Genomic DNA, 115343 nt, shown 5'->3' with positions numbered 1-115343 from the left:
CTGGCACGCGCGGGCTTGCGGCCGCTCGTGCTGGAGCGCGGCGGCGACGTGGACGAGCGCCTGCGCGCCGTGGCGTCCTTCGACGGCGGCGGCGATCTGGACCCGCACACGAACATCCAGTTCGGCGAAGGCGGGGCCGGAACGTTCTCGGACGGGAAGCTCACCACGAACATCAAGAATCCGCTCGCCAAGCATGTGCTGCAATGGTTCGTGAACGCGGGCGCGCCGCAGGAGATACTCTGGCAGGCGAAGCCCCACATCGGCACGGACGTGCTGGTGGGCGTGGTGCGCGCGCTGCGCGAGCAGATCATCGAAGCGGGCGGCGAAGTGCGCTTCGGCACCCAGCTCACGGGCCTGCGCTTCGAGGGCGACGTTCTCTCCGAGATCGAGGCCGCCGACGTGCGCACGGGGCGCGTCGAGCGCGTGTCCGCGCGCCGCGTCGTGCTGGCATGCGGGCACTCCGCGCGTGACACGTTCGAGGCCGTTCTGGCAGTTGGCGTGCGTATGGAGCAGAAACCGTTTTCCGTGGGCGTGCGCATCGAGCATCCTCAGAGCGCCGTCGACGAGGCGCAGTACGGCGCGGCGGCCGCGCATCCGGCGCTCGGCGCGGCCGACTACAAGCTGGCCGTTCATTTGCCCGCGCCGAACGGCGAGCGCGAGGGGCGCGGCGTCTACACGTTCTGCATGTGCCCGGGCGGCCAGGTGGTGTGCGCGGCCAGCGAGCCGGGCGGCGTGACGGTGAACGGCATGAGCCGCTTCGCGCGCGACGGCGAGAACGCGAACAGCGCGCTTCTGGTGGGCGTGGGACCGGAGGACTTCGAAGGCGACCACCCGCTTGCGGGCGTGGAGCTGCAGCGGCGCATGGAGCGCGCCGCCTACGATGCGGCCGTTGCGGCAAGGGGCCTTCCGTACCAGGCGCCGGCTCAGACGGTGGGGGATTTCCTGGCCGGCCGCGCGGGCTCCCCGAGCGCGACCGTGCGTCCCACGTACGCGCGCGGCGTGGCCTGGTGCGACCTGCGCGACTGCCTGCCGACGTTCGTCGCCGACGCGTTGGCCGAGGCGCTTCCGCTGCTCGATCGCAAGCTGCACGGGTTCGCCGACGCCGAAGCCGTTATGACCGGCGTGGAAACGCGCAGCTCCAGCCCCGTGCGCATCGTGCGCGACGAGGAGCTGCAGGCGGTGCTGGATGTCCCGAAAGGGGACAGTCCCCTTTCGGGACATCCAGCCGCGGCCGACGCTGCGGGTGCGGGGTTGCGGCCTGCGACAAGCGGCGGGGTCGACGCGATCGGCGGCGAGAGCGGGGCGGTGCGCGCGCATGAGACGGTCGCGACAGGAAAGGCGGAGGGGCTGCGGCTCGCGACGGGTAGCGGCCTTTACCCCTGCGGAGAGGGCGCCGGTTACGCCGGGGGCATCATGAGCGCCGCCTGCGACGGCCTGCGCGTGGCCCAGGCGGTGGCGGAGGCGTTCGCCGAATAGCCCGCTTGCTCGCGTCGATGCGGTTAGCTGAATCGGTCTGCTCGGTTGCGGTTGGCTGGATCGACCCGTTCGGCGAGGCTGCGTAATAGTTTTTCGCGGGTTCTGTGCAACTTTTTCGAAGCTGTGATGGCTTTTTAAGCCTGAAACGAATCTCCTGCGATACTTGCACGTGCATTTCCCCTGTTCGCGATATTCGTGCTGCTTCGAAAAACCCTTACGAGCCATCATAGCTTCGATTTTTTTGCATGGCCCTCGCAAAAAGCCGCTTGGCTGTGAGTCGGAGCGCTGGAAAAGCGGGCGCCACCGGGCGGGCACGCGGTGCGGGCGGCGCGAACGCGCCGGGCGGTCTTGCCGAAGGATGGCGAAGGAAAGCCTGGCTTCCCGCTAAAGCCAGCTAGAACTCGATGCCGCGACGGGCGGGCACGCCGTCGCGGAAATAGTGCTTCACCTCGCGCATCTCGGTCACCAGGTCGGCCGCCGCTCTGATGTCGCCGCCGGCGCCCCGGCCGGTGAGCACCAGCTCAACGCCCGCCGGACGTTCGCGGATCAGTTCCAGCAGCGAGCCGGTGTCCAGGTAGCCGAGGGCGTCGGCTACGTTCGCCTCGTCCAGCACCACGATGTCGTAACGCCCGCTCAGCAGCGCTTCGCGGGCCCGCTCGAGGCCAGCCCGTGCGGAGAGCGCGTCGGCCTGCGGGTCGGGGGCGGCGATCTCACCGCCCGTGCCGTACTGCTCGGCCTCTATGCGGTCGCCGAGCGCCCGAAACGCGGCTAGCTCGCCCGTCTCGTTGTTCTTCATGAACTGGCCGAAGTACACGCGCAACCCCGCGCCCGCCGCCCGCACGGCCAGCCCGACGGCAGCCGTCGTCTTGCCCTTGCCGTTGCCCGTGTACACCTGCACCTTGCCTTGGTCCATGTCGTTCCTTTCGTTGAAGCTTGCGTTCGAGCGCCGTTTGGCGGCCGCCACGCAGGGGGTGCGTGTCCCAGCCGTCAAAACGTCCGTTTTCTGTAGTCGCTTTATAGAGCAAAGGCTCTGCTATTGCCATCTATCTGGGGAAGCGAACCCTTTTTGAGCGCCAAGGGCGGCGCGCTCACCTTGCGGAATCGGCGAAACGGCGCTTTCGGCGCATCCCCTCAGTCGCCCAGCTCGCGTTCCCAGTCGAAATCGGTCGGCGGCGCGAGCGGCAAGTCGCCGCCGTCTTCGCCGTCCATCCGTCCATCCCATTGGCAGGCGTCCATGTCCACGTGCTCGTCGTCGGCGAACGTGACGCCTTCCTCTTCCAGCATCTCGCGCTGCACGTCGGGGCCGCCGAACGCATAGCCTTTGCACAGGCCCCCGTCCTTGAACACGATGCGGTGGCAGGGTATGTTGTTCACCTCGGCGCCCGGGTCGGGGTTCGCGTGCAGCGCGTATCCTACGTACCGCGCCGAACGCGGCGCACCCACCAGCCGCGCCACCTGGCCGTACGAAGCCACTTTGCCGCGCGGCACCTCGCGCACCACCGCGAACACCTTCTCCGAGAACTCGCCCATGCCGCTTCCCTTCTGCCTGCGCTCCAAACGTTTTTCGCAAGGGTACCGTATTGTCCTGACGGGTGCAAAGGAACGCAGCGCGCCGAAACCATGTCCTTTTACGGTGCGCGCGGGCTCGGGGGCATGGGAGGATGGACTGTGGCGGAAGCCGCCCGCCTGCCCGCCCGCCCGCCCGCCCGCCCGCCTGCCTGCCTGCCTGCCTTAAATTCTTCTCCGCCGGTCTTCAGGTTTCCTTAACAGGTGTGTGGATTCGGCCGCACCCCGAACGTTCCGGGAATCCCCTTCCCTTTTTCGCTCCGGGCCTCTATTCTTGGGCGAGGAAGTTGACGTTCGGTTCCGGGGTTCCGAGCGCTTTTCACAAGGGAGGTCCACGATGGCACTGCGATGCAACCGCCGAGGTGAAGGGGAAGACGCGGGCGACCGCGCATCTTGGAGCGCCGGGGGCGGGGGAACTTGGCCCGCCGCCGAGCATCCCATCGGCGCGCCCGTCTCGCCCGCCGCAACCGCCGAGCTCGCCGACGTGCCGGCTCCCGGCGGGCCCGGCGCGGCCGATCCCGCATGGGGCGACGGCCTGGTGGACGCGTCTGCCCTTGCCGACATGCAGGCGTTCAACGATCTGAAGGCGAAACGCAAGAAGCAGAAGAAGCGCAAGATCATCACGGCCGTGGCCGTGGTTGCGGGCTTGGCCGTGGTGGCGGGCGGCGTTGGTTTCTGGTACGTCGGCGACCAGGCGGCCCGCGCCATGCAGGAGGCGGGCATGCAGTTCGCGCCCGTCGAGCAGGGCACGTTCACCCAAACCGTCTCGGCGTCGGGCAACCTGCGCCCCGTGGCCTCCGTGAGCGCCACGCCCGAGGTGGACGGCATCGTGGGCGAGGTGCTGGTGTCGGAAGGCGACGCCGTGGCCGCAGGGCAAACGCTGTTCACCGTGGTCAACGCCGAGTTGGACAAGGCCGTGACGCAGGCCGCCCAGGGCATCGAAGAGGCTCGCAACGGCGTGGCCCAGGCGCAGAACGCCGTCAACGACGCCTACCGCGCGAAGGAGCAGGGGCGGCAGGCCGCCGCCGACGCGCAGGCGGCAGCGGCGGCGATGGCCGCGGCGGGCGGCGAAGCCGGCACGGGGGCCGCCGCGGCGGCGTGCGGCCAGTCGTTCGACGAGGCCGGCGCCGATTCCGCCATCAGGCAGGCGGAGCTGTCGCTGAACAGCGCCAATCTGGGCCTGCAAAACGCCCAGGCCGCCTACGACGAGGCGGTGGCCCGCGCCGAGAAGCGCACGGTGACGTCTTCCATCGCAGGCAGCGTGGTGGCGGTGAACATCGAGCCGGGCAAGGCGCTGGGGGCGACCGCCTCCGGGGCCGGCACCGGCTCGCCCGTGCAGATAGCCGACCTATCGCAGATGAAGGTGTCCATCGGCGTGAACGAGATAGACATCCTGAAGGTGAGCGCCGACCAGCAGGCCACGGTCACGTTCACCGCCGCGCCCGATTTGCAGCTTCCCGCCAAGGTCGTGCGCATAGCCACCACGTCTGCCGGCTCGGGCGACGGCGCGGCCGCAGGCGCATACGGCGGTTCGGGCGCCGCGGTCACCTACGCGGTGGAGCTGCTCATCGAGACGCCCGACCCGCGCCTGAAGCCCGGCATGACGGCCAAGGCCACCATCGTCACGCAGACCATCGAGCGGGCGCTCATGGTGCCCATCTCGGCGGTGCAGACCGACGGCTCCGGCGGCGGCTACGTCATGGTGCTCGTCGATCCGGAGACGCAGGAGACGGAGATGCGCAAGGTCGAGACGGTGGCTTCCGACGGTCTCACCACGGTGGTGAAGGGCGACGTCAAGCCGGGCGATTCCGTGGTCGTGGGCGGCGGCGCCCTGGGCGGCATGGACGCGTCGCTCGCCGGCGGGGGAGCGGTCTCCGATTCCGGTGCGGTCGTGTCCGGCGACTCCGTCGTGGTGGGGTAGCGCCGTGCCTGCCGCAACCGTCGTCGAGGCGGTCGACCTGCACCGCATCTACGAGAGCGCCTCGGGCTTCACCCACGCGCTGCGCGGCGTGTCGCTCACCGTGGTCCAAGGCGAGTTCTTGGCCATCATGGGCCCGTCCGGGTCGGGGAAGTCCACGCTCATGAACCTGCTGGGCTGCCTGGACACCCCCACGCGCGGCCGCTACCTGCTGGAGGGCGTGGACGTGGCCGCCTACCGCGAGGACGAGCTGGCCGAGATCCGCGCCACGCGCCTGGGGTTCGTGTTCCAATCGTTCAACCTGCTGCCGCGCGCCACCGTGCTGCGCAACGTGGTGCTGCCGCTCATCTACACCGCCTGCCCGCGCAAGGAGCGCGAGCAGCGCGCCCGCGCGGCGTTGCGCAGCGTGTCCATCGACGAGCGGCTGTTCGACCATCGCAGCAACGAGCTGTCCGGCGGCCAGATGCAGCGCGTGGCCATCGCGCGCGCCCTGGTGAACAACCCGGCACTCATCCTGGCCGACGAGCCCACCGGCAACCTGGACACCGCCACGGGCGACATGGTGCTCGACACGTTCAAGCGCCTGCGCGACCAGGGCAAGACCATCGTGCTCATCACCCACGAGCCCGAGGTGGCCGCCCACGCCGACCGCGTGATCCACATCCGCGACGGCCGCCGCTACGACGACGCGCCCGACTCCGGTGTTCCGCGTGCCGAAGGAGCCAGCGCCCCTGCATCCGCAGCCGGCGCCCTGGCTGCGGGCGGCCCCGGGGCCTCCGTCCCGCCCGCCCCGGTTCCCGGCGACCCCCGCGCGAAAGGGGGTGCGCGCCCATGAGGTTCGGCGACCTGCTCTACGAAACGTGGCACGCGCTCTCGGCCAACAAGGGCCGCTCGCTGCTCACTATACTGGGCATCGTCATAGGCATCGCGGCCGTCATCGCCATGACCTCGCTCATCGGCGGCATCCAGAACATGCTCATCGGCGAGCTGGGGCTGGCCCAGGCGCGGCAGGTTTCCATCAGCGTGAACGCCATGGAACCCGTCGACTTCGACGATGTGGACCACCTGGCGAAGGGCATGCCAGACTACGAGATACTCACCGGTTCGGGCATGACGTCGGTGGAGACGACGCTGGCCGACGGCACCAAGTCGTACGCGCAGATCGTGGCCGTGAAGCCCGACTTCTTCACGGCGAACGGCTCGAAGGTCGCCGAGGGCCGCTTCTTCACGGCCGGCGAGGAGGCCGCCGCGGCCCGCCTCGCGCTGGTGGACCAGTCGTCGGTGAAGGAGCTGTTCGGCAACGCCGACGTGGAGGCGGTGGGCAAGACGCTGCATCTGGGCAACGACGACTTCACCATCGTGGGCGTCATCGAAAGCTCGTCGCTCATGTCGTACGGCGTGACGGTGTACCTGCCCTACACCACGGCCGAGACGCGCGTGGGCGGGATGTACGGCGTGTCGCAGATCATCGGCTTCGCGAAGGAGGGCACGGACATGGACCGCCTGACCGAGACGACGAAGTCCTACGTGGCGTCCTACTTCAACGTGTCTCCGGAAGACGGCGTGTACGTGTACGCGCTCGACTCCATGATCAAGCAGATGGAGTCCATGATGGCGTCGTTCTCGCTGCTCATGGGGGCGGTTGCCTCCATATCGCTGTTCGTGGGCGGCATCGGCATCATGAACATGATGCTCACGAACGTAACCGAGCGCATCCGCGAGATCGGCCTGCGCAAGTCGCTCGGCGCGCGCCGGCGCGACATCACGAAGCAGTTTTTGCTGGAATCCATCATGCTGTGCGTGGCGGGCGGCGTGTTCGGCATCCTGTTTGGCTTCCTGGCCGCCTGGGGCCTGGGCGGCGTGATAGGCATGGTGCAGGCGGGCATGACCGTCACGCCCGTGCTGGCGCCGGGGGTGGTGGCCCTGGCGGTGGGCGTGTGCGTGCTCATAGGCGTGGTGTTCGGCTACTACCCCGCGCGCCGCGCCGCCAAGCTCGACCCGGTGGAGTCGCTGCGCTACCAGTAGCGGCAGGGTGCGGAGGCTCGACTGGGCGCGATTCTCAGCTCAGCAAGCCTCCGACGAGCTGGTAGTGCGCGGGAATCTCGCCTGCGCTCGCCCAGACGAGATCGAGGCCGAACAGCTCGCGTTGCATAAGCCCCACGTCTCCTCCCAAGGACTCGATCGAAAATCTGAGCGTTTCGGGAGACGCGCATTGCCGCCCGAGCGTTCGCCTGCAGGGAGCCGTGCAACGGCTGCATGACCCTGGGAAAAGCGCTTTCGAACCGGGGGTTTCCCGTTCGCGCTCGAGCAGGCCGTCTTCGAGGTCGCGTTTCGCCTCTGCGAGTGCGGTCCATTTCATCGCGTCGACTTCCGAGGCGGGGTGTTCGGCGGTGTCAAATGGGGGGGGGGGAACTCGATGACGAAGCAGATCACCTCGAGCTGCCGGTATTGCGCCCAATACTCAAGCGGTTCGAAGTCGAACGGCGGGCACGTCCACTTCGCGTTGTAGTTTCGACATGCTTTGCATAGTGCACCAAACCGCTCGACGTCGACGAACCTCTTTGTCACTTCGTCGGTTGCGACAAAAGATCGCCTTGTTTCGATCCGATGGGGAAGGAATGCCGAAGCCATGCGCGCGTCTCCTTTCTTGGACATTGTCTAAACCGCACACGAGCATCTTGCGAGGAGAATTCTTCTATCCGATCAGGTATACCAAGAGCGGTATGGTTCCGACCGAAAGCAGAGTGGAAAGAAACACGCCGCGTGATGCGAGGCGGTCGTTTCCTCCGTATTGCAAACAGAGTAGAGTCGCGTTTGCCGCAACCGGCATCGCCATGAGAAGGGCGCCTATTTTGACAAGCAAGGGATTCTGAACGACGAGCGACAAGATGGCGAGCGACACGGCGGGCACCAATACCACTTTTGCGAAGGAAACCAGATACAGGCCTGGGTTCGCGAATACGTCTTTCGGCGTTTCCTTTCCGAGCGATGCCCCGGTTATGAGCATGGCCAGGGGCACGGTGGCCGATCCGAGGGTGTCGAAGCATGTTTGGACGATGCTGGGAATTGGGAACGTCGTTAGATAGAGTGCGATGGCCACCACGGACGCGACAAGGCAGGCGTTCACAAACGATCGGGGGTTGACGTTGCGAATGCTCGATTCGTTCGAAACGAGGAATATCCCGATCGAAAACACGAGGAAGTTGAACGGCAGGTTGAATACGGTCGCATAAAAGACAGCTTCGGTACCGAATAACGCACCGATGACGGGCAATCCGATGAAGCCGGTGTTGCCGAACGTCGTCATGAACGAGCACAGGCGCCTGTCGCTGCGTGGGAACAAGGGAAGCCGTGAGATTGCGGTTCCAATGAGATAGGCGGCTGCGTAGCATGCGAGCGACGCGAGAAAATAGACGAATATTTCCGTCCCGCTTGCAGAGCGATCTGCGGAAAAACCAGATGAGACGATGAAGCAGGGAAGCGTGATGGACATCACCGTTTTGGTGACGGCTTTGCAGCTCGCGTCATCGAGTATGTGCAGCCGGCGTGCCGCAAAACCAACGATGATTCCAACGAACAGGATGATCATCTGCTGAAAGGCGGCTTCTACCCCCATGTCTACCGATCGCCCGCCTTCTTCGATCCCGAGGCACCCTTCTTCTTGTCCTGCTGTTTCTGCCAGGCGACTCTCATCGGCTTGAGCTTCTTGAGCTCAAGGTAGACGGCTCCGAACAAGAAGATGTACGAAGAGGTCAGAACGAGGATGGGCGTTGTGGTGTCGCTGGGATTCATTCTGATAAGGGCCATTGCGCTGAACATGATGACGACGGCTATGACGATGAGCACTTGCCATAAAAGGCGCGTCCGTTTGTATTCGGGCGTGGGAGGATGCTTGCTGCTCTTCGTCAAGCTGGCCGGGGGTTCCGGCGTCCGCTTCCCCTTTTTGCCGCCTTTGGTGCTTTTCGAGGGGTTCTGCTCCCTTTTCAATGCATCGTTCCAAGCGCGTATGTCGGCTTTTATGGGGCGCACGCGCGCAAAGGTTATGAACAGGACGACTGCGACGAAGATATAGCTGCCCATGATCATCATGAACTGAACCTCGCCATCGATGACGCCTCCCTTGTAAAGCGCCATCGACGCGCCTAGCAACGCGATGCAGCATGTCCCCAAGGCGAACACGGCATATCGATACTTCCGGTACATGTTCAACAAGGCAGTGATCGTCTCGTCGCTCGGTTGACCTTGTGCGGTTTGCTCGACGGTGGGAGGATGCGGAATATGATGTTTCATGACATGCTCCTCATTTGAATGAAGCAAGTGATAAGATTTATATAAACAAAAATAAATAATATAGTCAACTAAGTTATCTCTATTTTGAGTCGAAAATATCAATTCGAGTGGTTACGGCAAGCGCCATCTTGAAGGCGACCGCTCGTGCATCGAGGTTCGTTACCCAATCGCGCGCGTCGTGGCGGTTCGGTACGTAGAGACTGTCTCCGCTGTAAAGGATCTCGACGAAGCGCGCTCCGTAAGCCCGCGAGACGGCTGCCAATGCAGCGCATTCCATATCGACCGCATCGCAACCCTCGCTCTTTCTCTTCTCGATGAGGCATGGCGTTTCGCGGAAGAAACCGTCGGTTGTCCATGTCTTGCACGTGCGGAAAGGGGCTTCCTGCTCTTCGAGAATACGGCATGCCTCGTTGACCGCATCGATGTCGAGCACGATGTTGCGAGTGGGAGCGCAATAGCAAAACGAAGTCCCCTCGTCTCGCAGCGCTTCCGTCGGTACTAGTATCATGCCTGATGATATTGGTGTTAAGACTCCGCAGCCTCCGCATGCGACCAATACTTCAACTCCCGACGAAATAAGCAGGTCGGCCATGATGGCCGCAGCGGGCGCTCCGACCGGCGCTTGGACGAGGCAGACGTTCGTATTGCGAACGTGGTCGCGGTAGATAGGAAAGTCGCGGGTCTCCGAGTGAAGGACTGCGATTTGCTCGCATCCTCGTTCTTCAACATGGCGCTCCAAAACGTCGCCCATGAAGCTCATGAGGCAGCGAATGGGGAGGGCGCTGCCGTCGGAGGCGGCGAGGGGCGGGCGGGACATAGGGTTGCGCGGTTCGCTGCAGTCGTGATCGAAGAGCGGACAGTTTGTCATCTCGCTCATGCTGGACTCCCTTTCAAAATCGTATCGGGCTCTTTGTTTCATTGTACGATTTATTAACATATGATACAAATAAATAAAAATATAGTTAATAAATATTGACAATTAAGTTACAACATTTTAATCTATCGAACGAAAGAACGCTACGGGTTCGGTTGCATCATCGGCCGTTCAAGGGAAGCAGGTGAGAATCCTGCGCTGTACCGCAGCTGTGAGCGCATGAGCCGGTTCGGGGGACTTGGGTTCCCGAAAGCCACTGGGAAACCGGGAAGGCGAACCGGGCGGAGCGGAAAAGCCGCCCCCATGCCAAGCCAGAAGACCTGCCGGTAGCGAAAGAGCATGGCGGCGACGCGTATCGCCCTCCATGAGGCGCTTGGGAGCAACGGGCGCCGCGTAGCGAGCCTTAAACCGGCTCCGCACATGGAAGGGGACGAACGACATGTTGTGCACGTTCCGTCGCATCGATCTGAATTCCTTCGAAGAAGCGGCTCTTGCCTGCCTCGGCAGTCAATCTGCTTTTCTCGCCTTCGGCAGACGCCCGTAGGCCCGTTCCTCGGTGACTCACCGGGCCTACCTACCCCAACCCGGTGGTCAGAATTCCTCCTTCCCCTCCGAGTATGTGCCTCGGAGGGGCACAGGAAGGAAGGGCGTCAATCATCTCTCATCGCCCGAGTCTTTATCGGTTACGCAAGGCACCACCGGTTCTCATGATGAAAGGAAGGGGAGACAAGCTCATGGAAGCCTATCTGCTCATCGATTTTGGAAGCACGTACACCAAGGTTACCGCGATCGACCTTGAAGGGGAGATCGTTCTCGGCACGGCTCAGGCGTCGACCACCATCGAGACGGACGTTCGCGTCGGTCTCGACGAGGCGCTCGGGCTGCTTCAGGCCGCGTGCGGGCTCGGTCTTGACGACTACGTAGGAAAATACGCCTGCTCGTCAGCCGCAGGCGGTCTCAAAATGGTTTCGATCGGGCTCGTGCCGTCGCTTACGCTCGAGGCCGCCCGCCGCGCCGCACTCGGTGCCGGAGCCAAAGTCATCGGATCCTACGGATACGAGCTTTCGAGCGCGCAGGCTGCCGAAATAGAGAGGATGACGTGCGATATCGTCATGCTGGCGGGAGGAACGAACGGCGGCAACAAGGATGTGATCCGTCACAATGCCGATATGCTGGCGCAGACAAGCATAGCATGTCCTATCCTCGTCTGCGGCAACACGGCAGTGCAAGACGAGATCGCCCAGAAGCTCGAAGCATCGGGAAAGAAAGTCTACCTTGCTGACAACGTCTTGCCAGAAGTCGATCAGGTGCGCGTCGAATCCGCCCAGAGCGTCATACGGGAGATATTCGTCAAGCATATCACCAAGGCGAAGGGGCTCGAGTATGCGGCGAGGTTCATCGGCCGCGACATCATTCCCACGCCCAAAGCCTCGCTCAACGCCGCGACGCTTATCGCCGAAGGCTCCAAGCACGAGTCGGGCATGGGCAGCGTTTTAGTGCTCGAGATCGGCGGAGCGACCATCAACGTGCATTCCGTTGAGGAGGTGAAGCCCGTTACGCCGCAGACCATCGTGCGTGGTTTGCCCGAGAACAAGGTAAAGCGCACGGTCGAGGGCGACTTGGGCATCCGGTGGAACGCGAACACCATCTGCGAGCTGGTGGGCGTCGAGACGATCACCGACAATATGCGCGAGGTTGCTCCGGACGTCGACGCCGATTCCATCGACCCCGCCGCGTTCACCTCCTTTCTTGCTCACAACACCTCCCATAAGCCTGAGAACCCGGTGGAATGGGCCTTCGATATCGCCTTGGCGTATTCGGCCGCCGATGTGGCGGTTCGTCGCCATGCGGGGACGGCTCGCAAGGAGACGGTTGCCATTGGGGAGGTCGATGTGCAGCGAGGCAAGAACCTTCTCGACGTGCGCAACGTGATTGGGATCGGAGGGATATTCCGCTACGGGGAGCACCCTGAGCGCATCTTGCCTGCCGCCACCTACGATCTCAAGAACCCGGAAAGCCTCAGACCGACGCACCCGAATTTCTATTTGGACACGACCTATGTGCTCTACGCCGTGGGTTTGCTATCCCAAGACCATCCCGACCAAGCCCTGCGTATCGCGAAGAAGTACTTGAAGCCCGTCGATCCTGCGACGTCGTCCCCTGTATCGGGCGGTTACGCCGATCGCGGAAGCGCTTTAGGCGGGGTAGAGCATGGGGGCTGTGGCGGTTTGATGACCCACTGAACGGAAAACGTCCTTCGATCGCAACCGCAATGCGCGAAGGGGGCAACCAAGAAGACAAGCGCCGGCGAACCCGGTGCCGGTCGAGCTCTGCCGAAGGAGCAGAGTGCGAGATACGAAAGGATGCGGCATGAGGGTAGAAGACAAAGTGGTCTCTTTCATCGAGGATGCCACGTACGACGACCTGAACGCAACTGATATTGACATCGTGAAAAAGCAGATCCTGACCTATGTCGGGTGCGTGATCGCAGGCAGCTCGAACATGGGATGCGAAGAGGTCGTCGAGATCGCCAAAGACCTTGGGGGCAAGGAAGAGGCCACCATCCTCGTGCACGGCGGCAAAGTGCCGGCCCAGCAGGCTGCCTTCGCAAACGGCGTCATGGGGCGCGCACTCGACGTGTGCGACCACATCAAGCCCGGCATGCACGTCGGCTCCGGCATGATTCCCGCCATTTACGCCGTTGCCGAGATGAAGGGAGGGGTCAGCGGCAAGGAGTTCGTCAACGCCATCGCCGTCGGCGACGAGGTGGCTTTGCGCCTGAACCTGCTGGAAAAGGACTATCACGGGTTCGACCCGACGGGCATCGCCGGCGTGTTCGGGGCTGCTGCGGGGGCGGCGAAGATATGGGGAATGTCCCATAAAGAGATCCTTCACACGCTCGCCCTGGCGTTCAACCGCGCTGCGGGAAGCTTCCAGTGCAACATAGACGGCGCGTTGGCGGTGCGCGTTATCGAGGGATGGATCGGCCAGGCCGGCGTCGAGTGCGCGCGTCTGGCGTCCAAGGCCATCACCGGTCCCGTTGACTTCCTCGACGGCGTGTACGGGTACTTCAACCTGTTCACGAACGGGCGTACGAACGGCGAAGAGATATTCGCAGGTTTGGGGGAAGAGCCGCTGCACACGTACACGCTCGGCTTCAAGAAGTATCCGAGCTGCGGTATGACGCAGGGCTCCACCGAGCTTATCTTGAGCATGATGGCGAAGCGCGGTTTCTGTGCCGACGACGTCGAGCATATCGTGCTCACGATGCCGACCTACGGGTACAACTTGGTCGGCAATTTCAAACTGGGCGACAACCCCAAGGTCAATGCACAGTTCGGCACGCCTTACTGCATCGCCAACGCGCTTGTGCGCAAGGAGGTCAAGCTCGAGCACTTCGAGCCGGAGTTCATCATGAACGACGAGGTTCTGGAGTTCACGAAGAAGATCGAGTCTGTCTGCGACCCGAGCCTCGACCCCATCCGCCCGCACTATGCGTCCGACATCAAAGTCATCTGCAAGGACGGCAGCATCTACGAGGGTTCCATCGATATCTCGCCCGGCACCGAAGAGGCGCCGCTTAAGGACGAAGACTTCAAACGTCGTTTCTACGACTGCATCGATTTCGCGAAGAAGCCCTTCCTCGAAGAGCGGGCGGACGAGATATATCGGAAGTGCCTCGATGTTGCTGACATGGGAAACGTCGACGAGCTGTTCCACTTCATGACGAACTGATCGATCGAAGCCAGAAGGGGAAGGCGGCGAGAAACATGCTGGACAACGAAGATCAGGGTTGGTGGGACGAAATTGCGGACGTTGTCGTCGTAGGGTCGGGCTTCGCCGGGCTCGTTGCGGCGAGCGAGGCCGCGAAAACCTACGAGCGCGTGCTCGTTTTGGAGAAGATGCCCTACAGCGGCGGGAACTCGCGCATTGCGGGCGGAGGTTATTGCTGCTGGGACAGCAAGCTCAAGCTGCGCGAGGAGCTAGGTTTGGGCGAGGACTCCTGGAGAGCGCACTTTGACGACACGATGCGGGCGGGCGGACTCTACAACGTGCCGGAGCTCGTCGAGGTGCTGGCCAAGGAGGCCCCGGCGGGACTCGACTTTTTGGTGGATGCGGGCATCCCGTTTCGGAAAAGCCTGCCGCGCATCGGGGGCCATTCGGCGTATCGCAGCTATCAGATGGCATGCTCGGGAAGCGAGACGATGGGCCTTTTGCAAGAAGCGTGTTTTGCGAGCGGCCACGTGGAGCTTCGCCGCAACGCTGCGGTGCGCAATCTGTTCAGAGAAGGCTGGCGCCCGTTTGCCGACAATCCCCCCGGGCGGGTGCTGGGCGTTGCCGTGGTAGATGACGGAACGGTCAAGAACATCCGCGCGGCGCACGGCGTGATCGTCGCGTCGGGGGGATACGGCCGCGATGTGGAGCTGCGCACGGCTTACAAGCCGTCGTTGAGCGCCGCCTACAGCTGCACGAATCACAAGGGCGCGACTGGAGAAATGATCCGCTTCGCCAAGGCGGTCGGTGCCGATGCGGTTCATATGGAGTTCGTGCAGCTGTATCCCTGCGCCGACCCCAAAACCGGGGGCATCGACCAGGCGGCGTTCTTGTGCTATTCGGGCACCGGCTACGGGCTCGTCTACGTGAACGGCATCGGACGGCGTTTCGTCAACGAACTGGCGAGCAGGGAGGATGTTTCAAACGCGCAGATGAACGCGGGCGGCAAACCAACCTATTCGATTTTGAACGACCGGATCTTCGAGCTGCTAGGAATTGATGCGGACGGTATCGCGCGGCTAGTGGAGCGAGGACGTGCCTGCAAGGCGGCCACGCTTTCCGGCCTTGCCGAACAAGCGGGCTTCGACCCCGCCATCTTCGAAGAAGGCATCGCACGGCACAACGCGGCTATCTTGACCGGCGTCGACGAGGCGTTCGGCAAGCCGATGACAAGCCAGATGGCCCCCTTGGATTCCGGGGATTTCTACGCAATACCCCAGTGGCCGTCCGTCCACTACTGCATGGGCGGCTTGCGCATCGATGCGGAGGCCCGCGTCATCGATATAGAGGGGAAGCCCATCCCGGGTCTCTACGCGGCCGGCGAGGTGTGCGGCGGCGTGCACGGGATCGATCGGTTAGGAGGTAACGGTATTGCCGAGTGCGTAGTTTTCGGGCGTGTCGCCGGTCGTCTCGAATGCTGAGGCATGGCCGGTTGCTGGAATTTATCGAACGAGTAACGAGGAGGTACGGAATATGGCACGACAAGGAGAGGCTATCCGCAACGTGCGACTCGATGATGAGGAGTTCTTCCGCATCAGAAACGAAGAGGTGCTGCCCATGTGGAAGACGGGGCAGGAGATAGCCGACTTCGACGAGTGCATCGCTGCGGCCAAGGAGCTTTCGGCGGGGAAGAATTACGCTGAGCGGCAGCTTGCAGCGCGCGAGAACGAGGTGCACAACCTGCAGCCGCAGTTCGGGCATGCGTTGACCGAGCAGCTGCTCGAGGGCGTGCAATATGTCGAGAGCGAGTCTCCGCTGCTGCCGAACGGCGTGTGGAACTTCTATACCGACTCCTATACGCGCAAATGCAGCTTCGACATGGCCCAAGTGGGTCTTGAGCGCACGAAGGCCGAAGGGCAGACCATGCTCAACGGCTATCCTATCGTGAACCACGGCGTTGAGGAGGCTCGCAAGGTGAAGCGAGCCGTCCGGGCCCCGATAACGATGAACTCCACCGACGAAGATGGACGACTTGCTTCCGAGATCGCGCTCGCTTCCGGTTGGAACGCCTGCAACTGCCGCTCGCTCCAGGAGGTTATCGCGCACTGCAAGTACATCGATCTCGCCGAGGAGATTCGCATCAACCAATACGAGTCGAGGTTGGCTGCGAAGTACACCGAGGCCGGCGTGCCCATCGCCCCCCATATCACATCCAACCTGACCGGCTACGATGCCCCTGGGTTCAAGGCGCTCGTTATGACGTCGCAGACGCTCATCGGCGCTGCGCAGGGTATCAAGCAATTCTACTTCGAGCTTGGCCTCAACATGCATCTTGTCGAGGATTGCGCCACCATCAACGTCACCGAGAAGCTGGCGCGCGAGTATCTGGACAAGTTCGGCTATACCGACATCAAGTTCTCATCCGGCGCGTTCCCGTTTTTGGGCGCATGGCCTCCTCGCATTGACGAGGCGGAGGCGATGATCGCCTGGAACACGGTTGACACGTTCCTGGCGGGTATCGACACGGCCATTCTCAAGTGTCGTGATGAGGCGTTTGCCACGCCGACCAAGGAGGGCATGTCGAACGCGGTTCGCATGGCGCGCCACCTCGACACGCTTATCGGCAGGCAGCACGTCGACACTTCGGGCGAGGACTACCGATTGGAAGAGCAAATGATCGAGCTCGAGGTCCGCTCCATTCTGGACAAGTGCCTTGAAGTCGCCGATGGCGATGCGGTCGTTGCGCTGTGCAAGGGGGTCGAGGCGGGTTGGATCGACGCCATGCTCACCCCGTGGGTGCACAACCACGGAAACGTGCGCCTTATGCGCGATGCCGAGAAGGCCCAGCGCTACTGGGATATGGGCGATCTGCCCGTGCCGCAGGAGGTGCGTGATTACCATCGCATGAAGCTGGAGAGCCGGGCGAAGATAGAGGGTCGCCCCCTTGATTTCAGCATGCTGGTTGGTGACCTGCAGTTTGCCTCGCGCATTGCCCCGCAGGTGTAAACGAATACTGGTTCGAGAAACGAAAGGGAGGTAGCGGTTTTCATGAACGAAACGAAGAAAACGCCGAACAAGGCCGTCGTTATCGGCACCATCGGCAAAGACGCCCACATGATCGGGGGTTGGGTGCTCACCCAGGCGTTCCGCGATGCTGGTTACCAGGTGGCTTTTCTCGGCGCGGTCGTTCCGCAGGAGGAGTTCATCAACGCGGCAATCGAGATCAACGCCGACGCCATTCTGTGCTCGTCGCTGTACGGAATGGGCATCATCGATTGCGAGGGTATGCGTGAGAAGTGCGTTGAGGCCGGCATCGGGGACATTTTGCTGTACGCCGGCGGGCAGGTGGCCGCACCGCTTGACCTGGTGAACAAGTGGCCCGAAATCGAGCGTCGCTTTGCCGATATGGGCTTCAACCGGGTGTTTCAAAACACCGTAACGGCGGAGGCGACTGTGGAGATTCTCAACAAGGACCTCGGTCTCGTCTAACGAGCTTCAAGGAGGGGGATACGTTATGGAGCTATTAATTTCGTTTGTGCCCGTTATCCTAATCTTGATTTTGATCATAGGGTTCAAGATTCGTGGTGACATTGCGGGCATCGTCGGCTGGGTTGCCGTCATGGCCGTTGCCTACTTCTTCTTCGACACGGGGGTCGACATCGGGCTGATCGCATCGGCGAAGGGCGCGCTTGCTTCAATGGCTGTCACCGGCATGGGCTTCTTCGCTTTGCTGCAAATCACCTTCATGCAAGAAACGGGTGCTTTGCAGCGCGCGGTCGTGGCTATTAAGACTCTCGCTCCGGGCAGCAAAGCCTGCCAGATCATGATCGTCAACGTGATTATCGGCACGGCGCTGGTTTCGGTTGGCGCCACGCCGGCAATCATCTTGCCGCCTATCATGTTCGCGATGGGCTATTCGGTCATCGTATCCATCGCGCTGCCGTGCATCGGTTACGACTCGCTGTGCACGTTCGCCATGCTCGCCGCCCCGGTGGTCACGCTGTCTGACATCCTCACGGGAGCCGGTTTCACGATGCCGGACGGGGGCGCTCCCACGGTGCAGCATATCGCTATCTTCTTCTCGCATTACCTGCCGGTTATCACGCCATGCATCTGCTTTGCCATGCTCATGATGGCAGGCGGCCCGAAACTGCTCAAGCAGGGCATCGTGCCTGCGCTTATCACCGGTCTTGGCATGGGCTTCACCGCCATGGCCGTTTCCTACATTGGCTACGGGATCGTTTTGACGGGCGTAATCGCCGCTGCGGTTACTTTGGCAATCATGATACTTTATATGAAGCTTCGCAAGATACCGCTGATCGATCGCTCGGTTCTCACTGAGGAGGATCTGGAGGCGGAGAAGGCGATGCCGCTGTGGAAGGCATTGAGCCCTTGGGCGCTGCTGATCGCCTTCTGCCTGATAACGAACTTCATCCCGCCGCTGTACGACCTTTTGTACACGGACCTCGAAGCGAGGGTCATCCTGTTCCCCGGCGATGCCGGCCAGCCCTTGCGTCCGCTGTGGCAGGCGTACTTCTGGGTGCTCGTTTCCACGCTTGTCGCCTCGTGGCTCATCATCAAGCCGAAGAAGGGCACGTGGGGTGCGATTCTCAAGAAGTGGAACAAGCGCTGGGCTCCGCCCACCATCAGCTCCATCATCTACTTCTGCATCGCCTACGTCATGATGTACTCTGCATATACGGCGACCGGTGATGGCGGCGCCTGGGTTCTGGTCGACCAAAGCAAGAACATCATCAGCCTTTGGGCCAATGCGGCCGCTGACGCGTTCGGGTGGTTCTATCCCGTTGCGAACGGCTTCCTCGGTCTGGTATCGGGCTTCGTTACGGGTTCCGAAACATCGACCGTCGCACTGTTCGCCAAGTACAACCTCATTAGCTCGGAGATTCTGGGATTGAACCCGCTCGTGGTCATCGCTTCCGGCGGAGTCGCTGCTGGTTTGGCGTCCGTTATCACTCCGGTCAAGCTTCAGCAGGCATCTTCGTCCATCGACAAAATCGGCGAAGAGGGCGGCGTCTTGCGTCGCGTCGTTCCTTACGCGCTCGTTCTAGTGGCGATATCGGTGGCCATGTCGCAGTTCTTTGCGGTGACCTACTAGGAAAACCGGTTTAGCGTTCAAGCCGGATCGTTTCCGCTGCACTCGGCGATCCGCTTCGAGCGAGGCGGGGCCGTCTTTCGGGGCGGTCCCGTCAAAGCGGCGTATACTTGTCCGATGCGGCACGAACCGCCGATGCAAGAGGAGGTTCTTTCGATGGCGAAGGTTTACACAAGGACGGGGGACCAAGGCGAGACCTCGCTGTACTCGGGTGAGCGCGTTTCCAAATGCTGTTCGCGCATCGACGCCTACGGCACGGTGGACGAGCTGCAGGCGTCACTGGGCTTGGCACGAGCGCTTGTTTCCCATGATAGCGTAGGGGAGGTGCTCTACGAGCTGCAGCGCTCACTCGTCCATTCGATGGCCGAGATGGCGACCTTAGGGGGCGAAGCGCGCATTCGCGCCGAAGACGTGGAGGGTCTTGAGCAGACGATCGATAAGTACAGTTCTCTCATCCCTTCGGGTTTTTCCTTTCAGGTTCCTGGAGAATCCGCTGGCTCCGCCGCACTGCATGTGGCGCGAACCGTTGCCCGGCGATGCGAGCGAGTGATCCTCGCTTGTGACGATGAAGGGTTGGCGACCCCGGCCGCGCTTGCGTTTTTCAACCGTATATCTGATCTCTGCTACGTGCTCGCCCGATACGAGGACGAAGCCAAGGAGGAGGAACAATGAGTTACGACAACAAGAGCTGCGCGAATTGCGGTGTGTTCCATTGCGATCATCTGGACAGCGATTGGCCGGGGTTCTGCATGACCACCCACACCCCGGACGAAGAGTTCGATTATGCGCTCGACCAGTACAACAACGATCCGGAAACGTCCAAGATATTCAAGGCTGCGGCTGAAATCGAGGGATTGTACTACGGCCGTTTGACAAGGGTCGAGGAGGTGGTGCTCTTCGCTCAGAAGATCGGCGCGAAAAAGATCGGCATTGCAACCTGCATGGGCCTGGTGCATGAATCGCAGAAGTTCGCGAAGGTGCTCAAGGCGAAGGGGCTCGACAGCGTGTGCGCGGTCGTGTGCAAGGTTGGCGGTATCGACAAGACGAAAGCGGGCATTCCCGACAACGTGAAGGTGCGTCCGGGCGAGCACGAGTCCACCTGCAACCCCATCGTGCAAGCGCGTGTCCTCAACGAGGAGGAAACGGATCTCAACGTGATCGTCGGTTTGTGCGTCGGTCACGACACGCTGTTCATCAAGCATTCGGAGGCACCGGTAACCTACCTGATCGTGAAGGACCGCGTGCTCGCGCACAACCCGGCTGCGGCGCTTTATACAACCGGATCGTATTACAAGCGCCTGCTCTCGCCCGAGACGATGCCGGCGCGTCCGCTGGAGTAACGCCTGATACGGTCGGCATTGTCTCGGCCTGCATCGGTGCCGGCGCTCTTGGACAAGACAGCCCCCTGATCAGATGCGCCCGGCATGTCGCGGTTCGCGACATGCCGGGCGTGCGATTTCCGGTTGAGCCGACCGTTCGATGTCGGGCGGTTCTTCTGCCAAGATCCTGAGCTTATCGACCTGAGGTGGAGGTGTCGCTGCGTACGAGTCAATCGGCCTTACGGCCGGGGGGGGGGTGCTCGTTTTCTGCTCATCGAGCTTCTTGCGCACGCGACTGACCGAAACCCGGTGCATACCCATGAACGTGGCGAGGGTCGCATCGCTGATGCGCTCTCCCTCCAGTTCGTCTATTTGCGAAAACAGGTCCTCCAAGTACTCGAGCTGGTCTTCGGATGCATCGAGCGCGGCATGCTTGTATTTCGCGAGTGTGCTCGTGAACTGATCGTGATAATGCTCGGCAAGCAGCCAGCCGAGCTCCGGGTCTTCTTTGAGCTGTCGATTGATCTCTTCGGATGGGTAGCGTACGAGTACGCAATCGGTGAGTGCGTGCAATGGAAGCATGGTGTCCTCGTCGAGCGAGTGGATCATGCAGTCTTTTTGCCAGATGGTGTTTGCAAGCTCGTCCTCTCCGCGCTCAGATTGAGCCGTCGTGAACAGGACGCCTTCCTTCACGAACCAGGTGTACGTTCGCGTGCCGCATGAAATCACATACACACGGCCTTTCTTGCAATGGAAATCTTCACCCGCGAAGCGGTCTTTCGCCCAAGAGGCAAGCAAGCTGTCGGTCATCGAAAACTCCTTGTGTGCATCAGCAGTGCGGCCGTGCCGTTTCCCACCGTATGCTAAGGTTATAGCACATGTTTATAAATACTATCATAATAAATAGTACCGTCTTTGGCCCTGGATGCTTAATGATGCGAGGTCTCGGGGCTTAATTAGATTTTTCCTTGGCGAGCTTTTTCCTGATACGACTCACGGATACGCGGTGCATTCCCATAAAAGATGCGAGCGTCGCGTCGCTGATGCGCTCCCCCTTCAGCTCGTCGATTTGCGCGAACATGTCCTCGAGATAGGCGAGTCTATCTTCGGAAGCGTCCAAGGCGGCGTGGCGGTAGTTCGAAAGAGTCCTAGTGAACTGGTTGTGATAGTATTCGGCAAGCCACCAGCTCAATTTCGCGTCTTCTCTGATTTGCCGGTTGAGCTCTGCTGACGAGTATCGGACGAGCGTTGCATCAGTGAGGGCGTGAAAGGGCAGCATGATGTCTTCGTCGAGAGAATGCACCATGTTGTCTTTTCTCCAGACGCTATTGGCAAGCTCCCCTTCGCTATTCTCGGTTTGCATGGCCGTGAACATGACTCCCTCTTTGACGAACCATGTGTAGGTTTTTCTACCGCACGACAGAACGTACACCTGGTCTTTCTTGCAATGAAATTCTTCGCCTTCGTTATGCTCGCGCGCCCATTGCGCGAATGCGGCTTCGTTCATGTCTGATCCTTTGCTTGCTTCCTGAGGTGGCAACATGCGTTACGTGCGATCGCCCTTGCCGACTATGCGGAGTTTTCGCCTGATCATCAGCTTTGAACGTCTTCGCGCCATCGAGGCTACATCATACAGAACTTGTTTCGATGCGGCAAATTATCGCATGGTCAATCATATAACCAACAATATTTATTAACATTTATCAATTATATTAATAACATTTAGTAGAAATGAAATTAAAATATGTTAATATATTTAACACGATATGGCTCCATCGGATTGCGAACGACGCAAGGCGAACCAGCCTCGGGGAATGCGGGTGAGAATCCCGCGCTATGCCAGTAACCGTGAAGCTCCTCTACGGGGGGCGAAGTCGGAGAACCGAGCCGAGCGACCGGAGCCCTGGAAAGCGAGGTTGGTCATGATGCTCGACAAGAGCGCGTCGAAAACCCATCTCTATCGGACGCGCGCCATCTTCCTCGATGGATTTGCCTTGCGCGATGCTAGAATACCTGCAGCAGAATATTGGCACAGATGGTTGCGCCGGGCACGGTGCGGGGTTTGCTTTCGGGCTGCTCCAGGGGAATGCGGGTGGAAATCCCGCGCTATACCAGTAACCGTAAATGCAGATGGACGGAAAGCCTTCCGTGTATGCGGCGGAATCCCGTTCAGTTGAAGCGAAGTCGGATTACCTATCCATCACACCTCAAGCCCTGGAAAGAGAGGTTCCGACTATGTTCGGATTTATCCACGTATGCGCTGATGCGCATCCCGCCGTCCCAAAGCAGACGGGCGTTTTCAAGAAGATCCTATCCATGGTCCTCGCGGCGATGCTTGCGGTCTCGCTTGTGCCGAGCATCGCATGGGCAGGAGATCCCCAGTTCGACGCAGAGCATGCCGCCACGTCTTCGGGCGGCGATCTGGGTGCGCAGGAAGAGCCGCGCGTATCCGACGGTCAGGTCTCGGAAGAAGAGAGCGTTTCCGAGCCCTCCCAAATCGTTTCGGCGACTGGCGGTCGAAACGAAGATGCGACGGAGGGTGCGGAGGAGATTCTAGCGAAATCCGTGGAATCTCAGCGACTCGCTGCCGACGAGCTGGTTTCCGCAAGGGGCGCCGCGTCTGATTCCGCGCCGACAGCAATGCCTATGACGGCCGCCGCCGTCCAGCTGTCCGGCGTCGAGCTGGCGAAGCCCGCCTCCCTCGAGCTGGGCACGACGCTCGAGGCGAAGGCGTACACGGGCTCCTCGTTCGCGCCGACGTATGTCGCCGAGGGCGTCGCTTACACCTGGAAGTACGCTGAAACGAGCAGCCCGTCCTATTCGACGGAGTGGACGGCCATCGAGGGTGTCACTGGAAGCACGTTCAGCGTTACGGATGAATTCTACCTGGGCAAGTGCATTTCGGTCTCGGCATCGGCAGGTGCGAACTCGGTCGACTTCGGCTACCCCTACGGCTACGGGCCTTTCAAACTCGCCGGTGCGGTGGACATCTACTCGGCCTCCCTGTCCAACGGCTCGTCGAGCACGTACGTGTACGCGGTCGGCGACACGGTGACCGCGCAGGCCAAGGAGAAGGGCGCGTCCGGCTTCATCGACCCCGACAAGCTCGGGTACCAGTGGCTCGTCAGCTCCGACGGCTCCTCGTTCTCGGAAATCTCCGACGCCACGCAGGCAAGCCTTTCCCTCGACGCGAGCTACCAAGGCACGTACGTCAAGTGCGAGCTTGCCGCGAAGGTCGGCGGCAGCACGTACACCACGCGCGCCACGAACAAGATCGCGGCGGCCGGGTCCGTCAACGTCACGTCGGTCAAGCTCGACAAGACCGGGAAGCTGCGCGTGGGCGACGTCGTCACCGCGTCGGCCTCGGCGACGTCGGGCGACGTGACGGACGATCCGGGCGTCACCTGGTCGTGGTACTGCGGCGATAGCGCGTACGGCACCGACGAGAAGATCGAGGGTGCTGCGGGCAACGTCCTCGTCGTGACCGACGCGCTGCTCGGCAAGTACCTCGAAGCGCGCGCCGACGGCGGATACGGCGAGAAGGATTCCTCGGCAGCCGGTCCGGTGGTCAAAGCCGGCTCCGTCGAGCTGTACAAGGTGGAGGCATCAGGATCAGCGCGCGTCGGCGCCACGCTGACCGCGAAGGCGTACGAAAGCGCCTACGCGCAGGTGCCGGACAACGCATCAGTCGACTACCAGTGGCAGTACGCCGAAACCAACACCACGTCCGACGCCGCCTTCAAGGACATCCCCGGAGCAACCGGCAAAACCTACACCGTGGGCGAGACCATCGACGGCTCATCGTCGCTCGGCAAGTACCTTCGCGTCAAGGCCGTGAGCGACGGCACCGTCGTCAGCACGAAACAGCCCTCGTACTACGGCTCGACCTACGTCGACCCCATCGGGCCGATCATGCTGGAGGGCGCTTACGAGCTCTCTTCGGTCAAGCTGGCCTCGTCGGGGCAGGGCATGCAGGCGGGCAACGTCATCACACCTACGGCGCAGGTGAAAGACGGCTATTACGAGAAGGACGCTCCCTCCGACGCGAAGGTGACCTATTCGTGGTGGGTGCGCGAAAACGGCGAGTACCAGCCTTTGACGGAGGGCGTCGCCCCCGACGGCAAGCTCGCGCTGTCGGCGTCGCTCGTGGGCAAGCAGGTCAAAGTGTCGGCCAACGCGCTCGTCGAAGGCAACGACCCGGAGAGCGCCGCGTGCACCGTGTTGGATGCGGGCGAGTACGACCTGCTGCGCGTAACGCTCAGCCCCAGTTCGGGAGACCTGTTCACGGGCGACGAGATCACGGCGAAGGTGCAGGCGAAAAGCCTTTCCAACGTGAGCTTCGGCGACGACGTTACGGGCGATGTGACCGTTTCCTGGTCCGTGGCCGAGAGCAAGGACGGCGCGTTCGTTCCGCTTGCCGACGCGGATGCCGCGAGCCTCTCCATCCCCTCCGAGGCCGCTGGAAAGTACTTGAAGGTCACGGCGACGAGCGGTTCGTCTTCGGTCGAGGCCGTCACCTCGAGCGCCGTCGTGGCTTCGGATTCGCTCGAAGGCGCGGCGAAAAGGCTGGAGAAGGACGGATTCAGACCGAGCCCGGTGTACGGCGAGGACGACAACATCAACGACGTGGTGGAGGCGAAGCTGGCCGAGCTTGGCTGCGGCGACGTGTCCGTCACGACGAAATCGGCGCAGGCGCGGCAGACGAACGAGAACGCCACGGTGGGCGTTTCCGTTGCCGACGGCGACGAGAACGGCCGCATCACATACTTCTTCATGGACCCCGACAAGGCGTCGGGATCGTATATGTCCTACACGCAGCTGCGGCAGATGGACTTCGTGTTCACGCTTTCGCGTGCGGACGAGACGTACGAGTACGCGCCGGGCTACGCCGGCACCATCCCTTGGGACGACGGCAAGGTGGCCGAGCTGCTCGAGCAGAAGGCCGCAGCCCTCGCTCCCGGTTTCGCGTCGGGCGACGAGGCGATCGCCGTCACGCGAAACCTGACCCTGCCCTACAAGCTCTCGGACGGCTCGGGCGTCGCGAAATCGTGGTCGAGCGTCTCGTGGGCCTCGTCCGACGCCTCCGTGGTCGCGGTCGACGGATACGGCTGGTCCGACTACACGGGCAAGGTCACGCGCACGGCTGCCGATCGCGTCGTCACGTTGACGGCGACCGTTTCCGCAGGCACCATTTCGTCGTCCGGCGGTCCTAGTACGACGATCGACAAGACGTTCGAGGTCACGGTCAAGGGCGACCCCGAGAAAATTGCCGCCGAGAAGGCCGCCTTGGAACAGAAGGTGCAGGCGAACTTCACCTACGACAGCGTGAAGCTTGCCGAAACGGGCACCGTGGCGGACAAAGACGCCTTGACGGGAGACCTGAGCCTGCCGAAGCCGGGCACCATCGGCGTCGACGGCAAGTACTACCAGGTGGTGTATTCCGCCTCCACCGGCGCGGTGGTTCCCAACGGCTGGGCCGGCAAGGTCTACCGCCCGCTGCCCGGCGAGGAGCCGGCTGCGGTCGACATCGTCGTCACGGTGACGGACAAGGCGAATGCGGAGATCACCGCCTCGAAGGCGCTCTCGTTTCGCGTGACCCCCCTGGAGCAGGGTGGCATCGACCGCGAGATCGCGCTGATGGACCGCGCCGAGGCCGGTTATTTCGCGGCCCTCGCGAACGGGCAGGACGCTTCGGCGGTCGAGGCGGACCTGCACGCGTTCCAGAAGGCCTACTTCGATGCGGACGGCAATCTGGCCTGGGCGTACGATCGCGACGCGGCCGCTGCAGCTGGCGACGGCATCGTGCCGGTCGACTTGGCGGGCTACGATCCCATGGGGTCGGCCGGATGGCGCCTGTTCAAGTCGAGCGCGCCGACGGTGGTGTCGCACGAGAACCTGCTGGTGACCCAGCCCGAGTACAACGCGCAGGTCACCGTCTCGTCGCGTCTGGCGAGCGAGAAGTACGCCCGCTACGCCGAGCGCTATCCCGACAACGCCGCCTTCCAGAAGCTGGCGGGGCGCGACGTCTCCGCCACGTTCACGGTCAAGGGCACGAGCGGTTTGGAAGATCCTTACGTCACCGCCACCTGCTCGGTTATCGGCGTCGACAAGGACGGCGCCGCGCAAACGTGGGCGGCGGCATCGCCGTACACGCTCGACAACGGCGCCACGGCGGCCGATTTGTCCGAAGCGGCGTTCGCGACCGCGGGACTGACGGTCGACTCCGGCATCGGCCAGTACGGCTATTTTTTGAACGCCATCACCTCGCCGTTCGACGCCGGGTTGACGCTTCGCTGGGACGAGGCGACCGGGCGCTACTGGCAGCTGTTCGTCAACGGGCAAGCGGCATCGACCGGCGCGGAGGGCTGCACGCTCCAACCCGGCGACAGCGTGATCTGGTGCTATTCGGCTTGGGGCGATCCCGCGCCGACCGACAAGCTCTCCGTCGCGTGCTCCATCATCGGGGCCGACGGAAACGGAAACGCGCAGACCTGGGTTTCCGAGACGGCGTTCGCCGTAGACGAAGGCTCGACGGCGGCCGACCTTTCCGAGGCGCTGTTCGCGAAAGCGGGGATAGCCTGCACCGTCGACACGGCGTACGGCTGGTATTTGAGCGACGTCACCTCGCCGTACGATCCCGATCAAACGCTCGGATGGGATTCGGCTTCCGGCGCGTACTGGCAGCTGTTCGTGAACGGGATCTGGTCCGAAGTCGGCGCGGAGGGCTATGCGCTGCAAGCGGGCGACAGCGTCACCTGGTACTACGCGGCCGATGGCGCGGCACTGCCCGGACAAGTGGCCGCCACCTGCGAGGTCATCGGCCTCGATGGGAACGGGAACGCGCAGGTGTGGGCGAACGAGGATCGCTACGTCATGACGGAGGGCGCGACGGCGGCCGACCTCACCGAGCAGCTGTTCGCCGCGACAAGGCTTGAAGCCGACTACTCCCTGACAGAATACGGCCTGTTCCTCAATTCGATCACCTCGCCTTACGATTCCGAGATGAAGCTCTCTTCAAAGGAGACGTCTCCCGGCGTCTGGACGTTCTGGCAGCTGTTCGTGAACGGCGAGCCTTCCCAGCTCGGCGCTTCCGGCGTGATGCTCCAGTCGGGCGACCAGGTGGTCTGGTGCTACACCGATGCCTCTGAGCTTCCCAACACGGACGAGGTCGTCGTCAACCCCTACGCCCCGCGTCCGAGCTACGACTCCGCGTGGTCGGGCTTCGGCGGCGGCTTGGCGGGTGCGGCGGTCGAGCGCCCCACGCCCACGCAATCGGCGGAGCAGGCATGGTCCTACGACTACCGCGAGGGCGCGACCGGCGACGTGAGCGTGTCGGAGCCGCTTATCGTGAACGGCGACGTGTACCTTGTGGTGAACGGCGAGCTGCGGGTGGTCGACGCAGCCACCGGCACGATCAAGAAAGACCGCAGCGGGAACGACCTGCGCGCGAACGTGGGCGGCGCGAGCGCCTACTGCAACCGTCCCGTCTACGCTGACGGCGTGGTCATCGTGCCGTCCGACGACGGCAGCCTGGCCGCCTTCACGGCCGACGGGCTGGTATGCGTGTGGAAGACGAAGCCGCTCGAGACGGACGGCGAGCGGGGCTACCAGTCGCTCTCGTCGCTCACGGTGAACGGCTCGTACGCGTTCGCCGCCTTCACGGCGGTGGGCGCCGGCGGCCTGGGCACGGGCGGCGTGCGCCTGTGCGTGGACGTGCGCGACGGATCGGTGAAGTGGGAGCAGCGGGACGAGCCGGCCGAGCAGGGCGGAGCGGCCGGCTACTACTGGGCCGGCGCTGCGGCTTCGGACGCGGACCTGGTCGTGGGCAACGATGCGGGCCTCGTGCAGCTGGTGGACGGGAGCACGGGCGCGGTGAAGGCGGCGCTCGAGGTGGGCGCCTCGGTTCGCGCGGGGGTGGTCGCCCTTCCCGTTGCGGCGCGCTCGGGCGAGGCCGGCCTGTTCGCCGTGGTGTCGAGCGACGGCGTGCTGCACCTCGTCGCCCGCGAGGACGACCGTCTGGTCGAAACGGGCTCCGTGAAGTTCGCCGCCAAGTCCACCTCCACGCCGACCGTGGCGGGCGGCAAGGCCTTCGTGTGCGGTCTCGACGCCGACCAGCGGTACGGCACGCTCTCGGTCATCGACCTGGCGTCGCTCTCCGTCGAGTGCACGGTTCGCGGCGGGCTGGGCGAGGCTCAGTCGGCGCCGCTCGTGTCGGTGCAAAGCGACGGGACGTTCGCGTACTTCACCTGCAACGGCCTGCCGGGCGGCGTGTACGGCTACCGGTTGGGCGACGACGCGGCCTACGCGCTGTTCACGCCCGCCGCTGGCGAGCAGAGCTACTGCATGGCCTCCGTCGCGGCCGACGAGAAGGGCAACCTGTACTACACGAACGACGCCGGGCGGCTGTTCGCCCTGAAGGGGCTGGACGGCGTGAAGGTGACGTTCGACGCGCGCGGCGGATCCTTCGTCGCGTCGGCCTACGTGGCGCGCGGGAAGGCGGTGCTGCGTCCGGCCGATCCGGTGCGCGACGGCTATACGTTCGGCGGTTGGTTCTCGGACGAGGCGTGCACGAGCCCGTGGAACTTCGACACGGCGCTGAACGCGGAAGCCGAGCTCACGCTGTATGCGAAATGGGTTGAAAACACCGGGCAGCAGGGCGGTCGGCCTGCGGAAGGCTCGCAGCCGAGCGCGACGCCGAACGCCCAGGCGCCGCTCGGAGGCACGGTGGCCGCCGCTCATGCTCCGCTGACGCAGGAGGCGGCTGTCCAGGCCAAGGCGGACACCGGCAAGGCTTCCGAGCAGGCGGCCGCGGGGGCGACCTCATCTCTCGGCGGCGCGAACGCGACCGCCGCCGACGGAGGCGCCGTCGACGGCGACGCGCCGGGAGGTGTGAACCCGTGGGCCGTCGGCGGCATCGTCGTGGGCGTCGCGGGCCTGGCAGCCGTTGCGGCCTACGCCGTGCTCGCTCGCCGTCGACCGGGCGTTCCGGCTGGCAACACGAAGGGAAGGAGCTGAACCCATGGCCGAAGAACCGAAGATCGACGAGCGCATCGCGCCCGCACCGATTCGAACGGACGCCGCGGCCGAGCCGGCTGCAAGCGGCGGGGAAGGCTCGGGCGCCCCGGCGGACGCGTCGCCTGACGCCTCGAAGCGCGCCGGGCGCGGCCCGTTGAGCGCTGCGCAGAAGGCGGGCGCGGGCATCGCGGCGGCGCTGTCCGTTGCGCTCATAGCCGTGTCGGCGTATTTCGTGGCAGCCCCTGCTCCCGGGGCGCCCGGCCCCTCCGATCTGCTCGCGACGACGCAGGAAGCGCAGCCCGCCGAGGCGCCTGGCGATGTCGACGGTGGCGCGCCCTCCGAAGTCGAGGAGCGGGCCGACGCGGCCGTCGAAGACGGGGAGGCGGCGGCTCCGGCGACCGCTGCGCCGTCAGGGGACGCGCCTGCCGTCCCCGGCGGCCCTTCCTCCGCGGCGGATTCTTCCGATGCCGCGGGCCAGTCCTCCGCCGACCGTCCGGCCACCGTCACGGTGAGCGTGACCGTGGACTCGTCGGCCGTGGGCAGCCCGGTGTCGGGCGGCACAACGGCCACGTTCGCGCAGGGCGCCACGGCCTACGACGCGCTCATGGCGTGCGGGCTGTCCGTCAACGCCTCGCAATCGCCGCTCGGCATCTACGTGAGCGCCATCGGCGGCTTGGCCGAAGGACATCGCGGCGGCAGCGACGGCTGGAAGTATTACGTCAACGGGGCCGATCCGAGCTACTCCTGCGGCAACTACGTGCTGCAAGACGGCGACGCGGTGCTGTGGCGCTACGCGCTCAGTGCGAGCGAGTAGCCGATGCGCGGCGGAGAAGCGACAACTCGGTGCCCGGCATGAAGACGACGGCGTTCGACCTCTACCATCCCGGCGTGGCGCTGGCGTACTTCGCGGCCGTACTCGTGTTCTGCATGGCGGCGCTCCAGCCCGTGTACCTGGCGCTCGCGCTCGTTTCGGGCTTCGCCTACAGCGCCTACCTGCGCGGTTGGCGGGCGGCGGTGCGCAGCGCGGCCTGGCAGCTTCCGCTGCTGCTCATCGTGTCGGTGGCGAACCCGCTGTTCTCGGCATCGGGGTCCACGGAGCTGTTCCGCATCGGCCCGCGCGCCGTTTACCTGGAAAGCCTGGCGTTCGGCCTGTGCATGGGCGTCATGCTGGTGTCGGCCGTGCTCTGGTTCTCAAACGCGTCGCACGTGTTCTCCACCGACAAGGTCATGGCGCTGTTCGGCAACGCGGCTCCCGTCATCGCGCTCATGCTGTCGTTCGCGGCTCGGCTCGTGCCCCAGTACGTGCGTCGCGGCGCCGAGATCGAGGCCGTCCAACGGGCCGCGAGCGTCGCGCGCCCGCGCTCGGCCAAGGAGAAGGGGACCTTTCGCCTGAGGCAGGTGTCGGTCCTCATGGGCTGGAGCATGGAAGACTCGCTCGAGACCGCCGACGCCATGCGGGCACGCGGATGGGGGGCCGCGCCCAAGCGCACTGCGTACCGGCGCTTTCGCTTCCGCGCGCGCGACGCCGCGGCGTTGGCGGTGCTCGCGCTGCTCGTGGGCGCGAACGCGTTCCTGGCATGGACGGCGTGCTCCCAGTTCTCGTTCTATCCCACCATGAGCCGGCTTGCGGTATGGTGGGGCTACGCGCCTTATGCGGCGCTCGTGTTCCTGCCCCTGGTTCTGCAGATCGTGGAGGACGTTCGATGGAAGTGACGGCAAGGGAATCTCAGGAGGCCGTGAGGCTGGCGGGCTTCGGGTTCTCGTATCCCGACGGTCAACCCGTGGTCGCGGACGTTTCCTGGTGCGTGGAAGCCGGCTCGTTCGCGCTGCTCGTGGGCGACACCGGCAGCGGAAAGACCACGCTTCTGCGTTCGCTCAAACCAGAGATCGCCCCCGAGGGAGCCCGCCGCGGCACGCTCGAGCTCTTCGGCGAGCCGTACGAGGCGTGGCGCGAACGCGGCTCGGCGGCGTGCGCGGGCTACGTGGCGCAGAGCCCCGAGAACCAGATCGTGTGCGACACCGTGTGGCACGAGCTGGCGTTCGGGTTGGAGAACCTGGGAGTGCCGCCCGACGCCATGCGCCGACGGGTGGCCGAGGTGGCGCACTTCTTCGGCATCGAGCCGTGGGTGCGCAACTCCACCGCCGCGCTCTCGGGCGGGCAGAAGCAGATGGTGAACCTGGCCGCCGTGCTGGCCATGCAGCCCAAGCTGCTGCTGCTCGACGAGCCCACGGCGCAGCTGGATCCGGTGGCCGAGAAGAGTTTCCTCCACGCGCTGTTCCGCATCAACCGCGAGCTGGGCATCACCGTGGTGGTGGCCACCCACGCGCCCGAGGCCATGGCCGCCTACGCCACCGCCGCCTTCGAGCTGGCCGACGGGCGCGTGGAGGCCGTGCCCCTCGAGCGCTTCTCGTACGCGGGCTGCCATCCCGAACGTAGCGCCGCAAATTGTCCCCCCTGTCATCCCGAACAGAGCGCCGCAAGCCGTCCCCTTTGTCATCCTGAGCGGAGCGCGCAGCGCGGAGTCGAAGGATCCCGAGCGGCGTTAGCCGTGGCGCCTTCGGTTGGCACCGCGCGGGATCCTTCGACTTCGCGCCTTCGGCGCTCCGCTCAGGATGACAAAGGGGACTCGCGCCCGTTACGCGGTCGCTCCGTCCACGCCGACGACGCGTCTCCCGTCCTCGAGGCGCGCGACGTGCACTTCCGCTACGCGCGCGACGGCGGCTGGGTGCTGCGCGGCGCGGACCTGGCCGTGGCCCCGGGCACGGTCCACGCCGTGGTGGGCGGCAACGGCTGCGGCAAGTCCACGCTGCTGCGGGTGCTGGCCGGCGCGCTCAAGCACGAGCGCGGGCGGGTTCGCAACGCCGCGCGAAACGAACAGGCCCTGCTGCCGCAAGATCCCAAGGCCCTGTTCGTCTGCGACTCGGTGGGCGAAGAGCTGCGCGAGTGGCAGGTGCGCTGCGGCTACGACGACGACGCCGTGGAGCACGCTGCGCGTCGTTTCGGCCTGGACGGCCTGCTCGGGCGGCATCCCTACGACCTCTCCGGCGGCCAGCAGCAGAAGCTCGCGCTGGCGAAGGTGCTGCTCACCGATCCGCAGCTGCTGCTGCTGGACGAACCCACGAAGGGCCTCGACGCCCGCTCGAAGCTCAACGCGGCCGACGCCCTCGCGGCCTGCGCGCGCGAGGGCCGCACCGTCGTGCTGGTCACGCACGACCTGGCGTTCGTCTCGCGCGTGGCCGACCGCGTGTCCATGCTGTTCGACGGCGAGACGGCCTGCACCGAGCCCGCCTGCGAGTTCTTCGAGCGCAACCTGTTCTACCGCCCCCAGCCCGACGGCTTCCTGGCACTCTGGGACGCCTGCGCCCATGAGGCGATAAGCGCGGCCGCGGGCGCACGAACCAAGGAAGCGCGATGACCGCGCGCGTCCTGCGACGCCTCGAGGCGCCCGCGCTTGTCGCGGTGCCCGTCGCGCTCGCCGCCTGCGCCTTCTTCCAGATCGAGCAAACGGCGCTGCTCACGCTGGCGGTCACGTTGGCGGCGCTGGCGGTGTTCTTCGCCAGCTTCGAAGCGTCGCGCCCGGCCCTGCGACAGATCATGCCCACGGTGGTGCTGGGCGCGCTGGGCGCCGCCGGCCGCATCCTGTTCGCGCCCATCCCCGACTTCAAGCCCGTCTCGGCCATCTGCATTCTGGCGGGGGTCGTGTTCGGCCGCCGCAGCGGCTTCATGGTGGGCGCGTTGGCGGCGCTCGTGTCGAACCTCTTCTTCGGGCAGGGCCCGTGGACGCCGTGGCAGATGTACGCCTGGGGGCTTGTGGGCTACCTCGCCGGCGTGCTGGCCGAGCGCGGCGCGTTCGAGCGGCGATGGGCGGTCTACGCGTACGGCTTCCTGTCGGCGCTGCTGTACGGCTTCCTGCTCAACTCGTGGTACGTCGTGGGGTTCGTGAACCCCCTCACTTGGCAGGGCGCGCTGCTGGTCTACGGCGCGGGCCTGCCGTTCGACCTCGTGCACGGCGCGGCCACCGTCGCGTTCCTCGCCGCGCTCTACGCCCCTTGGCGCAAGAAGCTCGAGCGCATCAGGCGCAAGTACGCGCTCGTTTCGGACGGCCGCGCGCGCTGAAGGCCGCCGAAGGCGTTCGGGTCGCCCGTCGATGGCACAATAATCACCGATCCTCTGCACGTTCGGGGCTTCGAGGAACGGGTTCGCTCGCATTCGCGTTTCGCCATCTGGGAAAACGAACGAATCGCACCAAACGCGTCTGGTCGATCCGGCCGGCGACCTCCCTCCAACGCAGGGAATCGGTGATTTTTGTGCCATTGCGACCAGGGTTCGGTGCGTGTCGGCTCGGCTCCATCGCGGCGACCTGCGGCGGGAGAGGGATCTCGGCAATCCTTCCGTCTCATCGCCCGGCGGGCGGTTTTGCTTCTTCGCGCAGGAGTGCTACAATGCTAGCCCCTTGCCAAGCAAGGGAAAACGGCAGGTGACGACGAATGGAACGCCGCATGCGGCCGCAGCCTTCCGGGGCGGCGCGTGCCAAGTGGCGAGGCGGGGCGGGGCTATGCAGACCAGCACGATAGACCAGGCGGCGAACGCGCTCAGGCGCGGGCGCGCCGTCATCTTCCCCACGGACACCGTGTACGGGCTCGGCGTGGCCGTGGGCGCGGCGAGCGACCCGCAGGTGCTCTACGATCTCAAGGAACGCGACGCCGGCAAGCCCATCGCCTGGCTCGTGGGCGGATTGGACGACCTCGACCGCTACGGGCGCGTCGTGCCCGATCTGGCCCGCACGCTCGCGCGCACGTTCTGGCCCGGCCCGCTCACCCTCGTCGTGAAGGCGAGCGACGAGGTGCCCCGGGCGTTCCGCTCGGCCGAGGGCACCATCGGCCTGCGCATGCCCGACAACGCCACGGCGCTCGCGCTCGTGCGCGCCGCCGGCTGCCCGTTGGCCACGACGTCGGCCAACGTGTCCGGCAGCAGGGCTCCGCGCTTGCTCGACGCCGTCGACCCGGCCTTCGCCGAGCGCGTGGGCGTCGTCGTGGCCGACGAGGCCGACGGCGACAAGAGCGGCACGGCCTCCACCGTCCTCGATTGCACGCAGGACCATCCGGTCGTGGTGCGCGAAGGCGCCGTGACCATCGCGGACATCCGCGCGCTTTCGTAATCCGCCCCCGAACGGCGCGGCGCGCCTCCCGCGCGGCCGCCGATCCGGAGTCGCCGCATCGCCGAATCGACCGCAGGGCCCTCCCGCGCGCACCTCGCGTCCGTCAGCCCGAAACTTCGCGTCTATCGGATATAATGAGGGCTTCGACGAGCTCAGGGGGCGTACATGGCTTCGACGGTTTCCACCACTCCTATCGGTTTCCTGTCCCACGACGGCACATCCCAAATCAGGGGCCTGGTGTGGGCGCCCGAGCGCCAGGCGGGCTCGCGCGGCCCCGCTCCGCGCGGCATCGTGCAGATCGTGCACGGCATGGCCGAGCACTTGGGGCGCTACGACGACTTCGCGCGCTTCCTGGTGGGCCGCGGCTTCGTGGTGTGCGCGAGCGACCACGTGGGCCACGGCAAGAGCGTGCCCGATCCCGCCAAGCTGGGCTGCCTGCCGGCCGAGGGCGGCAAGGACGTGCTCGTAGAGGACGTCAACGAGCTGCGCCGCACGGTTGCCGCCCGCTACGCGCGCCAGGTTCCCTACGTCCTGTTCGGCCATTCCATGGGCAGTTTCGTCGTGCGCGCCTATCTGGCCCGTTACGCCGAGGGCCTGGCCGCGGCCGTCGTCTGCGGCACGGGCCAGCAGCCGCTCGCGCTGTCGAAGGCCGGCAACTTCCTTGCGCGCCGCATCGCCGCCTCGAAGGGCGAGGACTACAAGAGCTCCTTCCTCGACGGTTTGGGTGCCGGCGCCTTCGCCAAGCAGATCGAGAACGCCCGCACGCCGTTCGATTGGATATCCGTCGACCCGGCCGTCGTCGACGCCTACATCGCCGACCCCCTGTGCGGCGTCATGTTCTCCGCAGGGGGCTACGCCACGCTCACCGACCTCACGGGCGAGGTGGTCACGCGCTCCTGCGCGGCCAAGGTGCCCCGCGACCTGCCCGTGCTGTTCGTGGCCGGCGCCGAGGACCCGGTGGGTGCTTGCGGCAAGGGCGTCCACGCGGCCGCCGAGCTCCTGCGCGGCGCCGGCGTGGAACGCGTGGACGAGATCGTCTACGAGGGCATGCGCCACGAAATACTCAACGAGCCCGGACGCGCGCAGGTCTATACTGATGTGGCACAGTGGATTGAGGAGCACGCATGCGAAAAGCCTACGTCATAGCGCTCGACCAGGGCACCACTTCGTCGCGCGCCATGCTCGTCGATGCCGACGGGCGCGTCGTCGACGCGGTGCAGAACCCGTTTCCGCAGATATACCCCCAACCGGGATGGGTCGAGCACGACCCGCTCGACATCCTTTCCTCCCAGCTGGGCGCGCTCACCGAGCTCACCGTGTCGCACGGCCTGGGTCCCGCCGACATCGACGGCATCGGCATAACGAACCAACGCGAGACCACCGTGGTGTGGAACCGCGAAACGGGCAAGCCCGTGGGCAACGCCATCGTGTGGCAGTGCCGCCGCACGGCGCCCATCGTGGAAGAGCTCTGCGGCGACGCGTCCGTGGCCCGCCGCATCGCGGACAAGACGGGCCTCGTGCCCGACGCCTACTTCTCGGCCAGCAAGATCAAGTGGATGCTCGACCACGTGCCCGGCGCCCGCGCCGACGCCGAAGCCGGCAAGCTGGCGTTCGGCACGGTGGACAGCTGGCTCGTGTGGTCGCTCACGGACGGGCGGGTGCACGCCACCGACGTGACCAACGCCAGCCGCACCATGCTCTACGACATCCATGAGATGCGCTGGGACCCGTGGCTGCTCGACCTGTTCGGCGTGCCGGCCTCGATGCTGCCCGACGTGCGCCCCTCGTCGGCCGACTTCGGCGTCACGGCGAACCCCGGCGTGGTGGGCGGCGTGCCCATCCGCGGCGTGGCGGGCGACCAGCAGGCCGCGCTGTTCGGACAGTGCTGCTTCGAGGCCGGTCAGGCGAAGAACACGTACGGCACCGGCTGCTTCCTGCTCATGCACACGGGCGGGGAGGCGTGCCGCTCCACCCACAACCTGGTCACGACGCTGGCCGCCTCCGCGCCGGGCGCGGAGGGCCCCGAGTACGCGCTCGAGGGGAGCGTGTTCATGGCCGGCGCCCTCTTGCAATGGCTGCGCGACGAGCTGGGCCTCATCGACGACGTGGCGGAAACGTGCGCCATCGCGCGCAGCGTGCCCGACACGGGCGGCGTGTACGTGGTGCCCGCCTTCACGGGGCTGGGCGCGCCGTACTGGGACGCCGAGGCGCGCGGCGCCGTCTACGGCCTCACGCGCGGCACGAGCCGGGCGCACGTCGTGCGCGCGGCGCTGGAGTCGCTGGCCTACCAGGTGCACGATCTGGCCGTGGCCATGGAGGCCGACGCGGGCCTGCCGCTCAAGGTGCTCAAGGTGGACGGCGGGGCGTCGGCGAACGATTTTCTCATGCAGTTCCAAAGCGACCTCTTGCGCACGCCGTTGCGCCGTCCTCAGAATACGGAGACGACGGCCCTGGGCGCAGCGTACCTGGCGGGCCTCGGCACCGGCTTCTGGAAGGACACCGGGCGGTTGTGCGACCTGCGCTCGTCGGACACGGTCTACGAGCCGGGCATGGAGGACGCCCGCCACGCCAGGCTGCTGCAAGGCTGGGAGAGGGCCGTGAGACGCACGATGACGACATGATCCGCCTGCGAACGACCCGCAGGTTCGCCGTAGGGGCGGGCTGCTGCCCGCCCGGCGCGAGCGGTCCGAGCGCAATCGCATGCAAGACGTGCGGGTCTTCCGTAAAGGCGCTTTCCAGAGCGCCCGTTCGCGCGAAGCGCGAAAACATGGCCCGCGGTTGCTTTTCCGCCTGCGGCGGAACGGGCGCTCTGAAGAGCGCCCCTACGAACACGATCGGCACGAAGAAAGGAACCGCCTTATGAACATCAGCATCGCCAGCGACCACGCGGGCTTCGAGCAGAAGCAGGCGCTGGTGGACTACCTTGTCTCCCAGGGCCACAGCGTGATCGATCGCGGCCCCGACAACGACGACCGGGTGGACTACCCGGACTACGCCGAGCTCGTGGCGCGCGACGTGGCGGGCGGCTCGGTCGAGCGCGGCGTGCTCGTGTGCGGCACGGGCATCGGCATGGCCGTGGCCGCGAACAAGATCGACGGCATCCGCGCCGTGAACGTGACCACCCCGCAGTTCGCCGAGCTCTCCCGCGAGCACAACGACGCGAACGTCGTCGCGCTCTCCGGCCGCTTCGTCGACGAGGGCACGAACCGCGCCATCCTCGACGCCTTCCTGTCCACCCCCTTCGGGGAGGGCCGCCACACCGGCCGCGTCGAGAAGATCATGGCCCTCGAAACCAAGTGAGCCCCAACCGGCGGCCCGCGCCGAACCGATAGGCGCGGGCCGTTGTGCTAGCATGTCAACATTTCCGTTTGCCAGCGAAAGGAACCGCCCATGCCTTTGACCTACCTGCCCGATGCCGACCCCGTCGTCGCCGACGCCCTGCGCCAGGAGCTCGCCCGCGAGCGCGACTCGGTCGAGCTCATCGCGTCCGAGAACTTCACGTCGCCCGCCGTCATGGAGGCCGTGGGCAGCGTGCTCACGAACAAGTACGCCGAGGGCTACCCTCGCAAGCGCTATTACGGCGGCTGCGAGAAGGTGGACATCGTGGAGGACCTCGCCCGCGACCGCGCCTGCGCGCTGTTCGGCTCGAACTTCGCCAACGTGCAGCCCCACTGCGGCGCGAACGCGAACCTGGGCGCGTACGAGGCGCTCATCGAGCTGGGCGACACGGTGCTGGGCATGAGCCTGGCCGAGGGCGGCCACCTCACGCACGGCTCGCCGGTGAACTTCTCCGGACGCCACTACAACTTCGCCAGCTACGGGGTCGACTCCGAAACGGAGACGATCGACTACGACGAGGTGGAGCGCATCGCCAAGGAATGCCGCCCGAAGCTCATCGTGGGCGGCGCGAGCGCGTACCCGCGCATCATCGACTTCGAGCGCATGGCCGCCATCGCGCACGAGGTGGGCGCCTACTTCATGGTGGACATGGCGCACATCGCCGGCCTCGTGGCCGCGGGCGCGCATCCCAGCCCCGTGCCGCACGCCGACGTGGTCACGTCCACGAGCCACAAGACGCTGCGCGGCCCGCGCGGCGGCTTCATCCTCTCGAACGACGAGGACATCGCCAAGAAGGTGGACAAGGCCGTGTTCCCCGGCTCGCAGGGCGGGCCGCTCATGCACGTCATCGCCGGCAAGGCCGTCGCGTTCGGCGAGGCCGCGCAACCTTCTTATAAAGAGTACATCGGCCACGTGGTGGAGAACGCCCGCACGCTGGGCCAGGGCATGATGGACGGCGGCCTGCGCCTTGTGTCCGGCGGCACCGACAACCACCTGTGCCTCGTCGACCTCACGCCCGCCGACGTCACCGGCAAGGACGCCGAGAAGCTGCTGGAGAGCGTGGGCCTCACGGTGAACAAGAATTCCATTCCCAACGAGCCGCGCAGCCCGTTCGTCACGAGCGGCATCCGCGTGGGCTCCGCCGCGGCCACCACGCGCGGTTTTTCGGCCGACGACTTCTACGAGGTGGGCCAGCTCATCGCCGCCACGGTGTTCAACGCCGAGAACGACGCCAAGCTCGCCGACGTCCGCACGAAGGTGGACGCCCTCCTGGCCGCCCATCCGCTGTACCCCGAGCTCGACTACTAGGAGCCGACGTTCCGCCGGCCTGCCGGCCGGCGGAACGGGTCGACGCTGCGGCCTTCCGCAGCACCCCGTCTCGCCGCTTTTGCGCTTGCCCTTACGTGCAAAGCACGCGCGGCCGCGCAACGCGGCGATCCGGGGCACTGCGGAAGCTCTCGCTGACCTTGCCGAACCTGTAAGAAAGGAATCGTCCATGCACTACGAGCGCGTCACCATCGTCGACCATCCCATGGTCCAGCACAAGCTGTCGAAACTGCGCAACAAGGAAACGTCCTCGAAGGACTTCCGCGCCCTCGTGCGCGAGCTGGCCCTGTTCGAGGGCTACGAGGCCACGCGCGACCTGGCCCTGGAAGACGTGGAGGTGGAAACGCCCATCTGCAAGACCACGTGCAAGCAGGTGGCCGGCAAGAAGATGGTCATCGTGCCCATCCTGCGCGCGGGCCTGGGCATGGTGGAGGGCGTCCAAGAGCTCATGCCCTCCACGTTCGTGGGGCACTTGGGCATGTACCGCGACCCCGACACGCACGAGCCGCACGAGTACTATGCCAAGATGCCCGACAGCATCGCCCAGCGCGACGTGCTCGTGGTCGACCCCATGCTGGCCACCGGCGGCTCGGCCGTTGCCGCCATCGAGTACCTGCGGAAACTCGGCGTGAAGAACATCAAGCTCATGGTGCTCGTGGCCGCCCCCGTCGGCATCGAGGCCGTGCTCGCCGCCGATCCGGACGTGCAGATATACACCTGCGCCGTCGACGAGGGCCTGAACGAACACGCCTACATCGTCCCCGGCCTGGGCGACGCCGGCGACCGCATCTTCGGCACGAAGTAGGAGGAAGAAACCCTCGCAGGTTGAATCCCCTTTAACGGAAGAGCAGATTCACGAACCCCCGCACCGGAGATGCGAGCGTTCGCCGAGGCAACTGAGAGCAACGGAGAAGACGGAAGGGCGGCGCGACGCCCCCCAAGCGAGTTCCGCGAGGCGAAGAAGCAGCGGGCGGCGGCGCAACCGCCCACAAAGCGAGTTCCGCAGCGCAGCGAGGACTGTTTGAGCGACTGGGTGGTCGCGCCGCCGCCCGCGGACAGGTTGACCCGAGCGACTGGGCGCCGCGCCGCCCCTTCCGTCGCCCCGCATGTTGAAAGGAAGCATCATGAGCGAGCCGCTCGACCACCGTCCCAGCTGGGACGAGTACTTCATGAAGCTGGCGAACGAAGTCGCCACGCGCACCACCTGCATGCGCCGTGCGGTGGGGGCCGTCATCGTGAAGGACCGCCGCATCCTTGCCACGGGCTACAACGGCGTGCCCACCGGCATGCGCCACTGCGCCGAGACGGGCTGCCTGCGCCAGCAGCTCGGCGTGCCCAGCGGGCAGCGCCACGAAATCTGCCGCGGCCTGCACGCCGAGCAGAACGCCATCATCCAAGCGGCGCGCTACGGCATCAACATCACGGGCGCGTCCATCTACGTGAACACCCAGCCCTGCATCGTGTGCGCCAAGATGCTCATCAACGCGGGCATCGAGGAGATCGTCTACCAGAACCCGTACCCCGACGAACTGGCCATGTCCATGCTCGAGGAGGCCGGCATGAAGCTGCGGGTGTTCGAAGGCTAGGGGAAACCCATCCGGGTCGTCCCGTAGGGGCGCTCTCCAGAGCGCCCCTACGAAAAGCCCGCCGCGCCGGTGTCGCCTTGATATGCGACAATTTGACCAGCATATAAACCGCTCTCATCCCCGCAAGAGAATATACAGTTTCATGCAGCCGCATCACAAACTTTATTCAGTTTTCTGCCGGATTTATCCACCACTCACCCGAAAAATGTAAGTATTTGTTACCTTCTCGTAGGCTGAAAACGCAAGTTCCGTTACCATACGTACCGGTTTAATAGGGTGCGTCCGCAGGCGCACGGACTGAAAGCAGGCTATGGTAGTAGCGATCGTTTTGGGGGCGTTGGCCGGAGCAGTTGGCGTGCTGCCTTTGTTCCTTGGGCTGCGTATGACGAGACGGGTGACCGACACCAGCAACTTGGGCCATGCGGGTGCCCTGATGCTCGGCGTGCTGTTGTCGTTCGTCATTCTCTTCCTCGGAGCCATCGCCTGCGTCGTGCTCGCGCGCGAAATCGCGGTGCCCTTTGTCTTGGCGGAAGCGGCGGTGCTCGTTGCCTGCGCTATCGGCTACGGCGTGTATACGTTTGTGCGGAAGTAGGATGGAAAGGTAAGACACGTGAATCCTCTTGAAGAACTAGCGGCCGAGGTGCCCCATCTGCAGCATTCGTTCGACCCGGCCTTCGTGTTCGGCTCGGGCTCGTTCGGCATGACCCAGTACGTGCTGTGGATGATCATCTGCTTCGTCATCACGCTCATCGTCGTGCTGACGGCGGGGAAGCGCCTCACGCTCATCCCCACGAGCAAGTTCACGAACATGGTCGAGTACGGCTACGAGTTCGTGAAGAAGGACATGGGCGAAAGCGCCATCGGCCACGGCTACAAGAAGCACATCCCGTTTCTGGCTACGCTGTTCTTCTTCATCCTCATCAGCAACTTCGTCGGGCTGATTCCCGGCTGCAAGACGCCCACCGGCTCCATTTCCATCACGTGGGCCCTCGCCGCCATCTCGTTCGTCTACTTCATCTTCTACGGCATCAAGGTCAAGGGTCTGGGCGGCTACCTGAAGTCGTTCGCCCCGGCCGGCCTCCCCGTGGTCATGGTGCCCATCGTTTGGTTCCTCGAGCTGTTCTCCACGGTGCTGCGCGTGCTCACGCTGGCCGTGCGACTCTACGGCAACATGTTCGCCGGCCACATGGTGCTGGGCATCTTCGCCTTGCTCACCAGCGTGTTCATCGGCTCCGCCATCCAGGGCGCGGGCGTTGCCGTGGGCAGCATATCCATCGCTTGGATGCTGTTCCTGTTCGCCATGTACGCGCTCGAGTTCCTGGTCGCGTTCCTGCAGGCCTACGTGTTCACCATCCTGAGCGCGGTGTACATCGGCCTGGCCACGTCCGACCACTAGGATCGCGACTCCCGCCGCCCGCACGCGGGCGGTCCGCGTCCGCCAGGGCGCGAACCACGGTTCAAACCGGCACTCCACGGCCGGCGTTGACATAAACAGGTTGTCCAAAGTCTCCGGGGTTGGCTCGGAAACGGTAAAAGGAGGAAATTGTGGAAACTACCATCGTTCTTGCGGCTCTGAAGCTCGTGGGCTACGGCCTGTCGACCATCGGCCCCGGCGTCGGCATCGGCATCGCCTGCTATGGCTGCTGCGTCGCAACCGCCCGCCAGCCCGAACTGCAGGGTCGTCTGTTCACGAACTTCATCATCGGCGCCGCTCTTGCCGAGGCTCTCGGCCTCATCGGCTTCGTGCTCACCTTCATCGTGTAACTCGAGCCTCATCGGACATATTTGCCGTAGAAGGCTTAAAGGAGGTTACAACGTGAAAGACAGAGCGAAAAAAGCATCGACTCGCATGGGGGTCGCCGCAGTGGCCGGCGCCGGCATGACGTTTGCTTTTCCTGCGCTCGCGTTCGCCAGTGAAGAGGAGGCGGGCGGCATCAACGCGATCCTGCCCGACATGGCGGAGTTCATCCCCATGCTCATCATCTTCATCGTGCTGTGGATCATCCTCGCGAAGTTCGGCTGGCCGATGTTCGAGTCCATGCTCGACAAGCGCGAGAAGATGATCAAGGATGCCCTCGAGAAGTCCGAGGAAGCCCGTATCGAGAGCGAGCGGGTGCTCGAAGAGTACCGGGCCCAGTTGGCCGATGCCAAGACCCAAGCTGCTCAGATCGTGGCGGACGCCAAGCAGACCGGCGAAGCGGCCAAGGCCGACATCACGGCCAAAGCCCAGTCCGAGGCGACCGACATGATCGCCAAGGCGAAGGCTGCCATCGAGGCGGAGAAGAAGGCGGCCATCGCCGAGCTTCAAAGCTCCGTCGCCGACACGTCCGTCGCCGTTGCGGCGCGCTTGATCGGCGAGGACCTCACGGACGGCGAGCATCGCAAGATCATCGAGCGTTACGTGAACGAGGCGGGCAGTTTCGATGCCAACTAATCGTCTTATCGTCAAAGAGGAAGTGGCAGTGTATGCCGCCGTCCTGTTCGATGGGGCGTTCGAGACGGGCGGCCGCGACGCGGTCCTCGAGGTGCGCGACCAGATGGTGCGCGTCGCCGGGGCCATGCGCACCAATATGGAGCTGTCCGTTGCCTTGTCAGACCCGGGCTACACGCCCGAGCAGCGGGCCGAGCTTGCGAGGAACGTGTTCGCGGGCTGCAACCCGGCCCTGCTCGACGTTTTGGCGGTTCTGGCCGAACGGGGCGATGCTTCGCTGCTGCCCCGCGTGCTCGACAGTTATGCGGAGCAGCTTCAAAGCAAGTTGAACATATGCGTGGTGGACGTCACGACGGCGGTAGAGCTCGACGACGATCTGCGGCGCATCATCAAGGAAAAAGCCGAAGCCGATTTGGATACGAACGTTGTCCTGCGCGAGAGCGTCGACAAGTCCATTTTGGGCGGCATCATCATGAGCACGAACGGCAAGCGCATCGACGCCAGCGTGGTGTCCCAGCTGGATCATGCCCGCAACGTGCTCAAAACGACTACAGATGGAGGTGAATGCTAGTGACTGAAATCACCGCTAAGTCTATTGACGATGCATTGCGCAAGCAGCTCGACGCCCTGAGTGTCAACATCGAGTCTCGCGAGGTCGGAACCGTCGTCCAAATCGGCGACGGCATCGCTCGCGTCGACGGCCTGCGCGACGCCATGGCGGGCGAGCTCCTCGAGTTCGTCGGTCAGGGCGGCAAGACCGTGTACGGTTTGGCTCAGAACCTCGAAGAGGACGAAGTCGGCGCCGTACTCCTCGGCGATGTCACGGCAATCAAAGAAAACGACCAGGTCCGCACGACCGGCCGTATCGTAGAGGTCCCGTCGGGCAAGGAAATGCTCGGGCGCGTGGTGAACCCGCTCGGCATGCCCATCGACGGCAAGGGCCCCATCAAGGCCGAGGGCACGCGCCCCGTGGAGTTCAAGGCTCCCGGCGTTATCGCCCGCAAGCCCGTGCACGAGCCCATGCAGACGGGCATCCTGGCCATCGACTCGATGATCCCCATCGGTCGCGGCCAGCGCGAGCTCATCATCGGCGACCGTCAGACCGGCAAGACGTCCATCGCGGTTGATGCCATCATCAACCAAAAGGGCAAGGGCATGATCTGCATCTACGTGGCTATCGGCCAGAAGGCCTCCACGGTTGCCGGCATCGTCGAGACGCTCGAGCGCCACGGCGCGATGGATTACACCATCATCGTGACCGCGTCCGCGTCCGACTCCGCGCCGCTGCAGTACATCGCCCCCATGGCGGGCGCCGCCATCGGCGAGTTCTTCATGTACAACGGCGAGGACGGCAAGCCGGCTTCCGCCGACAACCCGGGCCGCCATGTGCTGTGCATCTACGACGACCTGTCCAAGCAGGCCGTGGCCTACCGCCAGATGTCGCTGACGCTGCGCCGCCCGCCGGGACGCGAGGCGTACCCCGGCGATGTGTTCTACCTGCACTCGCGCCTACTGGAGCGCGCGGTCAAGATGAACGACGAGAACGGCGCGGGCTCGCTCACGGCGCTCCCCATCATCGAGACGCAGGCCGGCGACGTGTCCGCCTACATTCCGACGAACGTCATCTCCATCACCGACGGCCAGATCTTCCTGCAGACCGACCTCTTCTTCCAGGGCCAGCGCCCCGCCGTCGACGTCGGCATCTCCGTGTCGCGCGTCGGTGGTTCCGCGCAGATCAAGGCCATGAAGCAGGTTGCCGGCTCGCTGCGCCTCGACCTCGCGTCCTACCGCGAGCTGCAGGCGTTCACGCAGTTCGGCAGCGACCTGGACAAGGCCACGCAGGACCAGCTGAACCGCGGTGCCCACATGACCGAGCTTCTGAAGCAGGGTCGCTACAACCCCATGCCGGTTGAAGAGCAGGCCGTCTCCATCTACGCGGGCGGTCACGGCTACCTCGACGACATTCCGGTGGGCGACGTGGTCCGCTTCCGGGCTGAGCTGCTCGACTACATCCGCGCCTCCAAGCCGGAGATATTCGAGCACATCGTGAAGGAGCAGAAGTTTACCGACTCGATCGAAACCGAGCTGAACGCCGCCATCGAGGCCTTCAAGCTGACGTTCTCGGCTTCGGCTTAAGGCAGGTAGACCATGCCCAACCTTCACGACATAGAACGGCGCATCAACTCCGTCTCCTCGACGAAGCAGATCACGCGCACCATGGAAATGGTGGCCGCGGCCAAGATCCGCCGCGCCTCGGACCGGGTGTACAACGCCCTGCCGTGGGCGAGCGCCATATCGGACATGCTCGTCAGCACGGCGAAGTACGCGCCGCTCGACTCCGAGCCGCTGCTCGCCACGCACGACGAGGTAAAGCGTGCCCTCGTCGTGGTCATCGCGTCCGATCGCGGGCTAGCCGGCGGGTTCAACAGCAACGTGCTGCGCCATGCCGAGAAGCTCATCAAGGAGAAGGAGCGTCAGGGCATCGAGGTAAGCGTGGTCGCGTGCGGCAAGAAGGCCATAGGGTACTTTAGCTACCGCAACATCAAGCCGGTTTTCGAGTTCCGCGACCTTTCGGCCGACCCGACGTACGAAGAGGCGGCCGAGATCTCGCAGTTCGCCGGCGACAGCTATCGCGAAGGCAAGCTCGACGAGGTCGTCATCGTGTTCAACCACGCGAAGAACGCGGCCGAACAGCGGTTGATCGAGCAGCAGGTGCTGCCCATCAACACCACGAGCTACGCCGAGCTCCTTGGCCTTGCCCCGAAGGAGAAGGACTACTTCGAGCATTTTCGGGAGAAGGACCTCGAGCACCTTCCCGGGGATGTCGATTTCGAGCCCGATGCCGAATCGGTTATGCACTATCTGATGCGCGCCTACCTGCGCAACACGTTCTACTACGCGCTCATCGACTCGGCATCCGCCGAGCAGGGCGCGCGCCGCACCGCAATGAAGTCGGCGACCGACAACGCCAACGAGATGGTCAACACCCTGACCCGCGTGTACAATCGCGTGCGCCAGGGCGCTATCACGACCGAGATCTCGGAGATCGTCGGCGGCGCCGCAGCTTTGGAGGAATAAATGGCTGAAACCAAGAACACTGCATCGGCCAAGGGCGCGACCGGACGCATTGTCCGCATCGTCGGCGCTGTCGTCGACGTTGAGTTTCCGCCGGATCAAATGCCGGCGATCTACAACGCCCTGACCGTGGATGCAACCACCCCTATCGGGGAAGTGAAGACCGTGTTGGAGGTGCAGACGCACCTTCCGGGCGACCTCGTCCGCACCGTCGCCATGTCGTCGACCGACGGCATGGTGCGCGGGCTCGAGGTCGTCGACACCGGCAACCCCATCATGATGCCCGTGGGCCCGAATACGCTGGGCCGTATCTGGAACGTGATCGGCGAGCCGGTCGACGGCAAGCCCATGCCCGAGATTGCCGAGTACATGCCTATCCACCACCCGGCTCCGGACTACGACACGCTGACCACCACGACGGAGATCTTCGAGACCGGCATCAAGGTCGTCGACCTCATCGAGCCCTACGTCAAGGGCGGCAAGACCGGCCTGTTCGGCGGCGCCGGCGTCGGCAAAACCGTTATCATCCAGGAGCTCATCAACAACCTGGCCCAGGAGCACGGCGGCACGTCGGTGTTCACGGGCGTGGGCGAGCGTACCCGCGAGGGCACCGACCTGTTCCTGGAGATGAGCGAGTCCGGCGTCATTGACAAGACCTGCCTTGTGTACGGCCAGATGAACGAGCCGCCGGGAGCGCGTCTGCGCGTCGGTCTGGCGGGTCTGACGGAGGCCGAGTACTTCCGCGACCAGGGTCAGGACGTGCTGCTGTTCATCGACAACATCTTCCGCTTCACGCAGGCAGGCTCCGAGGTGTCCGCACTGCTCGGCCGTATGCCGTCCGCCGTTGGTTACCAGCCCACGCTGGCCACCGAGATGGGCGACCTGCAGGAGCGCATCACGTCCACCGAGACCGGCTCCATCACGTCGGTGCAGGCCGTGTACGTGCCCGCCGACGACTTGACCGACCCCGCGCCGGCCACGACGTTCACGCACTTGGACGCGAAGACGGTTCTGTCCCGCTCCATCGCCGAGCTGGGTATCTACCCGGCCGTCGACCCGCTGGAGTCCACCTCCCGCGCGCTCGATCCCGAGATCGTGGGCGAGGAGCACTACCGCGTGGCCGTGGGCGTGCAGGAAGTGCTGCAGAACTACAAGGACCTGCAGGACATCATCGCCATTCTGGGTATGGACGAGCTGTCCGAGGAGCAGAAGCTCATCGTGAACCGCGCCCGTAAGATCCAGAAGTACCTGGGCCAGCCCTTCCACGTGGCCGAGGTGTTCACCGGCAACCCGGGCAAGTACGTGAAGATGGAGGATACGATCCGCTCGTTCGCCGAGATCCTCGACGGCAAGTGCGACCATATCCCCGAGCAGTGCTTCGTGTACAAGGGCGCCATCGAGGACGTGTACGCGGCCTACGAGGAGATGACGAAGGAAGAAGCTCATGCCTAATCTGCTATGCTTGGTGGCAACGCCGACGCGCGAGCTGTTCTCGGGCGAGATCGCCTATGCGGACGTTCCGGGATCGGAAGGCAACTATGGCGTGCTCAGCGGCCATGAGATGCTCGTCGCCAAGAACAGCCCCGGCGTGCTCACGCTTTGGATGGACGCCGACGGCAAGGAGAAGCGCCGGTTCGCCCTGTACGAGGGTGCCACGCAGGTTTACGCGGATCGATTGACCGTTCTCGCGCGCTTCGGCGCCGAGGTCGACAACATCGACGCGGAGGCGGTTCGCAAGAAGGCCGACGGCATGAAGGAGAATATCGCTAAGCTTGAGGCGAAGCATGCGAACGACCCCGAGGTCGAGCGTTATGGGGCTGCGTTGGAGACGTCGCGAGCCCGCTTAGCTTGGTACGAGACCCAGCTGCGCGTGGTGGAGGGCTCTTCCGCCAAATAGCGCGTTGCCGCATCATCGAAGCACCTTACGAGAAGGGGGGATGGCCACTAGGTCGTCCCCCCTTCTTTGCGATTTGCCAGGCTTTGCTCTCGGGAGCGCCCGAGGATAACAACGGAAACGCGACCGTGCTTGCTACGCCTTGTCGGGGTCGGCGGCCTCTATGGCGTCGAGGAGCTCCTCGCGGGAGTTGATGCCCATCTTCCGGTAGATGTTGTACGTGTGCGACTTCACGGTGTGGCCGGAGATGCACAGCTTGTTCTGGATGTGCTCGATGCCGCGGCCCTTTGCCATGAGGTAGAACACCTCGGTCTCGCGCGCGGAGAGCTTGGCGTCGCGCGCCACCACGGCGCAACGGGCCTTCCAACGGCCCTGCTCGTGCTCCTGCTCGCTCGATTCCGACGCGGTGGCGTCCTCGTCGTCGGCGGGTCTGTGCTGCGGCGCGAACGTGATGAACGCTGCCAGCACCACCACCAAGCCCAAGGCCACGCCCGAAAGCACGGAGTAGTTCGCCGCGCCCGCGACGGCCGGCAGCAGCCCCAGCGCGAATCCCGCCGCCATGCCCACGCCCAACACGCCCTGGCTCATGCCCACGAAGAACAGCGGCGCGGCATGCCGCTTGTGCGCCGTGTGCACCTCGAAGGCCATGCTCGTCACCACCAAGAACACGTACACGGCCAGAAGCAGCAGGTTCGAAAGCGCGTACACCGGCCCGGTGAACAGCGCCATGGCCACGAGCGACACCACCAAAAACGGGAACACCATGCGCAACATGTCGATCTGCCTCATGCGCCCCGCGAAGCGCTTCATGAACGCGAGCGCCGCGAACGCCCCGACGAGGATGAATGCGGCGATGCCGCCGAACAGTAGCGGGTCGCCGGGCAGCTGCGTGACAGACCCGGCCCCGAGGCCGAACACGATGCCGTAGACCGCGTAGATGACGCCGAACGCCCACGACAGCCCGGCGTTCTCGCGCGACGTGGACAGCGGGATGCGCAGGTCGTCGGCCGGCTTGGCTTCGTGCGCCACCACGCGCTCCACGCCCAGGCTGACCAACGGGCACACCACCAGCATGACGATGCTGAAGTAGGACGGCAGCAAGTTGATGACAAGGTAGAGAAACCCGCCGCAGGCGGTGGAGAGCGCCATGCAGCGTGCCACGGAGCGTTCGTCCATGCTCGACACCGCGGGCACCCAGGCGAACAGCAGGCATCCCAACCCCACGCCCGACAGCGTCCAGGCCACGAGGTCGAAAGCGAGCGGCAAGGGCGCTCCCAGCACCGCGTAGACGGTGGGCGACACGGCGGCGATGATGCAGAACAGCACGACGAGCGCCGACATGGCGCGCCGCCCGCGCGGGGTGGGAAGGCCGTCGGCCGCGTGCGACAAGACGAAGGCGCACGCGCCGAAACCGACGAAGAACGCGATGCGCAATGCCAGGTGATACCACAAACGGTCGATGCCGGGATCGAGGAACGAGTTGCGCATGAGCATGGCGAAGAAGCACGCCCAGAACAGCGCCATACCGCTCACCACCGATAGCAGTAGGGTTGGAGATACGTTTTGACGTGGGGTTTCCCCGTCACTCATACTTTTTTCCATAGGTGCTTCTGCGGCCCCCTCCCGCATATCGCCGAGGTTCCGAACGCGAAACCAGACGATTGGTCGATGGCGTCCATCATAAACGCTCCCTAAGATCGTGGCAAGGAAGGACACCCGCCCCGAGGCACGGTGGAACTGTTCGTTGTCGCGCCCCCTTGTCATCCTGAGCGAGCGAAGCGAGTCGAAGGATCTTCCAGCACGGCGAATCTTCCGTCGCCGAAGATCCTTCGACTTCGGCCTTCGGCCTCCGTTCAGGATGACGGGGGCGGCAACGAACAGTTCCGCAGGATAGCTCGGCGAGGGCGGGTTCATCCGAAGACGAGAGGACGAGGAGGCAAGGTATGGCTGAGGAGTATCGAGTTGTGCAGCACGACAAGCCGTTCCACTACCAGGAGGGCGGCTTCGACGTCACGCGCGGTTGCGCGTGGACGGGCCCGGGCTGCCACTTGGGGTGCGGCGTCATCATGTACACCGACGACGAGGGCAAGCTGGCGAAGTGCGAGGGCGACCCGGAGGACCCGTGGACGAACGGCAGGCTGTGCATGCGCTGCCTGGACGTTCCCGAGGTGACGCACCACAAGGAGCGCCTGCAGTACCCCATGAAGCGCGCCCGCGAGGACCGCGGTCTCGACAAATGGGAGCGTATCACATGGGACGAGGCGTACGACCTCATCACCGACGAGTTCATGTCCATGAAAGAGCAGTACGGCGCCGAGTCCGTCATCTTCGCCCAGGGCACGGGACGCGACATCGCCGCGTACATCACGCGCCTTTCCTGGTCGTTCGGCAGCCCGAACTACACGGGCCTGTTGTCGGGCCAGGCGTGCTACCTGCCGCGCATCGCCGGCATGGCCGCCACCACCGGCGCGCCGTGGATCCCCGACGCCGCGCAGCAGTTCCCCGAGCGCTACGACCACCCCGACTACGAGGTTCCCGAGGTCATGTTCGTGTGGGGCAACTACCCGCTGAAGTCGAACATCGAGGGCTTCTACGGCCACTGGGTCATCGACCTCATGAAGCGCGGCATGAAGCTGGTCACCGTGGACCCGAAGGTCACGTGGCTGGCCACGAAGAGCGAGCTGCACCTGCGCGTGCGCCCCGGCACCGACGCGGCGCTGGCGCTGGGCATGATGAACGTCATCATCGAGGAGGACCTGTACGACCACGAGTTCGTTGACAACTGGTGCTACGGCTTCGACGAGCTGGCCGCGCGCGCCAAGGAGTTCGACGTGAAGCGCGTGTCGGAGATCACGTGGGTGCCCGAGGACAAGATCATCGCGGCGGCCCGCATGCTGGGCAACGCCAAGAACTCCACGCTGCAGTGGGGCGTGGCCGTGGACATGACCCGCGAGGCCATGCCGGCCGGCCAGGCCATCCTCGCCCTCTGGGAGATCACGGGCAACATGGAGCGCCCCGGCGGCATGATCGTGGCGCCGGAGATCCTCTCGGTGGCCGGCGGCTGGGGCCGCGAGGTGCTGGGCCAGGAGCAGGAGGCCAAGCGCATCGGCATCCAGAAGTACCCGCTGTTCAACTTCGGGTTCGCCGTGTCGCAGCCCGACGAGACCGTGAAGACCATCGAGACGGGCGACCCCTACGAGATCCACGGCGCCTGGCTGCAGACCACGAACCCCATCGCCTGCATGGGCGCCGATCCGCAGCGCTTGTACAAGGCGCTGAACAAGCTGGACTTCATCGTGGTGGTGGACCTGTTCAAGACGCCCACCATCGCCGCCTTGGCCGACGTGGTGCTGCCGGCCTGCACGTTCCCCGAGCGCAACGGCATCGCGTTCGTGTCCGGCGCGCAGCGCGGTTCCACCATCAACAAGGTCACGGACGTGGGCGAGTGCCGCTCCGACATGCAGATCAACCTGGAACTGGGCAAGCGGTGGAACCCCGAGGCGTGGCCGTGGGACAACGTGGACGAGATGTTCACCGACATGCTCAAGCCCACCGACATGTCGTTCGAGGAGCTGCAGGAAGTGGCCCCGGCCTACCAGCCCATCGAGTACTACCGCTACAAGACGGGCAAGCTGCGCAAGGACGGCACGCCCGGCTTCAACACGCCCACCGGCCGCATCGAGCTGTGGAGCAACTTCTACAACCAGGCCGGCCTCGATCCGCTGCCGTACTTCGAGGAGCCCGAGCCCGGCCCCGGTTCCACGCCCGAGCTCATGGACGAGTACCCGCTCGTCATGACCAGCGGCGCGCGCACGTGGGGCATGTTCCACTCGGAGCACCGCCAAATCGAGCGCATGCGCCATTACCGCCCGTGGCCCCTCATGGAGATCCATCCCGAAACGGCCGCCAAGTACGGCATCAAGGACGGCGACTGGGTGTGGATGGAAGGCCCCATGGGCCGCGCCAAGCGCAAGGCGAAGCTCACGCCCGTCATGGATCGCCGCATCGTGTCGTGCGACCACGGCTGGTGGTTCCCCGAGGGCGACCCCGAGAAGTTCTACGACGTGTTCGATCTCAACATCAACAACACGCTGCCGTGGATTCCCGGCAAGAGCGGCTTCGGCTCGAACTACAAGAGCTCCATCTGCAAGATCTACAAAGTGGAAGAGGGGGAATAGACCATGGCGAAGTACGGAATCCTGGCCGACGCTCAGTGGTGCTCGGGCTGCCATAGCTGCGAGGTGGCCTGCCAGATGGAGCACGGCCTGCCCGTGGGCGAGACGGGCATCAAAGTGGTGAAGATAGGCCCGTGGGCCATCGGCGACGAGGCCGACGAGAACTGGCAGTTCAGCTACCTGCCCATTCCCACGAAGCAATGCGATACCTGCGCCGCCCGCCGAGCCTTGGGCAAGGTGCCCACCTGCGTGCAGCACTGCCAGTCGCAGTGCCTGGAGTTCGGCCCGCTCGACGAGCTGTCCGAGCGCCTCGACGTGAAGCAGAAGACGCTGTTCGTGGTTGCTTAGGCGAAGCGGGACTGTCCGGGCGGCGAGGGGCTGACGCCCAGTCGCTCGGCAGTCCTGGCTCGCACAAACCGTCCACTATCGGAGATCGGCGTAGCCGCTCTCCGATGCGCCCGCTCGGGCGCAGAAGAGGGTGTGTGAACAGTCCGCCGGACTGTTCACCATGCGGAACTCGCTTTATGGGCATCAGCCCCTCGCCGCCCTACGGGTACGTTGCTGAAAGAGGCGAACATGTCTTTGGGGAAGAAGGGGGACTGTTGCAACGCTTTCGCGAGCGAGGGTTTTCCGTAGGGGCGGGGCTTGCCCCGCCCGGCGCGCGGGTTCGCGATCGTTCGATTCGTGCGACGAGCGCACCGAGGAGCTTCCAAAACCAATCAGCAAGGAGGGGAAATGTACAGTAAGAAGTACTATATCGTGTACGGCCTGTTCTTCTCGTTCATCGTGGCGGCGGTGCTGTGCTTGTGCCTGACCGTCATGCAGGGGATGCCGCATATCGACCCGGTGTTCTACGCCATGAGCTTCGGCGTGGCGTTCGTCACGTCGTTCGTGGTCACGGCCGTGATCCCGCTGGCGCGCATCGCGGCGGCGTGTGCGGCGTACTACGATGCGAAGCCGGGGAGCGTGGCGTTCAGGCTCATCCAGAACGTGTTCTTCAGCACGCTCATCATGTTCTTCTTGGGGCTGGTCATGACGGCGTTCATGACGGGCGTGGGCGAGACGCAGGTCTTGAGCACCATGACGGGCCAGATGATGGGCGTGAACCTGTTCGACCGGTTCGTGGGCCTGTGCCTGCAGTTCTGGCCGACCATCGTCATCGTGGCGTTCCTGTCCGACCCGGCGGCCGGCGGGCTGGCGAAGCTCATCGTGAAGCCCGAGCGCCAAGTCGCGGCCGACGGCGCGCCGTCGCCGCAGGAGGCTCCCGCTGCCTAAGCGAAAAGCTCTTGGACGCGAACCTTGAGGCAAAGCTCGAATCGGGGAGTCGGCATGCGCCGGCTCCCCGCGTTTGGAAGGAAGGCTATGAAAGACGGAGACGGCTACGACGGCGGCTACGGCAACCACGATCACCGCGACGACGACGGACGTCGCGTTCGCAACCAGAAGCTCGCACCTCCGACGAACGAGTCCAGGTCCTCGCCGCCCACGGGCAGGGCGTGCTTGAGCGAGATGGCGTTGTAGATGTCCACCGACGGCGTGATGGAGCCAACGGGGTTGCCCTTCAGCACGCGCTTGAACAGGTTCTCCACCGAGCAGCGGGCCCCCTTCTTCGTCTTGAACTTCTGGTACGCCTCGCGCCACACGCGCACGGGCTCGTTCTCGGAAATGGTGTTGCTCGTGAGGTGCTTGTCCGCCTGCTCGTTCGCCTCGCGCAAGAGCTTCGCGATGGCGGCCGCGTCCTCGGCGGGCACCTGGTCGGCCGGCTTCAGGCCGCGCGCCACGATGATGCCGATGGCCGCGTCGGGGAACAGCTCCCAAAACGATTCCTCGGCGATGAACTTCTGCATGTCGTCCTCCTAACAAAAAAGCATGCGGCCTCCCTCGTCTTCTAAGGCCTAACGACGAGGGTGCGCATGCTTGCGTCCTTATCTACCCGGCGGCAGATGCTCCTATGATGTTGGCTGGCAGGGTACTACAGCGGACGGCGCCGGTCAAGATTTCACTCGACCTTCGTCTCCCATACGGTCCTCGCTTCATGCAATTTTTCTATTGATTTACAATTGTAAATCAATTACAATTGTAAATAACAAGGGGTAGAGCAGGTAGGAGAAACCATGACCGATGTCCTTGATCCGCGCACCGTGCGCGTGCGTGCGGCACTCACCGCGGCAACGCGCGAGCTGGTGAGCGAGCGGCCCGTTGAAGACCTGTCCGTCACCGAAGTGGCCGCGCTTGCGGGGGTGAGCCGGCCTACGGTGTACCAGCATTTCGGCGACATCCCCTCTCTCGTTGCGGCGGCGACGAAGGAGTTCATGGAGGGGATCTTCGCACATATCGACGCAACGCTCGAAGAGGAGAACAGCCTCGATTACGTGCGGCACCTTCTTGCGCTGTTCGTCGAGGGGGTGTACGGGCAGCGCGCGTTCTGCAACAACGCCATGCACGGTGCGAGCGCCTTGTCCATCGCGCTCGACACCATGAAATATCTCGACGACCGCATGCGCAACCATGTGATCGGCAGCCGCATTCCCGCCGAAGGGCAAGCCGCAGCCGATCAGCGCGCAGCGATATCGGCCGGTTTGGTGTGGATGGTGGTGGCGTGGCTCGACACCGATTTCGCAGACGCGAACGCCCCCGAAGCGTTTGCGAATCGACTGGCCAACACGCTCTTCAGCCTTGCCGGCGTAACCTCGTAGCGCTGCGATAGCCGGAAAACTCAACGTGTGCAAGACAGGCTCGATGCCTGCTGATGCTCTGCGCTCTGAAACCCTGTGTAAAGGAGGAATCTCATGGCAACGAAGAAAGTAACGAAGAACACGCATTTCCAACCGAACCCGCTTGCGGTCTTGATCGCGCTGGCCTGCATCGCGGCGGCGGTGGGGGGCGTATGGTGGGGGGCCGTGCGCATGCCGCTCGACGGTCCGCTCAAGGTGCTCGCGATGATTTTGATAGTGCTGGTGGCGCTGCTCGTGTGCTTCGCCTCCGGCATGAGGCTGATCCTCGAGCTGTACTCGAAGGGCGTGTGGGCCACGCCCGAGGAGCAGGTCATGCCCTTCCCCGGCGACGATCTGGTGAAAGATCCCAAGGGCAAGAAGATCTTGCGCGTTCGTCAGGCGCGCGACCTGGATGCGCCGCTTGGGGAGGTGTGGAAGCACGTCTACCAGATGGACCCCACCAAGGGCGGCATGTACGCATGGTCGAACTGCGAGCGCCTGTTCGGCATGAACGTGGACAACGCCTACAGCCTTGAGGAGATGTGGCAGGGCGAGGATGCCTGCAAGCCTGGTGACTTCTGGGCGTGGAGCTACTCCGGGTTCGGCGCGGAGGTGGCCGACCTGGTGCCGAACAAGTACATCACGTGGTTCGCCGACACGAGGGACACCGTGCGCACGCCGGGCGCGAGCTACATGATGGCACCAGGGCTGAAATACTGCATTTGGTACTGGACCATTGCGCTCAAGCCTCTCGACGGCGGAAAGCGTTGCCGCATCTACAGCTGCTACGACATCGCCTACGGGCCGCACAATCCCCTCAACTACCTGATTCAGAAGCTAGTCATCTTCGACGGCGGTGCCATGATGGGGCGCCGTGCGTTCAGGAATCTCGAGCTGTCCGCACGCGTCGAGCGCCGCAAGTCCATCCCGCTGCGCATTCAAGGCGCGCTTCTGGGACGCAGCCACGGGGACGATCCGCGTCTGCACAAGCGCATCGCCTATCCCGAGCTGCGCTGGGCCCGCGAGTTCCCTCGGGTCGAGTCGCAGCGTGCGCCCATCACCGACGATCCTAACTGGCCGCCCAAGGACGGCGAGGACTACGTGCCTCCTATCGCGGAGAACAACGAGAAGTGCGGCTGGAGTCCCGAGAAGAAGGTGGAGAACGACCGCAAGGCGGCCGAGAAGGAAGCAGCGTTGCTCGAGAAGCTGGGCATGAAGTAGGGCGTTCGACCCGGTTCGCCGAAGAAAACGAGAGGCTGTCCGCTGTGTTCGCGGACAGCCTCTCGCAATGCTCCCTTTACCGCCCGAGGCGCCGCGCGCCCTTGCCGCGCACCTCGTCGAGGTCGACGGCCCAGATGGCGGTTTCGTTTATCTCGCGGGCGATGCCCTCGCCGATCTTGTCCTTGTGCTCGGGCAGGTACTTCATGCACAGCGCCACGAGCACCTTGCGCATGGCGGCGCCGTCCTCCACGCGGCGCACGCGCCCGCGCGCGACGACCGAGGCGAAGCGGGTGGTGAAGAAGTCGTCCTCGTAGCAGGGCTCCACCTCGGTGGCCACCGTCACGCACACGCGCTCGTCGCGCGCGAAGTTCTCCAGCTTGTGCCCGCCGGCGTTCGTGGTGTGGAAGCACAGCGCGCCGTCCATCATCACGTAGGACAGCGGCACGCCGTAGGGCATGCCGTCGCTATCGACGGTGGACACGACGCAGAACTCGCCCGCGTCCAGAATCTCGCGCGCTTCGGCCTCGTCGAGCTCGCGGTCCGTCACGCGCATGGGGTAGTCGATCATGGGTTTTCTCCTTCGAGGATGAGCTTAACTAGAGATTGCTTGGTGCGTATCAAAACCTATTATAGCTAACGGGATGTCGAGCGCTTTGCGGCAACTTGTTCAGCACGGCGATTTTCGGCATGAGGATTGCTGCGCGTCCTCAGCTTCAGCTTTATGCTGGCCAAAGCAAGAATCTAAACAAAAAGCCTGCAAAACTAGAAAAGCTCACGAAACATGAAGTGAATGACTCGCATGTGAAACGAATCGACGCATGCTCTCAAACGAATGCGGTCGATCGACCACGTACACGGGAAATCGAACACATGGGAGCGTTTCCATGTGTTCCAATCGACTGCACCGTTATAGTGAAGGCACAATCCGGCTTGGAGGCTGTTATGTTTGCTCTTGGTGTTGCGGGTTCGGTTGTTTTGCTTGCCATAAACGGGTTTCATATCTATTGGTTGTTAGGGGGTGCGGCGGGCTCCGATGCTTACGTGCCATTGGGTAAGAACGGCAAGCGTCCGGTAATGACCAAACCGCAGATGCTCGCAGGCATCTGCATGTTTTTCGCGGCGGCGCTGCTTCCCCTGTTCGCCTTGGGCCTTTTCGGTGACGTCATTCCCTCGTGGATCGTGAACGTGTGCCTCATGCTCGGCATTGGCGTTTTTCTGCTCAGGGGGATAGCGGGATTTATCCAGTCGTTAATGCAACCGAAGCCGCGCGAAAAGTTCCATACATGGAATATCAGACTGTACACTTGGGTATGCTTGTTTCTGGCAATCTCCTATTCTGCCTCCCTGCTCTACGACTGGTAAGCTGTTTTGCCTAAGGTGTGGCAAATATGTCCGTATTCTCTCCGGCTTCATATGAACAGGACGCAAAAACGAAGACAGACGGACTTGCCCGAGGTTGGGGCTATTGCATCCATTGTTGCTCTGACGCATCCTTGCGAATCCGAACGATGATGTAGCCGCACGCGCAACTGTGCGCAGTTGCCGGCGTCCTTGCAAAAACCATCGTTTGTTCGCTGTTTGTGGACGGCGTGCATCGGCGAATGCTGCTAGAATGGCATCGACACCTTACCGCGCTGCAACCTGCTAAAAACACCTCCTGGCGCATGACTGACTGATTCGAGGCACAAGATATGGCATTCGTCCATTTGCACAACCACACGGAGTACTCCCTGCTCGACGGGCACACGCACATCTACGACATGGTGAGGCGCGCCGCCGACCTCGACATGCCCGCCGTGGCCATCTCCGATCACGGCGTGATGTCGGGCGTGCCGCAGCTGTGCGAGATGTGCGACAAGGTGGAGGAGGAAACCGGCAAGCGCGTCAAGCCCATCTATGGCTGCGAGGTGTACTTCACCACCGACGAGGAGCTCAAGCGCGACGGCAAGCCGAAGCTTTACCACCTGCTGCTGCTGGCCAAGACGAACGAGGGCTACCACAACCTGGTGAAGCTGGTCAGCGAGTCGCACGTGGACAACTTCTACTACAAGCCACGCACCACGTTCAGCATGCTGCAGAAGTACGGCAAGGGCGTCATCGGCTCGTCGGCGTGCATCGCGGGCATCATCCCGAAGCTTTTGGACAACCGCCAGTTCGACGACGCCGTCGCGTGGGCCAACAAGTTCGCCAGCTGCTTCGAGCCGGGCGACTTCTACATCGAGCTGCAGAACCAGGGCATCCGCACCGACGCCGGGTTCACGCAGACCGAGCTCAACGGCATGCTCACCGACGTGGCCAAAGCGGCGGGTCTCAAGACCATCGCCACGAACGACTTCCACTACCTCACGAAGGAAGACGCGAAGGCCCAGGACTACATGCTGTGCGTCGCCCAAGGCGCCGCCGTGAACGACGAGAAGCGCATGCGCTTCGAGAACGACCAGTTCTACATGAAGACCGAGGAAGAGATGCGCGAGGCGCTGAAGGACTTCCCCGAAGCCTGCGACAACACGGTGGAGCTGGCGGAGAAGGTGAACGTGGTGCTGGAGCGCGACTCCATCCTGCCGCGTTTTCCTTTGCCCGAGGGCGAGACCGAGGAGAGCTACTTCCGTCGCCGTGTGCAGGAGGGCCTGGTCAAGCACTACGGTAGTCCGGTTCCGCAGGAGGCGCAGGAGCGCGCCGACTACGAGATGGGCATCATCATCCAGCAGGGCTTTCCGGCGTACTTCCTCATCGTGCAGGAGTACATCGAGTGGGCGCGCAGCCAGGGCATCGGCGTGGGGCCGGGCCGCGGTTCGGCCGCAGGCGCCATCGTGGCGTACGCCATGGACATCACCGCGCTCGACCCGCTCTCGAACGGCCTGCTGTTCGAGCGATTCCTGTCGCCCGAGCGCGTGGAGATGCCCGATATCGACGTCGACTTCGAGCAGGGCCGCCGCGAAGAGGTTATCAATCACATCAAGGACGTGTACGGCGAGGACCACGTGTCGCAGGTCATCACGTTCGGCACCCTGCAGGCCAAGAACGCCGTGCGCGACGCCGCGCGCGTGCTGGACTACCCGTACAACACCGGCGACCGCATCTGCAAGCTGATCGGCGACGAGCTGGGCATCACCATCGACAAGGCGCTGGCCACCAACCCCGACCTGAAGAAGGCGTACGAGACCGAGGAGGACGTGAAGGCCGTCATCGACGCCGCGAAGTCCATCGAAGGCCACGTGCGCGGCGAGGGCGTGCACGCGTGCGCCACCATCATCTGCCGCGACCCCATGAGCGACCACGTGCCCATGAAGCGCGACACCAAGGGCGGCGGCATCATCACCCAGTACGACGGCCACTACACGCCCGAGCTGGGCCTGCTGAAAATGGACTTCCTGGGCCTGCGCACGCTCGACGTGCTCACCATCGCGTGCCGCAACGTGGAGCAGCGCTTCGGCACGAAGATCATACCCGAGGACATCCCCATCGACGACGAGGCCGCCTTCAAGCTCATGCAGTCCGGCAACATGGACGGCCTGTTCCAGGTGGAGGGCGCGCTGTACGTGAGCCTGTTCGCACGGCTCCCTCCCACGCGCTTCTCCGACGTCGTGGCCTCCATCGCGCTCAACCGCCCGGGCCCGCTGGAGTCCGGCATGGTGGACGACTACGTAAAGGTGGCCAGCGGCAAGACGCCGGTGCACTACTACGACGACCGCCTGCGCCCGCTGCTCGAGGAAACGTACGGCACCATGGTCTACCAAGAGCAGATCATGCAGATATCCATGGTCATGAGCGGGTTCTCGGCCGGCAAGGCCGACAAGCTGCGCAAGGCCATGGGCAAGAAGAAGCTCGACATCATGCGCCAGCTCCAGGAGGACTGGAACAACGGCGCCGTGGAGAACGGCTTCTCGCTGGCTATCGCGAAGCAGATCTGGGAGGACGCCGAGAAGTTCGCGAAGTACGCGTTCAACAAATCGCACTCGGCCGCCTACGCCATCCTGGTCATGCGCACGGCGTACCTGAAGGCGCACTATCCGAACGACTTCATGGCCGCCGTGCTGTCGTCCTACATGGGCAACACCGACCGCTTGATCCGCTACATCGCCAGCTGCAACCACAACGGCATCCCCGTGCTGCCGCCGGACATCAACTCGTCCAACGCCGAGTTCACCCCCACCGACGAGGGCGTGCGCTTCGGCCTGGTGGGCGTGCGCGGCGTGGGCGCGAACGTGGCCGAGGCCATCATCGAGGAGCGCGAGGCGAACGGCCCGTACACGTCGCTGCACGACTTCGTGAACCGTCTGGATGCGAAGTGCTACAACCGCAAGACGCTCGAAGCGCTCATCAAGGGCGGGGCGTTCGACTCCACGGGCTACACGCGCAAGCAGCTCATGTACTTCGTGGACGAGACGCCGCTTCTGGAAGGCGCCTCCAAGCGCCAGAAGGACCGCGACAGGGGGCAGGTGTCCATGTTCGACCTGTTCGGCGACGATCCCGACTCGGGCTTCGAAGAGGCCGTGCCCGAGCCCGACGGCGTGGAGTGGCCGAAGCGCCAGCTGCTGTCGTTCGAGAAGGAGATCATGAAGATCTACGTCTCGGACCATCCGCTGCGCCCGTACGAGGGCACCATCGCGCGCATGACGAAGTTCCAGCTGGGAGACTTGGCCGAGCGCACGAAGGAGATCAAGTCCGCCACGTTCGTGGGCATGGTGTCCGGCGTGGTGACGAAGCTCACGAAGCGCGGCACGAAGATGGCCACGTTCACGCTGGAGGACACGACGGGGCACATCGAGTGCATCTGCTTCAAGTACGAGGAGAACGCCGAGGCCATCCAAGAGGACGCCATCGTCAAGATCAAGGGCAAGTTCGAGCACAGCGACCGCGGCAACCAGATCATGGCGTTCGAGGTGGAGGCCATCGAGCTGAACGAGGCCGACGCGCGCCCGTCGCACCTGGAGCTGAAGGTGTCGTCGTCCGACATGGATTCGACGACGTCGCTGCGGCTGAACCGCATATTGAAGTCGTATCCGGGTCGCGACGGCGTGGTGCTGTTCGTGAACCAGGGCGACGGCCGCAAGTTCCGCGCCGAGCTGCCGGTGACGGTGGATTCGGGCAACGCCATCATGAAGTCGGAGCTGCAGGAGCTGTTCGGCCGGCCCGTGTGGACGAAGGCGTCCTGACGCGCGCCCGGCCTTCGGCGGAACGGGAGCATCTCGCCGGTTCTCCGGGCCGATGGCAGGGAAGTAAACAATTTGGCAAGAGCGACCGGCCGCGCTTCGCAACGCGGCCGGCTTCGTTTATGATGGAACGCATCATGACTCAGACTACCCAACATAACGGGCCGCGTTCGGGTTCCCCCGCGGCGCAGGCAGCGGACGCTTCGGCCGTCGACGACGGCGAGCGTCCCGTGCGCGAGCACACGCTCGCGCTCACTTTATCGTACAACGGCGCCCCGTTCTCGGGGTTCGCGCGCCAGCCGGGGCAGCTCACCGTGCAGGGCGACGTGGAGGCGGCCCTCGAGCTGCTGTTCCGCCGTCCCGTTGAAACGACGTGCGCCGGCCGCACCGATGCGGGCGTGCACGCGCTCGGCCAGGTGGTGAGCTTCGACGTGGACGACCTCGATATCGCCGGCCGCTCGCTGCCCAGCTTGCGGCGCTCGCTCAACGCGCTCACGAACGACGCCATCACGGTGCGCGAGGTCGAGCCCAAGCAGAAGGGCTTCTCGGCCCGCTTCGACGCCCAAGCGCGCGAGTACCACTACCATCTGTGCGTCGACAGCACGGCGCCCATCTTCATGAGGGACTTCTCGTGGTTCGTGCCGGGTGGCTTGGACCTGTCGGCCATGGAGGCCGGAGCGCAGTACCTGCTGGGCGAGCACGACTTCAAGAGCTTCTGCATGGCGGCGTCGGCCGAGGGCAAGCCCACGTGCCGCAACGTGCGCGAGATATCGTTCCATCCCGAAACCGTCATGGGCGAGAACCTCCTCACCATCAAGGTGGTGGGCAACGCCTTCCTCCATTCCATGGTGCGCACCATGGTGGGCACGCTCGTGATGATAGGCCGCGGCCAGCGCCCGGCGTCGTGGGTGGGCGAGGTGCTGGAGGCTCGCGACAGGCAGGCCGCCGGCGAGAACGCCCCCGCGCAGGGCCTCGTGTTCTGGCGCGTGATCTACTAGGCTCCGAAAGCGGGCCCGCTGGGGCGGCTCGTCGCGCCGTCCGCGAGTGCGCGACGCCCATCCTCCGAACAGCCCCTCCGAACAGCCATTCTCGTTGCCCAAAGGTTTATAGAGCAGGGGATCGCATCGCCGAACGCCCGTGATATACTGGGGCGATGCCGCAATGGCCGACCTGCGGCGAAGAGAGGTACGGATCGTGTTCGGAAACACCGCTGAGAAGCGCATCGCGCGCGAAGCCGACAAGGTCGCATCCCTGAAAGAGGATCTGGATGCGCTCTCGTGGGGACGCGTGCTCGACATAGGCAAGCTGCTCCAGACGAAAGGGCCCGAAGAGGCCGACCTGGGAGCCGAACTCGTTTCCATCGCCCAAGCCAACTTGTCGCTCGCCACGCGCCTGGGCATCGACCCTGCGCCGCCCGAGGGCCGTGTGATGGCGTCGGGCATCGAGATCGTGGAAGGCGGGCTCGCCGAGGCCGCCTTGGAAGGTGCGTCGGCCCCCGAGGTTGCGGAGGCCGCATGCGGGCAGGCGGCCGACGATGCGATGCGCAAGGCGTCGGTCGAGGTGCCGGTCGAAGAGGCGGGGTTCGGCATGGGCGAGACGGAGGAAGGCGGAGAGGCCGACACGTTCGATCCGCAGGAGCCGCCGCAAATCCCCGCGTTCCGCTCGAAGACCGAGCTCCCCATCGTCATGGCGTCTCCGGCGCGCGCCGCCGAATCGGGTTTCGGGCAAGCGCGGGCTCCGGAGCGGCAGGAGGCGTCTTGCGAAGACGGGGAGCAGGCGGCGGACGAGCCTCCGCATGCGCCTGCGGGCGAATGCGAGGCCGGCCCGTCGACCGAGGCCGAGGCGGAAGGCGCGGTCGACGCCGCTTCCCCGACGCTGCCGACCGAGTGCGAAAACGAGGTGGAGGACCCGGCTTCCTTCGATCCCGAACCGGCGCCGGACCCGGTAACGCGCGATCTTGACTCCGAGACGCCGGAATCTGCGCATCCCGCAGCGGTGCCCGAGCCCGTGCGGCCTGCGGAGGCGTCCGAACCTGCGCGGCCTGCGGAGGTGCCGGAGGCCGTTCAACCTGCGGCGGCATCGGATTCCGTCCAGCCTGCGGCCGCGCCGGAGCCTCGCGCTGGCGACGAATCCCGGCCCGCCGACGAAACCACAGACCGCGAAGGCAGCAATGGGCGCACGTCCCGAAAGCGGTTCGCGCGGTTCCGCCATCTGTACGAGAGCCGCGACGGGGCCCTGTGCGTGTTCGAAGACGAGCACGGACACCTGATGGCGGTGGACGCCTCCAAGCTCGCCTAGCGCCCGCGCATTTCCGACAGATCGTTGGCATTCTGCGATTAATGGATATAATCCTATATGAGAGTGAACCTTGTCGAGAAAGGACGCGTTTCCATGTCGTCATGCTCCGTGCCCGGTCAGAAGCGCCGCGTGTCCAAGGATGCGGGACGCGTGTGCCCGGTCGACTACCGTTTGGCTCCCGACGCCTTCGCGAGGGAACCGGAGCGCGCATGCGACGTGCTCTACGTCGTGGGCGGCCTGTACGGCAATCCGTTCGCGCTCGACGCCTTGGACGAGCTGGTCGCCGCCGAGCAGGGCGACGTCCATGTCGTGCTGAACGGCGACATGCATTGGTTCGACAAGACGGCCGAGAACTTCGCCTCGCTTGAGGATCGGGCGGCGCGCTACACGCCGCTCGTGGGCAACGTGGAGGCGGAGCTGCGCCGCCAGGTCGACGTGGGCGTGGGGTGCGGATGCGCCTACCCCGACTGCACGGGAGACGACGCGGTGAGCCGTTCCAACCGCATCCACAAGAAGCTGTCCGAGGCCGTGGACGCCCATCCCGAGCTCAAGGAGCGCCTCGTCGGGCGGCCGGCCGCGGCGACGGTGGGCGTGGCGGGCAAGAAGGTGGCCGTCACGCACGGCGACGAGCAGCTTGTCGGCGGCTGGGCCTGTTCGCGCGAGTCGCTGCAGGACGTGCTGCGCCAAGACGAGCTCGACCGATGGATGGCGTCCAACGACGTGGACGTGCTGGCCACCACGCACACGTGCGCTCCCGCCGCGCTCTCTCTGGCGCGCGGCCTCGTGGTCAACAACGGCGCCGCCGGTCTGCCGAACTTCGCCGGGCAGCGATTCGGCTTGGTGGTGCGCGTGGCGACGACGCCTCATGCGGACGCGCTGTTCGGCGCGGAGCGCGACGGGCTGCACGTGGAGTGCGTTCCGCTGCGCTACGACCACGAAGCCTACCTGGCCTGGTTCGACGCGCTGTGGCCGGCGACGAGCCCGGCGGCCGTGTCGTACCGGTCGCGCATCGTGGAAGGTCCCGACGACCATCTGGAGGACGCGCTGCTCGGCGGGTTTCGGCGCGGTCCGTCCGCGCGCGTGGAGGCGCCGCCGCGTCGATCGCACGCGACGAAGGCCGACGTGGAGCTGGCGTTGGCGAAGCTCGTGTACTTCGAGGACGTCATGGACGACGCATCGTGCCTGCGCACTGTGGACGAGCCGTCGACCATCCAGGTCAACGTGACCGCGCGCTGCAACCTGGCCTGCGCCCACTGCCATGTGGAAAGCGGCCCGCACCGCACCGAGGCCATGGACCGCGCCACGATGGAGGCCGTGCTGGCGGTGGCCGAGCGGCCCTGCGTCGACACCGTGGACGTGACGGGCGGAGCCCCCGAGATGAACCCCGATTTCGCCTGGTTCGTCGAGCGCGCGTCGAGTGCGGCGCGCGTCATGGTGCGCACGAACCTCGTGATCCTGCGCGATCCCGCCTACCGATCGCTTCTCGACCTATACGCCCGGCTGGGCGTGGAAGTGGTGGCCTCGCTGCCCAACGTGCACGACGCGCAGGCCGAGCAGCAGCGCGGCGCCGCGACGTTCGATCCCTCGATCGAGGTGCTGCGCGAGCTGAACGCGCGCGGCTACGGCCGCGACGGCGAGCACGTGCTCGACCTGGTTTTCAACCCGCAATGGCCCGTGCTGCCTCCCGACCAGGACGAGCTCGAGGCCGTTTACCGGCGCCGCCTGGCAGAGCTGGGCGTGTCGTTCGACCGCCTGTTCGCCGTCGCGAACAACCCGATCGGGCGCTACGGCGCCCACCTTCTGGATACCGGAGAGTTCGACGGCTATCTCGACCTGCTCATCGACGGCTTCAACCAAGAGGCGTGCGCGGGCATGATGTGCCGCCGTCAGCTGTCGGTGGGATGGGACGGGCGCGTCTACGATTGCGACTTCAACCAGGCGCTCGGCTTGGCAGCCCGTCGCGAGGACGGCGGCGACCGCACGATCTTCGACTATGCCGACGACCCCGCGCTCTCGCTGGCGCGCGCGATCCGCTTCCGCAACCACTGCTACGCCTGCACGGCCGGCAGCGGCTCGAGCTGCGGCGGCACCATCGTGCAGATGTCCTAAAAGGGGACAGTCCCCAATTAGGACACCCAATTAGGACACTAAAAGGTTCCTGGCGCCGTTTGTCCTCATTGGGTGTCCTCATTGGGGACAGTCCCCAATGAGGACACCCAATGAGGACATTTCGGCGATTTCCGTAGAGGCGGGCAGCAGCCCGCCTCTACAAAGACTATCCTGCTTTTTTAGTTGACATGACATATTAGTGGATATAATCTAGTACTAGCCATGATCGATGATGATGATCGGGTTCGCCGAGGTTAGAGCACGGCGAAAGAACATCATGATCAGCGCTCATGGATGGCATAGGTTATCTTGAGAGGGGTTCTAGCACATGGATTCGACAACCGGGATCTTCTTCTGGGGGTTCCTCATCGTGTACGGCATCGTCATGTTCCTGCTCTCGCCGAAGACGGTCAGCCTTGGCGGGTTCTTCAAGGGCGAGGACAAGAAGGGCCGCGCCGCCAACCCCTGGATGATCACGGCATCCATCTTCATCGCGTGGATCTTCGCGAAGTCGGTCACGAACGCCGCCAACATGGGCGCCGAGTTCGGCATCGTGGGCGGCATCGGCTACGCCGTGTACTGGCTGTGCATTCCGCTGACCGGTTGGGCGCTGTACCGCTTGCGCCGCAAGTTCAAGGCCACCAGCATGGTGAGCTTCCTCACCGAGCACTACGGCGTGGCCGCCGCGTTCTGCTTCTCGGCCGCCATTCTGGTTCGCCTGTTCAACGAGGTGTGGTCTAACACCTCGGTCGTGGGCGCGTACTACGGCGCCTCGGGCTCGACGCCGTTCATCATCGCGGCGCTGCTGTTCACGGCCATCACCGTGGGCTACTGCTGCTGGGGCGGCATGCGCGGCTCCATCATCACCGACGTGGCGCAGGCCGTCCTCTTCGCGGTGCTGCTTATCGCGGTGCTGATTTGGGTGGTGCCGCTGAACTCGCCGGCCGACATCGTGACGTCCGGGTCGTGGACGCTCGAGGGCGGCGTCGACTTCATCATCGGCGCGGGGCTGCAATGCCTGTCGTACGGCTTCCACGACGCCGTGCTCACCGACCGCGGCTTCATCTGCGAAGAGAGGAAGATGCTGAAGAGCTTCACCGTGGCCGGCCTGCTGGGATTCGTCGCCATCGTGCTGTTCTCGCTCATCGGCGTGCACGCCTACCTCGACGGCATGAGCATCGCCGGCTCGAGCGCGCCGGTCGTGGTGGCGCAGAGCCTGGGGCTGGTGGCGTTCTTCGTCATGGCGGTCATCATGATAGCCACGGCCGGCTCCACGCTGGACTCCACGTTCAGTTCGCTGGCGAAGCTCACGGCGCGCGACCTGCCGGGTATTTTGGGGCATACGCCCAAGATGAACCCGCGCATCATCGGCATCATCTTCATGATCGTGTTCGGCATCGTGGGCAACCTTCCTATGATCATGGGCGCCTCCATCATCACGGCCACCACCATCTCGGGCACCATGATCATGGGCCTGGGTCCCGTGTTCCTGCTGCATGGCGTGGTGAAGCCCACGAAGACGGGCTTCCAGCTGGCGTTCTGGATCGGCATGGTGCTGGGCATCGTGGACACGGTGGCGCCGGCCGCGCTCGGCTTCATGAACATCGGGGGTGGCTCGTACGCCAACTTCCTCGGCGTGAACCTGTGGGGCGCCGTTGTCTGCTGGATCGCCTACCTCGTGCCCGGCTTGGTGGCGCAGTCCGCCGAGAGGCGCGCGGGCATCGAGCCCGCATGGAAGGGCCGCACGAAGGAGGAGCTCGCCCAGTACGACGCGGACGCCAAGCGCCGCGAGCTGGGCCTCGACCTCGATCCCGAGGACCTGGCCCCTACGGGCGCGTAAGGCGGCAGCGGACGCGTGGTGACGGCGAAGCACGCAGGCGACGGTGGGCAACTCGTGGGGGCGGACTGCTGCCCGCCCGGTGCCGAAACGTACCGGCGGCAAAATGAAATGCGGCAAGCGCACGGTGCGCTCGCCGCATTGTTTTTCAGGTTCGCACCTCGCCGCGCTGGACGGGCAGCAGCCCGCCCCTACGGGGGCGATCCTTTGAATATCCGGCTGTGCCGCTACGCCGCCGGTTTTTCCGGCACCGTTTGGTCCACGAAGTAGATCTTGTACCACATGAGGAACATGTACACGATCCAGATCTTGCGGGAGCGGTCGGCGCCGGCCTTGTGCTCGTCCAGCAGGCGCACCAGCTCGTCGGTGTTGAAGAACCGCCGCGCCAAATCGCCGGTGAACCATTCCTTCACCTGCTCGTAGTAGCGGTCCTGCCGCAGCCAGTTCACCATGGGCACGGGGAAGCCCAGCTTCTCCTTCTGCGCCCAGTCCTTCGGGATGGCGCGCTCCGCGGCCTCGCGCAGCGTGATCTTCGTCTGCTCGCCGTCGGCCTTCAAGCGGGTGGGGATGGTGGCCGACACGTCGAACACCCGCTTGTCCAAGAACGGCACGCGACTTTCCAGCGAGTGTGCCATCGACATCTTGTCGGTTTTCAGCAGGATGTCGCCCACCAGCCAGAAGAACAGGTCGACGTACTGCATGCGCGTGGTGTCGTCCAACCCCGCCACTTCGGCGTACGCCGGCGCGATGAGCTCTTGCGGCGACGGCACGAGCGCGCCCTCGTCGCCGCGCTTGCCTGCGCGCAAACGCTCGCGCTCTTCGGGGCTGAACGCCACGCCGTTCGCGTTCGTGTAGTACCAGTCCTCGGGCGTCTCGCTCGCGCGCTCCAGGTAGTTCGCGCCGCGCACGCCCAGGCCGCGCGCCATCTTCGACGCGCCGCGCAAGAGGCCCTTCGGCGCCCAGGACAGCTTCGCGTTGGCGAACGGCGTCTGGTAGATGCGGTAGCCGCCGAAGAACTCGTCGGCACCCTCGCCGGAGAGCACCGCCTTCACCTTCTTCGCGGCCTCCTGGTCCACGAAGTACAGCGCCACGGCGCTCGGGTCGGCTGAGGGCTCGTCCATGTGCCACTGCACGCGGGGCAGGCTCGCCCAGTACTCCTCCTCGCCGATGTGCTTGGAGTTGTTCTCGATGTGCAGTTCGTCGGCCAGCTCGCGCGCCCAGGATATCTCGTCGCGCTCGCCCTCGTACTCGGCGAAGCCCACGGTGAACGTCTTGATGTCGGGGTTCTCCTTGGCCAGGCAGGCGGCCATGTAGCTGGAGTCGATGCCGCTGGACAAAAACGAGCCCACCTCCACGTCGGCCACGTTGTGGTAGCGCACGCTCTCGCGCATGGCGGCGTCGATGGCCTCCACGGTGTCCTCGCGGCTGCGGCTCTCGTCGAAGTCGTAGGCGGGGCGCCAGTAGCGGCGCGTCTCGGTGGTGCCGTCGGCGCGCACGGTCATGCAGTGCGCGGGTTCCAGCTTGAAGATGCCCTTGAAGAACGTCTCGGGCAGCGCGCTGAACTGGAAGCACAGGTACTGCTCGAGCGCCTCCTCGTTGAGGGCGCGCTCGTAGGCGGGGTGCTCCAGGATGCACTTGATCTCGGACGCGAAGATGAACTGCGGGCCGGCGGCGCCTTCCTGCAGCGTGTAGTAGAACGGCTTGATGCCGAAGAAGTCGCGCGCGCAGAAGAGCTCGCGGGTGCTGCGGTTCCAGATGGCGAACGCGAACATGCCGCGCAGGCGGTCGAGCACGCCCTCGCCCCAGGCCAGATAGCCCGTGAGCAGCACCTCGGTGTCGGAGTTCGTCTCGAAGGCCCACCCTTGCGCCTCCAGCTCGGCGCGCAGGTCGCGGTAGTTGTATATCTCGCCGTTGAACACGATGGCGTAGTCGCCCTTGGCGGCCAGCGCCTCGGGGCCGGCGCAGGGGGCGCCGTCGGGCATGAGGGCGGGGGAGGTTATGCGGGCCGCGTGCTCGCCGGTTGCGCGCACCATGGGCTGGTTGCCGCCCGCCAGGTCGATGAGCGACAGGCGCCGGTGCCCCAGCGCGATGCCGTCGTCTAGGTACTGTCCCTCGCCGTCGGGCCCGCGATGCGCCATGACGTCGCACATGGCTTTCAAAATGGGCAGGTCAGCTTCGGTGGCCCCCGTGAATCCGCAGATGCCGCACATGGATGATTCTCCTTCTCGCTTGAGTCTGCGCTCCATGATAGAGGAAACCGGGCGTTCACCCAAGAGGCGCGTCCGACCCGCGCCAAAACCGCAGATTTTGATTCCCGATTTGCGATTGGGGCGGTGTGTGAAAGGCGGGCGTTGCCGGATGGGCGCCCGCGGGTCGCAGCGAGATATGCGCGCGTCGATCGCGGACGCCGTTGCCCGGCGTCCGCGATCGTTTCGAAACGCCGTTGCGCTTTTCGGGCTACGGGTTTCCAGTCTCGGCGTCGAACACCTTCTTGCCGCGCAGGTACGTGGCCAGCACCTTCGTGTTCTTGATGGCCAGGGGGTCGACGTCGAGGACGTTCTGGTCCACCACGACGAAGTCGGCCGACTTGCCTTCCTCGAGGCTGCCCGTCTCGTCCTCCAGCCCCAAGGCCCAGGCGGCGTCGGCGGTGAAGCTGCGGATCATGCGCTGCACGTCCACGCGCTCTTCGGGCCAGAGCAAGTAGGTGGGATCGTCTATGTCGGCGATGTCGGCCACCTCGTACTCCTCGCCGTTCACCAGGTTGCGCGTCACGCCGGCCTCGATGGCTTCGAAGGGGTTCGGATTGGCGGTGACGGGGTAGTCGGAAGCCGACACCAGGACGGCGCCGACGTCGACGAACGACTTCATGGGGTACATTTTCTCGGCGCGCTCGCCCAGCGCCGCCTTCTCCTTCGGCTCCCAGTACTGGGGCGTTTTGAGGTGCCAGTACGGATCGGCCACGGCCACCACGTTCAACTCGGCGAAGCGGGGGACGTCGTCGTCCGAGACCAGCTGCAGGTGGGTGATGGCGTTGCGCTCGCGGTCGTCGGGCACGTTCTGCTCGGCGTACTCGATGGCGTCCAGGGCCATGCGCACGCCGCCGTCGCCGATGGCGTGGAGGTGCGCCAGGAACCCCATGCGGTTCACCGACGCCACGGCCCGGTCGAGCGCATCCTGCTGCCAGCCGGTGTCTCCGTGGGATCCGGGGTTGTCGGTGTACGGCTCCAGCAACAGCGCCGATTCGTTGTCCATGACGCCGTCGGTGAAGAACTTGGCGGCGTTGACCTTGAACAGGTCGCCGGTGTGCGCGGCCTTCAGCTCTTCCAGTCTTTTCAGGTCGTCCTCGGTCTGCCAGCTGGTCACGATGCCGGCGCCGCGCACGCGCAAGGTGAGCTCGTTCTGGTCGGCCAGCTTCTGGTACGCGTCCGCCGGCAACGGGAGGAAGCCGTTGCCCGGCGGCGAGAAGATGGACGTGTAGCCCAAGCTGTTGAGATGTGCCAGGTAATCGGGCAGTGCAAGGGAGAGGTTCTCCTGGTCGAAGGGGTAGTCGGCGGCCAGCGACATGGCGGAGTCGGCCAGGATGCCCCACAGCCCCCCGTTCTCGTCCTTCACGATCTTGCCGCCGGGGGTCGACTCGGTGTCCTTCGTGATGCCCAGGTACTCGAACGCCTTGGAGTTCAGCCAGGCGCCGTGGCCGTCGAACGAGTACACCAGTATGGGCTTGTCGGGGCTGATCGCGTCGAGGCGCTCCTTCTTGGGGCCGTGCTCCAGCTCCTCGCCGGGGAAGAGGGCCGCCGCGTAGCCGAAGCCGGAGTAGGTTTTCTTGTCGGGATGGGAATCCACGTAGTCCTTGATCGTTTTGAGCATGTCGTCGGAGCTGGTCAGCCCGATGAGGCTGAAGTCGAAGAAATCGGGCGAGGCGGTGTGGATGTGGCCGTCGATCATGCCAGGCATGACCGTCTTTCCTTGCAGGTCGACCACGGAGCCGGCTGCGTTCTTGTACGCCGTCCCGTCGGCCGCCGAGCCGGCGAACACGACTCGCCCGTCCTTCACGGCCAGCGCTTCCGCCACGCCGTTTTGCTCGTTCGCGGTGATGACGGTGCCGTTTTCGAAGTAGAGGTCTGCCTTCACGTCTGTTCCTCCTTGGTCGGTGCCCGTGCCGCCGTTGCCTGCGGGTGTCGAGCAGCCGTACATGCCGAGGCCGATCGACGCCAAGGCCACGGCTCCGCCGGCGAGGAACGCTCTGCGCGACAGTGCCGAGATTCCGGATTGGTCCATGGCGTCTCCGTTTCCGTCTCGGGCGGGTAGCCCTCGTCTTTGCGTAAAGGTCCAGTATCGCGGGCTTCGGGGCGCGCAGGCGGCGCCGGTGCCGGCTGGTCGTGGTCGGGTTGCTCAATCGTTGTCGATTTGTAAGCATCGGCCGGCTTTTCGTCCACGTTATGCGCGGCCTTCTGCGAAAACGTGGGCGTTCTGCCGGATTTTGCCGCTATAATGATGCACTTGGATCGCGGCGCAGAGGGTGGATGTCTGGCGGCGCCCGCATCCGGCCTCTGCGGACGCGTCCGTCTCGGGGGCTTCTCGTGTGAATCGATTCGGCAACGGAGGTCTCGATGTCTTCTACCGGCATGCCCGCGCGCTCGTCTTGGTCGGGCAAGTGGGCGTTCATCCTGGCTGCGGCGGCATCCGCCGTGGGCTTGGGGAACATGTGGCGCTTCCCCTACTTGGCGGCGAAATACGGCGGCGGAACGTTTTTGCTCACGTACCTGGTGCTCGTGTTCACGTTCGGCGTTTCGCTGCTGCTGCTCGAAACGGCGCTCGGCCGCACGACGGGGCAGTCGGCCATCGGCGCGTTCAAGCAGTTCGGCAAGAAGTACGCCATCATCGGCATCCTGGCCTCGGCCGTGCCGTTCATCATCACGCCGTACTACTGCATCATCGGCGGCTGGGTGACGAAGTACGCGGCGGCCTATCTCATCAACGGGCCGGAGGCGCTGGCCGACGGCGGCGACTTCTTCACGGGCTTCATCACCAGCAACACCGAGAGCTTCCTGTGGATGCTCCTGTTCATGGCCATCGTGTTCATCGTGGTGTCGTTGGGCGTGAAGGGCGGCATCGAGAAGGCGAACCTCATCATGATGCCGACGCTCATCGTCATGGCCATCGCCATCGCGGCTTACACGCTCACGCAGCCGGGGGCGATCGACGGCGCGCTGTACTACCTGGTGCCCGATTTCAGCAAGTTCTCGCCGGAGCTGGTCATCGGCGCGCTGGGGCAGATGTTCTACAGCCTGTCGCTGGCCATGGGCATCATGATCACCTACGGCTCGTACCTCGACCGCAAGTCCAGCCTCACGCAGAGCGTCACGCGCATCGGCTGCTTCGACGTGGGCGTGTCGTTCCTCGCCGGCCTCATGATCGTGCCGGCCGCGTTCGTGGCCATGGGCTCGGGCGACGCCGTGGCGGGCGCGGCGGGGCCGTCGCTCATGTTCATCACGCTGCCGGGGGTGTTCGCCGGTATGGGGGACGCCGCCGTGGTCGTGGGCTTCGTGTTCTTCCTGCTGGTGCTGTTCGCTGCGCTGACCAGCGCCATCTCGCTCACCGAGACGTGCGTGTCCATCATCCAGGACGGCGCGGGATGGTCGCGCAAGAAGGCGCTTGGCACCGTCATCGGCGTGGTGGTGGTCGCAGGCGTCTTCGTGAACCTGGGCTACAACGGCCTGTCGTTCATCGAGCCCCTGGGCGCCGGCACGACGCTGCTGGACTTCTTCGACTTCTTCTCGAACTCGGTGCTCATGCCCATCGTGGCGCTTTTGACGTGCGTGTTCATCGGCTGGATCGTGAAGCCGGGGCTCATCGTGAAAGAGGTGAAGCTGTCCAGCTCGTTCAAGGCCGAGAAGGTGTGGACGGTAATGATCAAGTACATCGCGCCCGTGCTGGTGGTGGTGATCCTGGTGGCCTACGTTGCCGCGCAGTTCGGGCTGTTCAGCATGTAAGCCGACGAATCGGCCATATCGAACGCCTATGGGGCGCCCTCGGAAACGGGGGCGCCCTGCTCTTTTTCGGGGCGCTAACGAAGCGGGCACGGGCGGGAAAGCGTTGGGAGGCACGCCCCTCCGTCGGGCACGCCGCACGCTACCATGCGATGCACCGCAGCCGTACGGTCTGATCTTTCGCCGGGCGGTTGCGCGGCGGCGGCCCGACAAGGCCGCCCTTTTCGACAAAGCACCCGATGAGGAAAGAGGACGCCATGATGGAAGACACGATCGACGAATTGAAGGGCCAGCCGAAGGGCGAGAATTACGGCAAGGGCGAGAACTACGGCGAAGGCGGGCGTCGCCATCACGGCCACGGCGGGGAAGGTTCCGGCGAGGGCTACGGCGAAGGCGGGAACTACGGCTCCGGAGAAGGCTGCGGCAAGGGCGAAGGATACGGCTCCGGCGAGAAGTACGCCGAAGGCGAAGACCGCGACAAGGGCGAAGGATACGGCTCTGGTGAAAGCTACGGCTCCGGCGAGAAGTACGGGCAGGGCGAAACGTCCGGGAACGGACAGTAGCCGACGATGCAATCCGTACCCGCGTGCAACGTGGCCGACACGGCCGCGGCGGCCCGTGCGCATGGCATGACCCTCCCCCTGTTGGTGGAGCGGACCATGCAGGCGGCGGGCCGCCGCTCCGTGAAGAGGCTCTACGTCGGCTCGAACCTCTGCAGCCAGTACTTCCTTCGCCAGCCCGAGCAGGTGTGGCGCGAGGCGTTTTCCCTCTGCCGGCGCGAGCGCATCCCGGCCACGCTCGTGGTGCCCGTGTTCTCCCAGAAGGACCTCGCCGAGGCGCGGCGGCGTATCGACGAGCTCGTGTCGGCGCATCGCGACGTCGTCGACGAGATCACGGTGAACGACGTGGGCATGGTGGCGCATTGCCTCGACCGCTACGGGCTGCCGCTCAACGCCGGGCGCCTGTTCTCCAAGGAGCCGCGTGATCCGCGCTACCTCGAGCTGTTCGAAACCCGGCATGCCGTGGGCGTGCCCGCGCTCGTCACCGAGCTGTTCCGCCATGGCGAGCTGCAGGGCTTGGAGCTCGACCCGACCCATGCGGCGCTCGACCTGTCCGAGCTGCGCGGGCTCATGCCGCACCTCGAGGTTGGCGTGCACATGCCGTACTGCTATATGTCGACGGGGTCGATCTGCGAGCTGGCCAGCATAAGCCGTCCCGTGCGCGAGAAATTCCGTCCGAACGCGTCGTGTTCGCTGGAGTGCACGCGCTGCGCGGTGGGGTATAGGCTGCCGTACGGCGCGCGCCTGCTCAAATTCGGGCGCGCCGTGTACTTCCCGAACCACGACTGCACCGTGTGCGAGGGAGAGGACTTCCGGATGATCGTGTCGCCGTTCGACGTGCTGGTCCCCCGACGCGACGCCCGCATCGAGCACGGCCCGACGGTCGCGCGCCTTGACGCGGGCGAGCCCGTGCGCGGGTTCGAGGCCGCGAGCGAAGGGCGGCGCACCTCCCTTGCAGCGGAAGGCGGTGCGCGATGAACCCGCTCGTGCCCGTGAACGACCGCGCCTACTTGGAGCGCTACGTCGCCGCCGGGGGCGAGGAGTTCTACATCGGTTTCCACGACCCCGCCTGGCACGAGCGCTTCGGCGACGAGGCCGACCTCAACCGCATGACGGGCTTTCGGCGCCAAGCCAACCCCTACTGCTTCGAGGACGTGCTATCCATCGTGGACGAGGTGCGCGACCTGGGAAAGCGCATCTACGTCACGTTCAACGCGAGCGCCTATTCCCAGGAACGGCTGGACTTCCTGTTCGGCTACTTCGAGCGCTTGCATGCGGCGGGGGCTACGGGTGCCATCGTGTCGGTGCCCGAGGCCGTGGAGCCGACGGCCGACAGCGGCTTGGAGGTGGTGGCGTCCACCATGTGCGGCGTCTACAACGCCGACATCGCGCGCTTCTACCGCGATCTCGGATGCGGGCGCGTCATCGTGCCGCGCGACGTGGGCCTTGCGGAGATCGAGGCCATGACCGAGGCCGTGCCCGACGTGGAGTTGGAGGTGTTCCTCATGCGCAACGGGTGCGTTTTCGCGGACGGGTTCTGCCTGGGCCGCCATTTCCAAGGACGCAACGCGCTGTGCTGGGACGTGCGCCACGCCGAGCGCGAGTTCTACACGGTGGGGCACGGGGGCGGCCTGTCGCGCGCCGCCCGCGAGAACAACGAAACGTACGGGCGGTTCCATCTTTCCGCCTGCGGGCTGTGCGCCGTGTACCGTTTGGAGCAGGCGGGCGTGACCGCGGCGAAGATCGTGGGCCGTTCGGACGATCCGGCCTGCGTGCTGCGCGACATCGAGGCGGTCGTGCGCAACGTGGAGATAGCGAAGAGGTGCGCCGACGAGCAGGAGTTTCTCGCGCGCATGAGCGTGCCGCCCGAGCGCGCCCGCGACTGCGGAGACTCCCTTTCGTGCTACTACCCGGAAGTGCGCTTCCCCCGCACGGCGCGCCGCGAGCCCCTCGTGCGCGCGGGATAGGGGGCCGCGCTTCGGCGGGAACCGGGACCGGGCCTTGCCAAGATGCCCGGGTCTGGCAAGATGTCCTCCCGTGCGGGGTCCGGTACGTTCGAACGGACTGTTTCGATCGGTGTGGTCGGTGCGAAGGGTTGCGTTACGTTGGAAGCCGTTCTCGGCGAGCCTTCGGGGCGGCGATGTAAAAAAATCGAAGCTGTGTTGGCTCGTAAGGGTTTTTTGGAAGCGCGTGAGAATTGCGACCTGGGCAAACGCCCGCGCGTGTTCGGCATTTTGCTGCCACGGCCCTCTCAAGCCATCATAGCTTCGAAAAAGTTGCAGAAGGAGCTCGAAAAACTATTACGGTGCTGTTTTGCGTCGACGGCGTCTGGCGCGCTCGTGCGCGGCCGGGCGTTTTGCTATCATGGGACGATACGTCTGCACCGTTTGAGAAGGAAGTCCCATGTCGCTATCCATCGGTATCGTCGGGCTGCCGAACGTCGGCAAGTCCACGCTGTTCACGGCCCTCACGAACAAGGGCGGCCTCGCGGCCAACTACCCGTTCGCCACCATCGAGCCCAACGTGGGCGTGGTGCCCGTGCCCGACGCGCGCCTCGACCGCCTGGCCGAGATCGACCATCCGGCGCGCATCGTGCCGGCAACCGTCGAGTTCGTGGACATCGCGGGCCTCGTGGCCGGCGCCAGCCAGGGCGAGGGCCTGGGCAACCAGTTCCTCGCGAACATCCGCGAGACGGACGCCATCTGCGAGGTCGTGCGCTTCTTCGGCGATCCGGACGTGGTGCACGTCTCCGGCAAGGTGGACCCGCAAAGCGACGTGGAAACCATCAAGACCGAGCTGATCCTGGCCGACATGGGCACGCTGGAGAAGGCGCTGCCGCGTTTGGAGAAGGAAGCCAAGCGCGACAAGGCCGGCGCGGCGAAGGTGGCCGCGGCCAAGAAGGTGTACGAGGGGCTGAACGAGGGACATCGCGCCCGCACGCTCGACCTTTCCGACGACGAGCGCGCCGCGCTGCACGATTTGCACCTGCTGACGATGAAGCCCATGCTCTACATCGCCAACGTCGATGAAGACCAGCTTGCGGTCGACTTGCCCGAGATCGACGGGTGCGCGCCGGTGCCCATCTGCGCGAAGGTGGAGGCCGACCTGGCCGAGCTCGACCCGGCCGAGGCGCGCGAGTACCTGGAGGCCATGGGGCTCGAGGAAAGCGGCCTCGCGCGCCTCGTCCGCGAGGCGTACCACCTGCTGGGCCTGCAGTCGTACTTCACGAGCGGTGAGACCGAGACGCGCGCCTGGACCATCCCCATCGGCGCGAAGGCCCCGCAGGCGGCCGGCGTCATCCACACCGACTTCGAGCGCGGCTTCATCAAGGCCGAGACGGCGTCGTTCGCCGACTACTCCGAGCTCGACGGCGAGAAGGGCTGCCGCGACGCCGGCAAACTGCGCCAGGAGGGCAAGGAGTACGTGGTGCAGGACGGCGACGTCATGCACTTCAAGTTCAACGTGTAGGAACGCTTGGCGGGAAGGGTTTGCACATGGACGGTTTCATCGAGGCGTTGGCGAGCGACGGCAGAAGTCCGGGGCTGCCCGAGGAGTACGATTATTTCGGGAAGCTCGTCGGCAGTTGGAAGCTCGACTACGTCGATCGCAACCTGTCCTGCTCGGTTGAGGGGGAGTGTCATTTCGCGCGGGTCCTCGAGGGCATGGCCATCCAGGACGTGATCATCCTGCCCTCGCGCGATGCGCGGACCGAAACGCCTCATCCCCTGACCGAGTACGGCACGTCCCTGCGCATCTTCAACCCTGTAACGCGTGCATGGGACGTCGTCTACGGTTACACGGGCAAGATATTCCGGCTCGAGGCAAGGAAGCAAGGCGATATGATCGTCCTCACCAACCTCGAAGACGCCAGCAGGAAGTGGGTGTTCGTCTCCGTCGATGACGACCGCTTCCATTGGCAGAACGTCACCGTGCAGGACGACGGCGCTTGGCACGTGAACGCGGACATCTACGCCGAGCGCGCGTAGAAATGTCCCAATTGGGGACTGTCCCCAATTGGGACACGCCCGCCTACAGGTGCAGCAGCAGCCAGCTTATGAGGTCTTCTTCGACCTCGAACTTGAGGTCGTCGTAGTTGTGGATCTCGTGGCGGTAGCCGGAGTAGAGCTTCGTCGTCACCTCGTGGCCCGTGTCCGCGAGCCAGTTGGCGCACGCGTACACGCCCTCGCCGTAGTTGCCCACGGGGTCCTGGTCGCCCGCGATGCACAGGACGGGCAGGTCGGCGGGCACCTTCTCGGCCCATTCGGCGCCTTCGATGCAGAGCATCATGTCAATGAAGTCGCGCAGGCTGATGTTGTGGGTGGGGTGCGTGAAGGCGTCGAACGGGTCTTCGGCGTGGTCCCTCTGAACGGCGGGGTCGTGGCAGATCCACTCGTTGCCCAGCTGGGCGCCCTCCTCGCAGCGGGCGAACATCCAGCCCATCAGCTCGCCCACGAAGGCGGGGTCGCTCTCGTGCGCCTTGCCGGCGGCGATGGCCTCGTCCAGCTTCGCGCGCACCTCGTGCGTTTTTTTGAAGATGCCGGTGGTGCCGCAGTAGACGGCGCCGGTCAGCTCGTCGCCGTACTTCGCGCTGAAGTCGCGCGCGATCATCGAGCCCATGGAATGCCCGAACATGAAGTAGGGCAGGTCGGGGTACTTCTCGCACACGAGGTCCTTGAACCGCTTCTCGTCCTCCATCATGGTGTGCGGCCCCGCGTCGCCCCAATCGCCCCAGGTGCCGTTCGCGATGGCGGTGGCGCCATGGCCCACGTGGTCGTCGGCCGCCACGATGAAGCCGGCGTCCATGAGCGCCACGATCATGTGGAAGTAGCGGCGGGAATGCTCTCCGAAACCGTGGACCAGCTGCACGATGCCCTCGGGCTCGCAAGCGGGGACGTAGATCCACCCCGTCACCTGGTCTCGGTCGTTCGACGATGGAAAGCGGATTTCATGCAGCATGGTGAACCCCTTCTCTCGAAGCGCTCGCGGTCTGGCACCTGCGAGCCGACCCCCTGTGCGGCCGCCTGAGGCGCCTGCGCCCATTATCGCAGACGGGCCCCTTCCGCGCTCGGTGTTTTTCGCACGTACGGCGCGCGGGAAGATGGCGCGTGCGGAAGTGCCGCCAACCGACGAGCCGGTCATGCGCCCTTCGCGCGCCTGCCTGCCGCCTCTTCGCCCGTCGGGCGCGTGCCGGCGGGGCCGGGGTAGGGCGGGCGTCGGTGGCCGCAGTGGGGGCAGGTGCCGTCGGTGACGTCCCGGGGCTTGCCGCACGCCGGGCAGACGGCGTTCATCTCGCGCAGGCGGTCGACCTTGCCGCACGCGTTGCACATGGAGCAGACGTAGCACATCCCGCAAGCCTCCCTTCGCCGCCGCAAAACGGGAAGGTGCCCGGGAACGCGAACTCCCGGGCACCGATCGGACCCTATACGAACAGGGCCATCTTCTTCGAAGTCATCTTCTTGGAGAGCTCCTCCACGCTTCCGTAGTGCATGCAGCCCGCTTGGCAATGCTTGACGCAGGTGGGTTCCTTGCCCTTGGCCACGCGGTCCGCGCACAGGTCGCAGAGCGCGGTGGGCACGGGCAGGAACTCGTACTGGTACGCGCCGTCGCCCAGGTCGTGGGGGCCTATCTCGTAAGGGCTGATGCCTATCCGGCCCTTTTCCAGCAGCTTCTCGGGCGCGAACCCGTGCTCCTGCTGGCAGGCTATCTCGCAGGTGTGGCAGCCCGTGCACCACTCGTAATCGATAAGCAGTCCGTTCATCTTCACTCACCTAGCCTTCGTACTTGCTGATCCGGCAGAGCTGGGACTTGTAGGAGTTGCCCAGGCCCGTTTTGCCGGGGCGCATGGGCAACAGCTTGTTGATGTTGTTCTCCAACACGCCGTACAGGCCCGCTTCCGTGCCGTCGTTCTCGGCACGGTCCTTGCGCTCGGGGTACCACCAGCCGTGGTCGGCCGACACCACGCCCCGCTTTATGCGGGTGGACAGCTCCGCCTGCTCGCGGCACGACCCGAACTCGTTCTCGATCAGCACCCAGTCGCCGTCCTTGATGCCGTACTGCGCGGCGTCGTCGGGGTGGATCATGATCTGCGGCCCCGGATGGATGGCGCGCATCGAAGGGGCCTGACGGTGCTCGGAGTGGAAGAGGCTCCAGCGGCGGGCGCCCGTCGTGAGCACCAGCGGGTACTTCTCGTAAAGCTCCGGCGTCGAGCGCGGGCTCTCGGGCGGTTCCTCGTAGGCCGACAGGGGCGAGTACCCCATGTTCTGCATGGCGATGGAGTAGAAGTTGTAGCGGCCCGTGTCGGTGTTGAAGCCCGGCTGCCCGTCGGGGCGCAGCTTGCCGGTCTTGTACTTGTAGTACTCGAACTCCGGGTAGGCCCAGGTGCGCTCCTTGATGTCCCGGTACTTGAACGGCGAGCTTTGCAGGCAGAAGTCGTAGAACTCCTCGTCGGACTTCCAGGCGCCCGCCGCGTCGCCGTGGAAGCGCCTGCCCACCTCGTAGATGATCTGCTGGTCGGACTTCGCCTCGCCCAAAGGCTCGATGCACTGCGCCACCGCGCCCAGCTGGTAGGGCTGGTGGCCGGTGATGCCCGCGCGCTCCGCGAACGTGACGGCCGGCAGGAACACGTCGGCCACGCCCATGGCCGTGGGCGTCATGAACAGGTCGACCACGACGTTGAAGTCGGTGCCCAGCAGGGCCGGCAGTATCCGCTGCGGCTCGGCGCCCATGTTGGCGATGGGGTTGTTCGTCTGCATCCACACGCACTTGATGGGGTAGGGCTCGCCCGTCTCCAGCGCCTTCAGCATCATGTCCTGGCTGATGGCGGCCATGGCCTTGCACCCGTTGTACTCCTGGTTCATACGCTTGTCGCCGGAGGCGGCCCAGCTGGGCGTGGGAAGCGACTCGATGACCGTGAAGTCCGACATCCAGGTGGAGCCCACGCCGAAGCAGGGGCGGCCGCACACCATCGATCCCGGCTTCTCGTAGTTGCCGGTCACGGCCAGCAGGTCGAACACGGCCATGCCGGTGACGAATCCCTCGGACGTGTGGTCCATGGCCACGCCCCATTGCAGGCACGCCGACCGCGCGCGGCCGAGGGCACGGGCGCACGCGGTGACCTTCTCGGCGTCGATGCCGCAGATGTCGGCGGCCTTCTCGGCCGTGAAGTCGACGATGCTCGCGGCGAACTCGTCGAATCCGTACGTCCACAGCTCCACGAACTCGTGGTCGTAGAGGTCTTCTTGGATGATGATGTTGGACAGCGCGAGCGCCAGGGCGCAGTCGGTGCCCGGGCGGAGCTGGAACCAGTACTCGGCCTTGCCCGCGAGCCAGGTGAGCTTGGGGTCCATGCAGATGATCTTGGAGCCGCGCTTCATGCATTCCACGATCCAGTGCCCCAGCGTGCCGTCGGAGTTCGCCACGACGGGGTTGTTGCCCCAGACCATGACGTACTCCGGCACCTCGAAGCGCGGGTCGTCGTAGCGTTCGGGGAAGAACTGCGAGTAGTCGCACACGAACATGTCGCCCACCTTGAGCGACGTGCTGAACAGGCGCGGCGCGTAGCACGCCTGCCCGGACAGGAAACCCATGCCGTAGTTCGGCGTTCCCAGGTACTGCGCGAGCATCGGGCCGTAGCCGTTGATGTCGCGGCCGGTGCCCTGCGTCACCCAGATGGACTCGGCCCCGTGTTTCTCCACCACCGCCATGACGTTCTCGTAGACGAGGTCGTACGCCTCGTCCCAGCCGATGCGCTCCCACTTGTCCTTGCCGCGGTCCTCGCGGGCGCGCTTCATGGGGTGCAGGATGCGGTCCTCGTGGTAGATCATCTCCTTGGCCGCAAGGCAGCGAAGGCATAGGCGGCCCTGGTTGTGCGGGTTCTCCGGATCTCCCTCTATGTGGTCGATGGCCCCGTCCTTCACGTACACCAGCAGCCCGCAGTTCTGGTGGCACCCCGGGCCGGTGCGCGCGTTGGTCCTGATGACGGTCATGCCGTCCTCGTTCCACGTCCACTCCCGACCTTCGGCGTCGTCTTGGGTCGTGGCTTCCTTGGCGTTTTCCTTGACGAAGAACGAGCCGTACACGTCGGCCTCGATCTCGTTTTTGACGTCGGCTTGCGCTTCTGTCATGGCGAATCCCCCTTCTCTTGTGCGGTTGAACTCTGGGAAGCTCGGCGGTGGCGCGCACGTGCCGAGCTTCCACAGGCGGCGAAGTCTCGGTTCGCGTCTTTTCGGCGCGGGAAGCTGGAGCGAGGGGACGCAGCAGCCGGTTCGTGTCCTCGGGGAAGATCCGGCGAACGACCGCAAGCCGGGCGGGTTGCCTAGTCGTCGGGTGTACCCCTATCACCTTGACTCGCGGCCCCAGTTTATTTCCGCGCCCTTCGATTCCGGTTGACGAAAATGGCATAACCCATTCCACTTCCCGTATAATCGACGCAATCTCATGCATCGGGGCATGCCGATGCGAGGGAAATCAGAGGGGGCCGCTTTGAACATCGACAACCTGAGGGAATGCGTCGACCTTGCCAGAACCCTGAGCTTCACAAAGACCGCGCAGCGCTTCTACATCACCCAGCCCGTGTTGAGCAAGCATGTCGTCAATGTGGAGAAAGAGCTTGGCATCGAGATATTCTTGCGCGGGAAGAACGGCGTTCACCTGACAGGTATCGGGCGGACGTTCATCGACGGTTGCAAAGACGTCCTCGACCGCTACGACGGGGTGCTCGAGGAGGTCGAGCACTTGAAGTACGGCGAAGACCGGCCTATCGACCTGGGGTATCTGTACGGTGCGAGCTCCATCGTGCTGCCGAAGGCCATCCGGGCGTTCGGGAAGCGGCATCCATCCGTCGAGGTGCGCTACCTTTCCATGGAAATCGACGAGATACCGGGCGCGCTCGACGAGAACCGCATCGACCTGGCCATAACGGCCGATCTGGAAAAATTCGACCCCGACCGGTTCGCCTGGAGGAACCTCTACCGGGACTCCCTCTGCCTCATCGTTCCGAACACCCATCGCCTTGCCGATCGGAAGATCGTGCGCGTGGGGGACTTGGCCGGCGAGGAGATCATCGTTCCGCGCTCGTCGTTCATGCCGAACGAGACAAGTCACATCAGGAAGGTTCTCAGTCCCATCCTGGAAACCGTGACGCAGAAGCGGTTGATAGGGGATTTGAACAGCATTCGCATGTCCTTGATGGTGGAGGGGTGCGCCGCCATAGAGTTCGCGCACCTAAGGAATTACTTCACAGACGACGAGTTCGCCTTCATCCCCCTGGACGCCGCGTTGCCGGAGTTCAACGTCATCGCCCTGTGGAAGCGCTCGAACGAGACGGTGGCCCTGCTCGACCTTGCCGAGGAGTTCGAACGTCAGTGCTCCAAACTCGAGCGCCGCTGACCGCTTCAGCCTGCATGCTTCCGTTTTTGAATAGGTCATAACTTTTTCGAACGGGTGGCGCGGCACGGCGTCCCTCTATAATCGCATTGCTTGGGCGTTGGCGCCGATTGCGCCAGGGGAACGCCGAGCTTGATTCTGCGCCGCCGGGCGCTTACGAGGGGACGCGCAGAGACAGTTTTACTTCTAATCGCGAAAGGAGATTAGCAATGAGTGAGACTGCTCCAAACGTACCGGCCGCTGGCAAATTCAAATCAGCACAATGGGGTGTGGCGGAGGGGGAGCTGACCAACAGGCAGCGATGGCTGTGCTTCTGGTCGCTGTTCGTGTTCGGGTCCTGCTGCGTGTACCAGTGGCTCATGCCCGCTTCCATCCTTACCAACATAGGCGCCGTATTCAACATGGATCTGGACACTGCCGGCTGGATCATGTCCGTGTTCACCCTGACGGGTCTGCTTTTGGCCTACCCGGGCGCGTGGATCATGCGCAACGTGGGCATAAAGGTTTCCATTATCATAGCGGCCGTCCTCACCATCATGGGCAACGTGCTGGCGCTGCTGGCGGACAGCGGCACCCTGTTCATCTTCGCCCGCGCGGTGCAAGGCTGCGGTTTCGGCTTGATCGCCGTGATCGGGCCCAACATCATGCCCCGGCTTTTCCCGCTTGAGCGGCAGGGGCTCGTCATGGGCATCTGGTCCCAGTGGGTCTGCCCCGGCGTTGCGCTGGCCTCGCTTTCCACGCCGCTGCTGTACGCGGCGTTCGGGTGGAAGTCCATCTTTGTCCTGTCGCTTGCGCTGCAGGTGGTCACCACCCTGCTCGTGCTGGCGTTCGTGAAGATGCCGGTCGTTCCGGAGAACGTCCGCGCCAAGGGCCAGGGCAAGGCCAGGATGGGGAAGCCCTCCAAGGCCTACACGATCAGCGCCTTCGCCGTGGGCTTCTGCTTTCTGGCATGGTGCACCAGCTACCCCACCTTCAACACCTTCTATCCGACGTACGCCCAGACCGTGCAGGGCATGGATCTGTTCACGGCCTCGATGACCACGTTGGTGGCGGCCGTCGCGACCATTCCCGGCGGCATTCTGTTCGGGCTTGTCGCCGACAAGATCAAGCAGCGGAAGTTCATGCTGATAGCGGGGTACGTCCTGCTCATCGTGGTGTGCGCCACCGTGCTGTGGTCCAACTCCCAGAACCAGGCGCTTGCTTGGGGCAGCATCATCTTCCTGGGCTTCTTCTGCGCGGGACTCGTTCCCACGATGTCGCGCGCGCTCATCCCGGTTTTGGCGCAGGATCCCGCCACCACCGACTACGCCCTCACCGGCATGGCGTTCGTGACCCAGCTTGGAGGTTTCATCGCGGCTTTCTTCGGCACCATCGCCGCAGGCTCCACCTACCAGTTCGCGGCGCTGACGTTCGTGGTGCCCCTGTGCGCCGCCGCCGTGATCGTGCTCCTGTTCGTGAAGAACGACCATCGCATGAAGCGCGGGGAGATCGCTTCCGAAGGGGAGGCGGTGCAGCAAGCCGCGTCGTGACGATGCGCGAGGGGGCCGCGTCGAAAGCCGCCGGACGTGCGTTTTCGACGATTGCCCTGCAGAGCAAGGGCTCTGCCCTTGCCGGATACACGAGAGAAAGCATCTTGCTGAACGGGCGGGCAGGGTCTTCGCCCTCTCCGCGAGAAGCGCTTCGGCGGCGCTCTGGTAGCCGCCATCCTGCGACCGGGTCGGAAGCTTGGCTTCCGGCCCGGTCGCGCATCGGTGAAGACAATGTGGGCGCGGGCTTTCTCGTGGCGGTTCGATGGGCTTCTGCGGTAGCATTTCTGGTTGTTCAAGGCGGGTTGCGCCGAAGGCGTCGAGGCGCGAGCGGCCAGGGCGGCGCGCGATTCGCCCCGAGGCCGTCGTTTGCGCGGCGGAGCGAGGAAAGGACGATACATGGCCTGCACGTACATCGATCTTCCGAAGCTGGGCTTCGGGTTCATGCGCTTGCCGGAGATCGAGGGGGCGGACGGCGAGAAAGACATCGACCTGGACACGCTCTGCGGCATGGTGGACACGTTCATGGACGGGGGCTTCACCTACTTCGACACGGCCCGCGGCTACCACGGCGGCAAGTCCGAGGCCGCGCTCAAGGCGACGGTGGTGGACCGCCACCCGCGCGCGTCGTTCCAGGTGGCCACGAAGCTGCCGGCTTGGATGGCCGAGGACGCCGATCACGCGCGCGCCATGTTCGACACGTCGCTCGAACAGACCGGCGCGGGCTACTTCGACTTCTTTCTGCTGCACAACCTGGGCGAGGACCGCACGAAGCTGTTCGACGACTTCGGGCTGTGGGACTTTCTGGCCGAGAAGAAGGCCGAGGGGCTCATCCGCAACCTGGGCTTCTCCATCCACGACAAGGCGGCCGCGCTCGAGGGGGTGCTCGACGCGCACCCCGAGGTCGACTTCGTGCAGCTGCAGGTGAACTACGCCGACTGGGAGAGCGAGACCGTGGAGTCGCGCAAGTGCTACGAGGCCGCCCGCGCCCGCGACCTGCCCGTCGTGGTGATGGAGCCCGTGAAGGGCGGTTCGCTGGTGAAGCTGCCCGACGCCGCCGTCGACGTGCTGCGCAATGCCGATGCAGACGCGCCGCTGGCCTCGTGGGCGCTGCGCTTCGCGGCCTCGCTGCCCGGCGTGCTCACGGTGCTCTCGGGTATGTCCACGCCCGAGCAGGTGGAGGAGAACGTGCGCACCATGCGGGCGTTCCGGCCCGTCGACCGCGAGGAGCGCGCGGCGCTCGATCACGTGCGCGCCATCCTCGACGGCATCCCCACGGTGCCGTGCACCGACTGCCGCTACTGCGTGAAGGAATGCCCGCAGGGCGTGCGCATCCCCGCCGCGCTCGCGTCGCTCAACATCCTGACGCTCTACGGCGACGATCACCGTGCGCAGGAGAACTACGATTGGAACGCCTCGGACGGGCCGGCTTCCAGCTGCATCGCCTGCGGCACGTGCGAGAGCGTGTGCCCCCAGCACATCGGCATCGTGCGCGAACTGGCGCGCGCGGCCGAGCTGTTCGAGAAGTAACCGCGCATCCGCTTGACTTGGAGTGCGCTTCAAGGTTTATGATGACCGGCGGCCGTCGGCCGAAAACGGGAAGGATGCACTGTCATGGGCAAAATCGAGAACGGTCAGGACGTGGACGTCGAGGCGCTCGACGCCTTCTTCGCGCGTACGCCGCGGCTGGCCGTGGCGTTTTCCGGCGGCACCGATTCGTCGTATTTGGTGGCCGCGGCGAAGCGGGCCGGCGTCGAGGTGAGGGCCTACCTCGTGCGCTCGGCGTTCCAGCCCCCTTGCGAGACGGCCGACGCCGAGCGCCTGGCCGCTGAGCAGGGCGCGGAGCTGACCGTGGTCGACGTCGACGTACTGGAGCGAGACGAGATCTGCGAGAACCCGCCCGACCGCTGCTACTTCTGCAAGCGCTTCATCTTCTCCACCATTCGGGAGCGCATGGAGGCCGACGGCTTCGACGTGTTGGCCGACGGCACGAACGCGACGGACGACCCCGAGAGCCGGCCGGGCTTCCGTGCCCTGGCCGAGCTGGGCGTGGTGTCGCCGCTGCGCCGCGCGGGCATGAGTAAGGACGACGTGCGCGCGGCCTCGCGCGAGCTTGGCCTGTTCACGGCTGGCAAGCCCAGCTTCTCGTGCTTCGCCGTGTACGTGGAGCCGGGCGAGCGCATAACGACGGAGTCGCTGCGCGCGGCGGCCAGGACCCCGGAGGTGGCGGCGAAGTTCATCGCGCGCAACGCGGCCGTGGGCAACGGCCTGGGCGAGGCGTGCCCCGCCGACAGGAACGTGCCGCATCTGGCGGACGACGGGTTGGCCGGCGAAGGACCCGCGGCAGAGCAGCCCGCCCCAGACGCGGATGCCGCCGACGAGGCGGAAGGAGCCCGGTAGTGGAGGAACGCGAGATGCGTACGCTGCTGGCGGCGGTGGCCGAAGGCTCGGTCGATCCGGACGAGGCGGCCCTGCGCTTCAAAACGGCGCCGTTCACGGACTTGGGCTACGCGAAGGTGGACCATCAGCGCGGGGTGCGCCAAGGCGTGGCCGAGGTGGTGTACGGGGCCGGCAAGACGCCCGCGCAGATGGCCGGCATCGTGGCCTCGATGCGCGAGGCCGGGCAGGAGCGCGTGCTGATCACGCGGCTGTCGCCCGAGGCGGCCAGCGAGGTGCGGGCGCTTTTGCGGGAGTCCGACCCGCAGGCGGCCGAGGCCCTCGCCTACCACGAGCTGCCGCGCCTCGGCATCGTGGGCGGCATGCCCGCACCCGACGGCAACGGGCGCATCGTCATCGCGGCGGCCGGCACGAGCGACCTTTCCGTGGCCGAGGAGGCCGCGTTCACGGCCGAGGTGCTGGGCAACGACGTCGTGCGCCTCTACGACGTGGGCGTGGCGGGTATCCACCGGCTGCTGGCACATGCCGACGACATCGCGTCGGCGCAGGTGGTGGTGGCCGTGGCCGGTATGGAGGGTGCGCTTGCGTCCGTCGTGGGAGGCATGGCGTCGTGCCCGGTCATCGCCGTGCCCACGAGCGTGGGCTACGGCGCTTCGTTCGGCGGCGTGGCGGCGCTTTTGGCCATGCTGAACTCGTGCGCGTCGGGCGTGTCCGTGGTGAACATCGACAACGGCTTCGGCGCCGGCTACCAAGCAAGCGTCATCAACCATCTGAAAGCGAAGTGATCTTCATGACCCCCCTTCATCTCGACCTCACTCGCGACGCCACGCGCCGCTCGATCCTCGCCGACCTGCGCGGACGTCTGGACGGCAGCGCGCGCGACGCGCTCGACGCCGCCGTGGAAGCGGCCGGCGTGCCCGATCGGCACCATCACGACCTGCCCGACGTGCTGGCCACTATCGACGGCCTGGCGGCCAGCGAGCGCGTGAAGGACGACATGCGCGCCGTCTACCGCATCCTGGCCCAAGCCGAGGCGTCCGTGCACGGCTGCGCGGTGGACGAGACGCACTTCCACGAAGTGGGCAACGGCGAGGCCGTGCGCAACGTGGCCGCCGTGTGCCTGTGCGTGGAGGCGCTCGACCCCGACCGCATCACGGCCACTCCCGTTCAAACAGGCAGCGGCACGGTGGTGTGCGCCCACGGCGAGCTGCCCATTCCCGCGCCGGCCACGGCCGCGATCCTTGACGCGGGCATTCCCGTGTGCGCCGAGCGCCTGGATGGCGAGCGCTGCACCCCCACGAGCGCGGCCCTCGTCAAGCATTTCGTCGACGAGTTCGATGCCTGAGCCCGACGAGGCGGTTCGAGATACGGCCGCCAGCAACCTCCCCTTCGGCACAGTAATCACCGATTCTCTGCACGTGGGCTGCCCCGTGATCGACTCAGAATCACGTGAGCTGGGCAAATATTCGGCGCAGACGGACGGCGACGAGCTGGAGAGGGCTTTTCGGCCAAAATCATGCAGAGAATCGGTGATTACTGTGCCGAAGGGGGCCCGGTGCGCGTCGACGGTGCGCGAAAGGCCAATTCTCGAAACCGAACGCCTGGTTCTGCGGGAAATGGTCGAAGCTGATTTCGAAGCGCTTTGCCGCACGCTGCAGGACGGGAAGGCCATGTACGCCTACGAGGGCCCCTTCGACGACGCCGAAGTCAAGGAATGGCTCGACCGTCAGCTGGCCCGCTACCGCGACGACGGCTTCGGCCTTTGGGCGGCCGTGCTGAAGGATACGGGCCGCTTCGTCGGCCAGTGCGGTTTGACCGTGCAGGACTGCGACGGGGTGCCGGTGGTGGAGGTGGGCTACCTGTTCGAGCGCGCGTACTGGCATCGCGGTCTGGCAACCGAGGCCGCCGTCGCCTGTCGCGACCACGCGTTCGACGTGCTGGGCGCGGACGAGGTGTTTTCCATCATCCGCGACACGAACGAGGCGTCGCAGGCGGTCGCCCGCCGAAACGGTATGACGCCGCGCAGCTCCTTTATCAAGCATTATCGCGGCGTGCGCATGCCCCACATCGCGTACTCGATCACGCGCGAGGAGCGCGCCCTGCTCGCCTTGCGCGCTTGAGCGCTTTCGGCGGCGGGCGAACCGTCGTATACTGGCGCTGATGCAAAGACGATGGCGGCGCGACGGACGTGCTGCGGAAAGCGGGAGATCATGGCCTACGTTTTCACTCACGCCACCGTGCTCGACGGCACGGAGAATATGGAGCCCCAGCCCAACATGACGGTGGTGGTGGACGACGCGGGCCGCATCGACAAGGTGGGCCCGGCGGCCTCCACTACGGGCCCGTTGGGTGCGCGCGAAGTCGACCTGGCCGGGGCGTACCTTATGCCCGGCCTGGTCAACGCGCACGTGCACTTGTGCGGTTCGGGCAAGCCCATGAGCGCGGGCGGGGCGGGCGACCTCATCGACAAGGTGGTGGGCAACCCGGTGGGAATGTGGGTGCTGCGCCGCATGATCCGCAGCCACGCGCAGGCCCAGCTGGCCAGCGGCGTTACCACGGTGCGCTCGGTGGGCGATCCCGGGTTCGCCGACGTGGACGTGCGCGACGCCGTGAACGCGGGGAGGTTCCCCGGGCCGCGCCTGCTCGTGTCGGGCGTGGGCGTCACGGTGCCGGACGGCCACGGCGCGGGGCTGTTCGCCCATGTTGCGAAATCGCCCGAGGAGGCGCGCGAGATCGTGCGCACGTGCTTCGGCCGCAACTGCGACTTGGTGAAGCTGTTCATCACGGGTGGGGTGTTCGACGCCGAGGTGGAGGGCGAGCCGGGCGTGCTGCGCATGTCGCCCGAGGTGGCGCGGGCCGCCGTGGAGGAGGCCCACAAGTTGGGCATGGTCACGGCCGCGCATGTCGAGAGCGCCGAGGGCGTGCGCGTGGGCTTGGAGGCCGGTGTGGACACCATCGAGCACGGCGCGGAGCTGGACGACGGGCTCATCGCGCTGTTCAAGAAGAACGGCGTCGGGCGCGCCTCGTCGCTCACCTGCACCGTCTCGCCCGCGCTGCCGTTCGTGGACCTGGACCCCGAGAAGACGAAGTCCACCGAGGTGCAGAAGACCAACGGCCGCATCGTGTACGAGGGCATCGTGCGCGCCGCCCAGCAGGCGCTGGTCGCCGGCATCCCCGTGGGGCTGGGCACCGACTCGTCGTGCCCCTACATCACGCACTACGACATGTGGCGCGAGGTGGTGTACTTCGAACGCATCGTGGGAGCCTCGCGAACGCTCGCGCTGCACACGGCCACGCTCGGCAACGCGCGCATCCTGGGGCTGGGGGACGAGACGGGCTCCGTCGAGGCGGGGAAAGCCGCCGACCTCATCGTGTGCGACGAGAACCCGCTCGACAACCTGGAGGCCCTGCGGCGCGTGCGCATGGTCATGGCGCGCGGGCATTTGGACGAGCGGCCCCGCGTGAAACGCCAGCCCGACTTGGACGCCGAGCTGGACGGCTTCCTGCCGAGGGCTGCCGGGTAGCTGGAGGCCTTTCGGCTGGGATTCGGTGTTATCGCAGGCGTTCGCAACCCTGCGCGGACGCTCCGTTATCGGCCGCGTGCGTAGGGGGTTGGCTCCGGTTCCGCGTCGCGGAGGGCGAGGGTCTGCAGTAGGCCCGCGAACTCGGCGCGTTCCTCGTCGCGGGCGTCGTCCATCAGATCGAGCGCCGTTTGGAACGTGGCCGTGCCCGCATGGGGCGACTGGCACAGCACCATGCCGCATTCGGCGACGGCGGCCGCGAAGCGCCAGTCGGCGCTCGGCGCGGCGACGAGGGACGAGGCGTCCACGACAAGAGCCTGCTCCCGCGCCCCGTCCTGCCCGACAGGACGGTAGCGCATGGAGCAAACGAGCCATTCGCCGCCGTCGGTGCAGATGGCGATGCCCCTTTGCCCATCGTCGTTCGCGTTGGCGTCGGTGCCCGCGTTTGCGCTCGGAATCGCATCTTTCGCGTCGCCGTACCTCAGCTGCGGTTCGGCCACCTGGAACGGCGAGTCGGCCGGCACCACCTCGTAGGCTACCGTGAACGCGCAGCCTGCACCCACCTCGCCCGCGTCGACCGCGTCGTCGCGGAAGGCCTCGTCCGCCAGCGCGCGGTTCTCGTAGCCGATGAGCCGGTAGCCCTTGACCTGCGCGGGGTTGAACTCTACCTGCAGCTTCACGTCGTCGGCCAACGGCGTGAAGTTCGCCAGCAGGTTGCGGTCGAGCACGCGCCGGGCCTCGGCCTCGCAGTCGATGTAGTGGTAGGAGCCGTCGCCGTGGTCGGCGAGCGTCTCCATTTTGGAGTCCTGGTAGTTCCCCGTGCCGAACCCGAGCACCGACAGGTACACGCCGCGCCCGCGCCGTTCGTCCACGAAGTCGTGCAGGTCGCTCTCCGAGGACATCCCCACGTTCAAGTCGCCGTCGGACGCCATGACGATGCGGTTCGCGCCTCCTTCGACGAACTGGCGCTCGGCCACGTCGTAGGCCGTGCGCAGGCCGGCCTCGCCGTTCGTGGATCCTTCGGCGCGCAGGCTTCCGATGGCGCGCAGGATGCGCCGCTTGTCGGCGCCGCTCGCGCCTTCCAGCACCACGCGCTCCTCGCCGCTGTACGTGACGACGGACACGCGGTCGCGTTCGTCCAGGTTCTCGACGAGCATGGCGAAGGCGCTCTGCAAAAGCGGCAGCTTGTCGGCATCGGCCATGGATCCGGACACGTCGATGAGGAACACGAGGTTCGCGCCCGTTTCCGGCGCGCGCTCGGCGGGGGTCGTGGCAAACCCCATGACCAGCAGCTTCGTGTCGGGGTTCCACGGGCAGTCCGCCATCTCGGCCGTCACGCCGAACAGGTCGTCTCCCTCGGGCGGGGCGTAGTCGTAGTCGAAGTAGTTGAGCATCTCCTCGATGCGCACGGCGCCGGAGGGGATTTCGGCGGGATAGGCCCCCTCGCGCACCATGCGGCGCAGGTTGGCGTAGGAGGCCGTGTCCACGTCGGCCGAGAACGTGGAGAGCGGGCGCGCGGCCGTGGAAACGAACCCGGTCTCGTCGACGGCCGCGTAGCCCTCGCCGGAGTAGGGGTCGGCGTAAGGGGGCACACCGCCGTAGGGCGGGCAGGAGGCCGACGCGTCGGCCGAGGAGGCTCCTGCCCTCGCGTCGCCGACGGCCATGATCTGGCTTTCCGTGTTGGACGAGCCGAGCTTGGCCGAGACCGCGCCGTAGTACCGGCTGGCCGCGAATCCCAGCGCAACGACGATCGCGAGCGCGACGGCTGCCGCGACGGCGAACGCGGCGCGCGGTCGCTTCCGGCGCTCTGCGGGGGAGCGGTACTCGTTCGGCGGTATGGACATGGACGGTCTCCTTCTCGATCGCTTCCTCTTCCAACACGATCGAGCGGCCCGTTTTGTCGGGGAAATTTCGGCGGGCGAGAGGGCGGAGGGGTGGGAGGGGGCGAGGCGCGGGATCGAATCCGCACGTCAGCGGGCGTTTCCGCGCTTCTTCTCCTCATGGGTCCAGAGGGCGTAGACGGCCACGCCCACGGCGAGGATGGGCAGGCCGGCCAGGAACATGGCGGTGAACCCGAACGCCCCCGACACCACGCCGCCGATGATGGGGCCCAACGCGTATCCCACGTCGGTGCCCAAGAGGTACGTGGACATGGCAACGCCGCTGCGCTCGGGCGGTTCCAGCTGTCCGCAGCGAGCTTGGATCGACGGCGTGACCGTTCCGCTGCCGAGCGCCTTGCACGCCGCCGCAGCCAGGAACAGCCACAGCTGCTGCGAGAAGGCGATGAGCACGACGGCCACCGCCTCGAACACGGCCGAGGGGTAGAACACGGCCGAGAGCCCGTGCCGGTCGGCCCGGCGCCCGGCGAACGGGCGCGAGACGAGCAGCGTGAGCGAGTTGACCACGAAGAACGCCGAGATGCCCACGACGCCGCGCTCGTCGCCCACGAGCACGATGTAGGTGGCGATGATGGACCAGATGGTGAGGTAGCAGCATGCGGCTATGGCGAGCGGCAGCGACTTGACGCTGATGAAGGCGGCTATTCCTCGCGGCTTGGCTGCGGTCGGGGAGGTGCGTGGGGGTTCGCCGGAAGCGTCGCGTGCGGGGCCGCTGGAAGGTGCCGCCCCTGCGCTGCTCCGCACCCGCACGAACAGGCCGAGCGCGAACGAGGCCGCCGCCACGACGGCACCCGCCAAGAACATGGCGGCGAAGCCGAAGCGGTCGCTCACCAGCACGCCGAACGCCGGGCCGAGCGCGTTCGCGAACACGTAGGACGTTCCGAACCAGCCCATGCCCTCGCTGCGCCGCTCTTCCGGGATGGCGTCGAGGGCGAGCGCCGAGATGGCCGTCCCGAACAAGGCGTAGAAGAACCCGTGCACGGCGCGCAGCGCCACGAGGGCAACCAGGCTCGTGGCGAACGCGTAGCCCACCTGCGCGGCGCAGGCCACGACGATGGACACCATGACGATGCGCTTGCGGCCCAGACGGTCGGACAGAAACCCGCTCGCCGGTCGCGCGACCAGGGCGACGAAGGCGAACACGCTGGCCACGACGCCCGCCCACGCGAGGGTGGCGCCCTGAGCGAGCGCGTACTTCGCGATGACGGGCGTGATCATGTTGTAGGTGAACAGGTCGAAGGTCTGGATGGCGGTGAGCAGCACGAACTCCCGCGTCCACAGGCGCCTGCCCGCTCCGCTCCTATTCGCACCGCCGTCGCGCAAGGACCCTACCCCGCTTCGTCCGCCCAGTAATACCGATCGCCGCCATCATAGCGCACCGCGAAAGGATGCGCCACGTCCGCCGAGGCGAACACCGCGCAGGCCGTCGTGTCGCCGCTCGCGCCGCCGAAAGCGGTCGCCTGCTCGAGCTCGGCTCCCACGAGGGAGGGGTCGGCCGTCAGCGGGCGGCCGGCGTCGTCGAGGACGACGCGAAGGGTTTGCCCGGAGGCCAGCTGCACGAGCGGGTAGCGCGCGCCCGCGTCCTCACCTGCGCTTCCGTTGGAAGAGGAGGACGCGCTCTCGGCGCCAACGCTCTGATCTGCCTGGGGCGCCTCGTTGCCGGTCGAAGCGTCCTTCGACGGCTCTGCGGACGAGCCGGCGGAGGCGCCGTCGCCGATCGATTGCACGGCGCTCTGGGAGGAGCCCGACGTGTTGCGGCCGTTGAGGCCGTTCGCGTAAAGCGCGAACGCGCCCACGCCGGCCACCAGCACGAGGCAGGCGGCCGCGGCGACCGCTTGCAGGACGAAGCGCGACGTCCTCGCCGTCTTGCGCTGCTGCGTGGGGCAGTCGGCGACGATGGGCTTCAGCGGGAGGCCGCCCGTTTCGCGGGCCGTTGGGAGCGCGTGCTCGCCGCGTGCTGAGAGCACGGCGGCGAGCATGCGGGCCTCGGCCTCCTCGCTCGGGCCCATGCGGTCGAACGCGGAGGCGATCGCGTCGTCGAGAGCCACGTCCTGCGGACGCCTCGGGGCATGGGCGGGGGCCGCTTCGGCTCGCGACGCGTCGCCGTTCTCGCGGCGCGTCCGGCCGATCGGGCCTTCGGCGTCGATTCGACGGAATCGCTCATCGTCCACGTTCCCCACCTCCCAGCATGTCTCTCAGCAGCGTGCGGGCCTCGCTCAGGTGGCTGCGCACCGTGGAGGCGGGCGTGCCGGTGAGCGCGGCGATGTCGGCGGTGCGGTACCCTTCGTAATAGTACAGGTACACGCAGGTCTTGTACTTCGACGGCAGGGCGAGCACCGCTTCGAGCGTCTCGTCGCCTTCGGGGCGCGCCCCCTCGTCGGGAAGGTCGTCCGGCAGCTCCGCCGTGCGACGGCGCGAGGCGCTTTTCAACACGTCGCGGCAATGGTTCTGCGCGCACACGATGAGCCACGCCTTCTCGTGCTCTTCGTCGTTGAATTTCCGCGGTCGGTCGAGCAGCTTCATGAACACGCTTTGCGTCGCGTCCTCCGCGTCGGTCGCGCTTCCAAGGTGCGCGAAGCACAGGCGGTACACCGTCTTCACGTGGCGGCGGAACACCGCGGCTATGTCGTCGTTCTTCGGCAGGTTTTCGCCCTTTCTGCCCCCAACACGATCGAGCGAAGGGAAATGTCGGGAAAACGAGGAATTTTTTCTCGGAGAGTCCGCGAATCTCGTTCTCCGACTCGTTCGCCATGGTAGCTTCTCGTCCGAAACGACGCAACCGTGCGAGAACCGTTAGATCGCCGTCCGAACCTTGCAGAACGACCGTCCAAATCGTGCGCGAACCTTGCGGATTCGCCGTCCGAACCTTGCACGTTTCTTGCACGGATCCAATACGAATCAAACGGAAATCCAACGCTGAGTACGGCCTGTTCAAACACTGAAAATAGATTTTGATTCGTCGCAGGAAAACGCTCTTGGCCGTGCTAGAATGCCTCGCGTCAGCGGTGTCCGTTTTCGGTGGGTGATGCCTTAGAGATAAGGAGGACCCCATGGATGGTTTCAACCTGATCGCAGGAGTTTGTTCCATCTTGTCATTTCTTCTGGCAGCCTACGACTGGTCGCAACGAAGACGGAAAGCGAGGGGCAAGGCGAAACGAGCACCAAAAAGGCGGCAGAGCTGACACTCTAGCCGCCTAACCTAGTCCCGCGTTGCCCGCCCAGAGCTCTAATCCTCGCGGGCACCGCTGACACTCTGCATTATACACACCGCAGCCGCCGGCGCAAGCACGATTTTTCAGAATGTCGGATAGGTGGAAAAGCGGTCGGCATTCGCCTCGCCGGCTTGCGGAGAGCCCTCCCGGCAAAGGCGTTGCGGTATGATGTCGAGCGAGACGAACGAGGGCGCGGGACCCGGAAAGGACACGACGCATGGTTGACGCGGCGGCCGCCAAGGCGGCATTGCGGGAGCATTTCGGCTACGAGGAGTTCCGGCCGGGGCAGCTCGGCGTGGTGGAGGCGATCCTCGGCGGCCGCGACGCGCTCGCCGTCATGCCCACGGGCGCCGGCAAGTCCGTGTGCTACCAGGTGCCCGGCATCGTGCTGCCGGGGCTCGCGCTCGTGGTGAGCCCGCTCGTGTCGCTCATGGGCGACCAGGTGCGCGCGCTGCTGGACGCGGGCGTGCGCGGGGCCTACCTTAACTCCACGCTCACGCCCGGCCAGCAGGCCACCGTGCTGCGCCGCGCGCTCGCGGGCGCCTACCAGATCATGTACGTGGCGCCCGAGCGCCTGGCCGACCCGCGCTTCCTCGAGTTCGCGCGCGAGGCGAGCATTCCCCTCGTCGCCGTGGACGAGGCGCACTGCGTGTCGCAGTGGGGCCAGGACTTCCGCCCGTCGTATTTGGCCGTGGGCGATTTCATCGCCCAGCTGCCGCAGCGCCCCGTCGTGGCGGCGTTCACCGCCACGGCCACCGAGCGCGTGCGGCGCGACATCGTGCGCCTGCTCGATCTGCGCGACGCCTACGAGGTGGTTACCGGCTTCGACCGCCCGAACCTCTACTTCGGCGTGGAGCGCATGGAGCCGAAGAGGAAGCTCGCCTGGATCGGAAACTACGCGCTCGCGCATCCGGGCGACTCAGGGATAGTGTACTGCTCCACCCGCAAGGACACCGACAAGGTGCACGCCGCGCTCGTGGCAGCGGGCGTGCGCGCGGCGCGCTACCACGCGGGCATGTCCGCGGCCGATCGCACCGAGAGCCAGCGCGCGTTCATCGCCGACGACGCGCCCGTCATGGTGGCCACGAACGCGTTCGGCATGGGCATCGACAAGTCGAACGTGCGCTACGTGGTGCACCACAACATGCCCGGCAGCATCGAGGCGTACTACCAGGAGGCCGGTCGCGCCGGGCGCGACGGCGAGCCTTCCACGTGCATGCTGCTGTGGAGCGACGGCGACGTGTCGACCTGCCGCTTCTTCATCGAGCAGGAGTCGGGCAACGAGGAACTCACCTCCGAGGAGGCCGACGCCGTGCGCTCGTCGCGCCGCCGCCTTCTGGAGGCCATGGTCGGCTACTGCCACACCACCGGCTGCCTGCGTCGCTATATTTTGGATTACTTCGGAGAGCAGGCACAGGTCGTTCGTAGCGTCAGCGAGGGTGCGGCTAATGCCGAAGATTGCGGTGAAGGTCCAACGAAGCGTGCTTTCGCACGCGAGGAGGGCTTGGAGCCGCAAGATTCGGCATTAGCCGCACCCGCAGCGTCGGGTGGTTCCGACTGCCGACAGGCAGTCGGAACTTGTTGCTCGAACTGCGGGGGGACGTTCGACGCCGTGGACGTGACCGACACGGCGCGGGCCGTCATGCGCTGCGTGCAAGAGCTTCGCGGGCGCTTCGGCAAGGGGCTCGTGGTGGACGTGCTGCGCGGGTCGAAGAGCGCGAAGGTGCTGGACATGCGTTTGGACGAGGCTGCCAGCTACGACACGGTGGACGCATCGGCCGCGCAGGTCAAGGAGGTCGTCGAGCTTTTGGCCGCCGGCGGCTACCTTGTCATCACCGAGGGCACGTATCCCACCGTGGGGCTGGGCCCGCGCGCTCGCGAGGCCGCCGAGGACGGGTTCTCCCTCACCATGAAGAAGGTCGTGCGCAAGGCCGACCGCACGCGCTCTGCAGGGGGTTCCGGGCGCGTGTTCGGCGGCTCGGGCGCGGCTGCCGAAGTCGATCCGGAGCTGTTCGAGCGCTTGCGCGCGCTGCGCAAGCGCCTGGCCGACGAAGCTGAGGTTCCGCCCTACATCGTGTTCTCGGACGCCACCCTGCGCGACATGTGCGCGAAGCGCCCGACCACCGAGGACGAGTTCCTGGACGTCTCGGGCGTGGGTGCCACGAAGCTCGCCCGCTACGGCGAGGCCTTCCTCGCCGAACTCGCCGCCTACGGAAGCGAAGGGTAGGCGCAAAGAATTTTCGGACGAATATGAAACGCCTCGACGTCCTGCGCCGTTAACCGGGTAGAGAGGACGGAAGCATGGACGACGATGCGGCAGAGCGGCGGTGCGCCGCCGTGGACGAGGCGATGAGCGCATGGGGTGACGCGGTGTACCGCCTCGCCTACGCGCGTTTGCGCAACCGCGCCGACGCCGAAGACGTCATGCAGACGGTGTTTCTGCGCCTTTTACGTCGCGACGAGCCGTTCGTCGACGAGGGACATGAGAAAGCCTGGCTCCTGCGCGTCACCGCCAACTGCTGCAACGATCTGCATCGCAGCGCATGGAGCCGCCATCGCGCTGCGGGCGAGGACCTGCCGGACCTGGTTGCGATCGACGACGGTGCGCTTCGAGACGTTTGGGAGGCGGTCGGGTCGCTTCCGGAGTCGCAGCGCGATGTCGTCCACCTGCGCTGCGAGGAAGGCTACGAAGTGGACGAGATCGCCGAGATCCTCGGCGTCAAGCCGGCGACGGTGCGCGTGCGTCTGCATCGAGCGCGAAAGGCGCTGCGTACGATGTTGGGAGGTTCCCGTGGGCATCGATGATTTCGAAAAGGATTACCGCAAGCTCCAAGGGCGCATCGCGCCCAGCGCCGAAGCGCGCTCGAGGGTTGCCGACGCGGTTCGGAAGGATGCCTTCGCCGAAAGCGAGGAGCGCCTTGGGATCGATAGGGTTGGTCGGGCTCGATATCGGGTGAGAGGGGTGGATCGAAGCATCCGCCCCCTAAGCGGCGCGTTCCGCTCTTTCGCTGCCGCCGTTTGCGCCGTTCTCGTTTGCGCAGGGCTGGTCGTGGTTGCCGTAAACGGTGGGGGAGGGTCGAGCCGCTTCGACATTCAAGCCTATGCGGCCGAATCGGGTACGGTCCAGCCGTCTCGCGACGGCCTGGTCGCGTTCAGCTATGGAGAGGTTGCGTTCGCGACACCCGACAAGGGGGGAGGCCAGTTCACAGGATGCATGTTCCAGATCGCGGGCGAGAACATCGCGAGCGTGGAGGCGTCACTCGATCGCGGCGAGCTCTATCGTTGCGACGAGGAGTGGGTGCAGGCGGAAAGCGGCGAGATAGAGGCGCTGATGGGGGCCGAAGGCGACTGGCAGGCTTCCCTTGCGAAAGCGTATGCCGACGGCCGAACGCATCTGTTTCGCTTTACGCGGCTTGGGCCTTCGGTCGTCGAGGAGGGCTCTGCTGCCGTCGGGATGCGGCTCGGCATGTGGCTTCCCGATGCAGGCGACGGGGAAGGCGCCTCTTCCGGGCTGGGCGCGGACATGCTGCCGCTCGAATGGCTCGACGGCGCGAAGCTGACCGTGTCCGTGCGGTTCGCCGACGGAGCAAGCGAAACCAAGGAGGTCGTCCTCCATACAGGCTACCTGAAAACCGTTACAGTCGAAGAGAACGGAGTCGAGTGGCGCGTGGCCGTTCCCGAACTTGCCGACGGCCCCGACCCGGCCGGCCAATCGACGTTCTATACGCTCTACGGCACCATCGAATAGTTTCTGAGCAAGTCCCTTTCGCGGCCAAGGCCCGATCTACCCGCGCGAGCGGGGAGATGCCGGCGCTGCCGCGGGAAGGCAGCGGGTTTCGATTGCGTCGACGTGCTCTCGAAGGCTCGGGGTGATGGTGTGCCACATCGGATCCAGCACGAAGTCGATGCCCTCCCTTCGCGCGTGCTTGGCTGCGGGGACTATGTCGCTGTCGCCTGCGACGAGCACGATCCTGTCGACGAGTTTCTTATGGGCGAGCGATGCGATGTCCAGGCCGATTTTCATGTCGACGCCTTTTTGGGTGATGTCGAGCATGAAGTCTTCTTCGGCAAGGTCGTCAACCGTTCGCTCTTTCCGACAAAGGCTGCGGACGGCTTGTCTTTTCAAGACGTACTCGCTTTGGCTGTCCAAAAGCTCTCCCATGCGCAAGGCGCATCGATCCATTCGCCTGAGGGCGGCGTGGAACGCCGTGCTCCAAGCGTGAACGTCGGTTTTCGATAGATCGACTGTTCTTCCGAGGAGGGGATGAAACACCTTCTTTTTAGACGGGGCGCTGTCGTAGTAGAAGATTCGATAAAGCCTGCTTCTTTCCGGAACGTGCTTATGGCAATAGCGTTGCAGTTCGCGCGCGCGTTCTTCGGGCTCCTTCGCCCCAAAGAGATAGTTTGCTCGTTTGAGGTAAAACCCTCCATCGACCAAAACGGCGATCCTCAAACCATTCTCGACAGGATACGGACAATGAAAAACCCCTTGGTTCGGCCTATCCCGGATAATGGGAGACGTACTGCAAGGGGCTTGCTGTGATGAACATTGTATCTCGTCCGACAAATCCATGTCAACGCCCCTTCCGCCGATATTGTACTATAATGCAAAAGGCATCATAACCATTATTGTACGAAAGTGCAACAAAGGAGGCGATATGGCGAAGCAAAACAGCGTAGTCGACTGGGAAACGTACGGGATCTTGCTCAAGGCCTCGCGCCTTGCCAACGGTTACTCGCGCGGGGCGGCGCTCGCGCAGGCGGTGAAGGAGACCACGGGGTTGAGCGTGTCGGAGCGGACGGTGTACGCGCTAGAAGACGCGAGCCGCACGCCCTCCGCCGACATCTTCCTCGCCCTGCAGCAGGTTCTGCCCGAGCTTCGCGATCCCGAGTACATGAGGCCCGCCTTCAAGCAAAGCGGGATCGAGGTCATGCTCGTCGAGCTCTGACGGTTTTTCTCCGCCCGCCCGGCAGCCCGGCCGCCCGCCTGCCGTTACGCTCCCGTGAGCCAATCGCCATACGCCCATCGTATCGATGCTATATGCTACCTTCAAAACAACAGTTAGGAGATAGCATCATGATCAACGTCATCAAACGCGAAACCATGGGCAAAAGCGAGCGCGGTTGGCTGCACAGCCAGTTCCACTTCTCGTTCGCCGAGTACTACAACCCCGACAACATCCAATTCGGCGCGCTTCGCGTCGTGAACGACGACACGTTCGACCCGCACGGCGGGTTCGACACGCATCCCCACGAAGATATGGAGATCATCAGCTACGTGGTGGACGGCCGGCTCACCCATCGGGACAGCATGGGAAACGGCAGCACGCTCGGCCGCGGCGACGCGCAGTACATGAGCGCCGGCACGGGTGTTCGCCACAGCGAGTTCAACAACACCGACGAGCCGCTGCGCTTCCTGCAAATTTGGATACTGCCCGACGCGAAGGGCTACGAGCCCAACTACGGCGACCATCGATTCGCGTGGGAGGACCGCGTGGGGAAGTGGCTGGCCATCGCCTCCGGCAGGCAGGGCGCGGCGCCTATCGCCATCCATCAGGACATGGACGTGTCGGCGGCCGTGCTCGACGCCGGCGAGACGCTGAGCTACGACCTGAAGCCGGGTCGGCAGGCCTATCTCATCCAAATCGAGGGCGAAGGGGAGGTCAACGGCGACGAGCTCGCCGAGCGCGATGCCGCGGAGATCACCGACGAGGCGGAAGTGACCGTTCGCGCGAAGACGCCCTCGCACTACATCCTGTTCAACATGGCGGCCGAATAGGCGCGCATGCCGAAGATGCCGGCCGGCCGGACTTCCGGTCGGCCGGTCAACGCGAGCAGATGATGTCCAGCGCTTCGAGGTAGGCTTCCTCCAAGGCGTCGGTGTCCGATGCGAACAGCGAGCGAACCCGGGCTTCCAAATCGTCCAGACGCTCGATCTTCCTCTCGAACCGAGGCTTGTCCTTCGGCGACCATGTGCCCGACGCGGGCATGTCCGCGCCCATCTCGCACCAGGCGACGCATATCTCGAAAGCCGCCGTCTGCCGACCTATCAGGGTGAGCAGCGAGTCTTTCGTCACGTCGGCAAGGTAGATATCATCCGAGACGTAGGCGTCCTCGCCCATGCCCAGCTGGACGGGCTCCTCGACGTAGGGGTATCGCGCGCGCAAGTCGTCCAGGCGCGCGCCCTCGGGGCTGGCGTGGTAAAGCGCCGCTCCGCCGAACACCTCGACGACCGACACCAGAACGATCGCCAAGACGCCCGCCACGACCGCTCGCGCGGCAGTTCCTCCCGCGGCGCGCACGCTCGCTTCCCAGGCGGCGCCGTCGTTGCCGTGGAGCTGCGCGGCGCTTGCGGCGGCGTCGGCCTTCCGCCGGTACAGCGGGTAGAAAGCGAGGCCCAAGACGACGCTCGCCAGCAAAGACGCCGCGGAAAGCACGGTGGAGAGCAATCCGTCGGGGAAAAGCGAGACGACGACGTTGGCGCATAGCCAGACGATGCCGGGAGCGTACAGCTTTCGGTACAGGAAGTAGAGAGGCCCGACAAGCAGGGTGAGCCAGCTGAAACCGCCGTCGCGCATCTTGCCCGCCATGCGATCCGCGCGGGCCGGATCGCATGCGCCGCGTCCTTGGACGAACAGGCGGTACACGTCGGGGCGGGCACCTTGGCCGCTTGCGCCGGCGCCGCCGCTCGAAGCGCCGAAACGGGTGCCGGACCCTGCGTCTTCCGTCATACGGGCAAGCCCCCCTGCCGTTTCCTCGCGGATAGGCGGCCGTTTCGCGATGCGCTTTGGAGCGGCCGTTGTCGATGCGATTATATTCGAGCGAAGACGATTGTGCAATCGGAGCGGACAGGGCGCATGCGCGAGGCGTCCGCGTCCGGCGGCATCCCAACCTCGCCGTTTCGACGGGGCTCGCGAACGTCGCGTTGCGTTGCCGCTCGTTCGCCGCGTCCCCTCCGGCGTTTCACACGCAAGCCCCATCTGTAAAGATTTTTCCCGCGCCGCTCCCTATACTGGGCGCGAAGGTCGGCGGCGGGCGCGTGATCGCGGGCCGACGCACCGCGGGCGGCGAGGGGTCGTCCGGGCGATACGAGGACAAGGGGGGCGGAAAATGGGCATTCTCTACCAAGCGGAAGACCCGTTGTACTGGGCTATATGGCTGTTCGTGCTGTTCGCGCTCATGGCGTTCAACGAGTTGGGGCGCGTGAGGCTGTGGTGCGGCGTCGTGCTGTTCGCAATCGTGCCCTTGGCGCTCACCGTCTTCGTGTGGCCCACCACGGCCGCGCCGGGCAACGAGTACGGCACCGGCACGTGGTTCAACTGGGTGAAGACGTACTCGGCGCTGGCCGGCTGCCTGGGTTTCATGGCGCTGCGCTTCGTGAAGTGGCGGGGCAAGGACGGCCGGACGCACCATCTGTACGAGAAGCGCTGGGCGCTGTGCTTCCCGCCGCTCATCCTGGCCGTGAACATCGCCGAGGCCGTCGTGCGCGACTTCCAGGTGTTCGGCTTCGGCCTGTGGCAGGGCGGCGTCGTCGAGAACCTGTGGACCATGTCGGGGCCGTGGAACATCATGAACGGCATCGCCGGCATCCTGAACATCGTCACCATCTGCGGCTGGTTCGGCATCATCATCTCGAAGGACAAATCCAAGGACATGATCTGGCCCGACATGATCTGGGCTTGGATCATCGCCTACGATTTGTGGAACTTCGCCTACACGTACAACTGCATCTCCGACCACTCGGCCTACGCCGGCCTTGCGCTGCTTCTGGCGTGCACCATCCCCACGTTCTTCATCAAGAAGGGTGCCTGGTTGCAGCACCGCGCGCAAACGCTGGCGCTGTGGATCATGTTCGTGATGACCGTGCCGCAGTTCGCCGACGTGCTGGCGCCCATTCCCACCACGCACAATCCCACGGCGTTCTTCGTCGTGAGCCTGCTCGCGTTGGTCGCGAACGTCGCCGTGGCCGTGTACCAGTTCGGCAAGATCCGCCGCAACAAGCTCAACCCGCTCAAAGACGAGCTGTACGCCGACACGAAGGCGTACCGGAACGTGCTCGAAGAGAACGAATAACGGCCCAACGGGCCGAAGGGTCGCTCGATCATGGCCGCCGCGTCGCGCATACCGTATACTGGTGCCGTCCGCCCTGCTCGGGGCGGGCGGCACCGGCATGCAACGGGAAAGGAACCGGCCATGCGGCTCGGCACGCGGCAGACGAGGTACGCCCCCATCAGCACGGAGTGCGGAGCGCAGGGCGCGGAGCGCGGTCGCTTGGACGGCGTGGCGGGCGACATCATGCTGGCGGCGCGCAGCCTGTTCGAGACGCGGGGCGTGCGCGCGACCACGGTGAAGGACATCGCCTCCGAAGCGGGCGTGACGCGCGAGCTGGTGTACTACTACTTCGAGAACAAGCAGGCCGTCGTAGAGGCCGTGCTCGACGACTACGTGGAGGACCTCGTGGAGAGCGTGGTCGTGTGGAACGAATCGCGCAAGTTCGGCGACATGGCCGGCTCGCTGCGCGCCTGCGTGGCCACGTTCCGTCGGGCGCTTTACGACGCGGCCGGCAACCCGCGCCCCATGATAGCCGTGCTGGAAGAGCTGGGGGTGCGCGACTCGTTCGACGTGCGCGCCGTGCGCGAGACGGTCGACTGCATCAACGGGCGCGTGGTGGCCGAATACGCCGCCTACCGCCAGATAGAGATCGACTTCGTGTACGAGATGTTCTGCGTGGTCATCTTCGGCCTGGTTGGCCTGGTGAAGCTCAACCCCGACATCTCCGACGAGACGCTCATGAAGGTGATCGAGCAAACGCTGCGCCTGGACATGAAGCCGCTCGAGCCGCCGGATTCCGACGACGCGAGCGGGGAGTGACGCCGGACCGCATCTTCAAGCTCGGCGCCCTTCGCCCCTCAGCACGCCGCCGTAGGCGGCGACGGCGAACAGCGCGAAGCTGGCAAGCGAGAAAGCCGCCGTCGACAGCGCGACGGCCGGCTCGATGCCGGAGCCGCTCGCCTTCACCCAGTAGCCCATGTGCACGGGGAAGGATCGGTCGGCGAACGAGGCGCAGGTTACCTTGCCGGGTACCGGTTCCGGTTGTGCAAAGGTTTTATGGTTTGGACGACGGGGCGGTCGTTCTGGGCGACCGCCCCGAGAGGATGGTTGGTGCTTTAGGCTGTTGGGGCGGCAGGTGCTGCGGGCGCGGCAGGTGCTGCAGGTGCTGCCGGTGCAGCCGGGGCGCTCCCTCCCGTGTCGAGCGGGCTGGCCGCGGCGCTTCCGCCGGCGAAGCCCAAGGTGATGCTGCCGTTCATGGCGGAGGCCGTCACCTGCTTCGACGCGCTGGCATTGCCCTGCGGCGCATGCACGCTTCCGTTCGTCGACTGGGCGTCGATGCGGTAGTCGTCGGCCGATCCGACGAAGGTTGCGTTCACGTGGCCGCTGCCGGTTCCGAAGGAGGCGAGGGCCGCGTCGAGGTTCGTCATGTCGATGCTGCCGTTTACCGCGCGGGCGTCCAGCGAGCCGGTTATCATGTTGTCGGAGGTCACGTTGCCGCTCGTCGTGTCGAAGGAGACGCTGTCGGCTTTGATGGTCTGGGCGGATACGCTGCCGTTCATGGTGTGGGCGGCGATCGTTTTCGCGTTGATGCCGCTCGTGCCCACGTTGCCGCTCGTGGTGCTCAGGGCCACGTCGTCGGCCGTCACGTCGTTCGCGCTGACGCTGCCGTTCATGGACGAGGCGCTGACCTTCGTCGCACGCACGCCGTTGACCGTGGCCGACCCCGACGTGGTGGCCAGGCTTATCTCGCCGGCTTCGAGGCGCGTCGCCTGCACGTAGCCGTTGACGGTGGTGGCCTTGAACGACGCCAGGTCCGAAAGGCCGGTCGCGTCGATGCTGCCGCTGGCCGTCTCGGCCTCGATCGAGCCGGTGAAGCTGCGCGGCACCTTCACCACGGTACTGTGGTCGGTGAGGTTGAACACCATGAACTCGAATCCCATGAATCCCCTCTTCGGCTCGACCTCGATCTTGACCGTGCCGCCCTCGTCCGTCACGGTCACGTGGCGATTGGACTTTTCCCAGTACTCCACTTCGACGGCGTCGCCGTCGCTCGGCTCGAAGCGGACGCCCTCGTCGGTGTCTTGGACGACGATGGCGGCGTGGGGCGTTTCTGCTTCGGTGTTCAAGGTGCTTGTATTCGAAACCCAGTCGCGGGTGGTGTTCGACAGGTTCTCGAAGCGGAAGTCCGCCATGGCGAAGGCGCTCATGGACAGCGCGGCCCCGCCCAGCAAGAGCACGGTGGCGACGATCAGCACAGCTTTACGCGCGGTTGTCATGGTTCTGCGCTCCTTTCGAGTTCGGGGTCCCGTGCGCCGGCGCGCCGGGCGTGGGAGGGAAGGGGACGGTGGTCGTGGCGGGCCCGGAGGGCTGCGCCGCACCCGGGTAGACGGGGGCGTAAGGCGGTGCGGGCGGAGCGTAAGGGGGCGCGGGAGGCGCGCCTGCTCCGATCGGCGTGCCGGGGGCGGGGGCGTACCCCGTGCCGGCGCCTTCGCCGTCCTGGGCCCGTTTCACGAACAGCCCCTTGACCCAGCGGGCGAACCGGCGAGTCAGGCTGAACAGCCCCTTGCTGGCCGCCAGCACGCCGAACCAGGCGAACAGCCCCACGCCGGCGCCGGCCAGGCCGCACCCCAGCAGCCAGACGGCCGTGAGGGGATAGCCGGTGGCGAGGCACCACACGAAGCCCGCGATGCCGATGGGCCCGCACAGCAGCAGCACGGCCACGGTGACCCAGAGCGACACGATGACCGCCCAGATGGACAGGTACACCGAAAACGCGGTTGCTATCAACGCGAGCGCGATGGGAACCCAGATGGGGGAGAACACCACCAACAGCACGATGTTGAGCGTGCGGCTGCCCGTGTTCGCCTTCGCGATGGCCTTGGGGATGGCCGGCGTCTCGGCGATGATCTGAGCGGCGATGGCGTTCACAGGCCCGAGCGCCGCCACGGCGTCCCGCTCGCTCATGCCGTCCTCGATCCGGTCGTCGATCATTTCCGTGTAAAACGCTATCGACTGCTCCACCTCGTAGGATGGCAGCTTGCCGAGCGCGCGCCGCAGCGCATCGATAAACTCGGTCTTGTTCATTCTTTGGCACCTCGTTTCACGTAATCGTAGATGGAAACGACGTCGTCCCGCTCGCGCAGGAACTCGTCGATATGGCGCACGCCCGCTTCGGTGATGCGGTAGTACTTGCGCAGGCGCCCGTTGTGCTCGACGGAGTAGGTCGTGAGCAGCCCTGCCGCTTCAAGTCGCTTGAGCAGGGGATAGAGCGTCGATTCGGTCAGATTCAGGATGTCGGGCACGTCTTTGACGATCTGGTAGCCGTAGGAGTCCTGGCGGTTGATCGAGGCGAGCACGCAGACTTCGAGGAACCCTCGCTTCATCTGTGCGTCCATAGCATACCTCCTTTCGCCCTATACTATACATCGCATAGTATAGGGCGTCAACGGGTATCTGAAAAATTTGCTTCGCCATGGAGGCGGACGGGCTCGGAAGGCGAAGACGCCGAACGGAGAGGGCGCGGAAAAGCAAGTTCTCACGCCCGTTAGCGAAAACAAGAGAACGAAGAAGACGCGATGAAAAAAAGAAAATGAAAGACGGAGAGAATAAGGGGGAGAGTGCCTCACGGCGAAGGCGCGAAGGCGCGCGGATAGGCGGAGCCGATTGGTGGAAACGGAACGCATATTCCGACGGTCGGATCAACCAGCGATAACGCTCGCCCTGGGTGACGGCGCACCAACCAATAACCATGTGTTAAAAGGGAAAAAAGAACAAATGTTTCACGTGAAACATTCCGCTGGCGTATTTGCCGTTTCGGAGGTCGAGCAGCCATGCTCGACCCTACTGCGGATCTTTGCTGCGGAAGGCGGACCGCTTCTGATGAAGCAATGTCGATGCAAGCAATATAATTATCAAACAAGTAATATTTACCGCTTCGCCGACGGATCGTTCCGTGCGAGCGCGGCGGGATTCATTGACGGTCTTTTCGAAAAGGCGAGGCGCTAAACTGGAAACGACCATCGGAAGAAGGGGAGGCTCATGGACGACGATCAGGCGAGAACCGACGAAGGGAAAGGCGTCCTTTCGCGCAGGCGCTTCCTCGAGCTGGCGGCGGCCGGCGCGGCGGCGGGCGCGCTCGGCATGATGGGAGGCTGCGCCGCTCCGCAGGGCGACGCGTCGCAAGCGCAAGCCGGGGCCGAGCAGTTGTTAAACGGCCGACAGGTCGAACCGCCCGCTGCTCCTGCGAACCCCGCCCCGGATCAGCTTGCCCTCACGCCCTCCGACGAAACCATCCGCTACGACGTGGTCGACAGCCACCTCCATTACGTGGACTTCCTCCAGCAGACCGACGGCTACGAGGCGCTTGTGGCGGCCATGGACTCCTGCGGCGTGTCGCAGGCCGTCATCTTCGGCATGGCCATGGCCAAGCAGTGGGACGAGGACGCCGACCAGAAGCCCTCGTACTACCTGAGCAACGACTCGCGCTGCTACTATTACTCCGGCACCGACTTCATCACCATCGAGCAATTGAAGGCCCAGCCGGTCGAGGTGCAGGCTCGCTTCCTTCCGTTCATCTGCGGCATCAACCCCAACGACCGCTTGGCCGTCGACCACATCGCGCAGCTGCTCGATATGTACCCCGACACGTTCTGCGGCATCGGCGAGCTCATGAGCCGCCACGACGACCTGACGGCGCTCACCTACGGCGAGCCGCCGCACCTCGATCACCCCGCGTTCTTCGCCATCTTCGACCTGGCCGCCGAGCGCGGTCTGCCCGTGCTCGTGCACCACAACATCACGGCCGCGAACACTCCCGAGGTCCTCTACCTCGACGAGCTGAAAGCGGCGCTCGCGCACAACCGCGACGCGAAGATCATCTGGGCCCACATCGGCATCTCGCGGCGCGTCGAGGTGCCGCACCTGGCGTCGATCGCCGACGGCCTACTGTCCGAGAACGAGAACCTGTGGATCGACATCTCGTGGATCGTCTACAACTACTACTTCCTCGAGGAGAATCCCGACGGGTTCGAAGATGGCGACTCGATGGACGACTGGGCGGCCCTCATGGAGAAATGGCCCGACCGGTTCATGGTGGGCACCGACAAAGTGGGACACTGGGAAACCTATCCCGGCGAGGTGACGAAGTACTACGCCCTGCTGGACAAGCTGGCCCCCGAGACCGCGCGCAAGATCTGCCACGACAACATCCTCGGCTTGGTGAAACGCTACGCCTGATGTTCGCGGCGCCCCGATCCGCTTACGGGATCCGCTTTCGGCGACGCTCGCTCAGGCACCTTCCGCCCGCCGTCCCTCGCGTGGCCGGACGAACGCGACGACGGTGAGCAGCGTGCACGCGCCCAGCAGGCCGGAGAATCCCAGTGCCAGATGGTAGCCCAGCTCGGGCGTCTGCGGCGTCGCGAACGCCGTGATGAGGAACACCATGACGGCCGTGGCCATGGCGGCCACGATCTGGCGCGACATGATCATGAACGAGCTGCCGTCCGTCGTGATGCCCCGCTTCCGCAAATCGGAGAGCCCCCAGGCCGTCGTGGTGGGGATGAGCGTGGTCAGGCCCACGCACCGCAGCGTTTGGAAAAGGGCGGCCGCCCATAGGGGCGTCGACGTCGGCAGGAACGCCATGCCCGTCGCTCCCGCCGTCAGGAACGCGCCGCCGAAGATGGCCACGCGCCGCGGTCCCAGCCTGTCGGACGCCATGCCGGCCAGGGGTTCGAACACGAGCGCGGCGAACGCTCCCGGCAGCAGCACGAGCCCCGCGTCGAAGGCGGAGTGCCCGCCGCCCTCGATGACGAACAGCGGCACGATGAGCGTCATGCCCAGGAAGCATCCGTAGAGGAAACACTGCGCCGCGAAGCACGCGCGGTACTTCCCCGATGCGAAGATCCCCAGGTTGACCAAGGGGTTCGGCACCTTGCACTGGCGGCGCAGGAACAAGGCCAGGCACACCGCCCCCACGACGAGCGGCGCCCATACCAGCGGATGGGCCAGCTCGTAGTTCGCGGCGTCGGTGAAGCCCACCAGAAGGCCGCCGAACCCGAGCGCCGCCAGCAGAAGCGAGATCGTCTCGAGGCGGGCCGACGCGTTCTCCACGTCGCGCTCCTTCACGAACAGGAGCGTCAAGGCCAGCAGCGCGGCCGACGACGCCACGAGCACCAGGAACAGGAAGCGCCAGCCCGCCGCGCCCATGATGGCCCCGCCGATGACGGGCCCGACGTTCGGCGCGAAGCCCAGCGCGATGCCGGCGACGCCCATGGCCGTGCCGTGGCGGTTCTCGGGGAAGCGCGTCATGGCGATGGTCTGCAGAAGCGGCATGAGGACGCCCGTCGCCACGGCCTCCAGCACCCGCCCGACCAGCAGCATGGGGAAGCTCTGCGCCGCGAAGTCGCACAGCGACCCGGCCAGGTAGAGCAAAAACGCGCCGACGAGCAGCGAGCGCACCGAGAACCGTTTGGTCAAATACGACGCCAGCGGCACGGCCACGCCCATGGAGAAGATGTAGGCCGTGGTGATCCACTGGCCCCAGCCAATCTCGGTGCCCAGGTCGGCCAGCACGTCGGCCGCCATGGTGTTCAGCGCCGTCTGCGTGAGGCCGCCCAGCCCCGCGCCGATCGTGACGAGGGCGAACAGGATATAGGTTGCCGACGGCGTCTTGGCAGGGGCGGGAGAGGGAGAGGGGGAGGCTGCCGCGCCGGTCGTCGCCGGGGAGAGGCCGGAGGAAGGGGCGGCGGAGGCGGCGGACATCGTCGGCGTCGCAGCAGGCGTTTCGGAAGCTGGGGAGGCGGATACGAGCAAGATCGTTCTCCTTTTGCGCGCCTGGCTTCGGTGCGCCCTCGTGCTTTTCAAGTATAGCATTAAAGAAACTTAAGTTACATAGTAGTTTTGTAGAAGAGATATTCGAAAATGCGTCGCGGGCGTCTAGAGGCGTTCCGCACGCATATGCGTAGAACGGTTGTGATCGATCATTCATAGGGTGCGGTGCTCGCAGAGATGCCTTTCGGGTTTGGCGCGCGGATGGTGTCCGTGTCTTCGGTTGCTTGCGTTTCTTCGGTACTCCAACTTGTTTACCTGCTCAAAGGAATCGCTGTTTTTCCTTCTTGTCCGGCGATCCTATACTGGCCGTGCGGATGAGCGTTAGAGGCCGGTTCGCCAATGCCGCCCAGTCTCTAGACCGGCCGATCTCAAAGAAAGGTGCCGCCATGTGCTTCAGACCCCCCGATGCCCAGTTGAAACCATTGAAATGTCCCGAATGCGGTAAACGCATAAACAACCCGAACTTCCGGCCCGACAAATGCCCCTTCTGCGGGGCGTTTCTGCCGGCCGAGCTCGACGGCATGGACGCCTATCTGCCGCCGTCGGGCGTTCCGGGGAAGCCCGAAGCCCCTTCGGCGCCGAAGGGGCCCGGAATCGAAAGCTGAGAAGGTCCTGGAAGCCGCCTGCTGCCTGAAAGCCGCTTCGTGCTGGTCGGGTGCAGGAAGGCTGCTCGGAGGCAATCGCCGGTTCCGAGAGACGACGGCCCTATGCGGGCCGTCGTCTCTTTTTTCGGCTTCCCATCGAAGGAGGCGAGGGCCCGAACGCCAGCTTCGATGCGCATGCGTCCGGCTATCATGGCCGCGAGGGCGGCCCCGATCGGTTTTCCGCATGGCGGCGTTTGCGATTGGTCTTGCCGGGGAAGGGCGCGAAATCATGGTGGAAGCCCCGCGTTTCGCTGTTTGAACGCTTTGCCGCACGGCTTCATGATGAAGGCCGGGCGAAAGCACCAGAGGGGCCGGCGACCGTCGGCGGAGCGACGTCGGCGGGCTTTCAAAAGCTCGGACGCGCGGCCGGCGACCTCGCAGGCTCGTTGCGAAACGGGGGGAGGGGGTGAATTCGAGCGAGTCTCGCGCAGGGGCTATCGCCTCCGAATTGGAATGCTTGCCTATTGTGGAGGAGGTGGAGGAATTGGACGTAGATGCGAGAGCGGAAGCGCGAAAGCAGAAGGGGGCGGGCGTTTTCTACGGCTGGAGGAACATGATCATCCTCGGGCTGATCTTCTTCGTGACCATGGCGCTCGTATTCAACACGGCAACGATAGCGAACACGTACATGAAGCTTGACGAGAGCATGCGCATGAACGCGACCATCCTGGGCATGGGGTTTTCGGTGTACATCCTGCTTCAGGGATGGGCTGCTCCCCTTATCGGACGAGTGGGGCAAAGGCTCGGCGGTTTTAAACAGCTTTTCATCGTGGGCACGGCGTTGTGCGCTGTGTGCTCGTTTGTTTGCTCGATGTGGATGAACGACGCGATTACCTATCTGGTTGTGTTCGGCGTTTTCATGAGCATCGGCACGGGGTGCGCAGGTCAAGTGCCGACCGATGCGACGGTCGCCTATTGGTTCAAGCGCAAGCGAGGGCTGGTGCTCGGGGTTATCTTGGGTTTCTCAGGGCTCGCGGCCATTATCGGTCCGCCCATCGTCCATGGCGTCATTTCCGCGGTGGGGGATTGGCGTGCAGGTTGGTGGTTCTTGACCGGTTGCTCGGTGGTCGCGTGCATCCTCGCCTGCTTTCTGTACGCGAAACCCGAGGATTACGGGCAGGTCGCCTACGGAAGCGAAGACGTGGTCGGCGTGGATGACCCATCCGCCAAAGTAAAGAAACCCATCGGGGTATTCCAACGCCAGGAAAGCCTTACCTTCAGAGAGGGGATGAGAAGTCTTAACACGTGGCTGATTATGCTCGGTGGCGGAGTGGGTCAGTTCACCTACACCTTCACCGTGTCGTTCGGCATGCTCCATTTCATGGATTTGGGGTTTGCGGCGGTTATGGTGACGGCAGCCCTTTCCGCGCGAGGGGTCGGTAGCTCGCTCGGCGGGTTCATACCAGGATTCTTGGCGGATCGAATCGAACCCATACGCATGCAGGGCGCCAACATGGTCGTTACGGGCATCTTGTTCCTTCTGGGCGCGACGACGGGCAGCCAGATCGTCTTGTTCTTGTTCTTCTTTTTCACGGGCTGGGCTATCGGATCGCAGAAGTCCCTGTGCCCCACGGCGCTCGCGAACTGGCTCGGCACCGACAACTTCCCGCGCGTGTACGGCTACACCCTGCTCGTGCTGGCGACGCTGGCCTCGCTCATCCCCGTTGCCACGGGGGCCCTGTACGATGCGACGGGGACGTACGCCCTCGCCACGCAGATCGTCGGAGCCTCGGCTATCGTCGGTGGCGTCGCGTGCTTCCTTGTCCGCTACCCCAAGAAAGCCCGGGCAACGGCCGCATCCGCCGAATCCGAGCAATTCGAGAACTCACGGTAGGAGAGAGACATGACTGCAGAAAAGAACTACGAAGCATCTCGGTGGAGGTTCCCGATACTCGGCCTTCTCATGATGCTCGTGCTCGGCATCATCTACGCGTGGTCCATCTTCGTCGCGCCTCTCGAAGCGGCGTTCGGTTGGACGCGCGTGGAAACATCCATCACGTTCACGGTCATGCTGGTGTTCTTCACGCTGGGGCAGTTCGTGGGCGGGCAGTTGGGCGACAAGCTGGGCGTGCGCAAGGTCATGGGGGCCGCTGGCATCATACTCGGCTTCGGCTTCATCATGGCGTCGTTCACCACCTCGCTTCCTTGGCTGTACGTGTTCTACGGGGCGTTCTGCGGCTTTCCCATCGGCCTGTGCATGAACAACAACGTGAACACCTGCATCCGCTGGTTTCCCGACAGGGTCGGTTTCATCAACGGATTCGTCATCATGGGATACGGCTTGAGCTCAATGATCCTGGGGCCCTTAGTGAACTGGATCATCGGCGAGTTCGGTTGGCAGATCGCGTTCCGCGTGCTGGCCGTGTTCGCGTTCGTGATGGTGTTCGGCTTCGCCCAGTTCTATCGGTTCCCCCCGGAAGGCTGGACGCCGAAGGGCTTCGAGTCCATCAAGAACAAAAGCATCCAGCAAGGCCAAGGAAAAGGGCTCGCCCCTTCGCAAATGCTCAAAACCGGCACGTTTTGGTGCATCTTCGCCTGGTTCGTCATCATTCACACCGGCGGCTTCATGCTCATCTCGTGCATGGCCACGTACTCGATGCAACTGGGAGCATCGGCGGCGACGGCCGCCCTCGTCACGGGCATCTTGGGCGTTATGAACGGATTGGGGCGACCCGGCATGGGCTTCGTCTCGGACAAGATCCCCAGTAAAAAGACCATGATGATATTGGATTCGTGCCTGCTCCTTCTCGGCCTCGTCCTGCTGCTCGTTTTGCCGGGCGTCATGGATCCGGTTGCCGGAACGACCGTGGGAGCCGCTTTCATCGGCTTCGCGTTCGGCGGATCCGTATCCATCGTCATCGGATCCATTCGCGAATACTTCGGCTCCAAATACAACGGCTCGAACATCGGCATCCTCGCGATCGGTGACGCCCCGGCGGGCATCTTCGGCCCCATGATAGGCGCCTCTCTGTACGCCATGAACGGGAGCTACACGGTTGCGTTCATCATCGCCGCCGTCTTGTGCGTTCCCGGCATCATCTTGCCGTTGTTTCTCAAAAAGCAGGATTTCGATCTGGCCGAGCAGGATAGGGAGGGGCGCGTCTGAACCGGGGCGCATCGAGGTCGATCACGTTTATCGAAAGGACGCACCATGAAGAAGAAAGTACGCACCATGTGCCACGACTGCCATACGAAGTGCGGCGTCGTGCTGGTTGTCGAGGACGGAGAGATCGTCGGCGTCGAAGGCGATCCGAACCACCCCATAAGCGAGGGAATGCTCTGCACGAAGGCGTATTCGGCCAAGGAGATTCACGAGCATTCCGACAGGCTGAAATACCCTCTGCGACGAACCGGCGAACGAGGGGAGGGCAAGTGGGAGCGCATCACCTGGGACGAGGCGCTCGACGCCATTGCCGAGAAGATGCGCCAGATAATCGAGGACTGCGGGCCGGAAAGCGTGGTGACCGCGCAGGGAACGGGACGGGCCTGCAACGCATGGCATTACCGGCTCCAGTCATCCATCGGGGTCCCCGGCTTCTCGCTGGCCCCCACGCATGTCTGCCTGCTGCCGAATTTGGCGCAGACGCATGTGACCTGGGGCCGTATGTTCCACCCTCACGAAGCCTGCGACTATCGGAGGGCGAAGTGCAACGTGTCATGGGGCTCCAACCCTATCCGCTCTCGCCAGCACAGCGGCCTGCGCATGCTCGATTCCAAGCGCGATGGTGG

General features: G+C 65.0%; 101 protein-coding genes and 3 riboswitches (2 of these 104 cut by a window edge). Of the genes, 71 read left to right on the top strand and 30 right to left on the bottom strand.

Features of this window, described 5'->3' with window-relative positions; all coding sequences use genetic code 11:
* A protein-coding gene (locus tag C1878_RS05430; RefSeq protein ID WP_114600672.1) for an NAD(P)/FAD-dependent oxidoreductase crosses the window boundary here: on the top strand, positions 1-1476 show its 3' portion. 399 nt of this gene lie to the left of the window's left edge; the window shows 1476 of its 1875 coding nt (coding positions 400-1875); its start codon lies beyond the left edge, outside the window; the stop codon is at positions 1474-1476.
* A 394-nt stretch (positions 1477-1870) separates the two neighbouring features.
* Here C1878_RS05430 and C1878_RS05425 read toward each other — a convergent pair whose 3' ends face one another.
* Together C1878_RS05425 and C1878_RS05420 are read right to left on the bottom strand one after the other, a co-directional pair.
* On the bottom strand, positions 1871-2389 hold the full coding sequence (locus tag C1878_RS05425; protein WP_114600671.1) for a cob(I)yrinic acid a,c-diamide adenosyltransferase: 519 nt from the start codon (positions 2387-2389) through the stop codon (positions 1871-1873).
* Positions 2390-2607: 218 nt separating this feature from the next.
* Entirely contained in the window at positions 2608-3006 is a 399-nt protein-coding gene (locus tag C1878_RS05420; RefSeq protein WP_114600670.1) for an MGMT family protein, read from the bottom strand.
* Between the two features lie 373 nt (positions 3007-3379).
* On the opposite strand from C1878_RS05420, the gene C1878_RS05415 reads away from it, so the two are divergent.
* From C1878_RS05415 to C1878_RS05405, 3 genes are read left to right on the top strand one after another with little or no spacing between them, the layout of a single operon-like run.
* Complete coding sequence (locus C1878_RS05415; protein WP_114600669.1) at positions 3380-4963, top strand: efflux RND transporter periplasmic adaptor subunit; 1584 nt, start codon at positions 3380-3382, stop codon at positions 4961-4963.
* A 4-nt stretch (positions 4964-4967) separates the two neighbouring features.
* On the top strand, positions 4968-5795 hold the full coding sequence (locus tag C1878_RS05410) for an ABC transporter ATP-binding protein (protein WP_114600668.1): 828 nt from the start codon (positions 4968-4970) through the stop codon (positions 5793-5795).
* On the top strand, positions 5792-6985 hold the full coding sequence (locus C1878_RS05405; protein ID WP_114600667.1) for an ABC transporter permease: 1194 nt from the start codon (positions 5792-5794) through the stop codon (positions 6983-6985). The genes C1878_RS05410 and C1878_RS05405 overlap by 4 nt, the downstream gene beginning before the upstream one ends.
* A gap of 34 nt (positions 6986-7019) precedes the next feature.
* On the opposite strand, the gene C1878_RS16980 is transcribed toward C1878_RS05405, so the two are convergent.
* The 5 genes from C1878_RS16980 to C1878_RS05380 form a co-directional block, all read right to left on the bottom strand.
* Positions 7020-7319: a DUF2284 domain-containing protein gene (locus C1878_RS16980; protein WP_114600666.1), complete on the bottom strand. Its 300-nt coding sequence runs from the start codon at positions 7317-7319 to the stop codon at positions 7020-7022.
* Positions 7316-7591, bottom strand: a complete 276-nt coding sequence (locus C1878_RS17070) for a DUF2284 domain-containing protein (RefSeq protein ID WP_158539730.1) — start codon at positions 7589-7591, stop codon at positions 7316-7318. Before C1878_RS17070 ends, C1878_RS16980 begins: the two co-directional genes overlap by 4 nt.
* A gap of 64 nt (positions 7592-7655) precedes the next feature.
* Positions 7656-8576: an AEC family transporter gene (locus tag C1878_RS05390; protein WP_114600664.1), complete on the bottom strand. Its 921-nt coding sequence runs from the start codon at positions 8574-8576 to the stop codon at positions 7656-7658.
* Positions 8577-8578: 2 nt separating this feature from the next.
* Positions 8579-9250, bottom strand: a complete 672-nt coding sequence (locus C1878_RS05385) for a hypothetical protein (protein WP_158539729.1) — start codon at positions 9248-9250, stop codon at positions 8579-8581.
* Between the two features lie 79 nt (positions 9251-9329).
* Positions 9330-10127: a nucleoside phosphorylase gene (locus C1878_RS05380; RefSeq protein WP_158539728.1), complete on the bottom strand. Its 798-nt coding sequence runs from the start codon at positions 10125-10127 to the stop codon at positions 9330-9332.
* Positions 10128-10254: 127 nt separating this feature from the next.
* Positions 10255-10467, top strand: a riboswitch (cobalamin riboswitch).
* Between the two features lie 274 nt (positions 10468-10741).
* Here C1878_RS05380 and glmL point away from each other — a divergent pair.
* The 8 genes from glmL to C1878_RS05340 all read left to right on the top strand — a co-directional run bounded on the left by glmL (position 10742) and on the right by C1878_RS05340 (position 20291).
* Positions 10742-12367 carry a methylaspartate mutase accessory protein GlmL gene (gene glmL, locus C1878_RS05375; protein WP_114600661.1) on the top strand — a complete coding sequence of 542 codons (1626 nt, stop codon included), beginning with the start codon at positions 10742-10744 and terminating at the stop codon, positions 12365-12367.
* 127 nt (positions 12368-12494) lie between these two features.
* Positions 12495-13859 (top strand): MmgE/PrpD family protein, encoded by a 1365-nt coding sequence (locus C1878_RS05370; RefSeq protein ID WP_114600660.1) that lies wholly within the window; start codon positions 12495-12497, stop codon positions 13857-13859.
* 35 nt (positions 13860-13894) lie between these two features.
* On the top strand, positions 13895-15319 hold the full coding sequence (locus C1878_RS05365; protein ID WP_114600659.1) for a flavocytochrome c: 1425 nt from the start codon (positions 13895-13897) through the stop codon (positions 15317-15319).
* 52 nt (positions 15320-15371) lie between these two features.
* Entirely contained in the window at positions 15372-16844 is a 1473-nt protein-coding gene (locus tag C1878_RS05360; protein WP_114600658.1) for a hypothetical protein, read from the top strand.
* A gap of 42 nt (positions 16845-16886) precedes the next feature.
* Positions 16887-17327, top strand: coding sequence for a methylaspartate mutase subunit S (gene glmS / locus C1878_RS05355; RefSeq protein ID WP_114600657.1), 441 nt, complete (start codon positions 16887-16889; stop codon positions 17325-17327).
* Between the two features lie 25 nt (positions 17328-17352).
* Positions 17353-18954 carry an L-lactate permease gene (locus tag C1878_RS05350; protein WP_114600656.1) on the top strand — a complete coding sequence of 534 codons (1602 nt, stop codon included), beginning with the start codon at positions 17353-17355 and terminating at the stop codon, positions 18952-18954.
* 153 nt (positions 18955-19107) lie between these two features.
* Positions 19108-19623, top strand: coding sequence for a cob(I)yrinic acid a,c-diamide adenosyltransferase (locus C1878_RS05345; protein WP_114600655.1), 516 nt, complete (start codon positions 19108-19110; stop codon positions 19621-19623).
* Positions 19620-20291 (top strand): DUF1847 domain-containing protein, encoded by a 672-nt coding sequence (locus C1878_RS05340; RefSeq protein WP_114600654.1) that lies wholly within the window; start codon positions 19620-19622, stop codon positions 20289-20291. The genes C1878_RS05345 and C1878_RS05340 overlap by 4 nt, the downstream gene beginning before the upstream one ends.
* 69 nt (positions 20292-20360) lie before the next feature.
* Here the strand turns inward: C1878_RS05340 and C1878_RS05335 are convergent, their stop codons facing one another.
* A complete protein-coding gene (locus C1878_RS05335) occupies positions 20361-21080 on the bottom strand; it encodes a Crp/Fnr family transcriptional regulator (protein ID WP_114600653.1) in 720 nt (239 codons plus the stop codon).
* A 142-nt stretch (positions 21081-21222) separates the two neighbouring features.
* Positions 21223-21777, bottom strand: a complete 555-nt coding sequence (locus tag C1878_RS05330) for a Crp/Fnr family transcriptional regulator (protein WP_114600652.1) — start codon at positions 21775-21777, stop codon at positions 21223-21225.
* A gap of 284 nt (positions 21778-22061) precedes the next feature.
* Positions 22062-22200: riboswitch (adenosylcobalamin-variant (AdoCbl-variant) riboswitch) on the top strand.
* 104 nt (positions 22201-22304) lie between these two features.
* Positions 22305-22436, top strand: a riboswitch (cobalamin riboswitch).
* A 480-nt stretch (positions 22437-22916) separates the two neighbouring features.
* On the opposite strand from C1878_RS05330, the gene C1878_RS05325 reads away from it, so the two are divergent.
* The 21 genes from C1878_RS05325 (at position 22917) to C1878_RS05225 (ending at position 48098) form a co-directional block, all read left to right on the top strand.
* Positions 22917-29285, top strand: a complete 6369-nt coding sequence (locus C1878_RS05325; RefSeq protein WP_158539727.1) for a DUF4430 domain-containing protein — start codon at positions 22917-22919, stop codon at positions 29283-29285.
* 4 nt (positions 29286-29289) lie between these two features.
* A complete protein-coding gene (locus tag C1878_RS05320; RefSeq protein WP_114600650.1) occupies positions 29290-30099 on the top strand; it encodes a DUF4430 domain-containing protein in 810 nt (269 codons plus the stop codon).
* A gap of 38 nt (positions 30100-30137) precedes the next feature.
* Positions 30138-30998, top strand: a complete 861-nt coding sequence (locus tag C1878_RS05315; RefSeq protein ID WP_114600782.1) for an energy-coupling factor transporter transmembrane component T — start codon at positions 30138-30140, stop codon at positions 30996-30998.
* Positions 30989-32701 carry an ABC transporter ATP-binding protein gene (locus C1878_RS16835; RefSeq protein ID WP_114600649.1) on the top strand — a complete coding sequence of 571 codons (1713 nt, stop codon included), beginning with the start codon at positions 30989-30991 and terminating at the stop codon, positions 32699-32701. Before C1878_RS05315 ends, C1878_RS16835 begins: the two co-directional genes overlap by 10 nt.
* On the top strand, positions 32698-33402 hold the full coding sequence (locus C1878_RS05305) for an ECF transporter S component (protein ID WP_114600648.1): 705 nt from the start codon (positions 32698-32700) through the stop codon (positions 33400-33402). The genes C1878_RS16835 and C1878_RS05305 overlap by 4 nt, the downstream gene beginning before the upstream one ends.
* Positions 33403-33841: 439 nt before the next feature.
* Complete coding sequence (locus C1878_RS05300; protein ID WP_114600647.1) at positions 33842-34444, top strand: L-threonylcarbamoyladenylate synthase; 603 nt, start codon at positions 33842-33844, stop codon at positions 34442-34444.
* A 165-nt stretch (positions 34445-34609) separates the two neighbouring features.
* Complete coding sequence (locus tag C1878_RS05295) at positions 34610-35590, top strand: alpha/beta fold hydrolase (RefSeq protein WP_114600646.1); 981 nt, start codon at positions 34610-34612, stop codon at positions 35588-35590.
* Positions 35569-37065, top strand: coding sequence for a glycerol kinase GlpK (gene glpK, locus C1878_RS05290; RefSeq protein WP_114600645.1), 1497 nt, complete (start codon positions 35569-35571; stop codon positions 37063-37065). The genes C1878_RS05295 and glpK overlap by 22 nt, the downstream gene beginning before the upstream one ends.
* 238 nt (positions 37066-37303) lie before the next feature.
* On the top strand, positions 37304-37744 hold the full coding sequence (gene rpiB / locus C1878_RS05285) for a ribose 5-phosphate isomerase B (RefSeq protein ID WP_114600644.1): 441 nt from the start codon (positions 37304-37306) through the stop codon (positions 37742-37744).
* A 90-nt stretch (positions 37745-37834) separates the two neighbouring features.
* On the top strand, positions 37835-39091 hold the full coding sequence (glyA, locus tag C1878_RS05280; RefSeq protein ID WP_114600643.1) for a serine hydroxymethyltransferase: 1257 nt from the start codon (positions 37835-37837) through the stop codon (positions 39089-39091).
* A gap of 187 nt (positions 39092-39278) precedes the next feature.
* Positions 39279-39914, top strand: a complete 636-nt coding sequence (gene upp / locus C1878_RS05275) for a uracil phosphoribosyltransferase (protein WP_114600642.1) — start codon at positions 39279-39281, stop codon at positions 39912-39914.
* A gap of 319 nt (positions 39915-40233) precedes the next feature.
* Positions 40234-40695, top strand: coding sequence for a cytidine/deoxycytidylate deaminase family protein (locus C1878_RS05270; RefSeq protein ID WP_114600641.1), 462 nt, complete (start codon positions 40234-40236; stop codon positions 40693-40695).
* A gap of 310 nt (positions 40696-41005) precedes the next feature.
* Entirely contained in the window at positions 41006-41287 is a 282-nt protein-coding gene (locus C1878_RS05265; RefSeq protein WP_114600640.1) for a hypothetical protein, read from the top strand.
* Between the two features lie 18 nt (positions 41288-41305).
* Positions 41306-42091 carry a F0F1 ATP synthase subunit A gene (atpB, locus tag C1878_RS05260; RefSeq protein ID WP_114600639.1) on the top strand — a complete coding sequence of 262 codons (786 nt, stop codon included), beginning with the start codon at positions 41306-41308 and terminating at the stop codon, positions 42089-42091.
* A gap of 149 nt (positions 42092-42240) precedes the next feature.
* On the top strand, positions 42241-42459 hold the full coding sequence (gene atpE / locus C1878_RS05255) for an ATP synthase F0 subunit C (protein WP_041239754.1): 219 nt from the start codon (positions 42241-42243) through the stop codon (positions 42457-42459).
* 52 nt (positions 42460-42511) lie between these two features.
* On the top strand, positions 42512-43129 hold the full coding sequence (atpF, locus tag C1878_RS05250) for a F0F1 ATP synthase subunit B (RefSeq protein WP_114600638.1): 618 nt from the start codon (positions 42512-42514) through the stop codon (positions 43127-43129).
* A 28-nt stretch (positions 43130-43157) separates the two neighbouring features.
* Positions 43158-43697 (top strand): ATP synthase F1 subunit delta, encoded by a 540-nt coding sequence (gene atpH / locus C1878_RS05245; protein WP_241963616.1) that lies wholly within the window; start codon positions 43158-43160, stop codon positions 43695-43697.
* Positions 43691-45262 carry a F0F1 ATP synthase subunit alpha gene (atpA, locus tag C1878_RS05240; RefSeq protein ID WP_199519294.1) on the top strand — a complete coding sequence of 524 codons (1572 nt, stop codon included), beginning with the start codon at positions 43691-43693 and terminating at the stop codon, positions 45260-45262. Before atpH ends, atpA begins: the two co-directional genes overlap by 7 nt.
* A gap of 12 nt (positions 45263-45274) precedes the next feature.
* Positions 45275-46204, top strand: a complete 930-nt coding sequence (gene atpG, locus C1878_RS05235; protein ID WP_114600635.1) for an ATP synthase F1 subunit gamma — start codon at positions 45275-45277, stop codon at positions 46202-46204.
* Positions 46205-47653 (top strand): F0F1 ATP synthase subunit beta, encoded by a 1449-nt coding sequence (gene atpD, locus C1878_RS05230; protein ID WP_114600634.1) that lies wholly within the window; start codon positions 46205-46207, stop codon positions 47651-47653. It abuts the gene before it with no gap.
* Entirely contained in the window at positions 47646-48098 is a 453-nt protein-coding gene (locus C1878_RS05225) for a F0F1 ATP synthase subunit epsilon (RefSeq protein ID WP_114600633.1), read from the top strand. The genes atpD and C1878_RS05225 overlap by 8 nt, the downstream gene beginning before the upstream one ends.
* A 132-nt stretch (positions 48099-48230) precedes the next feature.
* Here the strand turns inward: C1878_RS05225 and C1878_RS05220 are convergent, their stop codons facing one another.
* Complete coding sequence (locus C1878_RS05220) at positions 48231-49619, bottom strand: LuxR C-terminal-related transcriptional regulator (RefSeq protein WP_114600632.1); 1389 nt, start codon at positions 49617-49619, stop codon at positions 48231-48233.
* Between the two features lie 419 nt (positions 49620-50038).
* Here C1878_RS05220 and C1878_RS05215 point away from each other — a divergent pair, with 419 nt between their 5' ends.
* From C1878_RS05215 to C1878_RS05205, 3 genes are all read left to right on the top strand, one after another.
* Positions 50039-52273, top strand: coding sequence for a molybdopterin-dependent oxidoreductase (locus C1878_RS05215; RefSeq protein ID WP_114600631.1), 2235 nt, complete (start codon positions 50039-50041; stop codon positions 52271-52273).
* Positions 52274-52276: 3 nt separating this feature from the next.
* Entirely contained in the window at positions 52277-52618 is a 342-nt protein-coding gene (locus C1878_RS05210; protein ID WP_080144901.1) for an oxidoreductase, read from the top strand.
* A gap of 387 nt (positions 52619-53005) precedes the next feature.
* Positions 53006-53545 (top strand): hypothetical protein, encoded by a 540-nt coding sequence (locus C1878_RS05205; RefSeq protein ID WP_114600630.1) that lies wholly within the window; start codon positions 53006-53008, stop codon positions 53543-53545.
* Positions 53546-53676: 131 nt separating this feature from the next.
* Here C1878_RS05205 and C1878_RS05200 read toward each other — a convergent pair whose 3' ends face one another.
* The gene (locus C1878_RS05200) at positions 53677-54117 is read right to left on the bottom strand and encodes a B3/4 domain-containing protein (RefSeq protein WP_241963615.1); all 441 of its coding nucleotides are present in this window, start codon (positions 54115-54117) and stop codon (positions 53677-53679) included.
* 267 nt (positions 54118-54384) lie between these two features.
* On the opposite strand from C1878_RS05200, the gene C1878_RS05195 reads away from it, so the two are divergent.
* On the top strand, positions 54385-54966 hold the full coding sequence (locus C1878_RS05195) for a TetR/AcrR family transcriptional regulator (protein WP_114600629.1): 582 nt from the start codon (positions 54385-54387) through the stop codon (positions 54964-54966).
* A gap of 93 nt (positions 54967-55059) precedes the next feature.
* The gene (locus tag C1878_RS16720) at positions 55060-56205 is read left to right on the top strand and encodes a hypothetical protein (protein WP_199519293.1); all 1146 of its coding nucleotides are present in this window, start codon (positions 55060-55062) and stop codon (positions 56203-56205) included.
* A 76-nt stretch (positions 56206-56281) separates the two neighbouring features.
* On the opposite strand, the gene C1878_RS05185 is transcribed toward C1878_RS16720, so the two are convergent.
* The gene (locus tag C1878_RS05185) at positions 56282-56773 is read right to left on the bottom strand and encodes a pyridoxamine 5'-phosphate oxidase family protein (protein WP_114600628.1); all 492 of its coding nucleotides are present in this window, start codon (positions 56771-56773) and stop codon (positions 56282-56284) included.
* Between the two features lie 119 nt (positions 56774-56892).
* Here C1878_RS05185 and C1878_RS05180 point away from each other — a divergent pair, with 119 nt between their 5' ends.
* The 6 genes from C1878_RS05180 (at position 56893) to C1878_RS05150 (ending at position 67605) form a co-directional block, all read left to right on the top strand.
* A complete protein-coding gene (locus C1878_RS05180) occupies positions 56893-57567 on the top strand; it encodes a DUF3995 domain-containing protein (RefSeq protein ID WP_147272910.1) in 675 nt (224 codons plus the stop codon).
* Positions 57568-57896: 329 nt separating this feature from the next.
* Positions 57897-61361, top strand: coding sequence for a DNA polymerase III subunit alpha (gene dnaE / locus C1878_RS05175; protein WP_114600626.1), 3465 nt, complete (start codon positions 57897-57899; stop codon positions 61359-61361).
* Positions 61362-61495: 134 nt separating this feature from the next.
* On the top strand, positions 61496-62356 hold the full coding sequence (gene truA, locus C1878_RS05170; RefSeq protein ID WP_114600781.1) for a tRNA pseudouridine(38-40) synthase TruA: 861 nt from the start codon (positions 61496-61498) through the stop codon (positions 62354-62356).
* A 196-nt stretch (positions 62357-62552) separates the two neighbouring features.
* Positions 62553-63656 (top strand): hypothetical protein, encoded by a 1104-nt coding sequence (locus C1878_RS05165; protein WP_114600625.1) that lies wholly within the window; start codon positions 62553-62555, stop codon positions 63654-63656.
* Positions 63657-63749: 93 nt separating this feature from the next.
* Positions 63750-65765: an arsenosugar biosynthesis radical SAM (seleno)protein ArsS gene (gene arsS, locus C1878_RS16715; RefSeq protein WP_199519292.1), complete on the top strand. Its 2016-nt coding sequence runs from the start codon at positions 63750-63752 to the stop codon at positions 65763-65765.
* Between the two features lie 328 nt (positions 65766-66093).
* Entirely contained in the window at positions 66094-67605 is a 1512-nt protein-coding gene (locus C1878_RS05150; protein WP_199519291.1) for a hypothetical protein, read from the top strand.
* A 224-nt stretch (positions 67606-67829) separates the two neighbouring features.
* Here the strand turns inward: C1878_RS05150 and asnB are convergent, their stop codons facing one another.
* Positions 67830-69812, bottom strand: a complete 1983-nt coding sequence (gene asnB, locus C1878_RS05145; protein WP_114600624.1) for an asparagine synthase (glutamine-hydrolyzing) — start codon at positions 69810-69812, stop codon at positions 67830-67832.
* A gap of 247 nt (positions 69813-70059) precedes the next feature.
* Positions 70060-71880: an amidohydrolase gene (locus C1878_RS05140; RefSeq protein ID WP_114600623.1), complete on the bottom strand. Its 1821-nt coding sequence runs from the start codon at positions 71878-71880 to the stop codon at positions 70060-70062.
* A 332-nt stretch (positions 71881-72212) separates the two neighbouring features.
* Here C1878_RS05140 and C1878_RS05135 point away from each other — a divergent pair, with 332 nt between their 5' ends.
* The 6 genes from C1878_RS05135 (at position 72213) to C1878_RS05115 (ending at position 78138) form a co-directional block, all read left to right on the top strand.
* Positions 72213-73595 (top strand): sodium-dependent transporter, encoded by a 1383-nt coding sequence (locus tag C1878_RS05135; RefSeq protein WP_114600622.1) that lies wholly within the window; start codon positions 72213-72215, stop codon positions 73593-73595.
* Between the two features lie 254 nt (positions 73596-73849).
* Positions 73850-74155: a hypothetical protein gene (locus C1878_RS16450; protein ID WP_147272909.1), complete on the top strand. Its 306-nt coding sequence runs from the start codon at positions 73850-73852 to the stop codon at positions 74153-74155.
* Between the two features lie 6 nt (positions 74156-74161).
* Complete coding sequence (locus C1878_RS05130) at positions 74162-75130, top strand: hypothetical protein (RefSeq protein WP_114600621.1); 969 nt, start codon at positions 74162-74164, stop codon at positions 75128-75130.
* Positions 75127-76119, top strand: coding sequence for a peptidase U32 family protein (locus tag C1878_RS05125; RefSeq protein WP_114600620.1), 993 nt, complete (start codon positions 75127-75129; stop codon positions 76117-76119). Before C1878_RS05130 ends, C1878_RS05125 begins: the two co-directional genes overlap by 4 nt.
* Positions 76120-76555: 436 nt before the next feature.
* The gene (ychF, locus tag C1878_RS05120; protein ID WP_114600619.1) at positions 76556-77620 is read left to right on the top strand and encodes a redox-regulated ATPase YchF; all 1065 of its coding nucleotides are present in this window, start codon (positions 76556-76558) and stop codon (positions 77618-77620) included.
* A gap of 26 nt (positions 77621-77646) precedes the next feature.
* Positions 77647-78138: a hypothetical protein gene (locus tag C1878_RS05115; protein WP_114600618.1), complete on the top strand. Its 492-nt coding sequence runs from the start codon at positions 77647-77649 to the stop codon at positions 78136-78138.
* A gap of 43 nt (positions 78139-78181) precedes the next feature.
* Here the strand turns inward: C1878_RS05115 and C1878_RS05110 are convergent, their stop codons facing one another.
* The 4 genes from C1878_RS05110 to C1878_RS05095 form a co-directional block, all read right to left on the bottom strand.
* On the bottom strand, positions 78182-79108 hold the full coding sequence (locus C1878_RS05110; protein ID WP_114600617.1) for an alpha/beta fold hydrolase: 927 nt from the start codon (positions 79106-79108) through the stop codon (positions 78182-78184).
* Positions 79109-79287: 179 nt separating this feature from the next.
* On the bottom strand, positions 79288-79497 hold the full coding sequence (locus tag C1878_RS05105) for a hypothetical protein (protein ID WP_114600616.1): 210 nt from the start codon (positions 79495-79497) through the stop codon (positions 79288-79290).
* A 74-nt stretch (positions 79498-79571) separates the two neighbouring features.
* A complete protein-coding gene (locus tag C1878_RS05100; RefSeq protein WP_114600779.1) occupies positions 79572-79910 on the bottom strand; it encodes a 4Fe-4S dicluster domain-containing protein in 339 nt (112 codons plus the stop codon).
* A 10-nt stretch (positions 79911-79920) separates the two neighbouring features.
* The gene (locus tag C1878_RS05095; protein WP_114600615.1) at positions 79921-82275 is read right to left on the bottom strand and encodes a molybdopterin-dependent oxidoreductase; all 2355 of its coding nucleotides are present in this window, start codon (positions 82273-82275) and stop codon (positions 79921-79923) included.
* Positions 82276-82633: 358 nt separating this feature from the next.
* Here C1878_RS05095 and C1878_RS05090 point away from each other — a divergent pair, with 358 nt between their 5' ends.
* The 8 genes from C1878_RS05090 to C1878_RS05055 all read left to right on the top strand — a co-directional run bounded on the left by C1878_RS05090 (position 82634) and on the right by C1878_RS05055 (position 90983).
* Positions 82634-83539, top strand: coding sequence for a LysR family transcriptional regulator (locus C1878_RS05090; RefSeq protein WP_158539726.1), 906 nt, complete (start codon positions 82634-82636; stop codon positions 83537-83539).
* A 206-nt stretch (positions 83540-83745) separates the two neighbouring features.
* The gene (locus C1878_RS05085; RefSeq protein ID WP_114600613.1) at positions 83746-85065 is read left to right on the top strand and encodes a CynX/NimT family MFS transporter; all 1320 of its coding nucleotides are present in this window, start codon (positions 83746-83748) and stop codon (positions 85063-85065) included.
* 396 nt (positions 85066-85461) lie between these two features.
* A complete protein-coding gene (locus tag C1878_RS05080; protein WP_114600612.1) occupies positions 85462-86592 on the top strand; it encodes an aldo/keto reductase in 1131 nt (376 codons plus the stop codon).
* Between the two features lie 84 nt (positions 86593-86676).
* Positions 86677-87462: a 7-cyano-7-deazaguanine synthase gene (locus tag C1878_RS05075; protein WP_114600611.1), complete on the top strand. Its 786-nt coding sequence runs from the start codon at positions 86677-86679 to the stop codon at positions 87460-87462.
* Positions 87462-88244, top strand: a complete 783-nt coding sequence (larB, locus tag C1878_RS05070) for a nickel pincer cofactor biosynthesis protein LarB (protein WP_114600610.1) — start codon at positions 87462-87464, stop codon at positions 88242-88244. Before C1878_RS05075 ends, larB begins: the two co-directional genes overlap by 1 nt.
* A 5-nt stretch (positions 88245-88249) precedes the next feature.
* The gene (gene larC / locus C1878_RS05065) at positions 88250-88804 is read left to right on the top strand and encodes a nickel insertion protein (protein ID WP_114600778.1); all 555 of its coding nucleotides are present in this window, start codon (positions 88250-88252) and stop codon (positions 88802-88804) included.
* Positions 88805-88988: 184 nt separating this feature from the next.
* A complete protein-coding gene (locus C1878_RS16830; RefSeq protein ID WP_369833528.1) occupies positions 88989-89579 on the top strand; it encodes a GNAT family N-acetyltransferase in 591 nt (196 codons plus the stop codon).
* Between the two features lie 90 nt (positions 89580-89669).
* A complete protein-coding gene (locus C1878_RS05055) occupies positions 89670-90983 on the top strand; it encodes an amidohydrolase family protein (RefSeq protein WP_241963613.1) in 1314 nt (437 codons plus the stop codon).
* Positions 90984-91048: 65 nt separating this feature from the next.
* On the opposite strand, the gene C1878_RS05050 is transcribed toward C1878_RS05055, so the two are convergent.
* The 4 genes from C1878_RS05050 to C1878_RS05035 all read right to left on the bottom strand — a co-directional run bounded on the left by C1878_RS05050 (position 91049) and on the right by C1878_RS05035 (position 95494).
* Complete coding sequence (locus tag C1878_RS05050) at positions 91049-92824, bottom strand: VWA domain-containing protein (RefSeq protein ID WP_114600608.1); 1776 nt, start codon at positions 92822-92824, stop codon at positions 91049-91051.
* 126 nt (positions 92825-92950) lie between these two features.
* Entirely contained in the window at positions 92951-94201 is a 1251-nt protein-coding gene (locus tag C1878_RS05045) for an MFS transporter (protein ID WP_147272908.1), read from the bottom strand.
* A gap of 5 nt (positions 94202-94206) precedes the next feature.
* The gene (locus C1878_RS05040; RefSeq protein WP_114600606.1) at positions 94207-95049 is read right to left on the bottom strand and encodes a hypothetical protein; all 843 of its coding nucleotides are present in this window, start codon (positions 95047-95049) and stop codon (positions 94207-94209) included.
* On the bottom strand, positions 95039-95494 hold the full coding sequence (locus C1878_RS05035) for an RNA polymerase sigma factor (RefSeq protein WP_255417924.1): 456 nt from the start codon (positions 95492-95494) through the stop codon (positions 95039-95041). Before C1878_RS05035 ends, C1878_RS05040 begins: the two co-directional genes overlap by 11 nt.
* Before the next feature lie 434 nt (positions 95495-95928).
* Between C1878_RS05035 and C1878_RS16975 the strand changes: the two genes are divergently transcribed.
* From C1878_RS16975 to C1878_RS16445, 4 genes are all read left to right on the top strand, one after another.
* Positions 95929-96060 carry a hypothetical protein gene (locus C1878_RS16975; RefSeq protein WP_255417923.1) on the top strand — a complete coding sequence of 44 codons (132 nt, stop codon included), beginning with the start codon at positions 95929-95931 and terminating at the stop codon, positions 96058-96060.
* A gap of 247 nt (positions 96061-96307) precedes the next feature.
* The gene (locus C1878_RS05030) at positions 96308-98317 is read left to right on the top strand and encodes a RecQ family ATP-dependent DNA helicase (protein ID WP_114600604.1); all 2010 of its coding nucleotides are present in this window, start codon (positions 96308-96310) and stop codon (positions 98315-98317) included.
* Between the two features lie 74 nt (positions 98318-98391).
* Complete coding sequence (locus tag C1878_RS05025) at positions 98392-98895, top strand: RNA polymerase sigma factor (RefSeq protein WP_114600603.1); 504 nt, start codon at positions 98392-98394, stop codon at positions 98893-98895.
* Complete coding sequence (locus C1878_RS16445; RefSeq protein WP_147272907.1) at positions 98882-99838, top strand: hypothetical protein; 957 nt, start codon at positions 98882-98884, stop codon at positions 99836-99838. Before C1878_RS05025 ends, C1878_RS16445 begins: the two co-directional genes overlap by 14 nt.
* 36 nt (positions 99839-99874) lie before the next feature.
* Here C1878_RS16445 and C1878_RS05015 read toward each other — a convergent pair whose 3' ends face one another.
* On the bottom strand, positions 99875-100663 hold the full coding sequence (locus tag C1878_RS05015) for an NYN domain-containing protein (RefSeq protein ID WP_114600601.1): 789 nt from the start codon (positions 100661-100663) through the stop codon (positions 99875-99877).
* Positions 100664-100748: 85 nt separating this feature from the next.
* Between C1878_RS05015 and C1878_RS05010 the strand changes: the two genes are divergently transcribed.
* Together C1878_RS05010 and C1878_RS05005 are read left to right on the top strand one after the other, a co-directional pair.
* On the top strand, positions 100749-101039 hold the full coding sequence (locus C1878_RS05010) for a hypothetical protein (RefSeq protein ID WP_114600600.1): 291 nt from the start codon (positions 100749-100751) through the stop codon (positions 101037-101039).
* 128 nt (positions 101040-101167) lie between these two features.
* Positions 101168-101869, top strand: a complete 702-nt coding sequence (locus tag C1878_RS05005) for a pirin family protein (protein ID WP_114600599.1) — start codon at positions 101168-101170, stop codon at positions 101867-101869.
* A 46-nt stretch (positions 101870-101915) separates the two neighbouring features.
* On the opposite strand, the gene C1878_RS05000 is transcribed toward C1878_RS05005, so the two are convergent.
* Positions 101916-102821 carry a DUF2628 domain-containing protein gene (locus C1878_RS05000; RefSeq protein ID WP_158539725.1) on the bottom strand — a complete coding sequence of 302 codons (906 nt, stop codon included), beginning with the start codon at positions 102819-102821 and terminating at the stop codon, positions 101916-101918.
* A 379-nt stretch (positions 102822-103200) separates the two neighbouring features.
* Between C1878_RS05000 and C1878_RS04995 the strand changes: the two genes are divergently transcribed.
* Positions 103201-104163 carry a DUF5692 family protein gene (locus C1878_RS04995; protein ID WP_114600597.1) on the top strand — a complete coding sequence of 321 codons (963 nt, stop codon included), beginning with the start codon at positions 103201-103203 and terminating at the stop codon, positions 104161-104163.
* A 120-nt stretch (positions 104164-104283) separates the two neighbouring features.
* Positions 104284-104961, top strand: coding sequence for a TetR/AcrR family transcriptional regulator (locus C1878_RS04990; protein WP_114600596.1), 678 nt, complete (start codon positions 104284-104286; stop codon positions 104959-104961).
* Between the two features lie 15 nt (positions 104962-104976).
* Here C1878_RS04990 and C1878_RS16535 read toward each other — a convergent pair whose 3' ends face one another.
* The 4 genes from C1878_RS16535 to C1878_RS04975 form a co-directional block, all read right to left on the bottom strand.
* On the bottom strand, positions 104977-105126 hold the full coding sequence (locus C1878_RS16535; RefSeq protein ID WP_158539724.1) for a hypothetical protein: 150 nt from the start codon (positions 105124-105126) through the stop codon (positions 104977-104979).
* Between the two features lie 131 nt (positions 105127-105257).
* On the bottom strand, positions 105258-106418 hold the full coding sequence (locus C1878_RS04985) for a DUF4097 family beta strand repeat-containing protein (RefSeq protein WP_114600595.1): 1161 nt from the start codon (positions 106416-106418) through the stop codon (positions 105258-105260).
* Positions 106402-107226, bottom strand: coding sequence for a DUF1700 domain-containing protein (locus tag C1878_RS04980; RefSeq protein WP_199519289.1), 825 nt, complete (start codon positions 107224-107226; stop codon positions 106402-106404). Before C1878_RS04980 ends, C1878_RS04985 begins: the two co-directional genes overlap by 17 nt.
* Positions 107223-107537: a PadR family transcriptional regulator gene (locus tag C1878_RS04975; protein WP_114600594.1), complete on the bottom strand. Its 315-nt coding sequence runs from the start codon at positions 107535-107537 to the stop codon at positions 107223-107225. The genes C1878_RS04980 and C1878_RS04975 overlap by 4 nt, the downstream gene beginning before the upstream one ends.
* A gap of 271 nt (positions 107538-107808) precedes the next feature.
* Here C1878_RS04975 and C1878_RS16440 point away from each other — a divergent pair, with 271 nt between their 5' ends.
* Positions 107809-108147, top strand: a complete 339-nt coding sequence (locus tag C1878_RS16440; protein ID WP_147272906.1) for a hypothetical protein — start codon at positions 107809-107811, stop codon at positions 108145-108147.
* 33 nt (positions 108148-108180) lie between these two features.
* Positions 108181-109377, top strand: coding sequence for an amidohydrolase family protein (locus C1878_RS04970; protein ID WP_114600593.1), 1197 nt, complete (start codon positions 108181-108183; stop codon positions 109375-109377).
* Positions 109378-109428: 51 nt separating this feature from the next.
* Here the strand turns inward: C1878_RS04970 and C1878_RS04965 are convergent, their stop codons facing one another.
* The gene (locus C1878_RS04965; protein ID WP_158539723.1) at positions 109429-110952 is read right to left on the bottom strand and encodes an MFS transporter; all 1524 of its coding nucleotides are present in this window, start codon (positions 110950-110952) and stop codon (positions 109429-109431) included.
* Positions 110953-112151: 1199 nt separating this feature from the next.
* Positions 112152-112289 carry a hypothetical protein gene (locus C1878_RS16825; RefSeq protein WP_241963632.1) on the bottom strand — a complete coding sequence of 46 codons (138 nt, stop codon included), beginning with the start codon at positions 112287-112289 and terminating at the stop codon, positions 112152-112154.
* Here C1878_RS16825 and C1878_RS04955 point away from each other — a divergent pair.
* The 3 genes in view from C1878_RS04955 to C1878_RS04945 are tightly spaced (at most 45 nt apart) and all read left to right on the top strand, a layout consistent with a single transcriptional unit that may run on beyond the window.
* Positions 112243-113448: a nitrate/nitrite transporter gene (locus C1878_RS04955; RefSeq protein ID WP_241963631.1), complete on the top strand. Its 1206-nt coding sequence runs from the start codon at positions 112243-112245 to the stop codon at positions 113446-113448. The genes C1878_RS16825 and C1878_RS04955 overlap by 47 nt on opposite strands.
* 9 nt (positions 113449-113457) lie before the next feature.
* Positions 113458-114720 carry an OFA family MFS transporter gene (locus C1878_RS04950; protein WP_114600589.1) on the top strand — a complete coding sequence of 421 codons (1263 nt, stop codon included), beginning with the start codon at positions 113458-113460 and terminating at the stop codon, positions 114718-114720.
* A gap of 45 nt (positions 114721-114765) precedes the next feature.
* Positions 114766-115343, top strand: partial view of a molybdopterin-dependent oxidoreductase gene (locus C1878_RS04945; protein ID WP_114600588.1) — the beginning only. The gene runs 1813 nt beyond the window's last position; only the first 578 of its 2391 coding nucleotides appear in the window; it begins with the start codon at positions 114766-114768; its stop codon lies off the right edge, out of view.

It is taken from the genome of Gordonibacter sp. 28C (assembly GCF_003339845.1).
Classification (GTDB): domain Bacteria; phylum Actinomycetota; class Coriobacteriia; order Coriobacteriales; family Eggerthellaceae; genus Gordonibacter.
The sequence above is the reverse complement of the archived record's forward strand: the minus strand, read 5'-3'. Positions and strand labels throughout refer to the sequence as shown.

What these genes read in the sequence shown, in the direction of transcription:
- C1878_RS05425 (WP_114600671.1), bottom strand. Translation starts at nt 2,389, where the DNA reads ATGGACCAAGGCAAGGTGCAGGTGTACACGGGCAACGGCAAGGGCAAG.
- C1878_RS05420 (WP_114600670.1), bottom strand. Translation starts at nt 3,006, where the DNA reads ATGGGCGAGTTCTCGGAGAAGGTGTTCGCGGTGGTGCGCGAGGTGCCG.
- C1878_RS05415 (WP_114600669.1), top strand. Translation starts at nt 3,380, where the DNA reads ATGGCACTGCGATGCAACCGCCGAGGTGAAGGGGAAGACGCGGGCGAC.
- C1878_RS05405 (WP_114600667.1), top strand. Translation starts at nt 5,792, where the DNA reads ATGAGGTTCGGCGACCTGCTCTACGAAACGTGGCACGCGCTCTCGGCC.
- C1878_RS16980 (WP_114600666.1), bottom strand. Translation starts at nt 7,319, where the DNA reads ATGAAATGGACCGCACTCGCAGAGGCGAAACGCGACCTCGAAGACGGC.
- C1878_RS17070 (WP_158539730.1), bottom strand. Translation starts at nt 7,591, where the DNA reads ATGGCTTCGGCATTCCTTCCCCATCGGATCGAAACAAGGCGATCTTTT.
- C1878_RS05390 (WP_114600664.1), bottom strand. Translation starts at nt 8,576, where the DNA reads ATGGGGGTAGAAGCCGCCTTTCAGCAGATGATCATCCTGTTCGTTGGA.
- C1878_RS05385 (WP_158539729.1), bottom strand. Translation starts at nt 9,250, where the DNA reads ATGAAACATCATATTCCGCATCCTCCCACCGTCGAGCAAACCGCACAA.
- C1878_RS05380 (WP_158539728.1), bottom strand. Translation starts at nt 10,127, where the DNA reads ATGAGCGAGATGACAAACTGTCCGCTCTTCGATCACGACTGCAGCGAA.
- glmL (WP_114600661.1), top strand. Translation starts at nt 10,742, where the DNA reads ATGTGCCTCGGAGGGGCACAGGAAGGAAGGGCGTCAATCATCTCTCAT.
- C1878_RS05370 (WP_114600660.1), top strand. Translation starts at nt 12,495, where the DNA reads ATGAGGGTAGAAGACAAAGTGGTCTCTTTCATCGAGGATGCCACGTAC.
- C1878_RS05365 (WP_114600659.1), top strand. Translation starts at nt 13,895, where the DNA reads ATGCTGGACAACGAAGATCAGGGTTGGTGGGACGAAATTGCGGACGTT.
- C1878_RS05360 (WP_114600658.1), top strand. Translation starts at nt 15,372, where the DNA reads ATGGCACGACAAGGAGAGGCTATCCGCAACGTGCGACTCGATGATGAG.
- glmS (WP_114600657.1), top strand. Translation starts at nt 16,887, where the DNA reads ATGAACGAAACGAAGAAAACGCCGAACAAGGCCGTCGTTATCGGCACC.
- C1878_RS05350 (WP_114600656.1), top strand. Translation starts at nt 17,353, where the DNA reads ATGGAGCTATTAATTTCGTTTGTGCCCGTTATCCTAATCTTGATTTTG.
- C1878_RS05345 (WP_114600655.1), top strand. Translation starts at nt 19,108, where the DNA reads ATGGCGAAGGTTTACACAAGGACGGGGGACCAAGGCGAGACCTCGCTG.
- C1878_RS05340 (WP_114600654.1), top strand. Translation starts at nt 19,620, where the DNA reads ATGAGTTACGACAACAAGAGCTGCGCGAATTGCGGTGTGTTCCATTGC.
- C1878_RS05335 (WP_114600653.1), bottom strand. Translation starts at nt 21,080, where the DNA reads ATGACCGACAGCTTGCTTGCCTCTTGGGCGAAAGACCGCTTCGCGGGT.
- C1878_RS05330 (WP_114600652.1), bottom strand. Translation starts at nt 21,777, where the DNA reads ATGAACGAAGCCGCATTCGCGCAATGGGCGCGCGAGCATAACGAAGGC.
- C1878_RS05325 (WP_158539727.1), top strand. Translation starts at nt 22,917, where the DNA reads ATGACGGCCGCCGCCGTCCAGCTGTCCGGCGTCGAGCTGGCGAAGCCC.
- C1878_RS05320 (WP_114600650.1), top strand. Translation starts at nt 29,290, where the DNA reads ATGGCCGAAGAACCGAAGATCGACGAGCGCATCGCGCCCGCACCGATT.
- C1878_RS05315 (WP_114600782.1), top strand. Translation starts at nt 30,138, where the DNA reads ATGAAGACGACGGCGTTCGACCTCTACCATCCCGGCGTGGCGCTGGCG.
- C1878_RS16835 (WP_114600649.1), top strand. Translation starts at nt 30,989, where the DNA reads ATGGAAGTGACGGCAAGGGAATCTCAGGAGGCCGTGAGGCTGGCGGGC.
- C1878_RS05305 (WP_114600648.1), top strand. Translation starts at nt 32,698, where the DNA reads ATGACCGCGCGCGTCCTGCGACGCCTCGAGGCGCCCGCGCTTGTCGCG.
- C1878_RS05300 (WP_114600647.1), top strand. Translation starts at nt 33,842, where the DNA reads ATGCAGACCAGCACGATAGACCAGGCGGCGAACGCGCTCAGGCGCGGG.
- C1878_RS05295 (WP_114600646.1), top strand. Translation starts at nt 34,610, where the DNA reads ATGGCTTCGACGGTTTCCACCACTCCTATCGGTTTCCTGTCCCACGAC.
- glpK (WP_114600645.1), top strand. Translation starts at nt 35,569, where the DNA reads ATGCGAAAAGCCTACGTCATAGCGCTCGACCAGGGCACCACTTCGTCG.
- rpiB (WP_114600644.1), top strand. Translation starts at nt 37,304, where the DNA reads ATGAACATCAGCATCGCCAGCGACCACGCGGGCTTCGAGCAGAAGCAG.
- glyA (WP_114600643.1), top strand. Translation starts at nt 37,835, where the DNA reads ATGCCTTTGACCTACCTGCCCGATGCCGACCCCGTCGTCGCCGACGCC.
- upp (WP_114600642.1), top strand. Translation starts at nt 39,279, where the DNA reads ATGCACTACGAGCGCGTCACCATCGTCGACCATCCCATGGTCCAGCAC.
- C1878_RS05270 (WP_114600641.1), top strand. Translation starts at nt 40,234, where the DNA reads ATGAGCGAGCCGCTCGACCACCGTCCCAGCTGGGACGAGTACTTCATG.
- C1878_RS05265 (WP_114600640.1), top strand. Translation starts at nt 41,006, where the DNA reads ATGGTAGTAGCGATCGTTTTGGGGGCGTTGGCCGGAGCAGTTGGCGTG.
- atpA (WP_199519294.1), top strand. Translation starts at nt 43,691, where the DNA reads ATGCTAGTGACTGAAATCACCGCTAAGTCTATTGACGATGCATTGCGC.
- atpG (WP_114600635.1), top strand. Translation starts at nt 45,275, where the DNA reads ATGCCCAACCTTCACGACATAGAACGGCGCATCAACTCCGTCTCCTCG.
- atpD (WP_114600634.1), top strand. Translation starts at nt 46,205, where the DNA reads ATGGCTGAAACCAAGAACACTGCATCGGCCAAGGGCGCGACCGGACGC.
- C1878_RS05225 (WP_114600633.1), top strand. Translation starts at nt 47,646, where the DNA reads ATGCCTAATCTGCTATGCTTGGTGGCAACGCCGACGCGCGAGCTGTTC.
- C1878_RS05220 (WP_114600632.1), bottom strand. Translation starts at nt 49,619, where the DNA reads ATGGCGCTGTTCTGGGCGTGCTTCTTCGCCATGCTCATGCGCAACTCG.
- C1878_RS05215 (WP_114600631.1), top strand. Translation starts at nt 50,039, where the DNA reads ATGGCTGAGGAGTATCGAGTTGTGCAGCACGACAAGCCGTTCCACTAC.
- C1878_RS05210 (WP_080144901.1), top strand. Translation starts at nt 52,277, where the DNA reads ATGGCGAAGTACGGAATCCTGGCCGACGCTCAGTGGTGCTCGGGCTGC.
- C1878_RS05205 (WP_114600630.1), top strand. Translation starts at nt 53,006, where the DNA reads ATGTACAGTAAGAAGTACTATATCGTGTACGGCCTGTTCTTCTCGTTC.
- C1878_RS05200 (WP_241963615.1), bottom strand. Translation starts at nt 54,117, where the DNA reads ATGCAGAAGTTCATCGCCGAGGAATCGTTTTGGGAGCTGTTCCCCGAC.
- C1878_RS05195 (WP_114600629.1), top strand. Translation starts at nt 54,385, where the DNA reads ATGACCGATGTCCTTGATCCGCGCACCGTGCGCGTGCGTGCGGCACTC.
- C1878_RS16720 (WP_199519293.1), top strand. Translation starts at nt 55,060, where the DNA reads ATGGCAACGAAGAAAGTAACGAAGAACACGCATTTCCAACCGAACCCG.
- C1878_RS05185 (WP_114600628.1), bottom strand. Translation starts at nt 56,773, where the DNA reads ATGATCGACTACCCCATGCGCGTGACGGACCGCGAGCTCGACGAGGCC.
- C1878_RS05180 (WP_147272910.1), top strand. Translation starts at nt 56,893, where the DNA reads ATGAGGATTGCTGCGCGTCCTCAGCTTCAGCTTTATGCTGGCCAAAGC.
- dnaE (WP_114600626.1), top strand. Translation starts at nt 57,897, where the DNA reads ATGGCATTCGTCCATTTGCACAACCACACGGAGTACTCCCTGCTCGAC.
- truA (WP_114600781.1), top strand. Translation starts at nt 61,496, where the DNA reads ATGACTCAGACTACCCAACATAACGGGCCGCGTTCGGGTTCCCCCGCG.
- arsS (WP_199519292.1), top strand. Translation starts at nt 63,750, where the DNA reads ATGTCGTCATGCTCCGTGCCCGGTCAGAAGCGCCGCGTGTCCAAGGAT.
- C1878_RS05150 (WP_199519291.1), top strand. Translation starts at nt 66,094, where the DNA reads ATGGATTCGACAACCGGGATCTTCTTCTGGGGGTTCCTCATCGTGTAC.
- asnB (WP_114600624.1), bottom strand. Translation starts at nt 69,812, where the DNA reads ATGTGCGGCATCTGCGGATTCACGGGGGCCACCGAAGCTGACCTGCCC.
- C1878_RS05140 (WP_114600623.1), bottom strand. Translation starts at nt 71,880, where the DNA reads ATGGACCAATCCGGAATCTCGGCACTGTCGCGCAGAGCGTTCCTCGCC.
- C1878_RS05135 (WP_114600622.1), top strand. Translation starts at nt 72,213, where the DNA reads ATGTCTTCTACCGGCATGCCCGCGCGCTCGTCTTGGTCGGGCAAGTGG.
- C1878_RS16450 (WP_147272909.1), top strand. Translation starts at nt 73,850, where the DNA reads ATGATGGAAGACACGATCGACGAATTGAAGGGCCAGCCGAAGGGCGAG.
- C1878_RS05130 (WP_114600621.1), top strand. Translation starts at nt 74,162, where the DNA reads ATGCAATCCGTACCCGCGTGCAACGTGGCCGACACGGCCGCGGCGGCC.
- C1878_RS05125 (WP_114600620.1), top strand. Translation starts at nt 75,127, where the DNA reads ATGAACCCGCTCGTGCCCGTGAACGACCGCGCCTACTTGGAGCGCTAC.
- ychF (WP_114600619.1), top strand. Translation starts at nt 76,556, where the DNA reads ATGTCGCTATCCATCGGTATCGTCGGGCTGCCGAACGTCGGCAAGTCC.
- C1878_RS05115 (WP_114600618.1), top strand. Translation starts at nt 77,647, where the DNA reads ATGGACGGTTTCATCGAGGCGTTGGCGAGCGACGGCAGAAGTCCGGGG.
- C1878_RS05110 (WP_114600617.1), bottom strand. Translation starts at nt 79,108, where the DNA reads ATGCTGCATGAAATCCGCTTTCCATCGTCGAACGACCGAGACCAGGTG.
- C1878_RS05105 (WP_114600616.1), bottom strand. Translation starts at nt 79,497, where the DNA reads ATGTGCTACGTCTGCTCCATGTGCAACGCGTGCGGCAAGGTCGACCGC.
- C1878_RS05100 (WP_114600779.1), bottom strand. Translation starts at nt 79,910, where the DNA reads ATGAACGGACTGCTTATCGATTACGAGTGGTGCACGGGCTGCCACACC.
- C1878_RS05095 (WP_114600615.1), bottom strand. Translation starts at nt 82,275, where the DNA reads ATGACAGAAGCGCAAGCCGACGTCAAAAACGAGATCGAGGCCGACGTG.
- C1878_RS05085 (WP_114600613.1), top strand. Translation starts at nt 83,746, where the DNA reads ATGAGTGAGACTGCTCCAAACGTACCGGCCGCTGGCAAATTCAAATCA.
- C1878_RS05080 (WP_114600612.1), top strand. Translation starts at nt 85,462, where the DNA reads ATGGCCTGCACGTACATCGATCTTCCGAAGCTGGGCTTCGGGTTCATG.
- C1878_RS05075 (WP_114600611.1), top strand. Translation starts at nt 86,677, where the DNA reads ATGGGCAAAATCGAGAACGGTCAGGACGTGGACGTCGAGGCGCTCGAC.
- larC (WP_114600778.1), top strand. Translation starts at nt 88,250, where the DNA reads ATGACCCCCCTTCATCTCGACCTCACTCGCGACGCCACGCGCCGCTCG.
- C1878_RS05055 (WP_241963613.1), top strand. Translation starts at nt 89,670, where the DNA reads ATGGCCTACGTTTTCACTCACGCCACCGTGCTCGACGGCACGGAGAAT.
- C1878_RS05050 (WP_114600608.1), bottom strand. Translation starts at nt 92,824, where the DNA reads ATGTCCATACCGCCGAACGAGTACCGCTCCCCCGCAGAGCGCCGGAAG.
- C1878_RS16975 (WP_255417923.1), top strand. Translation starts at nt 95,929, where the DNA reads ATGGATGGTTTCAACCTGATCGCAGGAGTTTGTTCCATCTTGTCATTT.
- C1878_RS05030 (WP_114600604.1), top strand. Translation starts at nt 96,308, where the DNA reads ATGGTTGACGCGGCGGCCGCCAAGGCGGCATTGCGGGAGCATTTCGGC.
- C1878_RS05025 (WP_114600603.1), top strand. Translation starts at nt 98,392, where the DNA reads ATGGACGACGATGCGGCAGAGCGGCGGTGCGCCGCCGTGGACGAGGCG.
- C1878_RS05015 (WP_114600601.1), bottom strand. Translation starts at nt 100,663, where the DNA reads ATGGATTTGTCGGACGAGATACAATGTTCATCACAGCAAGCCCCTTGC.
- C1878_RS05010 (WP_114600600.1), top strand. Translation starts at nt 100,749, where the DNA reads ATGGCGAAGCAAAACAGCGTAGTCGACTGGGAAACGTACGGGATCTTG.
- C1878_RS05005 (WP_114600599.1), top strand. Translation starts at nt 101,168, where the DNA reads ATGATCAACGTCATCAAACGCGAAACCATGGGCAAAAGCGAGCGCGGT.
- C1878_RS05000 (WP_158539725.1), bottom strand. Translation starts at nt 102,821, where the DNA reads ATGACGGAAGACGCAGGGTCCGGCACCCGTTTCGGCGCTTCGAGCGGC.
- C1878_RS04995 (WP_114600597.1), top strand. Translation starts at nt 103,201, where the DNA reads ATGGGCATTCTCTACCAAGCGGAAGACCCGTTGTACTGGGCTATATGG.
- C1878_RS04990 (WP_114600596.1), top strand. Translation starts at nt 104,284, where the DNA reads ATGCGGCTCGGCACGCGGCAGACGAGGTACGCCCCCATCAGCACGGAG.
- C1878_RS04985 (WP_114600595.1), bottom strand. Translation starts at nt 106,418, where the DNA reads ATGACAACCGCGCGTAAAGCTGTGCTGATCGTCGCCACCGTGCTCTTG.
- C1878_RS04980 (WP_199519289.1), bottom strand. Translation starts at nt 107,226, where the DNA reads ATGAACAAGACCGAGTTTATCGATGCGCTGCGGCGCGCGCTCGGCAAG.
- C1878_RS04975 (WP_114600594.1), bottom strand. Translation starts at nt 107,537, where the DNA reads ATGGACGCACAGATGAAGCGAGGGTTCCTCGAAGTCTGCGTGCTCGCC.
- C1878_RS04970 (WP_114600593.1), top strand. Translation starts at nt 108,181, where the DNA reads ATGGACGACGATCAGGCGAGAACCGACGAAGGGAAAGGCGTCCTTTCG.
- C1878_RS04955 (WP_241963631.1), top strand. Translation starts at nt 112,243, where the DNA reads ATGAAGCTTGACGAGAGCATGCGCATGAACGCGACCATCCTGGGCATG.
- C1878_RS16825 (WP_241963632.1), bottom strand. Translation starts at nt 112,289, where the DNA reads ATGCCCAGGATGGTCGCGTTCATGCGCATGCTCTCGTCAAGCTTCATG.
- C1878_RS04950 (WP_114600589.1), top strand. Translation starts at nt 113,458, where the DNA reads ATGACTGCAGAAAAGAACTACGAAGCATCTCGGTGGAGGTTCCCGATA.